Here is an 81,745-nt window from a genome sequence, read left to right as displayed (position 1 = left end):
AATCTATGGGGCAGTTTCGCTCGTTGTTCAGTTTTCAAAGAACAATTCTTCTTGTTTTGTTTCTCTCGTTCTCGCCGTATGTCTCAGCGGCGACTCATATAATATATCACAAGCGCCTATTCGATTGCAAGCTTTATTTTATATGTTTTTATAGATTCTTTTATATTCCTATAATAGACTCCAACCTTCATAGATTCCCCACGTCCCCCCTACAGTTATCTTCTATATAACACGCTAAGATTCTTCCTACAGAAAGAGCAGGTCTACGCATCATACGCAGACCTGCTCCCTATCTAACTCCTCACTCTGAATACCCATCGTTTACTGCCTATGAAGTTCACCACTAGAGTTGCACCCGTAACAAGAAGCTTGGCAAGCCAAGCGTTCAACCCCCACTGCTCCTTAAGCAAGTACAACAGAGGCAATGATAGACCAAGAACGGCTAAGTTAAGAATAACGAATCGAATAACCTGTCCCAGATCGAGCTTCTTATCGTTTCCAACCGATGACAGAGGTGCAGACTGTTTTTTGAAGGTAAACCAAGAATTCATCATGTAGCTGTTCACCATGCCCGAAGCATAGGATACAATCTGAGCCGCAATATAATGTACGCCCAGCCAGACCAGAACCATATACACGATAAAATCAACTGCCGTGTTCATTACACCAACTAGATTGAACAGAATAAACTGCTTAGCTGATTGCTTCCTCTGTGCAGCTTCAACGGACATACTCATGCTCGCGATCTTCATCCTTGGTGCTTGCCTGCTCTTCCGCTTGGAACCCCTGTGTTTCTCTTACTATATATAGAGGCCTATTCTTCGATTCATCGTAGATACGCCCAATATACTCACCAATTACGCCGAGCAGCATCAGAATGATGCCGTTGAACAATAGATTGATCGCAACGATTGATGTCCATCCTTGCATATTGGCAGTAGTGAACAGCTTCTGGAACAACACGACCAGCAGATACAAGAAGCTTGTTAGCGATAAGGTGAACCCGAAGTACGTGGCGATTTTTAATGGCTTATACGAGAAGGAGGTAATCCCGTCCACGGCGAAGCTGATCATTTTCTTCAGTGGATACTTCGTCTCACCAGCGAATCGTTCTTCACGAACATACTCGACCATCGTCTGACGGAATCCAACCCAGCTGACCAGCCCCCTGACGAAGCGGTTCTTCTCCTTCAACCCGCGAAGCACGTCGCATACTTTACGATCGATCAGGCGGAAGTCGCCTGTATCCATCGGTATATCGAAGTTGGTTAAGCTCCTCATCGTTCGGTAGAATAGCATGGCGGTTACTTTTTTGAACACACTCTCGCCTTTGCGCTTCAGCCTTTTACCATAGACGACCTCATAGCCTTCCTTCCACTTCTCGATCATAAGCAGCATAACTTCAGGAGGGTCCTGCAGATCAGCGTCTATAATAATGACCGCATCGCCTTGCGCATAGTCCATGCCGGCAGTAATTGCAATCTGATGGCCGAAATTCCGAGAGAAATTAATGAGCCGAACATGGCTATCTTGCTGGCAGATGGAATCGACGATCTCAACCGTTCTGTCTCTGCTACCGTCATTAATGAAGATAAGCTCGTAGGGCTCTCTATAGCTGTCCATTACCGACTTCAGCTTCGCATACGTATGCGCGATAACCTCTTCCTCGTTATACATCGGCACTATAATACTATAAGTAGCGGCCATCTTCTTCCCTCCTGTCTTACGCTGAATCATTCTCTTCCTCGGATTATCCCATTAACTGAAGAACACCCAGGAATGGAACCATCTCAGTGTATAAGCGACATACTCTCGACTTACTTCCATACCGGAGAGCACGGGATAAAATAAAATAAACAGCAGTACAGCTCCACCTACATAGATGTACCTTATCCATCGCCGCTGCGGTCTCTTCTCTTCAATCAGCTTGAACATATAGACAATCGCAAGAATCATGAACGGCACCATGGCAAAATAATGATAAATAAACGTCAGCCTAGGAACGAGCATCCACGGCAGGTATTGCGACAGATAAGCGATCCATAGGATATACATCCTCTTATCCTTGCGTTTTAGGCTCAGGTACAGCGCACCGATAACAGCGAATAGACCTGTCCACCAAATCAGCGGATTGCCAAAAGCAGATATAGCCGAGATATCAGCTGGGTCCATCAAGTTCTTGCCGCTGTAATACCATACCGGACGTTTCATGAGCGGCCATTCCCACCACTGCGAGGAATACGGGTGCGTCGCTACCAGCTGACTATGATAATCGAACATATGCTTCTGGTAATCGATCAATCTAGTCAGTGTATAGCTGTCACCCTCCACCGCTAAGACGGGGATGTAGGACAAAGCATAAATAATGAGCGGTATAACGACGAAGAAGACCATACAGCTCACTAAAGTAAGAATCGTGTACCGCGGGAACGCTCGAACAACACGGCGATAAGCTTCAGCATCTTTCTTTTGCTTCCCATTCCCTGCCAATGCACGCTTAGCTGCTGCATATTGCCGATATCGCTCGAAGAGCACGATCCCGAGCATGACAGCAAGGCCAGCACCGCCGTACAGAACAATCCACTTCGATGCTACGCCAATTCCGAAGAAGAGACCTGCCCAGAACAAAGGCACGAGCGTCTTACGGAGTGAGTACTGGTAGAAGCTCATCGAATAGAACTTATACATGAAATAGAACATCAGCATAATGAAGAATACGCCGTATACATCAATCGTTGCAATCCGTGTCTGTGTAAAATGCATAAACTCCGCTGCCAGCAGCAGCGAAGCTGCAATGGCATAACCGCTCTTGCGGAAGATTCGCAGCGCAAACAGATACAGCAGCGGAATCATCGCAATGCCGAACAAGGTACCGATAATTCGCCAGCCGAACGGACTTAATCCGAACAGCTTAATTCCTAGCGCTATCAGCAGCTTGCCAAGCGGAGGATGCGTATTCTCGTAGGCTTTTATTCCTTCGAGATGCTCATAAGCGGTTCGTGCATGGTAGATCTCATCGAAGTACGTACCGTTCATATAATTAGCTTGATAAGAGACATGCGACTGTTCGTCAAATAAGCGGCCGGCTGACGAGTCTGCCGAAGCACTAGTTCCCACATCGAGATCCTGCACAGTCTGGATCACGAGAGGCTCCTTGCTCCCCTTACTATAGAAAGCTATCTCCTGCATGGAAAAGCCGGTTGATACGACAGTGATCTTGGCATAACGCGCCTGCAGATCAACGGTCTGGCTCGTCCACTTCAGATTGTCCCCTACCTCCTGCTCCACCTCGATTGGTGACACCCACACATCCGGCGTTTCTCCGAACTCCAGCTTATATTTGCCGGTTCCGACACCACCGAAGCTATTCACCTGCTCCAGCTGTACCGACTGACCGAAGTCGACATAGAAGCTTTGACCAACAGTCTCTGCTTTCCAGCCGCTGCCTAAGCTCTGCGTAGAGCCTAGGCTCCACAAAGCAACAACAGCATACAGCGCTGTGATAACAGACATCCAGAGCCAATCCTTCTTATGGAATTTCAGCTTGGGGCTGCTCTCCGAAGGATGCCCCTTCACTGCAGGATGAACTTCCTTGAGGAGCTGTGCATCTGCCTCGCGCAGCTCCTCAGCTGTGATGGGCGAAGCAGAATGACGCCTGTTCCTGATATAGATATCATAGCCGACATACAGCATATAAATAAGCAGAGCAATGTTAGCAATGGAGCATAGAATAACGATGCCGTCCCCGGCCGGATGCTGATTCACCTCACTGAACGCAAGTACATAACCAACATTCACGAAGCCGGTAATGCTGAGTCCCAGCAGGACATGTAGAATACGACGATCCTGTTCGGCTATATAGGCGAATACGGCAAGCAGAATAGCCGGGAACAAGTAACGCTCATGCATTTTGGCCGACAATATAAATACGATTGTAATAAGGATCAGCGCAATATAATAGGATTTCGATAAATCCCGCTTCTGTGGACCTCTCAGCGAGAGCCACGCTGCCATAATAACTGCAAATCCAATCCCAATATTGCCCCATGCTCCATAGCTCAGCCCAAGCCAAGTGTCCTCTAGTGCTGCCCAATTGCCGCCAGTTAAGGCGTATAGATTGAAGGCATTGAGTGTTGCGTACGGATATGAAGATAATGTTGTTTTATAGAGATCAATCATCCCTATGATGCCGCCATTATTCCAGAAGAACGGAATTGCGAGCACCAGATAAGCTATGATGCCGTAAAGGATGCTGATCGCTGTTCGTTTCCATTCTTTCTTATGCCAGAATGCGAAGAGCAGCACTGGTGTGAAGATCAAGGCCTGCGGCTTAATTAAGACAGCAATAGCGAACCAGATAGAGCCTCGCTCGACGCGATTATTCGCAATGCCATGAATAGCGAGCACCAGGACTAGAGCAAAGATAGAGTCTACTTGCCCCCATGCAGCAGAATTCACCCATATAGCGGGATTCCAAACATACAGCATGGCAAGTCCGGCTGCCGCCGAATAGCCAAGCTTCTTCTTGCTGAACTGGTAGATGATCCAGCTCGTTGCGATATCTGCAAGAATAGCAGGGAGCTTGAATAGAACTCTGGCACCGTCCGAAGCAGGATCAAGGCCAAGCAGCGACTTAATTGCTCCTAATACATATAGCACGTACAAATAGCCTGGCGGGTAGTCAGCGAACAGCCCTTCCTGGTAGAAGTTCGCTATGCCGTTCTCATAAGCGTGATTAGCCCAGAACATAAAGGTATTCAAGTCAGGAACGTAGCCTGGTATTCTTACTGCGATACCAATTCGGAAGACGAATGCGATGAATAAGACAGCAATAAGCACATTCCGATTAGCTAGATATGGATCTGACCTATTCTCATTCAAAGAAATAGGCTGACGAAGTTTTCTGTTATAGAGGATAAGGAATAATGCCCCGAATAATGCAGACACCGCCAATACAGGAAAAGCTGATATTTTCTTAGGATCAACCTCTTGATCGGATGGTGCCGCCTCGCCACTCGTATCTGAAGGCACGAAAGAAATGACCTCCGCACCTTCCGGTGCTCCTGATAATTCCATCATAGCCAAATCATCGAACCAAGCTTGTCCCGTATTCAGACTGCCATAGCCGCCTAGTCCTATAGCGAGCTTCAGCTCCTTCTGATCAGGTCCAGTCTGTCCATAGAAGGAGAGTGACTTCCACTCGCCACCTGTACTCGAATATTCCGGGAATGTCCCATTAACGCCCAGAACAAAAATATTAGCTCCGGATGCGCCTTCTCCCGCCTGTGCAACCTTCACCCATCCGGTAACATGATAGTAGGTATTAGGCTTAACCTCAATGGATTGCACCCATTTGGCATGGTTGGGCTGCACATTATGAATGCTCGCGGAACCGCTGCCTGAATGCGTATTATTTCGCTCAACGGAGAACTGTGTAGCTTCACTGCCAGACAGCCATACATCCTGAGTCCACGCCTCAAGCACACTGCCTTGACCTTGCTCGAACCCTGGATTGCTAACCATATTCTGACTTTCAGCATGCCCAAGCGTTGCAGGCACCATTCCCAACAAGAGCAATAACAAGATCATTACAGCTCGCAAGGCAGTTTTCCACATCAACAGCACCCTCACCTCTGCTCAAAGTATGATTGTTTATTTTCAGCCTATTTCTTCCTAAAAATACATTTCAACTTTAAAGGAAAATAGGAGGTCGGTCAATGTAATCACACAAAAAAACCGCTTGGGGTATAGTCCCCAAGCGGTGTAAGCTTCTCTATTCGCCCGCACGCTGTTCACGCATATGTGGGAACAACAGTACATCACGAATGGAAGGTGCATCAGTAAGTAGCATAATAAGACGGTCAACGCCGATACCGAGTCCACCGGTAGGCGGCAGGCCGTATTCAAGAGCACGAATGAAGTCTTCGTCCATCTCGTGCGCTTCATCATTGCCTTGCTCACGCTCAACAAGCTGAGATTCGAAGCGGCTGCGCTGATCGATTGGATCATTAAGCTCTGTGAATGCATTCGCATGCTCTCTGGCAACGATGAACAGCTCGAAGCGATCTGTGAAGCGCGGATCATCGGCATTCTTTTTGGCCAGAGGAGAGATTGCAACAGGATGCCCTGTAACAAACGTCGGCTGGATAAGCGTGTGCTCACCATGTGTTTCGAAGAACGCATTAAGAATGTGTCCGAATGTCATATGCGGCTCAACAGGAACTTTGTGCTCCTTCGCTAGACGGTGAGCTTCCTCATCACTCATCTCTACACTGAAGTCCACACCTGTCGTTTCCTTCACAAGATCCACCATCGATACACGACGCCATTGTGGCGTAAGATCAATCTCTTGCCCTTGATAGACGATCTTGGTCGTACCAAGCACTTCTTGCGCAATATGCACAATCAGATTCTCAGTGAGCGCCATAATGTCTTTGTAATCTGCATACGCCTCATAAAGCTCGATCATCGTAAACTCTGGATTGTGGCGAGTCGACATGCCCTCGTTCCGGTATACCCGGCCGATCTCATATACCTTCTCCAAGCCACCGACAATCAGACGTTTCAAGTGAAGCTCAATCGCGATACGCATATATAGCTGCATATCAAGCGCATTGTGATGAGTAATGAATGGACGAGCCGCAGCTCCACCTGGAATAGAGTGCAGCGTCGGAGTTTCAACTTCCAAATATCCTTTGGAATCGAGGTAACGACGCATGGATTGGATGATGCGGGAACGATAGATGAACGTCTGCTGTACATCTGGGTTCACAATCAGATCAACGTAACGCTGGCGGTAACGAAGCTCAACGTCCTTCAATCCATGGAATTTATCCGGCAATGGAAGAAGGGATTTCGTCAGCACATCAACATCTTGCGCTTTAACTGATACCTCTCCCGTGTTCGTCTTGAAGACAACACCATGAACGCCTACGATATCACCGATATCAAGCAATTCAAAAGCCGCGAATTTATTCTCCTCGACTGTATCCTTACGGACGTAGATTTGAATCTTGCCGCTCAGATCCTGAATGTGGGCAAAACCAGCTTTACCCATTCCGCGCTTCTGCATGATTCGGCCAGCTATGCTGACCTTAACAGCCTTAGCTTCCAGCTCTTCTTTAGTGAGCGATTCATAAGCCGCCACAATGTCTTTGGCATTGTGCGTTCTCTCGAATTTGCCTCCGAATGGATCAATCCCCAGAGAGCGAAGCTCGTCCAATTTGTCCCTACGAATCTGTAGAAGCTCGCTTAGCTCCTGCTCTTGCTCTACCACATTGTTGTGCTCGTCCACTTCATTCATCTCCTCAACACCGCTTGAAACGTTCAAAAAGCTTCCGCTAAGGAAGCTTTCTGAAAACAATCGCAGTGCAAACCTTATTTTTTAATATCGACGATTTTATATTGAATAATGCCGGCGGGTACGCTGACGTCTACGACAGTGCCTTTTTTCTTACCCAGAATCGCTTTGCCTACCGGACTTTCATTCGAAATTTTGTTCTGCAGCGGATCAGACTCCGCGGAGCCTACGATCGCATATTCAGTCGAATCGCCATATTCCAGATCCTCGACCGTTACGGTTGAACCGATGCTCACAGTTTCAGTGTTAATCTCATCGCTGTTGATAATACGGGCGTTACGCAGCATTTTCTCCAGCGTAATTACTCGACCTTCGATGAAGGCTTGCTCGTTCTTGGCGTCCTCATACTCAGAGTTCTCGCTTATATCTCCGTAACCGATAGCGACCTTAATCCGTTCAGCCACTTCACGACGCTTAACCGACTTGAGGACTTCCAGTTCCTCTTCAAGCTTCTTTAGGCCTTCTTGAGTCAGAATGATTTCCTTAGCACTCATCTTATTCGATTCTCCTGTCGTGTGACATATTTTCATACGGTGTATGAATTCACTGTTACTTAATATATTACGCTCCCCGTGCGTCATGCCAACGGGCCAAGCAGATGGGTAAAAACGACTGCATCGTTGATGTATATTGCAAGATTATATTTCAAAGTTACCCTGAATGTCAATCAAAGCCAAATATGCTACTGAAACCGCTTTACAGTTGCCCAGTCATAGAGCATGATCTCCAGTATGTATGAATGATAGGCAAAGTTATGATAAGAAGAGGGCAATGATGATTACTCGTTTCCCCTCTTCCACCTATTATTGTACGCTGCCCGCTGCTAAAGCTTCTTCATCAAGAGAGATGATGTAGTTATCTAGAATCTCAACCATACGGTCACGTCCGGTTTCTTCCATGATGACATCCTTAACTCGTGCCGCACCAGGGAGACCCTTGAGATACCATGCTAGATGCTTGCGCATCTCGCGAACGGCAACAGATTCACCCTTCAGTGCAATGAGACGATCCAGATGCAAGATAGCCACTTCCAGCTTCTCGCGAGGGAGTGGATCAGGCAGAAGTTCACCATTCGACAAATACTGTATAGTCCGGTATAGCATCCATGGATTGCCTAGTGCGCCGCGTCCGATCATTACACCGTCACAGCCCGTATGATCGAGAAGACGCTGGGCATCCTCAGGGGAGAATACATCACCATTACCGATTACGGGAATACTTACCGCTTGTTTAACATCTTTTATAATGTCCCAATTAGCCTTGCCTGTATACAATTGTTCACGTGTACGTCCATGCACGCTAACCGCTTTGCCGCCTGCACTTTCAACAGCCTTCGCATTGTCTACCGCAAAGATGTGCTCATCGTCCCAGCCAATACGCATCTTCACGGTAACCGGCTTGCTCACATTCTGAACTACCGCCGATACCATTTCATAAATCTTGTTCGGGTCCAGCAGCCAGCGTGCACCTGCATCGCACTTCGTTACCTTCGGAACCGGGCATCCCATGTTAATATCGATTATATCAGCATTCGTCTGTTGATCGACAATTTTCGCTGCCTCCACCAAGGATTCGCGGTCGCCCCCGAATATTTGCAGACTAAGCGGCTTCTCTCGCTCATCGACGAATAGCATCTCCATCGTGCGTTTGTTGCCATGCAGGATAGCCTTGTCACTGACCATCTCAGCGCAGACAAGGCCTGTGCCGAATTCTTTGGCAATTAGACGAAAAGCCGGATTGCACACGCCTGCCATAGGCGCGAGCACGACTCTGTTCTTCATCTCAATATCTCCGATCTTGAGCATGTCTTCTCTTCCTCCTCCTCCTTTATCAGTATCTATTTGTGCCAGCATTTCTATAATGAACGGGACTATTTATCTGTATCGGTTAATTCGTCATAGCTAATACCGAGCGTATCGGCAATGTTCGTTAATAGCTTCGGATCAGGCTTGCGAGTACCACGCTCTAGTGATCCCAGAACCGCAACAGATACGCCTAGCACCTTCGCTAACTCTTGCTGAGTATAGCCTTTCAGCTTTCGGAACGCTCTAACTCGTTGAGCCAATTGATGGTTTTCCATAACGTGATGCCTTCCTTTCCATCCTGAAGCGCCGCAGCTGCAGCTGTCGCAACCTCATCCTCAAGCGGATGGGATTGCTCTATGACATCACCAAGCGGAACGAGTACGAAGGAACGCTCCATCATGCGCGGATGCGGGAGCGTAAGCTCCTCACTATCCATCAAGACGTCAGCATACAGCAACAGATCAAGGTCTATGGTGCGCGGCCCGAAGCGAATGTCCCTCACACGGCCAAGAAGCCGTTCTGCATCAAGCAGCATGTGAAGCAGCTCCAGAGGTGCCAGCGTTGAATGTACTGCAATAACCATATTTAGAAACACAGGCTGATCGGTATAGCCTACAGGATCAGTCTCATAAATACCTGATAGGCGAAGCACTTCGATGCCCGGATATTCATGCAAATAGTGTACAGCCCGCCTTAGAAGCAGCTCCCGATCGCCAATGTTAGAGCCTAATGCGATATATGCGGTCGTGCTCGGCTTATACGGGAATTGCGCGTCCATCAGCATCCCGCTTTCTGCGCAGCTCGACTGTAACACCATCAAAATGGATATCAAATGGCGGATTTGGCTTCGTTACACGAACCGTCACTTCATTTATCATAGTATAAGCCGCAAGTACATGTGTTGCAATGCCGCCGGCTAAAGCTTCAATTAATTGGTAGGGCTTGCCTTCGACGATTGTTTTCACAAGCGCATGTATTTCGGCGTAATTAACGGTATAGTTCAGATCATCCTCATTCGCCGCCCGCTCCAAATCCAGCTTCAGCTCGAGATCAACCCCGAATTTCTGTCCAAGCTTATTCTCTTCGGCAAATACACCGTGATAGCCATAAAATTGCATGCCTTTGACAATCATGTTATCCATGAGATAACCCTCGCTTTCTTCCTGTAATCTACCTAACGCGGATACAAGATCGCATCCGCCATCTTAGCAGCCCGCTTATTAGCCTGAACATCATGCACGCGGACGATCTGGCAGCCCTGAGCAATACCTAGAACTGTCGTGGTCAGTGTACCCTCCACAACATCATTCGAAGGAAGCTCCAGCACTTGCTTGATAAAGCCCTTGCGTGAGGTGCCCAGCAGCACAGGGTAGCCAAGCGCGTTGAGCTCAGATAGATGGGCCATCAAACGCAGGTTGTCCTCAGCGGTCTTGGCGAACCCAATGCCGGGGTCCAGCCAGATTCTATCTTCTGCAATGCCGGCTTGCTGGGCAATATGAATACTTGCTTGCAGGTCAGCAAGCACATCAGGAACGAAATCGCCATAGTCCTTGTCATGCCGATTATGAGTAATAATAACCGGGGCACCGCACTCAGCGGCAACCTTGGCCATTAATGGATCATACTTCAGTCCCCAAATGTCATTAATGAGATGAGCACCTGCCTCCATGGCTTGGCGTGCTGTCTCCGCTTTGTACGTATCAATAGAGATCGGCACATGAGGGACTGCTGCCTTCACGGCTTGAATGACTGGAAGCAGCCTTCTCAGCTCCTCCTCTAGGCTGACCGGCTCGAAGCCAGGTCTCGTTGATTCTGCACCAATGTCAATGATATCCGCGCCTTCATTGACCATTGCTAATGCATGGGTAGCAGCAGCTTCAGCATGATTGTGGCGGCCGCCATCTGAGAAGGAATCAGGGGTGGCGTTCAGAATGCCCATAATGAGCGTTCGTGCACCCAGCTCAAGCTTAACTCCATCACCAAAGTCATAGGAGCGACTCCAGATAGACGGCTTCCTACTCTCGCTGCTTCCCTGCTGTGCTGTACCTAATCCTCTTCTGAGCTCCATCGCGTTTATCACCCTGTTCCTTTCTATTCATACCTCTAGTCCTTCATTAGCCAGACTGCCAGTATCCATCCGATAAGCCATTAACAGCTGGCGCAGAATAGGTCCCGCTTGCCCTTGCCCTATAAGGGTAGTGTCGCCTGCCTCATCCGTCAGACGAGTAATGGGAACGAGCTCTTGAATAGAGGTCGTCATCCATACCTCCTCTGCAGCAAGCAAGTCCGGCATACGATAATGCCCTTCCTCCGTGTGATAGCCGTTTAGTCTAGCGAGCTCAAGCACTCGCTTCCGAGTAATGCCAGGCAATATGCCCGTATCTATAGAGGGTGTACACACCATGCCGTCTCTCACAAAAAAGAGATTGCTCACAATGCCTTCTGCCAATAGACCTTCACCACTTAGCATTAAGCCTTCTGCTCCAGCTGAAGCTCCGCTAGCCAGCAGCTCGCGCTTGGCAATAATATTGTTCATATAATGGAGTGATTTGAATCGAATGCTTCCTTCGGGCGTATTCCGGATCGTCTTAAGCACTCTTAGCTCCTTGCCTTCCGTGTATAATGCTTCGCTGTGCGGAGGCAGGGCTTTGATCAGCATAAGCTCTGTTGGCTGCTCATAATCTCCAGAAGGCAAGCCGAGCTCACCCTCGCCTGCGGTGACCGTTAGACGGATATAACCGTCCGCAAGCTGATTGACTCGCAGAAGCTCGCCTATCAGCTTCTCCATAGCTGCCTGGTCTGGCTTATACGCAATGCCTAGCTCCTCACAGCCCTCAGCCAGCCTGCGCAGATGACGATCCAGCAAGTAAGGCTCGCCCCCATAGGTGCGAAAGGTTTCGAACAACCCCATTCCGTACAAAAAGCCGTGATCATAAATTGAGATCACAGCTTCGCCAGCTTCCATCACTGACCCGTTAAACCCGATTCTCATCGAGCCGCGCCAGTCCGAATTTGCAAGAAGTTACGAAGCAAAGTCAGCCCGTGCTTCGTTATTATCGATTCCGGGTGAAATTGTACGCCTTCAATCGGATACTCTTTATGCCGAAGTGCCATAATTTCTCCCTCAGCTGTCTCTGCGCTGATCTCGAGGCAATCAGGCAGCGTCTCACGCTTCACAATCAGGGAGTGATAACGAGTCGCCGTATAAGGAGATGGAATACCTTCGAATATCGTTCTGCCGTCATGAATAATCTCAGAGGTTTTGCCATGCATCAGCTTCTCTGCGCGCACAACGTCACCGCCGAATGCTTGTCCAATGGATTGATGACCGAGGCAGACACCGAATATTGGAATGATTCCTTTGAAATGATCGATTAATGCCAAGCTAATGCCCGCTTCATTCGGTGAACATGGTCCCGGAGAGATCAGCAGATGATCAGGCTTCAGCGCTTCGATTCCTGCAAGATCGATCTCATCATTCCGTTTCACGACTACTTCTTCGCCCAGCTCGCCTAAATATTGCACCAAATTGTACGTAAACGAATCGTAGTTATCAATAACAAGAATCATCGCTCCCGCTCCCCTTCTATCCTGCTTAGCCGTTATGAGCGGCCTGCAAGCTCCGCATATTTTTCACTATACTGAATGGCCTTCCACAACGCCTTAGCCTTGCTTAGAGATTCATAGTATTCACGCTCCGGATCAGAATCAATGACGATTCCTGCCCCTGCCTGAATATGTACGCTGCCATCCTTCACTGCCATCGTTCTTATTATAATATTAAATTCCATATCGCCATTATAGTCAATCCATCCAAGAGAACCGGTATAAGGTCCGCGTCTAACTGGTTCAAGCTCCTCTATGATCTCCATTGTTCTGATCTTAGGTGCTCCTGTAATGGTACCGCCAGGGAAAGTAGCTGCAATAACATCATAAGCATCTTTACCTTCCGCAAGCTGTCCTACAACCTGCGATACGAGATGCATGACATGGGAGTAGCGCTCAATAACCATCAGCTCCTCCACCTTAACCGTCCCGTAGGTGGATATCCGTCCAAGATCATTGCGTTCCAGATCGACGAGCATAATATGCTCAGCCCGCTCCTTCTCGCTCGAGATCAGCTCCTCCGCCATCAGCAGATCCTCTTCCTCCGTCTTGCCCCGCCTCCGTGTGCCTGCAATCGGACGTGTAACCAGCTTACTCCCCTTCTGCTCAACAAGCAGCTCAGGCGAGGCAGATACTAGCTGGAAGTCCGGGCAGCGCAGGAAGCCCATGAATGGGGAAGGATTGAATATACGCAGCCATTCATATAATTCCTCTGGGGCTAAGCTCAGCTCCCGGCTCTGACGCACCGATAAATTCACTTGGAAGACGTCGCCTTGGCCGATATATTGCTGAATTCGTCTTACTGCATTCATGAATGCCTCTTTGGAGAATGGCGATGTAATTCCTGCCACTGATTCTACATCAATATGAAGGCTGTCATCAGCCATCAGCTGCTTGCGCTGCTCGCGCACAGCCTCCTTAGATGGCGAATGGCTGAAATGCTTGTGCCAGAAAACAGCCATTTCATCTGCCTTAACAACTGCAGCCTCATAATGCTCTCTTAAGACAGCTGCTTCCACATCGCTTTCAATTGCTGTATGCACAGAGCAATAGAGCATCTGCTCGACATGATCTATAACCCACAGCTCATTCATTCGCAGAAACAAATAATCCGGCAGACCTAGATCATCCGATGCCAGCACCGGCAGTCGTTCAATCGAGCGAATCACATCGTAGGCCCAGAAGCCTACACAGCCGCCTGTCCATTTGGGACCTTGTTCAAGCTTGGGAGATTGATATGGCTCCATGAACCGGCGCACGACCTCTAGCGGTTTCCCTTGCCACTCTGAGGTCGCTGCTGCGCCTCCCTGCAGATCATAGGTTGTCGATTGAGCCGACAGCCCTTTGCCGCGTATCATCGCTGCTGGATGCAATCCTAGATACGAATATCGGCCATCTTTACCGCTCTCCAGTACAAAAGCATGAGGAGATGCCTCTTGCCACACCGATTCCCATGAGGATACACGCACAGCATCCATAGGAATTTTTTTCAACAATGGCAAGGTCGTGTACTTACGTTCGGCGTGCCACCCCGACCACTGCTCATAAGCGGTGTACATCACCTTCAACCCCCGTTCAACAAGCTTGTTTGATCTGCTAAGTATACCGAATCAAGGGTAAAAAGAAAAGACTGCCGCATCCTCAAACCCCATGCTGTGTGCATCCCCTTCCAGCTGTCCAGCGGCTTGTCAATCTGGGCATATGACATGGATATAATGTCCACGGAACAAACACCCAATCACATTGCAGCCTGGTGCATAAATTACAGTGTATCCACAAATGCAAGGAGGTGCTTTAAATGTCCGGATATGTTGGTGGAGCATTCAATAACACAGGTGCCATTCTTGTACTTTTCATTTTGTTGGTCATTATCGCTTGCAGCTGCGGAATTTTTGGCGGCGGCTTCGGCTACTAAGAATGATAAATAAACCGCTAGGAGCCTATGTGCCTCCTGGCATGTGAACATTCGTATACAAAAGAAGCCCTCCATTCAAGCGATGGAGGGCTTCTGTCATTACAGCTATTAGTTATCGAAGTTGAACAAAGGCGTAGACAGGTAACGCTCACCGTTACTTGGAACGATGGCAACGACACGTTTGCCTTTACCCAATTCTTTGGCTACTTTCAATGCAGCGAAGATAGCAGCGCCGGAGGAAATACCGACAAGCAGCCCTTCTTCCTTGGCAGCACGACGAGCATATTCGAACGCATCATCGTTCTCTACTGTAATTACTTCGTCATAGATATCACGGTTCAGAATGTCTGGCACGAAGTTAGCGCCAATACCCTGAATTTTATGTGGACCAGGCTGGCCGCCAGACAAGATTGGCGATGCAGCTGGCTCTACTGCAACAATTTTGATGTTATCGAAGTTCTTTTTCAGTACTTCACCTGTACCTGTAATCGTTCCGCCCGTACCAATACCAGCAACGAATGCATCCAGCTTGCCATCAAGGGAGTTAATCGCCTCAACGATTTCTGGACCTGTCGTTTCACGGTGGATTTTCACATTCGCTTGGTTTTTGAATTGTTGCGGGATGAAGTAGCTAGGATTTTCTTTTGCCAGCTCCTCCGCCTTGCGAACTGCACCGTTCATGCCTTCGGAGCCCGGAGTCAGAACAAGCTCAGCACCATAAGCACGAAGCAGGTTACGACGCTCAATACTCATCGTCTCAGGCATAACAAGAATCGCTTTGTAGCCTTTAGCTGCTGCTACAAGAGCAAGACCGATACCTGTGTTACCGCTAGTAGGCTCTACGATCGTATCACCTGGTTTAATGCGTCCCTCTTGCTCAGCAACCTCGATCATGCTGATTGCAATACGGTCCTTTACGCTTGCACCTGGATTCTGGTACTCCAGCTTTACATAAATTTCTGCACTATCCTCAGGAACGAGACGATTCAAACGGACTAACGGTGTTTCACCAATAAGTTCAGTTACGCTTTGTACAATTTTGGCCATGGGAATGATGTCCTCCTTATTCCGACTAATTCAGTTGGTATTTTGACTAATTCCATATTATCAATGACCTGTATCCGTTGTCAATAGCTACTTTCCATCCTATTGAAATTAATAGGGATTAGGACTCTTACATTTCTTTTATCGCATCATATTTGAGCAGCAGCTGGTCCTCTACTTCCTCCAAAGGCTTCGCGTGTGATAAAGCTAGCTGCTTGCGGGCCGTCTCATAAAGAACACGCCCCGTTAGGGCGGAGGTCCTCTGACGCTCCGTTACACGAATGATAGCATAGCCCTCTTCAACCTTCAGCGGCCCTGCCATTTCTCCAGTCTGAAGTCTGCTTGCCGTATCCATCATAGCTGCATCATAAAAAGGATCATCGGAATCAATCAGGCCTAGATCACCACCTAGCTCTGCTGTGAATTCATCAATGGAATACGACTCAGCAAGCTGAGTGAAGTCATCGCCATCGGCCAATCGATTAAGCATATTCTCTGCCTCACCGAGAGATTCCGTCACAATCCACTGAAGATGAAGCTGCAGACGGGGAGCGAACTGCTCGGAATGCTCCGATATGTATTGCTCCACATCGACTTCGGATAGAATAACAGGCAGAATAGCTATTTTCTCCAACAGAAGCTTGTACTTGAGATCCTCCAGCACATCATCTCTGGACATGCCTAGCTGCTCATTCATAATCTGATAAAAAGCATCCTCATCATCATAGCCTGCAATCATAGCAGCCAGCTCCCGTTCCTGCTCCTCCGCAGACACTTCCAGCCTCTGTGCCTCCGCTTCGAGATCGATAGCTTTGCGCACCATCATTGTTCTTAGTACAGTATCGCCGTACTGCGCATACAGCTTGCTCTCAAGCTCCCCCATCAGTATCGGAGAACCACCTACTGTTGCCGCTATATCGCCATCCAAGACAGCCTCACTGCCAGAATGTGCTTCTGTCTCCTCATCTGAATCTGGTTTCATCATAGGAGACATTCTAACTACAACAACAACACTAAGAACAATCATGCACACCGCTTGAAGAACGACAATCGTCTTCATTACCCCGAATTTCTTCATTCCCCTAATGCCCCCGCCTATTGGATCGGCTTCGGTTTGGCTTGGTCGAGCAGCTTCTCCAGCTGGTCGCGGTCAAAAGTATACGCTTCGTTGCAGAAATGGCAAACGACTTCCGCTTTTCCGTCATCCTCAATGATTTGCTGTAATTCCGATTCTCCTAAGCTGATCAGTGTCTGTGCCACTCGTTCTTCGGAGCATTTGCATTGAAATTTCAACTCCATCGTATCGTGGATCTGCAGATCGTCTCCAACGATTCTACGAAGAATACCTTCAGGCGTCTCACCTTGATCCAGAAGGGCCGTCACATGCGGCATCGAGCCAACAGCCTGCTCCAAGCGAGTAATCTCCTCATCCGTCAGGCCTGGCATTAGCTGTACAATGAAGCCTCCGGAATGGATAACGCATCCGTCAACATCTACGAGAACTCCAAGACCTACGGCAGATGGCGTCTGTTCGGATACTGCGAAGTAATAAGTGAAATCCTCACCCAGCTCTCCAGACACAATAGGAACGCTCCCGCGATAAGGCTCTTTGAGGCCGAGATCTTTGATCACATGGAGATAGCCTGTCCGCCCAACAGCACCAGCAACGTCAAGCTTGCCATGCTCATTGCTTGGCAGCAGCACTTCAGGGTTATCTACATACCCGCGCACTTCCCCGTATGCATTAGTGTCAACAACAACTTGTCCGACCGGTCCGTCGCCTTTTACTTGAACCGTCAGCTTCTCTTCACCCTTCAGCATGGCTCCCATAATAGCTCCTGCTGTCGCTGTACGTCCTAAGGCAGCAGTAGCTGTAGGCAATGTCTGATGACGACGCTGCAGCTCCGATACAAGCTGTGTTGTACAGGCTGCGAATACGCGAATTTTACCACCCCATGCCGTACCTCTGACTAGAATATCTTGTGTTCGCTCCACTATGATCCCTCCTGATTCCGTTCATATATGATTCGTAACCCCTCCAGAGTCAGAAGAGGGTCGACTAATTCTATCGTTTCCGATTCTGCACTAATTAACTCCGCAAGACCGCCTGTTGCAATTACTCTAGGTGACACTTGGAACTCGCTGCGAATACGTTTGACAATACCATCGACTTGTCCTGCATAGCCAAAAATAATGCCTGCCTGCATAGACGTCACCGGATTCCGGCCAATTACGCTGCGCGGTCTAACCAGCTCAATTCGCGGCAGCTTAGCCGCACGCTGATACAAGGCCTCTGTCGATATGCCAATACCCGGCACGATGGCACCGCCAAGATAGCTGCCGGAAGCATCAATATAATCGAAGGTTGTAGCTGTTCCGAAGTCTACCACGATTAGCGGAGCTCCATACTTCTCAATTCCGGCTACCGAATTCACAATACGATCCGCCCCAACCTCACGCGGATTCTCATAACGTATATTCAGACCAGTCTTGATGCCTGGTCCAACAACGAGAGGCGTTTTGCGCAAATACTTCTTGCACAGCTCCTCGAGCGTCCGCATCAGCGGCGGCACGACGGATGAAATAATAACGCCATCCATTTGATCCAGCTTAATGCCTGCATAATGGAATAGATTGTGAATATTCATGCCATATTCGTCCACTGTAGCGGAGCGGTTCGTGCTAAGCCGCCAGTGATGGAGCAGGCTCTTATGCTTATAGACGCCAAGTACGATGTTCGTGTTGCCGACGTCAATAACTAGAATCACAGCGTGGCGCCTCCTTTTTTCTCATTCAGATCCAGACTGATATCAAGCGCGTGGAAAGAATACGTCAGAGCGCCTACCGATATCACATCCACACCGCATACAGCGATGGAGTGAATAGTCTCAAGGGATACGCCGCCCGATGCTTCCACTATAACATGCGGAGAACGGCCTTTAATAAGAGCTACAGCCTCCGTCATGAGAGGAGCCTTCATGTTATCGAGCATAATGATGTCAGCACCGCAGTTCAACGCCTCTTCCACCTGGCCAAGCGACTCCGCCTCTACTTCAATCTTCATCGTATGAGGAATAGCTGCACGTGCGGCTTCCACAGCTTCACGAATGCCGCCTGCCCCTTTAATATGATTATCTTTGATCATCACGGCATCATAGAGACCGAATCGGTGATTGGCTCCACCACCTACGCGAACCGCGTATTTCTCCAGTTGACGATGCCCCGGTGTTGTTTTGCGCGTATCTACAAGCCGAACAGGCAATCCTTGCAGCGCTGTGACAAAAGCATTCGTCTTCGTCGCAATACCGGACAAGCGCTGCATGAGATTGAGTGCCAGACGTTCGCCAGTTAATAGACTGTGTGTGCTGCCTTGGACAACAGCAAGCACGGTGCCCTTCTCTACTTGCTCACCATCTTGTACCTTCGCATCAAAGACCAGCGTCGGATCTACAACCTCGAATACAAGCTTAGCAACCGGAATGCCTGCAATGATGCCGTTCTCCTTCACATGTATCACTGCTTTGGAATGCGATCCTGCAGGAATCGTTGTTGCTGTTGTTATATCTCCACTGCCGATATCCTCAGCCAGCCAGCTGCGAATCTGCTGCCGCAGGGCATCATTGTATCCGCTGAACGTCGTCTCAAACATGAATTATTCGCTCCTCTGTCATCCCATGTAAACGGTGAAGCACGGTATGCTTCTGCCATACTGCATCATCCCGGTCTGGGAAGTCTTCGCGATAATGAGCACCGCGGCTTTCCTCGCGCTGCAGCGCTGATTCAGTCGTCACTATTGCGCAAGTGAGCAGATTGGCGAATTCATATTCTTCCCGTTTCGTTAGCACGGATTGGAAGATGGATAATTGACGCTTCAGCTCTTCAAGACCTTTTTCCAACCCTTTTTCGTCGCGGCGCAAGCCTACATACCTAACCATAATCTTTTGCAGCTTCAGACGCTTCTCCACAACTGCTTGCATAGGGAGGCTGCTGCGCTCTTCTTCATTATGAATAATTGGCTGAGTCTCCAGCGGAGCAAGCTTGCTAATGCTATCCACAATACGCTTGCCGAACACGATAGCTTCAGACAAGGAATTGCTGGCTAGACGGTTAGCGCCGTGAACGCCTGTCGAAGATACTTCTCCACATGCATACAGCCTACGTATATTGGTTTCCCCGTTTAAATCGGTTTTAACTCCACCCATCATATAATGGGCCGCCGGAGCTACTGGAATCCAGTCCGTTGTTAGATCTAGTCCATATTGCAGACAGAATTCATATATATTAGGGAAACGGTGCTTGACCATCTCCGGAGATTCGTGGGTCACGTCAATATAGACGAATGTCGATCTGGTTTCTTCCATCTCGCTAATAATGGCGCGCGCAACAACATCCCGAGGGGCCAGCTCCAGCTGTTCATGATAACGATCCATGAATCTTTCCCCTTTGATGTTGCGCAGTATCGCTCCTTCGCCACGAACCGCCTCCGATATAAGGAACCGCGGCGCGCCAGGATAACAGAGGGAGGTTGGATGGAATTGGATGAACTCCGCGTCCTGTATGTAAGCTCCAGCCCTGTAAGCCATAGCGATGCCATCGCCGGTAGCTACATCAGGATTAGTCGTATAACGGTAGAGCTGTCCAGCTCCGCCGGAGCATAGAATTGTCGCTTTCCCACGAATATACAATCGTTGTCCATCCGGCTTCTGTACGACTACCCCGCAGCATTCTCCATCTTGTGTAACTAGATCGATAACGAAATGATCATCCCACACCTCAATCTTAGGATCAGCGATCGCTTTCTCCGATAAGGCGCGCACAATCTCATAGCCGGTAGCATCACCATTAGCGTGCAGAATTCTGCGCTGACTATGTGCTCCTTCCTTCGTTAAGGCAAACTCTCCGTTCTCAAGATCGAACCTAGTACCCATGTTAATCAGATGATTAACACCTGTCGGACCCTCATGCACCAATGCATCTACCGCCTCAACGGAACATAGCCCAGCACCAGCGATCAAGGTATCCTCACGGTGATAGGCAGGGGAATCATCATCAGAGATAACGGCTGCTATACCGCCCTGAGCATAGCGAGTATTGCTGTCGAGCAGCGACTTCTTCGTAATCATAAGCACCGAATTATCGTCGTCGCTAACCCTTAATGCGGTAAAAAGACCGGCAATGCCGGCCCCGATCACGATAACGTCTTTATCGATTACTGGCAAATCCTTCAGAGATATATCTACAAGGTATCTAGGAATCATGAATATCGGCGCCTCCAGGCATAGGAGTAGCGCATGCTCCTCCTACTTCACGAGTAACATACGCTCCAAGGACAAACGGGCTTGCTCCGCAACTTGCTCCGGAACATAAATTTGTGGCTGCATCGTTTCGAGGCATTTCACCAGCTTCTTCAGGTTGTTCACTTTCATATTCGGACAAACCAGATATTTCGATGCAAAATGGAAGGTTTTGTCCGGGCTGTCCAGTCGCAGCTGATAGCCTGTTCCATCTTCTGTTCCAACGATAAACTCTTTGGCGTCCGATTCTTTACAATATTTGAGAATGGCAGTTGTGCTTCCAACGAAGTCTCCGAGCTCAACGACCTCTGGACGGCATTCTGGATGAACGACAAACTCCGCATTAGGGTATTTCGCTTTCATCTCTTCTACGTCTTTAACCGTCAGCATGTCATGAGTGTTGCAATAACCTTCCCAGATGATCATCTTCTTATCGGTATTCTGCTGTACGTAGTGGCCTAAGTTTTTGTCTGGTACCCAGATTACTTCATCGCCTTCTACCGAATTAACAACTTTGACTGCATTCGCTGAAGTACAGCAAATATCTGTCTCTGCCTTGATCTCTGCAGAGGAGTTGATATACGTAACAACGGTCGCGTTGGGATGCTGCGCCTTAAGCTTGCGCAAGCCATCAACATTAACCATGTCAGCCATTGGACAGCCAGCGCGCTCGTCAGGAATAATGACGGTTTTGTTAGGAGCAAGGATTTTGGCGCTTTCGCCCATGAAATGTACGCCACAAAAAACGATAACATCAGCATCCGTCTCCGCTGCCTTCTGTGCGAGCAGGAAGGAATCTCCACGGAAATCCGCAACCTCTTGTATTTCGTCTCTTTGATAATAGTGTGCTAGAATGATGGCGTTACGTTCTTTCTTTAATTGCATTAGCCGTTCACGCAGCTCACGGTTCTGTTCCGCTTTGCGTTCCAGTGCCAGTGCTTCCACAATAGATCCTCTCCTCTTATGAGGGATGGGGGTTCATTCCCATTCCGTATCAGGCCCGACTTTGTGAATTGATGCACAATCTTATCAAGTCGTTTGCCTCTATAGTTTGACCAATAGGTATAATTCATTTGTTAAGGTTTAATTTACTCCAGGCAGAAGACGCTGTCAATGCGTTATGGTCTATTCACGGGTTTCCCTGTAACTTTTTTTTGAGAATGTCCCAAACCTCTTGCTGCATGTGGAGGTCACAGCCCTGTTTCTATTGTTCAGAAAAAAAAGTCTCCTTCCTTGACTAGAAGCTTTATCGCTCCGGTCTATAGAAGAAGACTTCTTTATTATATAGCTTATCTAACGCTTCGCAGGATCATAGGGCTCGCCCAGCGCACCTGGTGCGGCAGAGCGTCCTACCGCGCCTGCAAGCACGAGTAGGGTAAGCACGTATGGAAGCATGTAGAATACTTCATTAGGAATTTGCTGCGACCACTCGAAGAGCTGCGCGAAATTCCGAAGCGCTTGAGCGAAGCCGAAGAATATAGCAGCTCCCGCAATACCAAGCGGATTCCACTTCCCGAATATAACAGCAGCAATCGCGATAAAGCCCTGACCTGAGATCGTATTATGTGCAAAGTTGCTTGTTGTCGTAAGCGTAATCGTAGCACCACCGAGTCCAGCAAGCGCACCGCTAATCATAACGCCGATATAGCGGTACTTCTTCACGCTAATCCCAACCGTATCTGCAGATCCAGGATATTCACCTACTGAACGAAGGCGAAGCCCGAATGTGGTTTTGTACAGGACAATGTAGCTGATGATAACCAGTCCAATGACGATGTACGTAGAAGGGTAAGCAGTGAAGAAGCCTTCACCGAGGAATGGAATGTCCGACAGCCAAGGAATATGAAGCTTAGGAAAGACATTCTCTAGTGTTGGTGTCTGACCTGAGCCTTCATATAAACTCTTGGTCAAGTAGATCGCTAAACCTAGTGCCAGTATGTTAATAACAACACCGACGATGGTCTGATCCGCACGGAATGTAATCGTCGCTACCGCATGCAGCAGGGAGAAGATTACCCCGTACAGCATGGCGGCGAAAAAGCCTATCCAAGGAGCTGATTCGACCAGTCCTGCTTGTGTAGCATAATCCGTAACGACAGCAGCAGCGAATGCCCCTGATATCATAAGTCCTTCTAGGCCAATGTTCACTACACCGGACCGTTCCGAGAAGAGGCCGCCTAACGCAGTGAAGATTAGCGCCGTTGAGAAGACGAGCGTAATATTGACTAACTGACCCAATACTTCAAGCACGTTCATCTTAAGCTGCCTCCTTCCGTTTTTCCGCGCGGCGATTTAAGAATGGCTTCAAGAAGAACCGAACGATTCCGTGAGAAGCGATGAAGAAGATGATACAACCGATAACGATGCGGACGATCTCTGTAGGCACGTTAGCTCCGAAGCTCATACCTGCCGAGCCGTAGCTCAAACCGCCGAACAGGATAGCGCCGAGTAATACGCCAATCGGTGTATTGCCTCCAAGGAGAGCAACCGCTATACCATCGAAGCCATAGCCCCATGAAGAAGCCATTACCGTCTGATAGCCGAATACGCCAAGTATTTCGAAGGTGCCGCCGAGCCCAGCGAACACACCACTTATGAACATTGACTTAACAATGGTACGATTCACGTTCATGCCTGCATATAAGGCAGCGTCTGGATTAAGTCCAACTGCTCGCAGCTCGTAGCCTTGCTTCGTTCTCCATAGAATAATGTAGAACACAACAACACCAATAATAGCGAACAAGGTGCCCCAGTGCATACGGGCATTGCCCATCTCCTCAGACAGCCATTTGATTGCCATGGAAGCCGAAGGGCTTACATTCTCCGATTTCTGTTGGCCTTTGATGACCAGGAATGTAGCAATGATGTAGTTGGAGAAGAACAACGCTATCCAGTTCAGCATGATAGAGGAGATAACTTCATTTACCCCTCGGGTTGCCTTCAGATAACCTGCAATTCCTGCCCATATCCCCCCGAACAAGCCACCCACAAGAATAGCAAGAGGAGCATGAATGAACCAAGGCAAATCTAGAGATACCCCGACAAGCGTCGCACCGGTCATCCCCATCATGAATTGTCCTTCTGCACCGATATTGAACAGACCGGTACGGAATGCGAATGCAACAGCTAGTCCTGTGAAAATCAGAGGTGTAATAGCACGAATGGCTTCCCCAATATCATACGGACTGCCGAACAGCTTCTTAACCAGGGAAGTGTACGCCAAGAATGGATGATAACCCCCTGCCCACATAGCAATCGCTCCGCATAACAAGCCTAGAACGATCGCCACGAGAGGTACAAGAACAGATTGCACATTAAACAGCTTATCGAATACGTTTTTTGATTTTCCCATAAAAGCTATTTCCCTCCCGCATCCGTATTGCCCGCCATCATAAGCCCCAGCTGCTGATCGTCGCGGTTATCTGCATCAACCTCGCCCATAAGCCTGCCTTCGTACATGACCGCAATTCGATCGGACAGGGAATACAGCTCATCCAATTCGAAGGATACGAGCAGTATCGCTTTACCCGCATTGCGTGCTTCTACGAGTCTTTTGTGGACATATTCAATTGCCCCAATATCAAGTCCCCTAGTAGGCTGTACGGCAATCAACAGATCAGGGTCCTTCCATAATTCCCGGGCAATAATCGCCTTCTGCTGGTTACCTCCGGACAAGGATCTTGCTTTGGCATGAATGCCGGAAGCGCGCACATCGAACTCCTCTACCAGTTCATCTGCCAGCTTGTCCATCGCTTTATAATCAATAAATCCATTACGTCCGAATTGTGGATCGAAATAATTACCAAGAATCATATTCTCACTAAGCGTGAAATCGAGCACTAGACCGTGCTTGTGACGATCCTCGGGAATATGGCTCACTCCAGCACGCGATACCTGGCGAGGAGAGCCATTCGTAATATCCTTGCTATTAAGCTTAACGGTTCCGCCGCTAATCGAACGCATCCCCGTAATCGCCTGTACAAGCTCACTCTGACCATTGCCATCAACGCCAGCAATGCCAAGAATCTCGCCTTTGCGAACTTCAAAGCCCATGCCACTGAGCACCTGCTTCTTCTCTCCATCCTTCATCATCAAGGATTGAACAGACAGCACGACTTCCCCCGGCTTGTTCTTTTCTTTCTGTACCGTGAAATTAACATCTCTGCCTACCATGAGCTCGGCAAGCTGACGCTCATTCGTCTCTTTGGTCGTGACCGTCTTAACAACCTTACCTCTGCGAATAACGGTTACCGAATCAGCCAGCGCCATAACTTCCTTCAGCTTGTGGGTAATCAGAATAATCGATTTCCCCTCAGCAGCCAGACTGCGCAGAATGCCGATAAGCTCCTCAATTTCCTGTACCGTCAATACGGCAGTAGGCTCATCGAAGATCAGAATGTCCGCTCCGCGGTACAAGGTCTTCAGAATCTCAACCCTCTGCTGCATGCCAACCGTAATATCTTTAATCCGCACCTGCGGATCTACTTTCAATGCATAGCGTTCGGATATAGCCCGAACTTTTTCATTCGCTTGTTTGTAATTAACGAATAGTCCCCATTTTTTGGGCTCATTACCTAGAACGATATTCTCCGCTACAGTGAACGGCTGTACGAGCTTAAAGTGCTGATGCACCATGCCAATACCTAACTCAATTGCCTTGCCCGCCCCTTCAATGACGGTTTTGCTGCCGTTAACCCATATTTCACCTTCATCAGGCTGGTATAGACCAAATAAGATATTCATCAATGTAGATTTACCCGCGCCATTCTCGCCAAGCAGCGCATGAATTTCGCCTTTTTTCAATACAAAATCAATGGAATCGTTGGCTACTAACCCTGGAAAACGTTTCGTAATTCCCTTTAGTTCGACAGCCGCTGTGCTCCGGTCCATTCGTCATCATCTCCCCGGTTTTCTACCCTATATGGCAAGGTGAAATGCACTGTCACCGCCTTGTGGCGGCCCAGCCCATTTCATTCCGAGAAATATAGAGAAAGGATAGCGAAAGGATATACTTTCCTATATTTCAAAAAAAGGACAAGACCGGCCCGAAGCCGGTCTTGTCGGACACATCGACAAAACAATCCTCAATCCGAATGTTATTCGGTCGGCACTACAATATCGCCGCTGATGATTTTTTGTTTGTACTCTTCAACTTTTGCAAGCACGTCAGGTGTAACGTTCTTCTCAGAAGTTGACGGAAGACCTACTGCATCATCTTTCAGGCCAAGGGCGATTGTTTTGCCGCCTTCCCATGTACCGTTGATCAGATCATTCGTTACTTTGTATACAGCAGCTTCTACGCCTTTCATCATGGACGTCAGAGTAATGTCATCGCCGAACTCAAGCGATTGGTCTTTATCTACGCCGATTACCCATACGTCTTTACCTTCTTTTTTGCGAGCTTTAGCTTCGTTGAATACACCGTTACCAGAAGCACCAGCAGCGTGGAAGATAATATCAGCGCCGCCATTGTACAATGTAGCAGCAGCCGCTTTACCAAGGTCAGGCTTACCGAAGTCGCCTGTGTAGTTCACAACAACCTTCGCTTCAGGGTTCACAGCGGCAACGCCAGCTTTGAAGCCTGCTTCGAATTTCTTAATAACCGGAATTTCCATACCGCCTACGAAGCCGATGTTGTTTGTCTTCGTCATCATACCAGCAACAACACCTACCAGGTAAGAACCTTCATGCTCAGCGAATGTTACGGATGTAACGTTAGGAGAAGCAACTTCGCTGTCGATCAGAGCGAATTTCGTGTCTGGATTCTCAGCAGCGACCTTCGCCATTGCATCGTTGAACAAGAAACCAATACCCCATACCAGATCATATTTCTCAGATACGAAAGCTTTCAGGTTCGGCTCCATATCAGCGTCGCCTTTACTTTCGAGGTATTTCGTTTCGGAACCTGTGTCCGTTGTGATTTTTTTCAAGCCATCCCAAGCGCTTTGGTTGAATGATTTATCGTTAACGCCGCCAACATCTGTTACCATACCTACACGAAGCTTAGCTGTTTCAGCTGGAGCTTCGGTACCTTCAGGTGCTGCAGTTGGTGTATTCGTGCTACCTGTGTTTGTGTTATTTTCTTTGTTGCCGCCACATGCTGACAGTACTAATGTCAATGTAAGAACAACCATAAGCATAATCCCGAAATGTTTTTTCATTGTCTGTTCTCTCCCCTGCTTTTTGTATTGGTGGGCACTGATTACGTTTATTATTCTTGTTGTCCTCTGCCACTATTCTCTCTATTATAGTTACAAAAAAATAAACGTCAATCATTTTGTGTTAGTTATCCTAACATAGAAATTCTGTTCACAGCAGCCCCCTGCAACTATGTAACATTTGTGCTAAATACCGCGATTCATACCTTACATTAACCTTATTTTACGCGACAAATAGCTATATCTACCACTACGTATTATAGGCTAAATCCGAACATTAATAAAGAGAAAAAACAGCTATTCTAGCGCTTGCCGCCTAAGGCAAGAAGTTAGAATAGCTGCTCAATTGTTACGATCCTTTATTCGGATCCTCTTCATCATTCGAATTACCTTTATCCAGATTAGGAAGGGTAATGTCTCCTGCTTCACGGGATTGAATACGAACCTTCACTTCACCAATGGAATCGATAATTGGTTCTGCTGATGTTGGCTCCACCGATACATTGGCACTATCATCTGGATTGCCAGTAAGCGAACCTGTCTCGATAAGGTTTTTGATTTGTTCGAGCTCAAGCGTTTCTTCAGAGAGCAAGGTTTGTGCAATGATATGCATTTCTTTGCTTTTCTCTGTTAGAAGCTTCTTCGCACGAGCATAACATTCGTTCATGATTGTCTGCATTTCCTGATCGATCTCATAGGCGATCGCATCGGAATAGTTCTGCTCATGACCAATGTCTCTTCCAAGGAATACTTGACCTTGAGAGTTGCCGAACTGCATCGGTCCAAGCTTGTCGCTCATTCCGTATTCCATGATCATGCTGCGTACAATTTGTGTCGCTTGCTTGAAGTCGCTGTATGCGCCGGTACCAATCTCACCGATGAACAGTTCTTCTGCTACGCGGCCACCAAGTAGTCCAGTCACTTTATCAAGAAGCTCGTTCTTCGTAACAAGCATGCGATCTTCTTTTGGCAGCATAATAACGTATCCGCCAGCGCGTCCACGCGGTATAATCGTTACTTTGTGCACAGTGTCCGCATGCTCGAGGAAGAACCCAACAATCGTATGGCCTGCTTCGTGATAGGCAACAATCCGCTTCTCACGATCGCTGATGACACGGCTCTTCTTCTCCGTACCAACGATGACACGATCGATCGCTTCATCCACTTCTCTCATAGCGATGTCTTTTTTATTACGACGTGCTGCGAGTAGAGCTGCTTCATTAAGCAAGTTCTCTAGATCTGCACCCGTAAACCCTGTCGTACGCTTGGCGATAACATCAAGCTTAACGTCCTTGTCGAGCGGTTTGTTGCGAGCATGAACCTTAAGTACTGCCTCACGGCCTTTCACATCTGGACGGTCAACCGTAATTTGACGGTCGAAGCGGCCTGGACGAAGAAGTGCAGGATCAAGAATATCAGGACGGTTCGTTGCAGCAACGATAATGATACCTTCATTCGCGCCGAATCCATCCATCTCTACGAGCAACTGATTCAGCGTCTGCTCGCGCTCGTCATGTCCACCGCCGAGTCCAGCGCCACGTTGACGACCTACAGCATCGATCTCATCGATGAAGATGATACATGGAGCATTCTTCTTCGCATTCTCGAACAGGTCACGCACACGGGATGCACCGACACCGACGAACATCTCAACGAAGTCCGAACCGGAGATGCTGAAGAAAGGTACGCCAGCTTCGCCTGCAACAGCACGAGCCAAGAGCGTTTTACCTGTACCTGGAGGACCAACGAGCAGAACACCTTTCGGGATGCGCGCTCCAACCAGATTAAACTTACGAGGATCCTTCAAGAAGTCAACGACCTCGATAAGCTCTTGCTTCTCTTCGTCGGCACCCGCCACATCTTCGAACGTGATGCGCTTCTTCTCCTCGTTATACAATCTTGCCCGGCTTTTCCCAAAGTTCATCACTTTGCCGCCGCCGCCCTGTGCCTGATTCATTAAGAAGAAGAACAGAACGAATATGATCACAAACGGAATGATGGAAGTAAGGAACGTGAGCCAAATGCTCGGTGTATCCATGGGCTTGTAATCTAACTTGAATTGATACTGCTCTTCAGCAGCAAGAATAGCTTCCCCGGCTTCTAGACCAACTCGTGAAGTAAATTTCAACTCTTCACTTTCGGCGCCAGCAGGCGGAGCTTTATATTTACCAGTAATTAAATAAGTATAACCATCGTACTTAACGGTCAGCTCCTCGACGTTGTTCTGACTAATCGCCTTACGAAGCTCATCGTATCGTATTCCTACGGTAGTATTATTCGAATTACTGATAAACTGAATGATCCCAACAGTTACCAAAAAGATGATCAAATAAAATCCAGTATTACGGATGATCCGATTCATCCCCTACCTCCTCTCAAGACGCTTCTAATATTTTAACATAGCATGACTTTCCATCTCAAGAGAACCTAAGGACGAAAGAAGAACATGCTGAAAAACCATCGTTAGCGGTACTATTTCTCATATACTTCCGGCTTCAGAATGCCGATGAACGGCAAATTGCGGTATTTCTCTGCGAAATCAAGACCGTAGCCGACAACAAACTCATCAGGCAATGTGATGCCTGTATAATCAGCTTCGAGATCTACAGAGCGGCGTGCCGGCTTGTCGAACAGCGTTGCCACAGTTACGGACTTCGCATTGCGGCGCTCCAATACGTCGATCAAATAGCTAAGTGTCAGGCCGCTGTCGATGATATCCTCAACAATGAGAACGTCTCGTCCTTCCACCGATGCATCAAGATCTTTAATAATCTTGACTACACCAGATGACTTGGTCGATTGACCATAGCTCGAAACCGCCATAAAGTCGATTTCAAGTGGTATTGTCATTTCTTTAACCAGATCGGACATGAAAATAAACGCGCCTTTGAGGACACAAATAACGAGCGGATTCCGCCCTTCGAAGTCACGGCTTAGCGTTGCGCCGAGTTCCTTCACCTTATCCTGTATTTGGCTAGCATCGTACAGCACTTCTTGAATGTCGTTAAGCAAAATGAAAATCCCCCTACATCATTACTTATAATTATGAGTATAACAGTGCTTCTTATTCGTCAATCCATGCGAATGTACAGGATGTCCGTCGTATCCGCGTCAACGATTGCGTGACTGGAACGTCTTATCCCTGGAATCCACAGCAGCCTGCCTTCCGCATCGAATAGGAGCGGATACCTTTCGCGCTGGGATGGCGGGAGCTTTTCGTCAACGAACATATCTTGCACTTTTTTGGAGCCGTTTAATCCTAAAACTTGAATTCGATCACCTGGACGCCGATTCCGAACAACAAGCGGGAAAACGATTTGGCGTGCATCCAGACACATCTCACGTCTGCTGCTCGGCTTCACAAAGTCATCACCTGAACCATGCTCGAAAGTGAGTGACCAGCCGCCCGCTTCCACCCGTACCTGCTCCGTCCCGAAGGGGATGCTGTACGAATAGCCAGTAGTGGATATGCTGCCTTCATCCTCATGAATTCGAATCCAACGCATCTTATCATATTCGCGAACACAGCGAATGCCGAAGCCCACATCGAAGCGCCAAGTGCTCTGCGCATCATCAGCAGCGGCGAGACGCATAGTCTCGATATGCTCGAAAGAGGCAAATTCTGCTTCCTTCAACAGATAATTTAATATTAGTTTAATCAATCTCCTTTGTAAAGCGACATGAAGACTGGACAATTCACTGCTGCTGAGCATGCATCCGTCAGGGGTGAACGACACAACCGAAGCAAACAGCTCTTTCACCCTGCTCTCCATCCACTCGTCCTCTGCAGCGGCCACATCGGCAAGTCTGCCAAGGGAATGCGACAATTGCGGATTGAATTGAGATAAATAAGGCAGAACATCAAGCCGAACGACATTCCGAAAGTAATATCGTTCATTATTGCTGCTGTCCAAGCAGTAAGGAATATCCTGCTCCGCGCAATAGCTTATCAGGTCTGACTTGTTCATACGAAGCAGCGGCCGAATAAGTTCCACGTTTTTTTCACGGCGTCTTATAGCCATTCCAGCAATCCCCGACAACCCTGCTCCACGTATCACTCGCATAAGCACGGTCTCCGCCTGATCATCAGCATGATGTGCTAGTGCGATAGCGGATGCCTGATAACGCTCTGCTACTTCATGAAGAAAAGCATATCTCTTCTCACGCGCTGCCACCTGGGCATTCAGCTTCGTTTCTTCTATATACGCAGGCAGATCGTACTCGACCATCTCGAAAGGCACGCCAAGCTTCTCCGCATACTGTCTAACGACCTCCGCCTCATCGGCAGAAGCCTCCTTACGGAACCCATGATTCACATGTGCAGCGATTACTTCCATCTCTCCACGGGCTGCCAGTACGCTAAGTAGGTACAGCAGTACCATCGAGTCAGGGCCACCGGATACGGCAGCCACGATTCGGTCGCCCTTCGTCCACAGCCGTTCATTCGCCGCCAGCTTCTTCATCTCTTGCAGCACATTGTCTTCTTTCATTGCCATATGCTCTTCATATCTCCTTACTCTACCCACACTTACACGTGTTCATCTTAGCTTAAGCAGCCATACGACTGAGCACTTGCTTGTGCATGCTTCAGCCTATTGTCAGCAGCCAGTATACCGATATTCCGAGAATAACGGCCGACACTGCCGCAAGCCCCTTCAGCCATCCTGGAGTTGCTGAGGGACGGTGCGAGTCCTTGCGATGCATTAGCCTGCGCCAAGCCTCTGCCCCTTCGGCTCCATCTTGGAATCCGCCTGCAAGCGCCTGCTTGATCCAGCCCCCCACTGGCTTCAGCGGGAGGCTTTCTGTAACAATATGCAGCAGCTCCTCAGCCGAGCGATTCTGCGGCAAGCCTGCAGTTAGCTGCATCAGACGGCGCGGCTCATGAAGCTGAATACACAGCACCGCGAACGAGAATAGATCGTATTTGGCATCAGCGGATCGTGATCCCGCATTCCAATAGCCGCGATCATAGATCTCCGTGAATTGCCGTATGCTTTTGCCAACAGACGTTACACCGCCATAATCCACAAGCTCCACGTAACCATAATCGGCTACGAGGACATTCTCCACCTTCAAATCACCGAAAACCCAACCCTTGTTATGTAGCTCGGCCAGCTTATTCAATAAGTTCAAGCCGACGAGCGGAAACCATTCTTTGCCGTTCTGCGTCAAATAACCTGACAATGTTACTCCCCGCACATATCGCATAATATAGAAAGGATATTCACGGCCGTCTGCGCCATATAGATCATCAACATCATAAATATAAGGCTCCGAGCCTGTCCCGCCTTGCTTCGCGATCGCTTGAAGCACATTAATCTCAGACTGCAGATCAACGGCATCCGCCCCCACCTTGAGGGCATACCAACCACGATCTCCTTGGACAAGATATACTTTTCCATTAGCCCCTTCTCCAAGAAGGCGCTCCACACGATAACGGCCTTGCTTCCATTTCCCCATTATCACTGACCCGCGGCGGAGACTGACTTTAAACGACGTAGTCACTCATCATCCCATCCGTTTCATCACTACTCTTCTTACCATAATCCCCCTGGCGATAAAAATCAATGACCTGCATGATAGCAGGCCCCGTAGGTGTCGTCCCGCTCATCTGAAGTTTCGGGAATATCGAACGCGCCCCAGTCAGATTACTCGTCCAGTTCATATCAAGCTTGCAGTCCTCCCCATGCCTCGACCCTGGAAAATGAAACACCGCTATCTCGCTAATCCCCTGCCGCGCTTGCAGACTCAGCATCAGATCGTGAATCGCTTCCTCTACCGCACGCAGCTTAGGCTTCATACTCGCGCTCGCATCAATGAGCAAGGCAACCTGAAGCCTGGATGTCTCTCCGAGCTCATCAATGACACGGACAACCTCACCGCGCTTCTCAGGCGGCAGCGCCTCAATCGAGCCATTGCCCAGCACCTGCTTCAATTCCTTCTGTACGGCAAGCTGAATAGTCTGTACCGCTGTTTTGCGGGTCATCATCATTACCGTCTGTGATAACTGCCGCGTATTCACCAATCGGCTTAGACCACCGCCTGCTCTAGCGATCTCCTCAATCTCCGCAGCTCCCAGCTCCCCGACATCTCCGTAATCCAGTACGCCTACTACATTAACTGCAATTCCTTCTGCCTTAGCATGTGCAGCTGCAACCACAGGACTTAAGCCAACGTTGGAGCAGCCATCTGTCACCAATAAGATTTGTTTCATGATCCTTATCCCTCCTTTAGGTTATACGCTTCCTATCAGCTTTTCCTTTTTTGGGAGGGATAAACGACTAGACTACTAAATAAACGATATTTTTCCTTTTGAATCGCGGCCCAGCCGCTATACCAATACTTCGGAATCTAGTGCCTTTTCAGTTAGCAGCCTATGAACCAGCTCTTACAAATGAGAGATCAGACCTATCGGTACTATGTATATTGCAATAGCTTACAGCTAATCATACAGAAAAGGCCCCTTTGCATGCAGTGCACCCGGCACACTACTGCAAAAGGGCCTTTTCTCGCTCTTCCCCTTCCACTTTCATCCTCCTTCCGCTCCTATTGTCCTCCCATCTCTCAGCTAACGGTACGTGGACGCTCCATTCGCGTAAGACCTGGCCAGCGGAACGATGCCCATTCCGGCAAATGCTTGTCCACCTTGGCTACAAGCACTGTCATATCATCCATAATAGCCCCCTCATGGTAACGAACGACAGTATCGAGCAGAGCATCTGCCATCTCCTGCGGGTCCTGCGTCTTCAGCTCAGTTATAATTCGCTTCATCCACATCTCTTTGTTCACTGCATGCCCAGGTGCATCATAGATGCCATCGCTCATCATAATGAGCGTATCGCCAGGCTGCAGCTGCATCGAGATCATATCGACGTCGATATCCTGTAGAATACCAATCGGCAGATTGTTAGCAGTCACTGGAATCACTTCATTCCCCCTTTTAATAAAGCTTGGCGTGGAGCCGATCTTCATGAACGTCGTCTTCGCGGTATACAGATCTATAATAGCAAGGTCAACTGTTGCAAAAACCTCATCCGAGGAACGAAGCAGCAGAATGGAATTAACAGACTTCACCGCTAGCTGCTCATCCATACCGGATTGAAGCAGCTGCTGTAGAATCGACAGAGCCGCACTGCTCTCCTGCCTTGCTCGCTCGCCATTGCCCATGCCATCGCTAATAGCGACAGCAAACTTTCCGTTGCCCAGCTCAACCATGCTGAAGCTGTCGCCAGACAGCAAATCTCCCCCTTTGGCCGCACCGGCAATACCGGTCTCCACTTCATATTCCTTAGCTGAGCCGAAAACCACAAGCGTCGCCTCCCCATTCTTGCTTGGCGCACGTTCCGACTTCACAGCCACGTGCTCGCCAAGAATATCCGATAATAATGGAGCTATAATTTTACGGCATTCATCATAGCCCCGGCTGAAATGATGGTACAGCTCGATCTCTACATTACCCTCCTCTAGATTAATGACCTCAATTTCCTGAATGGATAGTCCAAGCCCCTCCAATGCCTCACGTATTTGCTCCTCTTGTAGATGAAGCGTCTGCCCCTCTCGTTTAATTTCCTTCGCCAGGTCCTCCATTACCTGTGACACGCCCGATAATTGATCAGCTACTAATTGACGTGAATCGTATATTTGCTTCTTCCAGTGCATATCATTCTTGTATAGCTCGTACTGCTGCTCCATAACAGACAATACTGGCCCCGTCTTCACGCAGTGGGATGTCCATGCGCGCGGGGTTTCCTTGGCCGAAGGGACTTTCCCTTCTTCAACCGTCGTCATCATCTCCGTCATCACCTTATAAGTCTGATAGAACTTGTCTTCCCAGCATACTTTCTGCCGATGACAGCTGGCACAGCTGCGCTCAGCAACCGCATTCATGAAATTGTTAAGCTCATCCTCCTTCTTCACTGCAGTAACTGTGCCATTCAACTGACCGAAGCTGCGAGACAGCTGGCGGAACACCTCTGAATATTGCGATACGCGGTCTGCCGTCACCTCGCGTACTCGCTTCGCATATTCATGCTGAGACTTCGCATGCTCATTCGTCCCTGGCACATAACGGGCTATCGTACGAATCATGACCCGTGGCGTTAATAGAAGCATAACGGCTGCCGTTACCGACTCCCACGTCGACGCCATAACATCCGCTTGACTGCCTACATAGACAGCTAAGATGGAGGTCCCCAGCAGCATGCCGAATGCTACCGCCATTTTCCCCCCATCCCGCAGCAGACCAGCCAATAATCCAGCAAAAGCAAGCAGGCTCATCTGAACGATCGCGTTCAGATCGGCGAGACTTAATATAAGTCCAGCTACGACACCTACTGAAGCTCCAAGCGGAGCGCCTCCCGCTAAAGCGAACAAGAGCAGCATGTAGCGGGACATGACATGCTCCACGGACATCCCGTAGACGATCCAGCCTACCGCACCCGTCATGACGGAGGCGAGTAGAATCATTAAGCATATAATCTCTTCATTCTTGAGAGATGCTGTCTTCTTCGACATCGTCAGTACCGGTATCGCCTGAATGAAGACGAGTGTAAGGACGAATCCGAGTGCTGCTTCAACAACAACCATCATGAAGTTATACCAACCTAAGGAATCCCCTATAATAATCGAGAACAGCTGGACAAGCAGCGTAGATACGAATACTAGGATCGGCGCTGTCGACAGCTCTGCCTTCTCGTAGGTCTCTAACCCTTTGAAGAGCAGAAATAATATGGCGATCTCCATAGCAATCCATATGGGGGCAGGCGTGACAGCGAACCAACTGCCGGCAATTAAGGAGATGGCCACCCATGCATAAGCATCCTTGCGCATGAAGTACAGAACAGCGAAATAGGCTGCAGCGAATGGCATTAACGACTCTAGAATAACCGCTCGTCCAAGCAAGAAGCCGACCGCAACAAGCAGGAACGTCCACTTCTTCGCCAGCAACAGCTGAATGAATCTCCTCGACATGGCCCACTCATGACCTCTGCTCATCACTCCCTGCACCCAACCAGCCCTCTTCCCGCTACCGCCTGGAAACATAACCACGTTTTCCTTATTCACTTACCGACACCACCATTCCAAGAGTATTGTGTTACTCATTATAGGAGGTTGTCCGTATGAAGTTTGTCAGTTTAAAGAGCCGCCCCAAAAGTTTTTTCCGACAAAAAGAATGGCATGCGCAGCCCTTGTCGCCAGCCCTGCAAACGCTTGCTGCGCATGGACTTGATCGGTCTGACGAGACTTATGAAGCATGATCGCTTCAACAAAAACCGTCGACCCGCGTTCGCCCCCGCTGACGAATGAGGGTTTATTCGTGTCGGGATTCAAAGACCAGCGTAGGAAAATAATGGATAACTTCGCGGAGACGCAAAAAAAGCAGAACCCAGAAGGTTCTGCTTCAATAGATATGGTATATAATTCGGATTAATCCCGTTTAGCTCCGCGTCCACCGCGTTTGCCTTCGGTATTCTTCTTCAGGGAGGAGATGCGTTCTTCACTATCTTTCAGGAAGCGCGACACTTTATCCTCGAATGAAGGTTTGCCGAAAGAAGGCCTGCCAGACGATTGCTTGTTGAAGGGACGTCCACCGCGATCAGAGCTACCGCCTCCGCCTCCACGGTTGAATCGTTCACCACCACCGCCTCCACCACCACTACTTGGACGTGGTTCGCGTTGCGGCGGTTGTTGGCCTTCTGGCCGATCAATTGCCTGTTTAATCGAAAGTCCGATCTTTCCATCTTTATCAACGTTGATCACTTTTACCTTGACGATGTCTTCAATCTTCAGGTGATCTTTCACGTCCTTGACGTAGTTATCGGCAATTTCCGAAATGTGAACGAGACCTGTGACACCTCCCGACAAGTCGACGAATGCCCCGAAATGCGTAATGCCTGTCACTTTTCCTTCTAACTTAGCGCCCACTTCTATTGCCATAAAATAAAATGTTCCTCCCTAAAATTTTTGCTATAGCCTCACTACCGTGATTATAACCGAACCGTTGAAGTAAGGTCAACAGACGTTCACCCGATTCCTGCGTCTATTTAATGACTTGAATCTGTTGTACGCCCTTTTTCACCATGCCTTGGTCCTTGGTTGCGAGCTGTTCAATATATTCCGGATCGTTAAGTCGATCAATCTGCTGCTGTAATTGCTGCGTCTGCTGCGTTGTCTCTTCCAACTGCTTCTGAACGGTTGCAAGTCTTAGCTGCGTAGCATCCTGCTGCTTCAGCTGGCCGAGGAAAGTATAAGCCGCCCAGCACATAAATAGAACAATGAACATCATCCATAGCTTAACCCGGCGTTTCGATCCGGCATTCACTGCTGATTTGTTAACTGCAGCAGTTGTCATGAGCTTGTACCCCCTTTAAATCCAGCGAATAGTAGCGTTTACTAGAACCATTTTCCCCACAGAAGCTTGATCGAAGACCACGCTTGATTCCATCTCTCTTTGACTCGCCACCGCTGTACATAGGGACTAATCCATCGCCACAATGGGCGAATGAGTGGTCCCGACAGCCACCGCAGCAATAGCCAAAATGGACGAATCAATTGTATCACAATTTTCAAGAGGAAAATAGTGAGCGCAGTCCCGAAACCTAAAATTACCTTAACTAATTTGTAGAACAGCAGAATGGGCTTCACGATCAGAATATCTAGACATTTTAGTATAATTCGAATAAGCGTCTTAATGGCCCCAATGATCCATTTCACTATCTCAATAACCAGCTTGCTGAACAGCCAATAATAGCTCAGCACACCTATCAGCAATCCTAGGAACACGTACGCCCGCACCTCGCCGTTGTTGCTTGCGTACAGCACCCGGAATACGATAAGCGCTGCTGCCATCCAATACATCATATCGAGAATGGGCAGCCACCATCGCGGCAGGCGCATCTCATTGGAGACCACCCGATACCCGTCGAATACAGCTCCCATTCCGACCCCGGACAGCAGCATGGTCGCCATAGTAAGCCACTGCATGCTTAATGTCACTTGAACAGCTTCCCGAACAAGCCTTTGGATTTCGCTGAGGCATTACCGTCCAGATAGGCGAGCGAGTGGACTAGCCCTTCTATAGCAACAAGGCCCTGCTCTAGGCTGAGATGCTTGATGTGCAAATTTTCCCCTTTGATCGTCAGAAAGCCAAGCTCCGTATCGAGTAAGAACTCCTCGCTGTCGAAGCTCTCCACGTTCAATACGCCAGTAATTTCGAGCAGCTTACGGTTCAGCATCTTCAGTTCCTGACGCTTCTGCCCTTTGCTTACATCACTCATAGACTCGTTCCTCCATCCACTTCGAAAGCATCGTTTAGAACTAGCCTATGGGAGTGGGACGAACTTTAGAACTTTTCTAATAGATTTCTACCTGGCAGAACATCCTTCAGGGTTACTACCCTATCTACCAAATCTTGAAAAAAAATAGCTGTCACACGAGGCCAAAGCCTGCATGACAGCTATTCTTTATTGCCATTCGAGATCGTTCTCTCTAGGGCGCTGTTCTTCTCTCACTAAAGTGTACAGCTCACCGGCTTCATCCTTACGGGTCGTTTCGGCAATTCGTTCTATTCGAACGGTTACGTTCTTCTGCCCGTATTGGATCGTAAGCTCGTCGCCGACTTTGACGCTACTACTAGCTTTCGCTTCGCGGCCGTTGATCCAGACGCGTCCTTGCTCGGACACATCCTTCGCGACAGTACGCCGCTTGATCAATCGGGACACTTTAAGAAATTTATCTAATCTCATGTAATTACTTAATTGCGTCTTTCAGTTTGTTACCTGCTTTGAATGCAGGAACTTTGGATTCTGGAATTGTGATCTCTTTGCCTGTTTGTGGGTTGCGGCCTACACGACCGGAACGTTTGCGAGTTTCAAAAGTACCGAAGCCAATCAGTTGTACTTTATCTCCGCCAGCAAGAGCATCAGTTACTTCACCCAGGAAGCCGTTCAATACAGCTTCTACGTCACGCTTAGTAAGTCCGCTTTTTGTTGCAATGTTGTTGATCAGGTCTGTTTTGTTCATTATTAAATCCTCCTAAAATAAAATACTAATTTTGCGGTCAACGCTGGTAAGCGTGCCGGTCTTGGAAATATTACGCATAAACTCTACGAAGATTACATATTCAACCCAGTTGTAATAATTCCTGCCGCATACCGAAATTTTTTTACCGAATGATGCGGAATTACTACGATTGGTGACGAATAGTAGCTACTATTGTCGCTTCGCTTCTTCCCACCAACGGTCCATTTCTGTTAAATCAGTCTGGTCAAAAGTTTTGCCATTTATACGAAGCTGCTCTTCAATATAAGAGAATCGCTTTTTGAATTTCGCATTCGTACGAGACAATGCTTCCTCAGGATCCGCTTGGATGAACCGCGAAGCGTTCACAACAGCGAACAGCAGATCGCCAAGCTCCCCTGCCTGCTCCTCCGCATCTTGAGAGGCTATCGCTTCTCTCAGCTCGGCCAGCTCTTCCTCAATCTTGCTTAGAACAGGGTTCAGATCATCCCAGTCAAAGCCGACTTTGGCTGCTTTCTTCTGTATTTTATAGGCTTTCATCAGCGCTGGCAAATCTGGCGGAATCCCATCAAGCTCGGATTTACGTGCACCGTCCGTACCCTTGAGCTTTTTCTCCTCCGCTTTCATCTGCTCCCAATTAACGAGCGCCTCTTCTGAATTACTCGCTCCACGATCACCAAATACATGGGGATGGCGGAAAATAAGCTTCTCATTGAGCGTCTCCAGCACATCATATACCGAGAAAGCGCCTGTCTCTTCTTCCATCTGGCTGTGCAGCATAACCTGCAGAATAACATCGCCGAATTCCTCTTGCATACCATCTGGATCATCGTTATCGATCGCTTCAAGTGCTTCATACAGCTCTTCTATAAAATTCTTGCGAATTGATTGATGCGTCTGCTCACGGTCCCAAGGACAGCCCTCAGGACTGCGAAGAATACCGACAATTTCATGAAGCCTGTCGAAGGAACGATTCAGAACGGCATCTGCATCGGAACGCGGCACCCAGATGAGCGACAAATTACCGAAGCCCTGTATACGGTCGAGCTCATATAACGGCACTTTAATAATCTGCTCTTCACCCGCTACACCGAGCGCATGTCCAACAACAACCTCATAATCGTCCGGGTAACGCTCCATAAGCGCAAGCTTCACATCAGAAGCCGTGAATGCATCATAAACTTGACCAATTAACGTATGTAAGCGCGGCTGCAAGAGAGCTGGCTGGAGCTCAGCTGCATCCAGCAGCGCAAAGCCTTCTATAGGATCGATACCAAGCCTGACGAAGGCTTGATCAAGGAAGCTCTCGCCGCCAATAATCTCAAGAGCTATGCCAGCCTCAGGGCATCGCTCGCGCAGCAGCGCAATCGTACGCTCTGCAACCATGGGATGACCAGGGACACCATATAGCAGAGGCTCTTCCGACCGCCCAGCTTCGCTGATAAGCGTATTTGCTATTGTATCATACACTTCCGGAAAGGTGTCATGCTGTTCATAGACGCTATCGAACGAGGTAAATGCGATATGATGCTCACGCAGCAGCGCCATGACAGGATGCTGCTCTGTACGGACATATATCTTAGACGCCTCTTGCAGCCTGCGCCATACCCCGAGCGTTAATTGATCAGGATCACCGGAGCCAAGCCCGATCACCGTTATTGCTCTGTTCACAGTCGTTCTCCTCCTCGTCATTTCATTTTCGATTATAACCGTAGTATACCATTTCTTGCTCGTTCTTTATCAATTCAGAAGGTCATTCCTTTCCCGCTAGCCTCCTGCTCTAACTCGCCATAATTCCATAATAAGTAATATTAAACCATGTTATGCATTAAAAAACCTCCAGCCCGCAGTGGTTGGAGGTTCGCTATCGATTATTTGTAAGCAGGTAGCCAGTCGCCATGCGCCTCAATTAAATCATCGCATAGCGCTACGATATCATCGATCGACAGCTCTGCTGCCGTATGAGGATCAAGCATCGCAGCATGGTAAATATGTTCTTTCTTTCCCGTTAATGCAGCTTCAATCGTAAGCAGCTGCGTATTGATATTCGTGCGGTTCAGAGCAGCCAGCTGTGGCGGCAAATCACCAACATACGCAGGGGTAATACCTGATGCATCCACTAGACACGGAACCTCGACACACGCCTCCTTCGGCAGATTCGTAATCAATCCGGTGTTCATGACATTTCCGCCAATCTTGAAGGGAATGTTCGTCTCAATCGCTTCCATAATGTAAGAGGCATATTCCTTGCTGCGAGAATGCTCGACGTTCCGATCGCCAAGCAGATCATCGCGCATCTTCTTCCAGCCGCCAATCTGCTCCACGCAGCGGCGCGGGTATTCATCTAACGGAATATTGAAACGGTCGATCAGCTCCGGGTAGTTCCTTTTGATAAAGTATGGATGATATTCTGCACTATGCTCGGATGATTCCGTCACATAATAGCCGAATCGATTCATCAGCTCGTAGCGTACCATGTCATGATGCTTGCCAGCCTTCTGCTTCTCCGCTGCTCTCTTCTTCACTTCTGGATATAGGTCAACCCCATCCTTCGTAATATCGAGAAGCCAGCCCATGTGATTAATACCTGCTATTCTAGACTGAACACCCGTGTGATCCATACCAAGCGCCTTGAACAGCTCAGGTACAGCAACCTGTACGCTATGGCATAGACCAACTGTACGAATTCCGCCCGCAGTAGACAGTACATTCGTGAGAACAGCCATCGGATTCGTATAATTGAGGAACAAGGCATTCGGACACACCTCACGCATATCCTCAGCGAAGCCCAGCACGGCTGGAATGGTCCGCAAATTACGGAATATGCCTCCGATGCCGAGCGTATCTGCAATCGTCTGACGAAGCCCATATTTCTTCGGCACCTCGAAGTCTGTAATCGTGCATGGATCGTACCCGCCTACTTGAATCGCATTGATGACATATTTGGCGCCGCGAAGAGCTTCTTTACGGTCCGTGTACGACTGAATTCGGCATGTGCTCCCCGATGATTTCTTCATATTATTCAATAAATTTTCCGATTCCTGCAGCCGCTCGCTGTTAATATCGAACAAGGCCAGCTCGAAGCCCTGCAGCGCAGCAGTCAGCATAACGTCACCTAGTACATTTTTTACGAATACCGTACTTCCTGCTCCTAAAAAAGTAATTTTGGACATGATTAATAACCTCCAGTTATCACGGAATCGGTAAGTATTACAAGCACTTTCATAGCTCTAACTATAAAGGCAGACCTTATTCTTGAACATGGAACAAACCCTTGCATACCTGTCATAATCCCATTTCATTGGAGCCAATATTAGATTTATATGTCATAATACATGTTATAATCCATCCTCACGAAGGGAGTCCTGTATGTCTGAAATCAATATCGCTAGAGCTGAGCAATCTGCCCTGCAGCAGATTGACCTGAAGCTTCTGTTCTTCGGCAGAGAGGCCTGTCCTCCCGGTCATCATTGGGGGCCAGGACTGCGGGATATGTATCTGCTTCACTACATTCATCAAGGAAGCGGAGTGTTCGAAACCAACAATCAGACCTATACCCTGTCAGCCGGGCAAGGCTTCTTGATTACCCCCGACACACTCGTCCATTATAGAGCCAGCGAGCAGAATCCTTGGGTGTATTCATGGATTGGGTTCAAAGGCATTGCTTCTACTATTTATATGAGAAGAGCAGGACTGAGTGCCGAGAAGCCTATCTTCCAGTCACGAGACGGGCATGCTTGGTTCGAGACGTTCCATGACCAGCTGCTGCTAGCGTCAGGCAGCCGAAGCAGCGATATACAGCATAGCTCCGTGCTGCTGAGGTTCATGTCGGAGCTCATTGAATGCTCCAGTCTTCCGAGGGAAGAACACTCGCCCAAGCCCTCCTACACCAAAGAAGCCTATACACGCAAAGCCATCGATTTTATCGAGAACAGCTACAGTCAGAAAATAAGCATTATGGATATCGCACGGTTCGTCGGCCTGGACCGGACGTATCTCTCTGGGCTGTTCCATGAACAATTCGGTGTCTCCTTGCAAGCTTATTTGCTCCAATTCCGGATGAATCGGGCAACCTTGCTCCTGCAGAATAAGGAGCTGTCCGTTAGTGATATTTCCCGATCCGTAGGCTATACCGATCCGTTCCTATTCTCCAAAATGTTCAAAAAAGTAACCGGTCAATCCCCGAGCGCCGCAAGGGATGTTCGCAATTGAGCAGATTACCTGCACACACAAAGAGCAGAGCGTCCTATTCGGCGCCCTGCTCTAGAATGTCACTTAACAACGCTTATACGTCAGCAACTTGCTCCTCCAGCGTTACTGGAATTTCGACAATGCCAGCAGCATAAGGCGCAATCTCATACTCTTGGAACACAATGAACAGTTGACCCTCCGCTACGTAGAAGGACTGACTCTCCGAGATCCCTTTGAAGCCTCCTATTTCATCGGTGAAAAACGAATCCGGATCAGCAGCGATGGCTTCTCTAACAGCCGTATCCACCTGCTTGATGTAGTCATCCCCAAGCAGCTGCTCCAATGTGAGCAAGCTCGCCTCCTGCTCATTGTTCACATTGTAACTATCCACGCGTGCGCCGCCATGAGCACCACCAGTGTAGGTATAGGTCTGAACGGTCAAAGACAGCTTGCTGCCATCCGTTGTGCCTCCTGCCGCTTTTAACGAATAACGAATGTCCAGCTCATATGGACGGAATGTATAACCGGCCTCTTTGGCATACGCCGCATCCTCCGCTGCACCTGCCTTCATAAGCGCCAGATCCTCCATCGCATGTCGTTCTATTATATCGTTCAGCTGGTCCTGATAATGCTCATCGAGCATTCCACTTACCACAGGAATTTGAAGATTAACGGTGTAGACATCAGTCGTATCCTCTACAACCTTAGAAGTCACGACAGCATTCCCCTCTACGACAGGTGTCGAAGTCACTGAGGAAGCGGAACTGAGCACCGGCTTAGTTGTTGCAGGAGCTGCTCCTGAAGCGAGGACTGCGGGTATAACAGAGGCGGCGATGATGCAGCTCCCAGCAAGCGTTATGGTTAACATTTTGAACGTTGATTTCATTAGAAATACCTCCAGGCGGTTACCTTGTCATATTGTATATTCTCAATAATAAGGGAGCCTAACTGACTAAAGGTTACAATTTAGTTAAAAAAGGACCTGATCGGCAATATCCCCTACGGGCTATTACTGACCAAGTCCAATTGTCTTCATTATTGTTCCATTTGCTTCGCGAGGAAGCCTGCTGCCGTTTCAGCCATCTTCGTTTCCATTTGAGACATTTTGACCGCATCATCCTTGCTGAGAAGGACGACTGTCCCGATAGGGTCACCGCCAGCAACGATTGGAGCCGCAACGTAAGCCGTATAGGCTTCCTGAACATCCTTAATAATCTCGTATGTTCCTGCTGCCCCCTCTGAAGTCTTCCGGTTCTCCATACAGGTTTCCAGAAGGGAACCGATTTGCTTATCCAGCAGCTCCTTCTTGGAAGCTCCTGCTACAGCGATAACATTGTCACGGTCCGTAATCAATGTTACATGGTTCGTTCCCTCGAATAACGATTCAGCATATTCCTTAGCGAAATCGCCAAGCTCACCAATGGGGGAATACTTCTTAAGTATGACTTCTCCGTCACGATCAACAAATATTTCGAGCGGGTCTCCCTCGCGGATACGCAGTGTACGGCGGATCTCCTTCGGAATCACCACACGCCCGAGATCATCGATGCGACGTACAATTCCAGTTGCTTTCATTTCATGTTGCCCCACTTTCCTAGAGGATTTTAAGTCGACTGGTTCCAACTGCTGTCTACGAGCAGAAACGACTTCGTCATCCTTAGCGGAGGACGACACGTTTCACAGAGAAAGATAAGCTTTGTATACAAGAACTATACCTTCTTATCCTTTTTAGAAATACGGTTAGCGGAGACGTTCGGGCGATGAACAGCCGCTTCCCGGCGGGATAACGAATCACCAAGAAATAAGGATACTGTTCTCCATTCGAGCGAACTCGATAACTAATTCATTGTGAATCTGACCATAGTATTCATCGGCTCCCATTTTCTTATGCACAGATTCGAGCGTATATAAATCACTTCATTTTCATTACCCATAAAAATAAGCTTTGCCACAAGTGTCCTCAGCTGCAAAGCACGGCAGCTTCAGCCTTCAATACAAACAACCTGCTGCCTAGGAGAAGGCAGCAGGTTGTTTGCTTGGAGAATTTACGTATCTTGACGGGGCGGCTTCGGAAGCCTGCTAGCCTTACTAAGCGCTTCCCTCAGCAGAAATTCAATATGACTGTTAACACTTCTGAACTCATCATTCGCCCATAGTTCCAAAGCGCGGTGAAGTTCCGGATCAAGACGGAGCGCGAAAGCTTTTTTTTCTTTGCCCATTAGAGCATTCCCCTAGTTATATAACGAGCCGGTATTAATAACCGGCGTGGCAGCTCGATCCGAGACGATAGCCACCATCAGATTGTTAACCATAGCTGCACGACGCTCCACGTCCAGCTCGATTCCATTCTCCATCAGCTGCTTCAGTGCGGAATCCACCATACCAACAGCCCCCTCAACGATCTTCTGCCTCGCCGATACAATAGCAATCGCCTGCTGCCGCTGCAGCATGGCACTCGCAATCTCAGGGGCATAAGCCAGATGGGTCAAGCGTGTCTCAATCACTTGAACGCCAGCAACCGCCAGTCGATTCTGCAGCTCTTTCATGAGTTCTCCCGCTACCTCGTCCGCATTCCCTCTAAGGGAGAATGCCGCATCCTCAGAATGCGTGTCGTAAGCATATTGCGCAGCAATATGTCTGACAGCCGTTTCGCTCTGAATTTCGACGAAGCGCTCATAATTATCGACATCGAAGCTTGCTTTTGCTGTCTCTGTGACTTTGAATACGACAACCGCACCGATTTCGATGGGATTGCCATCAGCATCATTAACCTTCAGGGTCTGGCTATTGAAGTTGCGTACTTTCAATGAAATCTTCACTTTATTCGTGAGTGGAAGCACCATCCATAGGCCACTTTCTTTGACCGTTCCTTTATATCTCCCGAAGAAGGTGATGACCTTCGCTTCATTCGGTTGTACAACCGTCAGTGAAGACACGATAATGGCGAACAGCACACCAAGCAGAATACCTGCAACGATAGGAGCCACAGCTGGGTCCTCTTGAGATGCCCCGCTTGCAATGAGAGCAACTCCTCCCACAATGGAAGCAATAGAAATCAATAGCGCTAAGAAACCATTCACATGAAAAGCATTAGATTCTTTCATCCAAACACCCCTTATATTATTTTGATATAATTATGATATCACTTTTTACAATATAAGTAAACCACAAAAAAAGCGTGAATCACTCTTTCAGTGATCCACGCTTCTTTTATCCGTAATGCATCATTGATGCCTGCTTCCATTCATACTCCATTCTATCCGCCGTAGCTATTGCCCTGTCCGTACCCAGAAGCCTGCCGACCATATACAAAGACATGTCGATTCCAGCGGAAATCCCTGCCGACAGCACGAACTTGCCATTATCCACGAACCTGACATTTCTCACAATCTCTGCACCTAGAGGCAGCACCTCGGCCAATTCCTCGAATGCATACTGATGAGTTGTCACTTGCAGTCCTTCGAGCAGTCCTGCTGTCGCAAGGAGCAAAGCCCCTGTACATACCGACAATACATGCTCCGCATGAGCATGTATATCTACAATCCAGTCGGTTAACACCTGATTGTGCATCTCTCGTCTGGTCCCCTTTCCTCCTGGTATGACGATGATATCAGGCCTCGGACACTCGTCGATCGTATAAGCAGGGATGACCTGTAGCGCATTCGCAGCCATAATGGGACCGCCCCGCTCTGCAACCGTATAGACATTCAAATCCTGTCCGATAGAGCCAGCAATAGAGAACACCTCGAATGGCCCTGCAAAATCAAGCACCTCTACGCCATCAAACAATAGTAAAGCTACATTCCTCATCTAGAATCCCCCTTTCCCCACCCTTTTCTTATGACCCTGCCCCCTCAGTATAAATTCACAAGCTATCTATGAGATCAGCCAATTGCATATTTACCCAACCAGCCAATTCACTGCTGCTGTATAATCGACAACAGGAGGGATTGTCATGTCATGGAAGCCTCAACCAGCATCAGACATCGCTATATATCGCCAAATCTATCAGTATTTCGAGCAGTGCATCGTCTCGGGCGAGCTTCCGCCAGGCACACGGATGCCAGCCGAACGATTGCTCGCAGAGCAATTCACCATTAATCGCAGCACCGTATCGTCTGCATACGATGAGCTCCGCGCTGCGGGTCTAATCCATTCCAAACAAGGCAGCGGCACCATCGTCAGCGATTCGATGTGGGAGACGCCTGCAGCCTCGCGAACGCCGAATTGGCAGCGAGGCAGTCTATGGCGGACATTCGATCCTACCCGAGTCTCGCAGCAGCGTATTCTGGAAGCTTCCCATATACCAGACATAATCAACCTCACTATGGGCGAACTGTCGCCAGACTTGATGCCAATCAGCGAACTTCGAGAGCTGGCTGCACATGTAGATTACTCCGAGCCCTTCAGTTATCATACCGATCTAAGAGGCGACCACGGTCTACGCCAAGCCTTATCATCTTTTATGCAGCAGCAGCTTACAATTCAAGCAGATCCGAATGATCTAATGATTACTTCCGGTGTCGCCCACTCCCTGCATCTCATATCCAACTATTTACTGGAGCCAGGTGATGCCATTGCCGTCGAAGGGCCCTCTTACCTATATGCGATGCGTATATTCACAGATGCCGGCCTGCGGATGTATCAGCTCCCTGTTGATCGTGAGGGGCTTATCCCAGAGCAGCTTATTCCACTAATCAATAAGCATCGAATCCGAATGGTATTCACTAACCCTACGTTTCAGAATCCAACAGGCACAACATTATCCATAGAACGACGGCAAGCACTGCTCGCCATCTGTGTGCAATACCGAATCCCCATTGTTGAGGATGACCCGTACGGCTTGCTGCAGCTGCAGAGCAATAAGGCTCCCATTAAACCCATACGCGCGCTGCCTGGAGGTGATCGATTCGTCATCTATTTGGGCACCTTGTCCAAGATTACAACACCTGGCATGCGGATAGGCTGGCTGCTTGCTCCGGAGCCCGTCGTTCATAAGCTCATGCAAGCTAAGCGGCTTAATGGGTATAGCTCCAGCCATGCTGGTGAACGGATGGCTGCACTGCTCATGAGCAAGCTGAATTGGAGTGAAAGATTACTTCACATCAATAGAGTTCTGCTCGAGCGAAGAAATCATCTACTTAAGGCTCTGGAGCAGCATACTCGCGACCATGCTGCCGTTATTCTTAATCCGCAATCACCTGTCGGGGGATTCTACCTCTGGCTGAAGCTAGCTAAGCCTGTGACCGACAAGGAACTGATCGATGCCGTGCTTCACGCAGGGGTGCTTGTCTATCCAGGCAGCATCTACGGTGCCGATAGAGGCTTCATCCGTCTTACTTATGCATCAGTAGGAGCAGCAGACCTTCAAGAAGGCGCATCGCGGCTCGGTCAGGCCCTTCAACGATTATAGATTTGAACCTATTCTCTTACCGTCCATAAGGAAGGGCTGCAGATCATATGACCTGCAGCCCTTCCTCATAAATTAATCATCTTTATCTCTACACCGTCAAATATTTCTTAATCACTTCATCGCTTAGCGATTCAAGCCCGCCTTCCCATACAACAGCGCCTTTTTCTAGTATATAGAAGTAGTCGCCTACGCTCTTCACAAATTCGAGGCTCTGCTCCACTAGCAGAATCGCCGTCTTGCCATCGGCCTTAATCGATCGAATAACCTCCCGAATATCATCCACGATAGATGGCTGAATGCCTTCACACGGCTCATCCAGCAGCAGCACCTCCGGCTTCGAGGCGAGCGCCCGGGCAAAAGCCAGCTGCTGCTGCTGCCCGCCGCTCAGATCTCCGCCGCGCCGCGAATACATCGTTGGCAGTACAGGGAACTTGGCGATCGCTTCCTCCGGTATCGTCCGCGCCTTATCACGCGAAGCCTCAAGACCTACTAATATATTCTCATAAACCGTGAGCTGCCCGAATATTTCACGCCCTTGTGGAACGTAGCCAATGCCACTCTTCGCCCTTCCACCCGGCGCCCGCTTGGTCAGATCCTTGCCTTTATAAGAGACATTGCCTTTCTTCGCCTTAAGCAGACCCATAATACTCTTCATTAACGTTGACTTGCCGACACCATTGCGTCCGAGCAGACACACCACCTGCCCCGGCTTCACCTTCAGCGTTACATCACGTAATATAATGCTCTCGCCATATCCTGATTCAAGCTGTTGAACGGCTAACATCCGCATCCCGCCTTTTCCCCAGATATACCTCAGCTACACGATCATCCCGTTGAATCTCGTCCATCGAGCCTTCCTTCAGCAGACTGCCCTCATGCATAACGGTCACTTTGCTTGCGAAATTTCGTACGAACTCCATATCGTGCTCTACCACGACGATCGAACGATGCTTCGCGATTTGCTTAAGCAGCTCACCCGTCTTATCCGTTTCCTTATCCGTCATTCCTGCAACTGGCTCATCGAGTAGCAGGATCTCTGGCTCTTGAAGGAGCATCATACCGATCTCCAGCCATTGCTTCTCCCCGTGGGACAATCCACCAGCCCGCCAGTTCGCTTTATCCTGCAGCCCGATCATAAGGAGCTGGTTGTCGATCCGCTCCTTCTCCTCCCGCTGCATCTTGGCGAACAGCGTTGCGAATACACCTCGCCGCTGGCGCATCGATATTTCCAAGTTTTCTACGACCGTCATCGACGGGAAAATGGATGGTGCTTGGAATTTCCGGCCAATGCCCAGCTCCGCAATCTGATGCTCCTTTTTACGAGTAATATCGATCGTTCGATTGAAGGTCACGCGTCCGTACGTCGGTCTGACTTTACCGCAGATGACGTCGAGCATCGTGGTCTTCCCCGCCCCATTGGGGCCAATGAGGAAGCGAAGCTCTCCCTTCTCCAGCCCTAAGCTCATTCCTTGTATAGCCTTGAAGCCGTCAAACTCCACCGTTACATCATCACACTGCAGGATATTCGACTCTTTCATGCTCCTGTTCCCTCCTCTTTTTGCTGAACTTAATCTTGCCAACGAGTCCAGCCAAGCCCTTAGGTAAGAAAACAACAACTATAACGAACAGCGCACCGAGAAAGTAGGTCCAGCCTTCAGGGTATGAAGTGCTGAACTCGCTTTTGGCCCAGTTAAGCAGCACAGCTCCAAGAACAGCACCGATCAACGTACCACGGCCGCCGATAGCAACCCACAACACAATTTCTATTGATGGCACAATTCCCAGCATGGAAGGAGAGATAATGCCAACGTGAAGCACGAACAGCATTCCTGCAATTCCAGCGAGTCCTGCCGACAGCGTAAAGATAACCATCTGATAGATCGCAGGATTGTAGCCGATGAACCGCACCCGATTCTCCCCGTCTCGAATGGCACGCAGCACCTTCCCGAATCGGCTGCCCACCACATAGCGGCATAGAATGAACACTCCCACTAGTACAGCAGCCGTAACCCAGTACAATATCCGCTTCGTATCTGGCGAGGCCAACGATAACCCCAGAATATTGGTATAGCCCGTAACGCCATTCGTTCCTCCGGTATAAGCCTGCTGACCGATCAGGAGCGTAGTCGTAATAATAACCAGTGCTTGTGTGAGTATGGTGAAGTAGACCCCACGAATCCGATTCCGGAAGGTAAAGTAGCCAAGTATAAGCGCCAGAATGGAAGGGATTAATATTCCCATCAAGACCGCGAAGGTAAAGCTCTCGAATGGCCGCCAGAACAGCGGCAGCTCTGTTAGTCCACTCCATCCCATGAAATCCGGAAGCTTGCCGCCGCTTGCCTCCAGCTTCAAGTACATCGCCATGGCATATGCACCAAGGCCGAAGAAGATCCCATTGCCTAAGCTCAGTATTCCGGTATATCCCCATATAAGATCAAGCCCGAGCGCCACTATGGCAAAGGCCAGAAATTTCGCTAATAAATTTAACCGGAAATCACTCAAGAACAGCGGTGCCGAGAACAAGGCTGCTGCCGCTGCAGCATAACCGATTAATATCCACATCCGCCCAGGAGATAGCATTCTCTGTCTCATTTAACCTCCACCTTTCCCCTATTAGTCCAGCGAACGCGTACGCATGGCTACGAAGCCTGAAGGACGCCATTGCAAGAAAGCTACAATACATAGGAACACGAGAACTTTGCCAAGAGAAGCATTGGTCCAATATTCGAATACCGTATTAAACACACCGATTCCAAGTGCGCCGAGCACCGTTCCAACAAGCTTGCCTACCCCGCCCAATACAACAACCATGAATGCATCGACAATATAGTAGGTTCCAAGCGAAGGGCCGATAGGTCCCAGCAGAGTTAGGGCGCATCCGGCGATTCCCGCAATCCCCGAGCCGATTGCAAATGTCATCGCATCAACTCTTCTCGTAGATACGCCTAGACATGCCGCCATATCACGATTCTGCATGACAGCACGCATACGCCTTCCTTCAAGACTGCGATAAATATAGAAATACATAGCGATCAAGCATGCAATGACAAGCCCGATAATAAACAGACGCTTATAAGGAAGAACGGTGCCGCCCATAACCGACAATCCGCCATTAAGCCAGGAGGGGCTCGTAACCGCAACGTTCGGTGCTCCGAACAAGGTCCGTGCAAGCTGCTGCAGGACGAGTCCTACGCCCCAAGTAGCAAGCAAGCTGTCGAGCGGTCTTCCGTACAAGAAGCGGATTAACCCAACCTCCAGAATAAGTCCGAACACAAATGCAATCAGGAAGCTGACCGGTATGGATAAAATAAAATACCAGTCGAACATGGAAGCCGGCAAATAATCCTTGAATATATTCTGAGTCAAATACGTGGAGTAAGCGCCAATCATCAGGAGTTCACCATGCGCCATATTAATGACCTTCATCAGTCCGAACGTAATCGCAAGCCCCAGTGCAATTAGCAGTAAGATGGAGCTTACACTCAGACCGTTAAACAACTGCAATACGAATATCTCCATGCTCCCAACTCCTTATGATTGTGCCAACGCGGCTAACAATAGAGGGGAAGCATCCGCTCCCACCGAATACTCCCCCTCCATAATTGCTGCCTATTAGAATCAATGATAACTGTGTATTATTCCGTAGGTTTGATGCTTGCTGCCCATTCATAGCTCTTCAAGTAAGGGTCCGGTTTAACGGCATCGCCAGAATTCCATAGCTCCTTGAATTGTCCATCAGCCTGCACTTCACCAATACGAACGGTTTTATAAATATGCTGAGTCTCGCCATCAATTTTCACTTTGCCTTCCGGAGCATCCCATTCGAGCTCTTTGGCCGCTTCCTTCACTTTATCTACGTCTGTGGAACCGGCCTTCTCAACGGCTGCTTTCCACAGGTATACGGCTGTGTAGCCAGCTTCGATTGGATCAGCTGTTACGCGGTCTTCGCCGTATTTCTTCTTGTAGTTCTCAACAAAGGTCTTATTCGCTGGCGTATCTGTCGTTTGATAGTAGTTCCATGAAGCCAGATGGCCCTCTAGTACATCAACACCAATACCGCGGATTTCTTCTTCTGCAACCGATACAGACAAGGTCGTCAGGTCAGCAGCCGTAATGCCTGCATCCTTCAATTGCTTGAAGAAAGCCACGTTACTGTCACCATTAAGGGTATTGAACACGATATCTGGCTTCGCTTCTTTGATCTTGCTAATAATGGTGCTGTATTCGGTATGAGCAAGCGGCGTATATTCTTCCCCAACCAGCTCTCCGCCTTTTGCCTTCAATTGTTCCTTGATAATCAGGTTAGCTGTTCTAGGGAATACATAATCAGAACCGAGAAGGTAGAACTTCTTGCCTCTGTTCTCAAGCAGCCAATCGACTGCCGGAATAATCTGTTGGTTAGTTGTAGCGCCTGTATAGAAAATGTTCGGAGATGCTTCCAGACCCTCATATTGTACAGGGTACCAGAGCAAGCCGTTCAGCTCTTCGAATACGGGCTTCATCGTTTTACGACTGGATGACGTCCATCCACCGAATACAGTAGCTACTTTATCTTCGGATAGCAGCTTGCGTGCTTTCTCGGCGAATGTCGGCCAATCTGACGCACCGTCCTCAACTACAGGTACAATCTTCTTGCCTAGCACACCGCCAGCTGCATTGATTTCATCAATAGCCATCATCTCTGCGTCCTTCACGGACACCTCACTAATGGCCATCGTACCACTAAGCGAGTGTAGAACCCCTACTTTAATTTCCCCCTCTGCTGCAGTTTCTGTAGCAGGTGTTTCCGATTCTGTCGTGGATGCCGGTTCATTGTTGTTCCCACAAGCAGCAAGCACTAGACTACATACGATTAATGCAAGCCCCAGTTGATAAAACAATCTCTTTTTCATTTCCCCACTCCCCAAATCGTCTATAATTTTGTATAAATGACGAACATTTTCTTGGAATCACCTTCCATTGTTCGCATCCTTATTATAAATTGGGCAAAGTTTACATGTCAATATATATAACATTATATTTTTTATCGGCAATAAAATCACTTCTTTTGACCTACTATACGTAAGATAAATTAACATTATATCTATGCATTCAATAGAATATGACGGCTGCACCACCATCTCGAGCTTTGCATCAGAAGTCACTCTCACATCTCATACAAGTTATAAAATTTCTTAAATAAATTGAAGCTTTCAATAATTTTATTCAATGATACTTGCATTATAATGAAATAATTTATTCATATTATGTTTTTAATCGTCATTTTACAACAAAAAAAGAAGCGCTCCCGTGACAAAGGCAGCGCTTCTATATTCAAACAAAAGGAGGCTGCCCCTCAGGGACAGCCTCCTACTCATACTACTATTCAGCTGCTGGTGTTTCTGTAGCTGCTGCTGGAGCATCAGTCGCCTCAGGAGCGTCTGTTGCTGCTGCATCGTCGCCTGCTTCAGGAGATGCAGAAGCTTCAGGAAGAGTAATCTTCACTTCTTGCTTAGGCATTTCATCCGTCATGAACGTATTCATATGCGTGTAAGCAACCGCGCTTTTCACTTCTTCTTTGGCTGTATCATCCAGCTCATCATATTTCTTCGTATCACGCTTCTCAACCATAATGACGTGATAACCGAATTCGGTTTCAACCGGCTCGCCAATAACGTTAAGCTCTTGTGTAAGGGCAGCATTCTTGAAGCCCTCTGCCCACTCAGTAACTTTGTAATCAGCATATTGTCCGCCGTTATCCTTGGAACCTGTATCATCAGAATATTCTTTGGCAAGTTCAGTCCAATCGCCGCCTGCATCAAGCTTCGCTTTTACTTCTTTGGCAATCTTCAAAGCCTCTTCCGTCGTACGTTTCTCTTCACCCGTTGATGGATCAGTCGTAGCAACTAGAATATGGCGAACCGTTACTTTATTGTAGTTCGCAGAATTCGCTTCATACTCTGCTTTGATCTCCTCTTCTGTTACTTTGGAGTTCATATGATCAACGACTACAAGCATCAAATTGAGGTACGTTTCTACGTCTTCATTCGTGACATTGTTCGTCGTCAGCGTTTCTCCTAGTGCTGGTTGTTCCTTCAATGCAGCTTCGAAATCCGTCATCTGCTTGTCCGTTTCTTCAGCAGCCTTCTTCACAGTATCCTCCGAAGCAAGTCCGGACAGAATTTTGTAGGAAATGAATTGTTGAAGCAATTGCTCTTTGAATTGCGGAATAGCAAGAACTTGCTCATATCCAGGCTGCATCACATTGAATACACCCAAATATTTGTTGAATTCTGGTTCCGTAACGTTGCCGTCTTTATAAGTAGCAACTACCGTTCCTTCTCCAGCTCCCGCGAACACCGTTCCGGGCTCTTTCTCTGCATCGTTCTTGCTGCCGCATGCCGCCAAAACCGTCATGACGAGCACTGCTGCCACTACAAGCAGCGCGCTTCTGCGCCATGCCGATTTGCGTGTATTTTGCAACATGTTGAATCCCCTTTCAAATTATCAAGTTGTTAGTATTGTACCAGAAAACGATCCTATAAAGCGAATTTTATGTTAGGTAGCCGCGTCCTGAAGCTCTTCCTCAGCTATCCTTGCTTCTTTATATTGCTTCAAAAACTGCTCTAATAATTGCAGCTTTTGATCCATCTCGAGGCCCTTCCCACGCAGCATAATGCTCGGGTTGGGATCTTGAGCGCTGCCTTGGCGGAACCTGTTCTCGTAACGCAGGCAGAGCTGGTCGACCTTCTTCTTGTCGATCCGCTTCTTCTCGCGCTCGGAGAAGCGTACAATAAGGTCTTCTGCTTTGTGGCTAATCTGTTCAATGCCGTACATAGCCCCATACACCTTCAGTCGCGCTACAGACAACAGGTTATCTACGGCTTGCGGCAGGTTGCCGAAGCGGTCGATAATTTCCTCGCTCAGATCATCTGCCTCTTCGAAGGTGCGAACAGCTGCCACCTTCTTGTATATCTCGATTTTTTGAATGCTGTCATAAATATAATCCGAAGGCAAATATGCGTCGATGCTCACATCGATCAGTGTGCTGACCTGACGCTCCTCTTTGACCTCTACACCTTCCATCTCAGCCTTCCGCTTAGCAATCTCATCCGCCAGCATCTGAGAATACAGATCGAAGCCAACGGAGGCAATGAACCCATGCTGCTCCGCACCGAGCAGATTGCCCGCTCCACGAATAGCTAGATCCCGCATAGCGATCTTGAAGCCAGAGCCCAGCTCTGTGAACTCCTTGATCGATTGCAGACGCTTCTCCGCAACCTCCGTCAGCACCTTATCCCGCTGATAAGTGAAGTAAGCATAAGCGATTCGGTTCGAACGACCGACCCTTCCTCTGAGCTGATAGAGCTGGGAAAGGCCCATTTTATCCGCATCATGGACGATTAGCGTATTCACGTTAGGGATATCTACACCTGTCTCAATAATACTCGTACTCACAAGCACATCTGACTCCCCGTCAAGGAAATCGAGAATGGTCTTCTCCAGCTCCTGCTCCGACATCTGCCCATGTCCTACAGCTACCTTGGCATTAGGCACTAACGAATTGAGCAGCTCCGCCATCTGATAGATGCCTTGAACTCTGTTGTACAAGTAATAGACCTGGCCTCCACGAGCAAGCTCACGTTCAATCGCCTCCCTGACAAGGGAAATGTTATGCTCCACCACATACGTCTGCACAGGGAACCTGTTCTCTGGCGGCGTCTCAATAACCGACAGATCACGCACACCGAGCATGGACATATGCAGCGTCCGCGGAATAGGCGTCGCCGTTAGTGTCAGCACATCCACATTCGCCTTCAGCTTCTTCAGCTTCTCCTTATGCGATACGCCGAACCGCTGCTCCTCATCCACAATGAGCAGTCCAAGGTCTTTGAATATAATATCCTGCGACAATAAACGATGCGTGCCGATCACGACATCGACAGCTCCCGTCTTAAGGCCCTTCATCGTCTCGTTCTGCTCTTTGCGGGAGCGGAAGCGACTGAGCACCTGAATATTGAATGGATAGCCGGAGAAGCGCTCACGGAACGTCTCGTAATGCTGCTGCGCAAGAATCGTTGTTGGAACGAGTACAGCAACCTGCTTGCCTTCTATAGCAGACTTGAATGCGGCACGAATCGCTACCTCTGTCTTGCCGTACCCAACGTCTCCGCATAGGAGTCGATCCATCGGCTGCGTTTTCTCCATGTCCTTCTTGATTTCCTCAATGGCCCGCAGCTGATCCCGCGTCTCATCATACGGGAACATTGCCTCGAATTCCTGCTGATAAGCTGAATCCGGACTGAAGGCGAACCCAGGCGCTGCCTGACGATGCGCATACAGCTTAATCAGATCATCAGCAATATCCTGCACGGAAGCGCGTACCTTCGTCTTCGCTCGGACCCATTCGCTGCCGCCAAGCTTATTAATCTTCGGCTCTCTCTCCTCGTTGCCGACATACTTCTGAATCATATCAACCTGTTCAATAGGAACAGACAGCTTATCTCCACCAGCATATATAATGTGCAGATAATCTTTATGGATTCCGGCAATCTCCAACGTGCCAATACCGACGTATTTACCTATACCATGATTCTGATGGACGACATAATCGCCAACCTTCAGCTCGGTATAGCTTTTGATCCGCTCAGCATTATCGATCTTCTTATCCATCCGGCGTGCCTTACGCTGCTTCTGCGAGAACATCTCACCCTCAGTAATCACAACGAGATGCGAGGAAGGCAGCTCGAAGCCGGATTGCAGGTTGCCCTCAATCAGTACTGGCGGTTCTATGCTGTAATCCTGCAGGACACGGCGCATCCGCTCCATTCGCTCGGCATTGCCGGCGAGCATCATGACATTCGCACCCGTCTTACGCCAGCGGTCCATCTCAGCCTTCAAGACGTTCATCTGTCCGTGGAAGTTCTGCATCGCACGGCTCGTCATATTCAGAATGTTCTGAGGCTGCGTGTGCGGAATTTGCCGGAGGAACAGAGATAAGAACAAGGTCGGGAAGGAACGCTGATATAGAATTTCCTCTGAAGCCCGCGCCAGAGCTAGACCAGGCAGTGACTTGCCGTTCTGCAGCAAATGTGTGGCCCATTCTACTTCATCCCGCTCCAGCTGGCGTGCCGTCTCGATCAGCCTTGTTGGCTCATCCATAATGAGCAGCGTGTCCTCAGGCAAGTAGTCCAGAATGGTCTGTCTCTCTGGGTAGAGCAAGGAAATATATTTATAGATTTCAGTAAAATATACATGCTCCCGCAGATTATCTATCTCGCCGCCCATTTCCACACGCAGCCGCTCTTTTGCCGTACGATCGGTCATTTTATCCAACTGCTGCTCCAGAAGAATGGCAGCATGATCTGCAGCGGCCGCGAAGCGGCGCTGATCAGCGAGAAGCTCCTGGCAAGGAGGAACGGTATATTCCTGAAGATTGTCCAGTGAGCGCTGATCCGCTGGGTCGAATGTGCGGATCGAGTCTACATCATCACCAAACCACTCTATTCGGTATGCATGAAGCGTCGTAAGCGGATAAAAGTCGACAATGCCTCCCCGTACGCTCATCTCACCCTTCGACTCCACCCGATCAACACGCGCATAGCCGATGGCGGACATCTGACGCAGGAAGGAATCTAGCGGTACGACGTCACCTACGCGCACGTCAATTTTGGACTCAGCCATGACTCCCTTGACAGGCAAATAGCGTCGAACCCCGGAGAATGGCACGACAACAATCCCGCGGAAGCCTTCGGACAGCTTAATCAGCACATCCATCCGCTGCGCCAGCGTCTCAGGACTCGAGATCGCCGCTTCTGCAGCTACCAGCTCATTGGCGGGGTATAATAATACATCATTGGAGGAGAAGCACTCCTGCAAATCCTCTGCAATCTTCTGTGCAGCATACATGTTATGCGTTACAACGAGCATCGGACGATCAAGCTCTTCCTTAACTGCCGCCACGAGCACTTGTCTAGAGGAGCCTGCGAGCCCTGATACCATCTGCTCGCGCATCCCTTTGCGAATACCGGCAATTATCGACTGAACATCCGGATCCGCGGCAAAAGCCTGTACTAATGCTTTCAATCGTCTAGGCACCCCGTTTCTATAAACAAGCGGAACGAATACTCCTTCTCTGGACGAGCGACAGCTGTTCTAGAGAAGAAGGATCACGTCCACGTTGATATTATCCACCTGCGATGGACAACCTCGAGCCTTCCTTGTTAAAGGATCGAAAAGAAGCCTCAGCAGCCATACGCTAAGGCTCTACAACATCGATCAGCCTGGAGCTGAACCCTGTTACTGCAGCGGGTTAACGACCAGCAGCAGCTCCGGATTCGCTTCCAGTGCCTCTCGGCAATAGTCACAAACCACTTTAACCGTCACATCACCGTTCAGGTTATACGCTATTATATCGCTGCGCTCTTCGGGGGTCAAGAAATGGAAACCGAGCTGCTGCTCGGATATTTCATTCCCGTTAATGGTCCCCATAGACGTGCGGCAGTGCCTGCAAATATAGTTCACAGCCATATGTATGCCTCCTGAAGAATAGTTATACCCTTCAGTATGTCCCGAATTGCCAGAGCTTAACGGTCTATAGATTAAACTTTGCCATCGTGTTCTCGAATGTAGCTTTGAGAGAATGCTCAGCCGCATCTGCCGATTGCTCGATCATGAGCTTAAGCAGCTCCTGTTCATTCTTCGGGAAGTTGTCCAGCACATAGTCTGCAATATTGCGCCCAGGCTGCGGCCGTGAGACTCCCATTCGAATCCGATTGAATGATTGTGTTCCCAAATGCTGAATAAGCGATTTGATGCCATTATGACCGCCGGCGCTGCCTTGATAGCGAAGTCTTATTTTGCCAACCTCAGTATCCAGATCATCATAAATGACCAACCCGTCCGATAGCTCTGCTTTAAAATAGTCCAAGAAACCACGTACGGATTCTCCAGATAGATTCATGTATGTCATCGGCTTGATTAGTACGACCTTCGTCCCTTGTACATTGCCTTCGCCAATTAATGCTTTGCATTTGTTCTGCGTTACCTGTATCCCCCAGCGTTTGGCCAGCTCATCAATAACCATAAAGCCAACATTATGCCTTGTTCCTTGATAAGCAGTTCCCGGGTTTCCCAGTCCTACAATCCACTTCATGTCCATAACTCCATTCCTAGCTTACTAGCTTGATGCCGTCCTTGTTCATTTCTACACGATAACGGGATTCCCCTGCCAGTACGCCTTGAAAAACAGGAAGAAACGGTATATTTCTCCCACCACGGGGAGGAATATACCGCTCTTGTATCACTAGGCTCCAATACTAGGATTGGTTAACCTCATCCATTTGTGCTTCTTTGGAACGGCTGGCAGCCTCTGTCGCCTCAACCGCTGCGTCCTCAGCTTCCTCTTCCGTAAGCTCTTTCTGCGGCGCCAAGATCGTCACGACGACCATATCACCGTCAGACAGCAGCTCTACTTCCTTAGGAACAATGACGTCTTTGACAAGCAGATTGCTGCCAACCTCAAGGTCAGCTACATTCACTTCGATATATTCAGGTATTTGTCCTGGCAAGCATTCGATATCAAGCTCATGCTGCATCAGTTGAAGAATACCGCCTTCGCGGACACCATTCGCTTCCCCGACAATTTCAACGCGCACCTGCGTCTTGACGGATTCATTCATATTAATCTGATGTAGATCCACATGAAGTACTTTACGCGACAGCGGTTCACGCTGAATATCCGTAATCATAACAGGCTGCTTGCCCGCAGACGGAATAGTAAGCTCCAAGACGGCATTCGGATGCGACCTGAGTAATGCCAGCAGTTCCTTTTCCTCCAGCGCTATAGAAGTCGGAGCAGCGAGCTGCTTGCCATATACAACGCCAGGAACTTTACCGCTTTTTCTTAACGTGTGGAGCTCACCCTTGGTTCGGGTTACTCTTGTTTCGGCGGTCATCGGTATGGACATAGTGGAAACCTCCCAGTAAAGTCAATTTCCATATAACTTTACCCATCCCAGCCTAATATTAAACAAGCCTCGCCGAATTAACGAGCTATTCCCCTTTCTTGCTTCTTTCTTTTTTCGCTTTGGCACGCGCACGGATCTTATCAGCGTACCCCTGTTTGTTCTCTTGCCGCTGACGGGCAATAGCAAGATCGCCAGCAGGCACATCATGAGTAATCGTTGAACCAGCGACCACATACGCGCCATCACCGAGCTTCACAGGAGCAATCAGGTTCACATTACTGCCAACGAATGCCCCATCACCAATCTCTGTCACGAATTTATTGTAGCCGTCATAGTTAACTGTGATGGCTCCACAGCCGATATTAACGTCCTTGCCGACTATTGCATCACCAACATAGCTCAGATGAGAAACCTTGCTGCCATCACCTAGAGTGGCATTTTTGAGCTCAACAAAGTCACCAATCTTACACCCTACGCCGAGCTTCGAGCCTGGACGCAGATTCGCATATGGCCCTACAGCACTCTCATCACCAACGATGGAATCCGCAACGACCGAATACTTGACTGTTACGCCATTCCCGACCTCAGAATCCGTAATATCGGCATTCGGACCGATGATGCAGTCTTCGCCAATAATCGTTGTGCCTCGAAGCACGGTACCCGGATACACAACGGTATCTGCGCCTATCTTCACATCCGCTTCTATATAGGTCGATGCCGGATCAATGAAAGTAACCCCCTCAAGCAGATGCTTGCGGTTAATGCGCTCACGCATATAGCGCTCTGCCTCAGCAAGTGCGACCCGGTCGTTAACACCAATCGCTTCAGCCAAGTCATTCGTACAGTAGCCCTGTACCGTCTCCCCTGACTCTCGGAAAATACGAATAACATCGGTCAAATAATACTCGCCCTGTGCGTTATTGTTAGTAACCTTAGCAAGTGCAGCGAACAGCTTGCGGTTGTCGAAGCAATACGTGCCTGTATTAATCTCTTGTACCGCTGCTTGCTCTGGCGAACAATCCTTCTGCTCGACTATACTTTCTACTCCCGCCGAAGCGCCGCGAATCACACGCCCATAGCCAGTGGGGTCTTCGAAAATAGCCGTTAATACCGTTGCGGCAGCAAGACTTGATGTATGAAGCTCCAGCATCGCTTGAATCGTGTCAGCACGCACGAGAGGCGTATCGCCGCAGATGACTATTGTTGTTCCCTCTTCAGAGCCGATAAGCTCCTCCGCTTGACGAACGGCATGCCCTGTACCAAGCTGCTGCTCTTGAAGCACGTATTCCGCCTCATCACCCAAATAACCTTTAACCGCATCAGCCCCATGTCCGACGATAACGACGGACCTTTCGCTTGCTGCTTCCTTCACTGTCTGCAAGACATGTGCTACCATCGGCTTGCCGCTTACTTTATGAAGCACTTTATATAGTTTCGATTTCATACGCTTGCCCTGACCTGCAGCAAGCACAATCGCCATAATCTTCAACCGTAATTCCTCCCAATCAACCTGTTTTGTATGAATATATCCCATTACGGACAAAAAGAAAAGAGAGCCTTTCGGCTCTCCTCTCTTATGTCACCCCTACAGAAACAGCTTCCCGTCCCCGTCTGAGGACGAATGGAACATTCACGATAGAGATAGATTACATGATAGAAGAAATCTCCTAACCCGTATGTATCTCCCCAAAACGATAGGCTAAGCTCCTTCTTCAATTGCCACTTCTTCAATTGCTGCACGCTCATATTCTGCGAGCACAGCTGCTTGAATCTTCTCCCGGGTTGTCGAAGAAATCGGGTGAGCTATATCCCGGAATTCTCCATCTGGCGTACGCTTGCTAGGCATTGCAACAAACATTCCATTGTTACCGTCAATAACACGAATATCGTGAACGACGAATTCGTTATCAATGGTGATGGAAGCAATAGCTTTCATGCGTCCTTCCGAATTTACACGGCGGAGTCTGACATCAGTAATTTGCACTTGTGTTCACCACCTTTGCCTATCTGAGACTTGGTGTATACTTCCACGTTTTTATGCAAATTCCTTCTATTTTTTTGCCAAAATAATGCTCTATTTAAAATATTTTTTTTAATTTGAATCTTTTTCGTTACTATTCGACATTTGTCGATGCAATGAGCTCAATTTCGACAAGAACATCCTTCGGCAGCCTTGCTACCTCTACGGCTGAACGAGCCGGTTTGTGCTCTCCGAAATAGGAAGAATAGATGCCATTAACCGTTACAAATTGATTCATATCCTTCAAGAATACAGTCGCTTTCACCACGTCAGAGAACGTAGCCCCCGCCGCCTCAAGAACGGCTTGCAGGTTACGGAACACCTGATGAGTCTGCTCTTCGATTCCACCCTCAATGAGCTCGCCTGCAGCGTTAAGAGGAATCTGACCGGAAGTAAACAGCAGTCCCCCGAGCTTAATTGCTTGTGAGTATGGACCGATAGCAGCTGGTGCTTGGTCTGTAGAAATCACCTTTATTTCCTTCTGTGTCACTTCAATTCCCAACCCTTCATTATGGTTATCGTCTTTAGCTTCTGAAGTAATTGCCCGGAATCACCGTCGTCTGCTTCGTCTTCATATCAACCGCAGTCAATTTCGCCAGTGAGATATAATCCTCTAGCAATCTCTCCTCCAATTCTACTTCGCCAGACTCGACGAATACACCTACTCCTGCGACGGTTGCTTTAAATTCATATAGCAAATCCATCATCCCCTGGATAGTGCCTCCGGCTTTCATGAAATCATCGATAATAAGCACTCTGGATTGCTCCTTAAGCGCACGCCTCGCAAGAGACATCGTCTGTATCCTCTTGTTCGAGCCTGATACGTAATTAATGCTTACCGCCGAGCCCTCCGTTACCTTATTGTCTCTACGGACAATGACGACCGGCAGGTTCAGACATGCTGCCGTTGCATAGGCAAGCGGAATGCCCTTCGTCTCCACCGTCATAATCACATCAATATTTCGACCAGCAAATGCTGTTGCGAACATTCGTCCGATATCAGCGAGAAGTTCCGGTTGACCAAGCATATCCGTTATATACAAATAACCGCCTGGAAGCACCCGTTCGGGCTGCTCCAGCTGGCGGCAAATGTTATTCATAATCGAAAGAGCGGTAGACTCATTCATCTTTGGAGTGAACCTGACGCCGCCAGCAGCTCCCGCCAGCGTGTTCAATTCACCGATTCCCTCTTCCTCGAATACCTCTTTAATAATCGCCAGATCCTCACTAATGGAAGATTTGGCCGACTGATAGCGGTCAGCAAATGCTGTCAAAGATATTAACGTGTGGGGACGACTTAGCAAATATTGCGTCATTTCTACCAGTCTTGCGCTTCGTTTTAATTTTTTCAACGACATCTACCCCCACTAAACCCGAATAATATAATGACAATATAACATTTTTATACGGATTTAATCAAGAAAAACGTCAGCATTATGTAAGCATTCTTACCACGTAGACTTCTTTGCAGAAACCTCTTAGTCCATTGTAGATACGCGCCAGCTTGGCCTCCTTGGATACAAGACCGAACACCGTCGGCCCGCTTCCTGACATCAGCACACCATCAGCACCCAGACGCTGCATAATATCTTTTAGCTGCCTTACTTCAGGATATAGGTCCAAGGTAACACTCTCTAGCACATTACCCAGACCTGCGCATATATCAGTGAATGAGCCGCGTTTAATAGCTGAGACCATCTCCTCTGTTGAGGGATGATGCGCCAGCTCAGAAGCTCTCAGCTTGCCATAGACATCTGCTGTAGACACATTGATTGGAGGCTTGGCGAGCACGACCCAGCACTGAGGCGGGTTCTGAATAGGCTCTAGCTTTTCTCCACGTCCTCTAGCAATGGCAGTCCCCCCTGTTACACAGAAAGGAACATCAGAGCCAAGCTCTGCACCAAGCGTGCACAGCTCCTCCTCTGGAATTTGAAGATCCCATAGGCGATTAAGCCCACGCAGCGCTGCTGCAGCATCACTGCTTCCTCCAGCAAGACCCGCTGCTACAGGAATTTTTTTATCCAGATGAATGTAGACTCCCTTGCGTACATCATAGCGATCTTTAATTAGCTTGGCCGCTTGAAAAGCCAAGTTTTTCTCATCTAGCGGTATATACCCAGCTTGACTTGAGATAATGATCGTGTCGCGCGGCAGCTCTTCCATCTCCAAGCGGTCTGCCAAATCAACCATCGTCATAATCATTTCAACTTCATGGAAACCGTCTTCACGCTTTCTCATGACGTCGAGCATCAAATTTATTTTAGCTGGAGCTTTTTCATAAATTTTCATCGCAAGCTCTCCCGTTCGTATCGTTAGCTTAAGCAACATTATAACAAACGGAAACAAGAAAAGCTAAGAAGACGAGGGCGTATTGCATACCCCGTATTCTTAGCTGAGGAATGAGAACTTTGAAATAGCCGCTTAAGGCTGGTCTGACTTGGCTGCAGCGGCCTGTTCAGCGAGCTGTATCGCTCGTTTCACCATGTTTCCTGCGTCACTTGATTTAATACCGCCCCACCCTTCCTTCTGCACTGTATCGTAGAATCCTAAGTCCTTCGCCAACTCGTACTTCAACTGCTCCGACATGATACTGCGTTTTCTCCGACTCATCTTCGTTCCTCCTTGAACCGTTAGAATGAAAGGTGCTTCGGCTTAGTATGTTCTTAGGCAGGCAATCTATTCCCTTCGTTATAAAAAAAAAAAAACGAGGATGGCATTGAGCCATCCGCGCCTAATATTGCCTTACGGCATCTATAAATCTAATGTTGAATATGGGTAATTCGCACTTGACCTTCATCATTGCATACGGTGACTTCTACTGACTCCGTCAGAATGTCCGCATAACTGTAAGAGACACGCTTAAAGGCATGTGATTCCTGATCCAGCTTGACAATGAAGACAGAAGGGTAGGTTTCTTCCAACGTGCCGGTACGTTCGATGGTCTTTCGCCGGCCACCGTTAGCTCGAAGACGAATTTTGGAACCAACATGAGCTTCCAAATTGCGTTTAATATCCAATAGCGCATTTTTTGCCATTGTCCACTACCACCTCTTTCCTTGTCCATTATAACCAAAAAGAGGTGGCTTGTCAAATAAGGCAAAATATTATATCAGCCAGGTTATTTAGTTGTCAACGGAGAAATCACCCATTTTTTCTAATTCGACGAATATTTCATGAAATTCTGGGCAAATTACAAAGTTGTTTTCACTGAAGTCTTCAAAGATGTGGATGCAGCGGTCACTTTGGGCTTCGGTAAACCCACGCGATAACGGCCCATTGTCTCTATACCGCCCACCCCATCAATGCCGCTAATCGTACCATGTATAACATCTGACAGATCTATAGTGTCCTTAATGGACGTATAGCTTGCTTTAATAGCAATGTAACAAGGGTCAAGGGCGTGAATCAATATGCGCCCCGGCGAACTGGCGAAGTTCGATCCGGTCTGCAGCAATGCCTCGAAGTGAGATTGGCATGCTCCGGATATGACAATCAGATTATCACGATTCTTCTCATACTGTCTGGCCACTTGCACGGCGTTCACGAAATTTTGTGAATTTTTGTAGCTGCTGAGGCTATACAGATCTTCTCCTGCGCGGTTCTTGAGAACACCATCATGTCCGGTAATAACAACGATATCTGGCTTCACCTGCGGCAGCAGCGTATAGAGCAGATCTGCCATCTGCGATTCATGCGCATGAACGCCATGTGCAGGAACTTGCATTGTCTGATATAACTGCATGCTTTTTCTCAAATAGTTCCCATCGCCATCCAAATGCAGCACTTTTCCAGGCACTTCGAAATAAGGCTGAGTCTGCTGCAGGGCATGCCGGATGACATCCTCTGTCTGAATAGCCTGCCGCTCTCTCTGCTCCCGCATCCGAGTTAAGGAATCATTCACTTTTATTCTCACTTGCTGTCTCGCCTTCGTCGAATCCGGGTCACGTACAACCGATAAATCAGGAATTGGCGCATCCGCAAGCAATCGGTAGTCCGTGCCTTTCAGTACGGCGTGATGGGTCTGAACAGCTTCAACTTGGAACAGCACGTCACCGCCATACGATTTGCGGACGACCAGGTCCCCTTGCTTCATGGGTGAATCACCTCTTCGTCTATCCTATGGGTGAAAAGGGCGGAATGTGCAATGGCAACTGATATTGCTTATTCAGCCTTTCCATGGAACGGGTATCTTCTTACGGCCGCTGTTGTTTTTCCTTTGCACGAACGTATCTTCTAAGGTGGCAAAGGAAAAACAAAGGCGGGCGCTTCGCTCCTCCAGAAGATACCCTTATCCTTGTTGGCACGCAATAAGCATCACGGTCGCTTCCCCATTCCGCTAAGGGGAATGGGGGAGCCTTGCTTGCCTTGGCACGCTGCGGCCCGTTTAACCTCTGCATCTACGCTTACTTTGGCGTGCTGCGGTCCAGTCAGAAGTGCATGGAGCGCTCAGGATGCTCCTGAACGCGGAAAAGCCGCTGACGAGACCTATGTGGTCGTCAGTGGCTGATAATGAGATAACGCGCTGTAATGGCGCTGCAGAGGGCTTGTACGCAATTTAACCGTTCCAGCCTACATTTAGGAAGGCTCGGCTTATACGGGCGAATTCCTCAAGGGAGAGTGTTTCTCCGCGTCGGATCGGGTCAACGTCACATGCCTTCAGGATTTGGGTAAGCTCCTCGCGGCGTTCTTTCCCGGAGAATACAGTCAGATTGTTAGCCAGCGTCTTACGGCGCTGTGCGAAGCTGGACTGCACGACGCGGAAGAAATGGTCCTCATCCGGTACGTCTACAGCAGGCTTCTCGCGAAGAGCCAGCTTAATAACCGCCGAGTCTACATTCGGCTGCGGAATGAATACCGTATGCGGCACAATACATACGAGCTCAGGCACACAGTAGTATTGAACAGCAACGCTTAGGCTGCCGTATTCCTTGCCTCCTGGCTTCGCCGCCATCCGCTCTGCTACTTCCTTCTGAATCATGACAACGATGTTCTCTAAGGGAAGCCGCTCCTCCAGCAGCTTCATCAAGATCGGAGTCGTCACATAATAAGGCAAGTTGGCCACGACGCTTACACCTGACACATCAGTGAAGCGCTCTTCGAATAACTGCTTCAGATCAATCTTCAGTACGTCACCATGAACGACCTCAACATTCGTCTCCGCTTCCAGTACGTCCTTAAGAATCGGAATAAGACGATTATCGATCTCGACAGCTGTTACTTTACCTGCGGCCGCCGCCAAATGCTGGGTAAGCGCTCCGATGCCTGGACCAATCTCCAGCGCACCTTTTGTTTCATCAAGCCCTGCAGCCTCAACAATTTTGTGAAGGATATTCTGATCAATGAGAAAGTTCTGACCGAGGCTTTTCTTGAAAGAGAAGCCGTACTTGGCAATAATCTCTTTGGTGCGTCTCGGCGTTGCCACCTCTGCTGCCTTCAACTGCTGTTCCTGTCCACTCACTAACCGATCACTCCTGTCCCTGCTCCATCTTGCGCAGCGCCTCTATAAATTCATTCCTTGTAATACGGAAGCTCGTACAACGCTTGAAAAATTGCTTGCCGTTGGCATAACCGATCCCTAGCTGCTTGCCCATAACGAGACGACGATTGGCCGCATCAGGGTGAACAATAAGTCCCGCTTCCATCAGGTCATCCCATGTAATCTCGCCTTCGCCCTCAGGCGTCTCCGTCCGAAGCTCAGACAATGCTTGTCTTATCGCATCCGGGCTGGCATTCTCAATACCAATATCACCCTTGTACGAAGCCTGCTCCTGTGGTAAAAAAGCATGCTTGCAGCCTGGTACGCGCTGTGCCACGATTTTACGAATACGCTCGCCCGCATGATCCGGATCCGTGAAGATGATCACGCCCCTGCGTTCTTGCGCCAGCTCAATGCGACGCAGCACATCCTCGCCAATCGCAGACCCATTCGTCTCAATGGTATCGGCTTCTACAGCCCGTTTCACTGCTGCTGTGTCATCTTTGCCTTCTACTACAATGATCTCCTTAATCAACAAGAACATCCCTTTCTGAACAAAAGAAAGTGCAACCTTCACTCCGGTGCACGCGTCTATATTTTACCGAGCCAATTACTCCTACAGATAGGCCCATGAACAGACAAAAAGAAGAGGCTGTGCCTCTTCTTATAATGGCATATTTAGCTGATAATTACGATAGCATTAAGCAGATAGTCTTTTTAGCTTGCAGACGGTTTGTTCGGCCCAAGTACATATACCGTATACCCTTTTTTCCTGCCGAACTTCGTTGCAATTTTGTTGCTGTCGAAGTAGACGTCAATCTTATTGCCTTTGATCGCGCTGCCTGTATCCTCCGCTCGGCGGAATCCAATACCTTCGATATAGACCCACCAGCCGATAGGAATAACCTTCGGATCAACAGCTATCGTGCGCCCCTCCTGCACTTTAGCACCGGATGCGGTAATACCGTACTGAGGATGGTCTTCATCCTTGCCGGTAGATTGCACACCAGCTGTATAGGCAGTTAGAGTAACGTTCTTAATCACTTTTTTGGCTTTGAACGTAACGCCGCTTTTCGTGTAGGTTGCTACACTCGGACTACTGCTTGAGAGTACCTGCACGAGCTGTTCAGGCTTCTTCGTTCCGACGGCAACCACTTGATTAACAGCCTTTGTCTCCACAACCTTATTTACAATTTTCTCAGAGACGAGTACACCGTTCTCGTACCGCTCCTCGATTTGCTCAACAACGAGACCTTCCTTACCGGTCTGCACCAGCTTCTCCTTACCCTCTTCCAGGGTAGGATCTTGCTGCTTCACGATAGAGAACGGCGTCGTACGCTCATTCTCAGACACCTTCTTGTCAACGCGAGTGACGGTTACCTTCAAGTCCTCAGCGACTAGTGTGCTAAGCGATGGCGATACCTTATCTTGATCACGTACAGGAATATTTAATTCCTCAATCGCCGCTTGCACGGTCTTCTCCGTCGTGTACACCGTTGATGTCTTGCCATCAGCTGTTACGATAACCGGAACCGCGAAGTTAATCTCCACTCGGTCTCCGTCCTTGATGGATGCATTCAGAGGTGCGGAAACCTCGTCATGTGGTCCAACCGTAATAGCTTGTTCATCCAGTAGGCGTTGCAGGACCCATTGTTTTGTTTTCACAACAGTTTCTTGTCCATTCACTACTACGGATACGCTCTTCTCAGACGATCCGTACAACAACACCAAAAACATGAAAGTCATAGCGATTGAGATAATTGCACTCAGAAAAATCAAACGCAAGTTTTCACGCTTCCATCGCAATGCGAAAGACATGCTGGATGATCGTTTCCCATGGGTCTCCTTAGCTTGGATAATGCCCACTTCATCGGTCCTCCTTCATAGCCCCGCCGCCTAGTGTGACGCATGATTACAACTGACGCGACTATAGTATATTGGCGTGCATAACACGCTCCAGTATTTTCTTACCTCGCAACCTCCTAGATTTACCCTATGTCGACCGTTTCTGCATTATTCGAAAATAAAAAGAAGCCGTCGACAGAGGATCTGTATCGTGGCTTCCCGGATGGTCTAATAGACTTCAGGAATGATGAATGCACGAGGTTGATCGCTCTCTATAACACGCTTGCGAGGTTAGCTGTCGGGTTCGGGTAAGAGAGATACCCTATCCACGGACTCAATGCTCATGGCAATGGCCGCGTAATTCACCCCTATGAAGAATTCAAAACACCCTCCGCGATGCCTTAGGCTTGTCACGAATTAAGTGCCTGGTTCCCCCGCTCTCAGTAATTGAGATTAAGCGTAAACTGGAAATCCAATACAAAAATTTAAAGCTCTGAAATGAATCATACCTTCCACCGCGGTCAGTTGTAAAGATGAGATAAAAGACGATTTTAGCGAAATTATAGGATTAACATGCAAAAAAAAGCCAATTTCAGCGACAAAGTTTAGTTTTATCGCTGTAAAGGTCTTTATTTCTCTCGTTTTGAGCTGTTATTAAACAATACCAAAACATTTTTTACCGTTTTCGCTAGTAATTTTAGCTATTTCATCCTTAGATTTTCCTGTTATTTCAGCTGCGGCCTCTGCCACAAGGGATACATAGGAGGTCTCATTTCTCTTCCCTCTAAATGGATGAGGTGTAAGATATGGGGAATCCGTCTCGATTAATAAACGGTCCAGAGGAACCTTCGCAAGCACCTCTTTTGGCACCTTCGCATTCTTAAAAGTTACGGGTCCTCCGAACGAAATATAGAAGTTCATATCGAGGCATTGTTTCGCTGTTTCCCAGCTGCCGGAATAGCAATGCATAACCCCTCCGACCTCTGCCGCATTTTCCTCTTTCAACAGCCTCAGGATATCTTCATGAGCCTCGCGATTATGAATCACAATCGGCATCTTTAATCGTTTGGCCAGCCTGATCTGCTCCCTGAATACACGCTGTTGAACCTCTTTCGGTGACGTATCCCAGTGATAATCGAGCCCAATCTCTCCAATAGCAACCACTTTCTCATGCGCACATAGCCGCTCAATCCATGCCAAATCCTCAGGCTGCATATCGATACTGTCTACAGGATGCCAGCCTACCGCTGCATAGATGAATTCATATTGCTCGGCAAGTGCTATCGTCGTCGGAATTGTCTCCCGGTTGAAGCCGATATTGATCATTAAGTCGACGCCTGCTGCACGTGCTCTGTCAATAACTTCTGCGCGGTCACTGTCGAAATTCGGTGAGTCCAAATGGGTGTGTGTGTCGAATAAAGAAATCATTGTGTAACAAATCTCCTTCTAATAATAAGCTATATTTTGAAGAGCTCTTTGACCGCATCGCTGAGCTGATCTGCTGCTGCCAGCAGCGGCTCCTCAGGATAGTACAAATGGTACTGGCCTTGGTGCAATCCAGTGATGGAAGTCACGATGTCGGATTTAGCAGATATTTCAATGATTTGTTCGTGCTCATCCAGCAGCAATATCGGCGCTTTCTCTTCTTTTCCCCCTTTTTTCGAGTCAGGGCGGTACACGTCATAAGGCTGATCAAAAGGGAAATCAATCTCCATATGATAGTCCGGATTTAGGCCGATTTGAACGAACTCTCGTTGTACTTCTTCTAATAAAGTGTCACCTGGATCATCTATGGTTATGTACTTGTATAGACGTCGGTTAAGGAATCGATTACATAGCTCTGACAGAAGACAATCCTGCTCCTCCTCCCATTCAATAAAGGCAGCCTGCACATAAGCTTCATCCAGCTTCAAATACTCATTAACCGTAATCGTATTATCGAGCAGACTCTTGATTGGGGCCGGCATCCACTTGAAGCTATACTGCTCGGTATACAGCTCCTTCGCTCTGCGGAATATTTGCCTCAGAATGATTTCGGAGCTCCTTGTTACGGGATGGAAGTAAATTTGCCAATACATCTGGTAACGTGACATGAGATAATGCTCAATGGCATGCATACCACTCTCCTTGACGACGATCTTTCCTTGAACAGGACGAAGTACACGCAGAATTCTTTCGAGGTCAAAGTTGCCATAATTAACGCCTGTGAAATAAGCATCTCTAAGCAAATAGTCCATTCGGTCCGCATCCATCTGACTCGAGATAAGGCTAATGACAATGGGGTTAGGATAGGTCTTCTGGATAACAGCTGCAACCTGCTGAGGGAATTGCTCCGATACCCCGCGCAATACGCGGTTGACTTCTGTGTCCTCTAGTAGAATATTGCATGTCCATTGCTCATGATGTGTATCAAAGACTTGCTCTAATGAATGTGAGAAGGGACCGTGTCCGACATCATGAAGAAGTGCTGCACATAACGCGAGCAGCCGTTCCTCTCGGGGCCATCCTGGATAATCGTTTCTCTCGAACTGAGAAATAATCTTCCTTGTAATCTCATACACGCCAAGAGAATGAGAGAATCTACTGTGCTCTGCGCCATGGAACGTTAAGTAAGAGGTGCCTAATTGGCGTATTCTTCTTAACCGTTGGAACTCTTTCGTATTTACCAAATCCCAAATCGTCTGATCCTGCACATAGATATACTTATGAACCGGATCTTTAAACACTTTTTCTTCGGTTAATTGCTGATTCATTCGCCATTTCCACTCCTTTTGTTCATGGTTTCGACACAAAACGATCCCTAAATGTCGAATAGTGTCGTAATTTAGTTTCCAAAATGTCGAAGCTGTTGTATTCTATACTAAGATTAATATGACCTTACTATATAGTCAAATTCCCTTAAAGTCGCTATTTATCGACGATAATCGTTGTTGACTATTATGGGAATCGTTGGTATTATAGTAGACATAAAAATAGAAACTATGTCGAATAGTGACGAAATTCACTTTTTGAGAGGGGAAACAAATTATTATGATGAAATCTACTGGTATTGTACGGAAAGTCGATGAGCTGGGACGGGTCGTTATTCCGATTGAGCTTCGTCGTACGCTTGGTATTGGAGAAAAAGATGCACTTGAGATTTATGTAGACGGCGAGCGCATTATGCTGAAGAAATATGAGCCTGCTTGTATCTTCTGTGGCAACGCTGAGAACGTGTCTTACTTCAAAGGAAAAATTGTTTGCCATGTTTGTCTATCAGAAATGCCTACACCTGTGACAAAATAAGAAATATATAGTATAATCAGATTATTCAACTAGTTAATTCTAACCTTTTTTATATTCCTTGATGCCTTCCTGTGCTAGAACCCGGCCAGGAGGGTCTTTTTTTTGTTTGAAGGTATGGGAATAACGCAGTGATCAACGATTCACTGCGTTATATACATCCCGTTTAGAAAGTGCTCGATCCATCGCTGTTTTCTTAATCGCTTCTTTGCGATCACATTCCTCTTCATAATGAGCAACATGCTCTTCTAAGCTCATATCGATCCACCATGCGCTCTCACTTGCTGCCAATTCTGCTGCTCCAGCTTCTGCCCCTTCAATAATGAGACAATACTCCCCAAGCGGAGGATGCTCAGCAATCCAAGCTATACACTCAGATACGGTTCCACGAGCTGCTTCCTCATGACGCTTCGTAATTTCACGTATCATAGCCATACGCCGATCTCCGAGGCCCTCTAGTAACGCATCCAGCGTCTTACGCAGCCGATGAGGCGACTCGTACATCATAAGTGTCCCTTCTTGATTTTGAAGACGCTCCAGCCATTTGGTGAGTGACCTCTTATCTCGTGGAGGAAATCCCGTGAAGAAGAAGCGTTCTGTCGGTAATCCCGAGATAATTAATGCAGACAATGCAGCATTCGCTCCTGGTATAGGAACGACTGTAATTCCCTGCTCCACAGCTTCAGCTACAAGATCGGCTCCGGGGTCTGATACTGCCGGCAGACCTGCATCGCTTACAAGGGCAATGGATTGTCCTTCCAAAAGAAGACGAATAAGCTCGCTCCCACTTGCCTGCTTGTTATGTTCATGGTAGCTTACGATACGCGTTGCTATCTCGTAATGCGTAAGCAGCTTGCGTGTCTGTCTTGTATCCTCAGCGGCAATCAGCTGAACTTCCTTCAAGGTGCGAATTGCCCGGAATGTCATATCCTCCAGGTTGCCAATCGGTGTGCCTACTAGATATAAAATGCCCGATTGTCCTTGTGCTGGTCCCGTAAAGCTTTTCTGTATATTTACCATCATTGGCTCCTTTATTCGTACACCATGATCGGAGGCAGTAATCTTAGCTCCGGCTTCCCATCGCGAATAGCTTCAATTAATACCATGTTCGCTTCACCTTGCGCATTCGGATGAACGAACTGTACCCGCTTCGGTTCAAGCTTATGCTTGCGCATTGTCTCTATAATTTCAATAAACCTTGATGGACGATGAACCATCGCCACTCGGCCTCCTGGTCTAACAAGCCTTGTACAAGCCTGCAATACATCATCAAGCGTACAATGCACCTCGTGCCTAGCTATTGCGTAATGCTCATTCTCATTACGCTCGCCTGTCGTAACTGCCATATATGGAGGATTAACCGTTACAGCGTCATAAATACCATTGCCAGCCTGCTTAGCGAATACTCGCAGATCTGCTTCTATTATTGATATTTGTTCCCCCATCTGATTGAGCTCCACACTCCGCTTAGCCATATCAGCAAGGCGAGGTTGGATTTCAACCCCATCGATATGTGCCTTCGTTCTCGTCGTCAATAGCAAGGGGATAACTCCGTTGCCTGTACAAAGATCAATAACTTTGCCACGAATCGGCAGTGTAGCGAATTTGGACAACAGAACCGCATCCAAGGAGAAGCTGAATACCTCTCTGCTCTGAATAATGCGCAGGCCTGTGTCGGTCATTAGATCATCTAATCTTTCATTTTCTTCAAGCTTAATATGTTCTGACACGTCGCCCTGACTCCCTTAACATAAATATACCGCCCTCTTCGGAAAGGACGGTACAATGTTCTGTTATTTATTTAGGAAGGATAGACAGAACAAGCAATCCCCTTCCGTCCTCAAATGCCCGTAGTATACGTTGCAGATGTGGAAGCCTTCGTGATATAGCCTTGCAAGATTGTCATGGCCTTCGCCGACTTGATTAACAGCGGCTACGAACGGATCACCGGGAGCCTCTTCCGTGTTCACTGCAATTTCCTCACGTTGAACAGGCTGAGCCTCTTTTCCTTTGGACGCAGCAGCTACCGATTCACGCTGCGGAGCCGTTTCGCGCTTTAATATTTTGCGCAGGCGGTGATTCTCCATGCTAAGCTGCTTATTTTCTTCCAATAGTTCCTTCACTCGCTGCTTCAGGGCACCTAATTGCCCATGAAACTCACCCATACGGTTCTCGAGTTCATCCATTTGTATGAATATCTCTTTTTTCTCCAAGTTTCCACCCCAGAGCTTCAAGCATAGTCGTTCACTTACCTAATCACTACATCGTCCATTGAGAGTTCCTTCGGTTTACCCGATATATCGAACAGCTGCACATAAACCGATTTTGATGAGGCATTTATACCTGTTACTTTGCCTTCTCCATAGGAGGTAATCACAATTTTGCCGATAGCGGGCAATTCCTCACGCACGCTCTCGTAATTGTCATGCTCATATTTCAAACAGCACATCAGCCGACCGCATAATCCAGAAATCTTCGTAGGATTTAAGGATAAATTTTGGTCTTTGGCCATCTTAATGGATACCGGCTCGAAGTCACCTAACCAAGACGAGCAGCATAGTACGCGCCCACATGGTCCAATCCCGCCTAGCATCTTCGCTTCATCACGAACACCGATTTGCCTAAGCTCAATACGGGTACGGAATACGCTAGCCAAATCCTTCACCAGCTCACGGAAGTCAACTCTTCCTTCAGCCGTGAAGTAAAAAATGATTTTGTTGCGATCGAATGTGAATTCGACGTCAACTAGCTTCATTTTTAACTGATGGTCCCTGATCTTGTCCAAACAGGTAGTGAACGCAGTCTTTGCTGCTGCACGATTTTCTTCAACAACCTTTGCGTCTACCTCACTTGCAATTCGAATCACTTTCTTAAGTGGAAGGACAACATCCGATTCACCGACCTGCTTCTGTCCGACCACTACTTTGCCATACTCTATCCCCCGAGCCGTCTCGACAATCACATGCTGGTCCTTGTCCACGGGATGCAAGGCGGGATCGAAGTAATAAATCTTGCCCGCTTTCTTGAAGCGCACACCAACTACATTATACAAGGATTAGCCCTCCTGTAGGTTTACCAATAGTTGCTCTACTGCAAGCTGGGCCGATACATTAGAGCGAATGCGTTTACCTGCCTCCAGCGTATGCTCGATACAAGTGACCCAGCTCTCGATGGAACGATTGAACGCATGCTTACTTATCCAATCCAACTGATCTATATAAACCATGTTTTCTTGCCTTCCGGCCTGAAATTGAATCATATCTTTGAACCATAATACCATAAGAGATAACAACAGCTGCGGGTTGTCCGCTAAGTCTGTCTTGAAATACTGCTGTTGAACAGTAATCATCGCCGCGGTGAACCGGGTCAGACTCTCCTTACCTAATTGTATCACTACGTTTCTGATTTCTGCAAACGGATTCTGCTGGATGATTTCTCTAGCACCATCCAGACCAGAGCTTAGTTGTACAGCTGCTCGAGCTAGCGTAGGAGAAATCCCTTCGCCGACCAGAGCTTCCAGCATCTCCTCTGGAGAGAAAGGTAGGAAAGGGACCCACTGTGAACGCGATCGAATAGTTGGCAGTACAGCTTGTCCATTATCTGTGATAAGAATAGCGACAACCGGAGAGACCGGCTCTTCAAGAAACTTCAGCAAGCTGTTCGCTGCTTGCATCGTCATCGTCTCCGCCCGCTCAATCATATAGATTTTACGCTGTGATCCTGTTCCGCGATAGGACAGCTCTCGCTGCAGCTCGCGAATTTGGTCGATCTTAATGGATTGACCATCAGGTGAAATCGTTGTTAGATTGGGCTGGTTGCCACTATCAAACTTCCTACACTCCAAGCATTGATCACAGGCATCATCACCACCTGCCGAGCAAAACAAAGCTTTCGCGAACGCGCGTGCCATAGCCATTCTACCAGTTCCTGTTGGTCCACAGAATAAGTAGGCATGCGATACTTTGCCGCTCTGGAGGGCATGACGCAATATTCGCTTTGCTTTCCATTGTCCGGCTATTTGTTCCATGCTCATGCCGTTCGTAATCCTTCCTTCATCAAGCTATCCTAACCTAAAACATTAAATTAATGAGCAAGCCTCGGATTTCACCAAGCTTGCCTAGCAGCTCAAGCCTGCCATGCTCACTGTCCAGCAGCTCTTCTGCCATTGATACTAGCGCCGCATCGATCTCATCAAGCAGCTTATATCGTTTCGTACGGCCTCTACGGTCGAATCCACGCAGCTCCTTCAATCCGATTCCGCGTTTAACCGTATCTTCAAGAAATTGCTTAACCATCTGCCGATACAGCTTAAGCTCCCGTACAGTCATTGATCGTGCCAGGCGGTCGCCTTGCACGTGAATATCCTGCAGCTTCTGCTTGAGCTGCTCCTGTGTACGCTGAGCATCCTGATGGACCATAGCATCGGCAAAGCTTCTCATCGCCACCGGTTTCGTTGCTGCTTCATTCGTTGATCGATTCTGTCCTACAGGACGCCAACCTGGATCAATTTTCATTGTTGTTCACGCCCTATCAGAAATGTTCGAATCGTTCAACAGGAACAACGAATACCGCTGCGCCTCCAACTTGAACTTCTACAGGGAAAGGAATGTAAGAATCTGTAGAGCCTCCGATTGGGGATACAGGGGTAACCAGCTGGTCTCTAACCTTACAGTTCGCATTAATGACCTGAAGAACCTCATGCACGCGCTCATCCTCAATACCGATCATGAATGTCGTATTGCCTGCCTTCAAGAATCCACCGGTACTTGCAAGTTTAGTCGCTCTGAAGCCTGCTTTCACGAGTGCATTCGATAGCCGGTTGCTGTCCTTATCCTGAATAATCGCAATGACTAATTTCATCCTCATTCCTCCCATTTTGTTTATTCACCAATCTTGCTTAAGCCTTTGCCGATAGATCAAATCGACTGTCTATTACCGAGAGAACATCAGCAAGTACGATATCAGCTGTATGACCAGCATCCACACGTACGATTCGATCTGGATACCTAGTTAACAGCTTATGATAGCCTTCCCTTACCCGTTCATGGAATGCTATCGATTCCAGATCAAGACGATTCATCTCACGCTCTGACGATTGCATAATGCGAGTAAGACCAGCCTTAGGGTCTATGTCCATTAGAATCGTCAATTCCGGCATAGCGCCCTCAATCGCAAACCGATTGATAGACCATACCTCTTCCATGCCTAGTCCCCGCGCGTGGCCTTGATAAGCAAGGCTGCTATCTACAAACCTGTCGCATATGACGATCTGTCCGGCTTGCAATGCAGGTAGCACCTTCTCCACCAGATGCTGACGTCGTGATGCCGCATACAGCAGCGCTTCCGTTCTTGCATCCATTGCCGTATGATTGCGGTCTAATATAACGGACCGAATCTGTTCAGCTATAGGGATGCCGCCAGGCTCGCGGGTAACAACTACCGTTCTACCTCGCTGCTGCATCGTATGCGCCAATCGATCAATCAGTGTTGTTTTGCCGGCACCTTCGCCGCCCTCTATTGTAATGAAAATACCTTTATTCAACTTCGTATGGCTCCTAACCTTCACTAGTGGCAGATTTAATACCATTGCTGCCTAGTACCATTCTAACAAAGCAACTACCCTTGTACAATGAAGATTTACAGCATATGCTAACTTGTATACACTTCTATTGTTTTCATAGATGGATCAGAAGCGCCATGGAATTTCGCCCTATGCTCCGCCAGATGGCTGATATAGGCAATTGTTCCCTGCGTCAGATACTCCCCCGGATACACAATCGGAATGCCAGGAGGATATGGGATGACCATTTCTGCCGCTTGTAGGTGCAATGCTTCTGACAAAACTACTCTCGTCGTAGCCATGTTATTTTTTCTATGAAACATGACCGGCTCTTCCGATATTACCGACTGCTGCGGTGAGTCATCATATGCTGTATTGGCTATTACCCTGCTTGCTGTCGCTATAATCAATTCAATATGCTTGCAGACAGTTATCAGCTTCTCCACATCCGCTAGACTCGTCTTCAGGTGGAAGACCAGTACAACATGACGTGGATCGGCCATCTCAGCCCAACAGCCTTGTTCCTCAAGAAGCTTCTGAAGCTCGTAGCCGCTATAAGCACCAGTAGCATCCCATAATACAATTCGCAGTGGATCAAGTTGATTATAAGCAGCAGATGTATCGTTTAGCTGAATGGCCTTTAGAGCTGTTGAACCATTCAGTAACCATTCTCTGAATACTTCTGCTGAATCAATTCCCTCTTGGAACCAATTCGGCCCATTACGATCAATCATTGCTCGGGAAATATCTAACGAAGCCATTATTGGGAATGATGGGCTTGAGCTTTGCACAGTCGCCAGAGCTTGACGAACCTCTGACCTAGCAATCCGCTTTCCTTGAATATGAAGCATAGCCCCCATTGTCAGTGCCGTTAAAGTCTTATGTGTAGACTGAACCACAGCATCCGCACCCGATTGAATAGCTGAACGAGGGAGCGAAGGATGAAACCCATAATGTGCACCATGCGCTTCATCCACTAACAACAGTTTATTATGTTTATGTATAAGATCCGCATACGGCTCTAGGTTAACACTCATCCCGTAGTAATTCGGGTTCGTTAAGAAAACAGCTTTGGCCTCCGGATACCTCTCAAGAGCGGCCTTAACGTCGTAGAGAGCAGGAATAACGGCAAGAGCTGTCTGCTCATCCGTCTGAGGCATAACGAAGACTGCTCTAGCCCCTGCCAGTCTTAATCCGTTGATAACGGACTTATGGACATTACGCTGTACAATGACCAAATCTCCTGGCTCACATACAGCAAGTATTAACGCTATATTACCAGAGGTGCTTCCACCTACTAGAAAAAAAGTTTCTTCAGCTCCGAAGCAATCCGCAGCTAATTGCTGTGCTTCCGCAATCGATGCTTCAGGATGATGAAGATCATCAGTCGCCGATAGCTCCGTTGTATCCAGCCTCATAATGGCCGAGTACCACTCCTTCTCAGCACTGCTGTTTTCCCCCCATGCATGCCCATATTGATGACCTGGTACATGAAAGCTTATAGGATCTTGATTGGTGAGTTGGATCAGTGTATCGAATAGGGGGGCTTGCTTTCGATTCATAATAAGAATAATTCCCTTCTATAACTATCTTAAATCTATTGTAGCTAATTTCTGCAGCAAAAAAAAAGCGGCTTCTGCTAGCAGAGTCCGCTCAAGCGTTTTTTTCGATAAAGATTTGTTTCATCTGATGAATGAAAAAAGGGTATTTCGCATCTTTTACATCTGTTCGTACCATCTCTGCCTCGCATGGTTCGCATATAAACTCCGATACGATAAGGATTCCTTCATCTGGCGCCTTCTGCTGGCCGCATATTATACAATGTAGCTGGCGATGCTCCGACATAGATATCTCCGCCTTCCTGCTAACCTATATAGCTACTATTATGGCATATATTCTATCTGTTTATACTTGTTTCATAGCCCATTTCAAATATTTGTATATATTATGCAGCTTGCGCCCATTTGGTGATTTATTAATGAACTGTTTTTTCTGTAATCAGCTATGGAGAACTGATTAAGGGAAGCCGATATATCAAGTAGAACGTGTTAAGAAGGGATGTTACTGATGCGCCAATCTTTATCCGAACAGCATGCAGCAACCATATATCAATACCAGCTCGTCAAAAGAAAGATTATTCGTCCTGAGCTCATACAGAGTCATATACTCAGTGCAGCCATCATTCTTGCTTTTTTGCTGCTCATGTACGGTAGAACCGGACTATTCAGCTGGCTGTTTGGTTTCGCAATTGTCCAAGTTATCCATATCGTCATTCTGCTGCTTACCTTCATCCGTGTAGAAGACGCAGCTGATCGCAAATGGGTATGGGGTATAACACCGCCATGGTTTGGATTCAAACCCGCTAATGATATTATGCTGTCCTTATTCCGCAGAGTTCACCGCCATCTGCTGTGGATCGGCCTATGCGTAGCCTGCATTTTATATCCATGGATTAATGAATCCCTTATTATAAGCATTATCACTTGGCATCTATGGTTAGTCGTTCCGAGACTTATACTCTCCTTCTCCTTCCGCAAAGAACGCAAGGATGGTGTCCTCCGTCTTCAGAAGAACGAAGCATCTTATTATCATCGATAAAAAAGCCGCATTAGCTGTGTAAACTAGGCTAATGCGGCTTTCTATCTGTTTGCATTTATGTATATACAAACAAAAAAACCTGCCGCAATAATGCGACAGGCCTTCTCGTGCTTGGCGACGTCCTACTCTCCCAGGACCCTGCGGTCCAAGTACCATCGGCGCTGAAGGGCTTAACGGTCGTGTTCGGTATGGGAACGCGTGGTTCACCTCCG

84 protein-coding genes, 1 rRNA gene, 1 pseudogene and 1 riboswitch are annotated in these 81,745 nt (G+C 48.2%); of the genes and pseudogenes, 8 read left to right on the top strand and 78 right to left on the bottom strand.

Features of this window, described 5'->3' with window-relative positions; all coding sequences use genetic code 11:
* Positions 1–293 precede the first annotated feature (293 nt).
* The 13 genes from AC6ESP_RS24875 to AC6ESP_RS24815 all read right to left on the bottom strand — a co-directional run bounded on the left by AC6ESP_RS24875 (position 294) and on the right by AC6ESP_RS24815 (position 14,330).
* Positions 294–737 carry a GtrA family protein gene (locus AC6ESP_RS24875; RefSeq protein ID WP_497099424.1) on the bottom strand — a complete coding sequence of 148 codons (444 nt, stop codon included), beginning with the start codon at positions 735–737 and terminating at the stop codon, positions 294–296.
* On the bottom strand, positions 721–1,707 hold the full coding sequence (locus tag AC6ESP_RS24870; RefSeq protein WP_497099423.1) for a glycosyltransferase family 2 protein: 987 nt from the start codon (positions 1,705–1,707) through the stop codon (positions 721–723). The genes AC6ESP_RS24875 and AC6ESP_RS24870 overlap by 17 nt, the downstream gene beginning before the upstream one ends.
* Positions 1,708–1,758: 51 nt before the next feature.
* Complete coding sequence (locus tag AC6ESP_RS24865; protein ID WP_497099429.1) at positions 1,759–5,616, bottom strand: glycosyltransferase family 39 protein; 3,858 nt, start codon at positions 5,614–5,616, stop codon at positions 1,759–1,761.
* Between the two features lie 157 nt (positions 5,617–5,773).
* A complete protein-coding gene (gene lysS / locus AC6ESP_RS24860; protein ID WP_497099428.1) occupies positions 5,774–7,303 on the bottom strand; it encodes a lysine--tRNA ligase in 1,530 nt (509 codons plus the stop codon).
* A gap of 74 nt (positions 7,304–7,377) precedes the next feature.
* A complete protein-coding gene (gene greA / locus AC6ESP_RS24855; RefSeq protein ID WP_497099422.1) occupies positions 7,378–7,854 on the bottom strand; it encodes a transcription elongation factor GreA in 477 nt (158 codons plus the stop codon).
* 309 nt (positions 7,855–8,163) lie between these two features.
* A complete protein-coding gene (gene dusB, locus AC6ESP_RS24850; protein WP_497099421.1) occupies positions 8,164–9,165 on the bottom strand; it encodes a tRNA dihydrouridine synthase DusB in 1,002 nt (333 codons plus the stop codon).
* Positions 9,166–9,230: 65 nt separating this feature from the next.
* Complete coding sequence (locus AC6ESP_RS24845; RefSeq protein ID WP_497099420.1) at positions 9,231–9,440, bottom strand: helix-turn-helix domain-containing protein; 210 nt, start codon at positions 9,438–9,440, stop codon at positions 9,231–9,233.
* Positions 9,392–9,943, bottom strand: coding sequence for a 2-amino-4-hydroxy-6-hydroxymethyldihydropteridine diphosphokinase (folK, locus tag AC6ESP_RS24840; RefSeq protein ID WP_497099427.1), 552 nt, complete (start codon positions 9,941–9,943; stop codon positions 9,392–9,394). Before folK ends, AC6ESP_RS24845 begins: the two co-directional genes overlap by 49 nt.
* Positions 9,921–10,307 (bottom strand): dihydroneopterin aldolase, encoded by a 387-nt coding sequence (gene folB, locus AC6ESP_RS24835; RefSeq protein ID WP_497099419.1) that lies wholly within the window; start codon positions 10,305–10,307, stop codon positions 9,921–9,923. The genes folK and folB overlap by 23 nt, the downstream gene beginning before the upstream one ends.
* 32 nt (positions 10,308–10,339) lie before the next feature.
* Positions 10,340–11,233: a dihydropteroate synthase gene (folP, locus tag AC6ESP_RS24830; RefSeq protein ID WP_497099418.1), complete on the bottom strand. Its 894-nt coding sequence runs from the start codon at positions 11,231–11,233 to the stop codon at positions 10,340–10,342.
* A 27-nt stretch (positions 11,234–11,260) separates the two neighbouring features.
* Positions 11,261–12,157 carry an aminotransferase class IV gene (locus AC6ESP_RS24825; RefSeq protein ID WP_497099417.1) on the bottom strand — a complete coding sequence of 299 codons (897 nt, stop codon included), beginning with the start codon at positions 12,155–12,157 and terminating at the stop codon, positions 11,261–11,263.
* Positions 12,154–12,735, bottom strand: coding sequence for an aminodeoxychorismate/anthranilate synthase component II (pabA, locus tag AC6ESP_RS24820; protein ID WP_497099416.1), 582 nt, complete (start codon positions 12,733–12,735; stop codon positions 12,154–12,156). Before pabA ends, AC6ESP_RS24825 begins: the two co-directional genes overlap by 4 nt.
* Before the next feature lie 32 nt (positions 12,736–12,767).
* Positions 12,768–14,330: an anthranilate synthase component I family protein gene (locus tag AC6ESP_RS24815; RefSeq protein WP_497099415.1), complete on the bottom strand. Its 1,563-nt coding sequence runs from the start codon at positions 14,328–14,330 to the stop codon at positions 12,768–12,770.
* Positions 14,331–14,569: 239 nt separating this feature from the next.
* Between AC6ESP_RS24815 and AC6ESP_RS24810 the strand changes: the two genes are divergently transcribed.
* On the top strand, positions 14,570–14,686 hold the full coding sequence (locus tag AC6ESP_RS24810; protein ID WP_497099414.1) for a YjcZ family sporulation protein: 117 nt from the start codon (positions 14,570–14,572) through the stop codon (positions 14,684–14,686).
* Between the two features lie 108 nt (positions 14,687–14,794).
* Here AC6ESP_RS24810 and cysK read toward each other — a convergent pair whose 3' ends face one another.
* The 7 genes from cysK to nadA all read right to left on the bottom strand — a co-directional run bounded on the left by cysK (position 14,795) and on the right by nadA (position 21,969).
* Positions 14,795–15,733 (bottom strand): cysteine synthase A, encoded by a 939-nt coding sequence (cysK, locus tag AC6ESP_RS24805; protein WP_497099413.1) that lies wholly within the window; start codon positions 15,731–15,733, stop codon positions 14,795–14,797.
* A gap of 127 nt (positions 15,734–15,860) precedes the next feature.
* Positions 15,861–16,808: a peptidylprolyl isomerase gene (locus AC6ESP_RS24800; RefSeq protein ID WP_497099412.1), complete on the bottom strand. Its 948-nt coding sequence runs from the start codon at positions 16,806–16,808 to the stop codon at positions 15,861–15,863.
* 17 nt (positions 16,809–16,825) lie between these two features.
* Positions 16,826–17,725: an Hsp33 family molecular chaperone HslO gene (gene hslO, locus AC6ESP_RS24795; RefSeq protein ID WP_497099411.1), complete on the bottom strand. Its 900-nt coding sequence runs from the start codon at positions 17,723–17,725 to the stop codon at positions 16,826–16,828.
* On the bottom strand, positions 17,725–18,498 hold the full coding sequence (locus AC6ESP_RS24790) for a type III pantothenate kinase (RefSeq protein WP_497099410.1): 774 nt from the start codon (positions 18,496–18,498) through the stop codon (positions 17,725–17,727). Before AC6ESP_RS24790 ends, hslO begins: the two co-directional genes overlap by 1 nt.
* Positions 18,495–19,379: a carboxylating nicotinate-nucleotide diphosphorylase gene (nadC, locus tag AC6ESP_RS24785; protein ID WP_497099409.1), complete on the bottom strand. Its 885-nt coding sequence runs from the start codon at positions 19,377–19,379 to the stop codon at positions 18,495–18,497. The genes AC6ESP_RS24790 and nadC overlap by 4 nt, the downstream gene beginning before the upstream one ends.
* Positions 19,372–20,988: an L-aspartate oxidase gene (nadB, locus tag AC6ESP_RS24780; RefSeq protein ID WP_497099408.1), complete on the bottom strand. Its 1,617-nt coding sequence runs from the start codon at positions 20,986–20,988 to the stop codon at positions 19,372–19,374. Before nadB ends, nadC begins: the two co-directional genes overlap by 8 nt.
* Positions 20,989–21,030: 42 nt before the next feature.
* The gene (gene nadA / locus AC6ESP_RS24775) at positions 21,031–21,969 is read right to left on the bottom strand and encodes a quinolinate synthase NadA (protein WP_497099407.1); all 939 of its coding nucleotides are present in this window, start codon (positions 21,967–21,969) and stop codon (positions 21,031–21,033) included.
* Positions 21,970–21,991: 22 nt separating this feature from the next.
* Here nadA and AC6ESP_RS24770 point away from each other — a divergent pair.
* Positions 21,992–22,036, top strand: a pseudogene (locus AC6ESP_RS24770) (hypothetical protein); the annotation flags it as partial.
* A 281-nt stretch (positions 22,037–22,317) separates the two neighbouring features.
* On the opposite strand, the gene AC6ESP_RS24765 reads toward AC6ESP_RS24770, so the two are convergent.
* The 10 genes from AC6ESP_RS24765 to spoIIE form a co-directional block, all read right to left on the bottom strand.
* Entirely contained in the window at positions 22,318–23,280 is a 963-nt protein-coding gene (locus AC6ESP_RS24765) for an ABC transporter permease (RefSeq protein WP_497099406.1), read from the bottom strand.
* A 1-nt stretch (position 23,281) separates the two neighbouring features.
* Positions 23,282–24,376 carry an ABC transporter permease gene (locus AC6ESP_RS24760; protein WP_497099405.1) on the bottom strand — a complete coding sequence of 365 codons (1,095 nt, stop codon included), beginning with the start codon at positions 24,374–24,376 and terminating at the stop codon, positions 23,282–23,284.
* Positions 24,377–24,381: 5 nt separating this feature from the next.
* Positions 24,382–25,914, bottom strand: a complete 1,533-nt coding sequence (locus AC6ESP_RS24755; RefSeq protein ID WP_497099404.1) for an ABC transporter ATP-binding protein — start codon at positions 25,912–25,914, stop codon at positions 24,382–24,384.
* Positions 25,915–26,120: 206 nt separating this feature from the next.
* Positions 26,121–27,185 (bottom strand): BMP family lipoprotein, encoded by a 1,065-nt coding sequence (locus AC6ESP_RS24750; protein ID WP_497099403.1) that lies wholly within the window; start codon positions 27,183–27,185, stop codon positions 26,121–26,123.
* A 346-nt stretch (positions 27,186–27,531) separates the two neighbouring features.
* Complete coding sequence (gene ftsH, locus AC6ESP_RS24745; RefSeq protein ID WP_497099402.1) at positions 27,532–29,544, bottom strand: ATP-dependent zinc metalloprotease FtsH; 2,013 nt, start codon at positions 29,542–29,544, stop codon at positions 27,532–27,534.
* A gap of 110 nt (positions 29,545–29,654) precedes the next feature.
* The gene (gene hpt / locus AC6ESP_RS24740) at positions 29,655–30,194 is read right to left on the bottom strand and encodes a hypoxanthine phosphoribosyltransferase (protein ID WP_497099401.1); all 540 of its coding nucleotides are present in this window, start codon (positions 30,192–30,194) and stop codon (positions 29,655–29,657) included.
* A 59-nt stretch (positions 30,195–30,253) separates the two neighbouring features.
* A complete protein-coding gene (gene tilS, locus AC6ESP_RS24735; protein ID WP_497099400.1) occupies positions 30,254–31,678 on the bottom strand; it encodes a tRNA lysidine(34) synthetase TilS in 1,425 nt (474 codons plus the stop codon).
* A 91-nt stretch (positions 31,679–31,769) separates the two neighbouring features.
* Positions 31,770–32,642, bottom strand: a complete 873-nt coding sequence (locus tag AC6ESP_RS24730) for a serine/threonine protein kinase (protein WP_497099399.1) — start codon at positions 32,640–32,642, stop codon at positions 31,770–31,772.
* A gap of 28 nt (positions 32,643–32,670) precedes the next feature.
* Positions 32,671–33,396, bottom strand: a complete 726-nt coding sequence (locus AC6ESP_RS24725; protein WP_497099398.1) for a vWA domain-containing protein — start codon at positions 33,394–33,396, stop codon at positions 32,671–32,673.
* 350 nt (positions 33,397–33,746) lie between these two features.
* A complete protein-coding gene (gene spoIIE, locus AC6ESP_RS24720; protein WP_497099397.1) occupies positions 33,747–36,245 on the bottom strand; it encodes a stage II sporulation protein E in 2,499 nt (832 codons plus the stop codon).
* Between the two features lie 56 nt (positions 36,246–36,301).
* On the opposite strand from spoIIE, the gene AC6ESP_RS24715 reads away from it, so the two are divergent.
* The gene (locus AC6ESP_RS24715) at positions 36,302–36,439 is read left to right on the top strand and encodes a hypothetical protein (RefSeq protein ID WP_497099396.1); all 138 of its coding nucleotides are present in this window, start codon (positions 36,302–36,304) and stop codon (positions 36,437–36,439) included.
* 169 nt (positions 36,440–36,608) lie between these two features.
* Here AC6ESP_RS24715 and AC6ESP_RS24710 read toward each other — a convergent pair whose 3' ends face one another.
* The 8 genes from AC6ESP_RS24710 to AC6ESP_RS24675 form a co-directional block, all read right to left on the bottom strand.
* On the bottom strand, positions 36,609–37,118 hold the full coding sequence (locus AC6ESP_RS24710; protein WP_497099395.1) for a S1 domain-containing RNA-binding protein: 510 nt from the start codon (positions 37,116–37,118) through the stop codon (positions 36,609–36,611).
* Between the two features lie 103 nt (positions 37,119–37,221).
* Positions 37,222–37,533, bottom strand: coding sequence for a septum formation initiator family protein (locus AC6ESP_RS24705; protein WP_497099394.1), 312 nt, complete (start codon positions 37,531–37,533; stop codon positions 37,222–37,224).
* A 41-nt stretch (positions 37,534–37,574) separates the two neighbouring features.
* Positions 37,575–38,177, bottom strand: coding sequence for a spore cortex biosynthesis protein YabQ (gene yabQ, locus AC6ESP_RS24700; RefSeq protein WP_497099393.1), 603 nt, complete (start codon positions 38,175–38,177; stop codon positions 37,575–37,577).
* A complete protein-coding gene (gene yabP / locus AC6ESP_RS24695; protein WP_497099392.1) occupies positions 38,174–38,458 on the bottom strand; it encodes a sporulation protein YabP in 285 nt (94 codons plus the stop codon). The genes yabQ and yabP overlap by 4 nt, the downstream gene beginning before the upstream one ends.
* Positions 38,459–38,644: 186 nt before the next feature.
* Entirely contained in the window at positions 38,645–38,926 is a 282-nt protein-coding gene (locus AC6ESP_RS24690) for an RNA-binding S4 domain-containing protein (protein WP_497099391.1), read from the bottom strand.
* A gap of 4 nt (positions 38,927–38,930) precedes the next feature.
* Positions 38,931–39,203, bottom strand: a complete 273-nt coding sequence (locus AC6ESP_RS24685) for an HU family DNA-binding protein (RefSeq protein ID WP_042171268.1) — start codon at positions 39,201–39,203, stop codon at positions 38,931–38,933.
* A gap of 189 nt (positions 39,204–39,392) precedes the next feature.
* On the bottom strand, positions 39,393–40,871 hold the full coding sequence (gene yabN / locus AC6ESP_RS24680; RefSeq protein ID WP_497099390.1) for a bifunctional methyltransferase/pyrophosphohydrolase YabN: 1,479 nt from the start codon (positions 40,869–40,871) through the stop codon (positions 39,393–39,395).
* A gap of 200 nt (positions 40,872–41,071) precedes the next feature.
* Positions 41,072–42,373, bottom strand: coding sequence for an alpha-glucosidase/alpha-galactosidase (locus AC6ESP_RS24675; RefSeq protein ID WP_497099389.1), 1,302 nt, complete (start codon positions 42,371–42,373; stop codon positions 41,072–41,074).
* A 196-nt stretch (positions 42,374–42,569) separates the two neighbouring features.
* Here AC6ESP_RS24675 and AC6ESP_RS24670 point away from each other — a divergent pair, with 196 nt between their 5' ends.
* Positions 42,570–43,412, top strand: coding sequence for an AraC family ligand binding domain-containing protein (locus tag AC6ESP_RS24670; RefSeq protein WP_497099388.1), 843 nt, complete (start codon positions 42,570–42,572; stop codon positions 43,410–43,412).
* Positions 43,413–43,485: 73 nt separating this feature from the next.
* Here the strand turns inward: AC6ESP_RS24670 and AC6ESP_RS24665 are convergent, their stop codons facing one another.
* The 5 genes from AC6ESP_RS24665 to AC6ESP_RS24645 all read right to left on the bottom strand — a co-directional run bounded on the left by AC6ESP_RS24665 (position 43,486) and on the right by AC6ESP_RS24645 (position 47,201).
* Positions 43,486–44,277, bottom strand: coding sequence for a DUF3298 and DUF4163 domain-containing protein (locus AC6ESP_RS24665; RefSeq protein WP_497099387.1), 792 nt, complete (start codon positions 44,275–44,277; stop codon positions 43,486–43,488).
* A gap of 149 nt (positions 44,278–44,426) precedes the next feature.
* Entirely contained in the window at positions 44,427–44,966 is a 540-nt protein-coding gene (gene spoVT / locus AC6ESP_RS24660) for a stage V sporulation protein T (RefSeq protein WP_497099386.1), read from the bottom strand.
* Between the two features lie 470 nt (positions 44,967–45,436).
* Entirely contained in the window at positions 45,437–45,610 is a 174-nt protein-coding gene (locus AC6ESP_RS24655; protein ID WP_497099385.1) for a type II toxin-antitoxin system antitoxin, read from the bottom strand.
* Positions 45,611–45,622: 12 nt separating this feature from the next.
* The gene (locus AC6ESP_RS24650; protein WP_497099384.1) at positions 45,623–46,495 is read right to left on the bottom strand and encodes an SPFH domain-containing protein; all 873 of its coding nucleotides are present in this window, start codon (positions 46,493–46,495) and stop codon (positions 45,623–45,625) included.
* A 106-nt stretch (positions 46,496–46,601) separates the two neighbouring features.
* Positions 46,602–47,201: a DJ-1/PfpI family protein gene (locus AC6ESP_RS24645; protein WP_497099383.1), complete on the bottom strand. Its 600-nt coding sequence runs from the start codon at positions 47,199–47,201 to the stop codon at positions 46,602–46,604.
* Positions 47,202–47,346: 145 nt separating this feature from the next.
* Between AC6ESP_RS24645 and AC6ESP_RS24640 the strand changes: the two genes are divergently transcribed.
* A complete protein-coding gene (locus tag AC6ESP_RS24640; RefSeq protein ID WP_497099382.1) occupies positions 47,347–48,804 on the top strand; it encodes an aminotransferase-like domain-containing protein in 1,458 nt (485 codons plus the stop codon).
* 88 nt (positions 48,805–48,892) lie between these two features.
* On the opposite strand, the gene urtE is transcribed toward AC6ESP_RS24640, so the two are convergent.
* The 19 genes from urtE to yabG form a co-directional block, all read right to left on the bottom strand.
* Complete coding sequence (gene urtE / locus AC6ESP_RS24635; protein ID WP_497099381.1) at positions 48,893–49,588, bottom strand: urea ABC transporter ATP-binding subunit UrtE; 696 nt, start codon at positions 49,586–49,588, stop codon at positions 48,893–48,895.
* The gene (gene urtD, locus AC6ESP_RS24630) at positions 49,566–50,342 is read right to left on the bottom strand and encodes an urea ABC transporter ATP-binding protein UrtD (RefSeq protein ID WP_497099380.1); all 777 of its coding nucleotides are present in this window, start codon (positions 50,340–50,342) and stop codon (positions 49,566–49,568) included. The genes urtE and urtD overlap by 23 nt, the downstream gene beginning before the upstream one ends.
* The gene (urtC, locus tag AC6ESP_RS24625) at positions 50,314–51,396 is read right to left on the bottom strand and encodes an urea ABC transporter permease subunit UrtC (protein WP_497099379.1); all 1,083 of its coding nucleotides are present in this window, start codon (positions 51,394–51,396) and stop codon (positions 50,314–50,316) included. The genes urtD and urtC overlap by 29 nt, the downstream gene beginning before the upstream one ends.
* Before the next feature lie 21 nt (positions 51,397–51,417).
* Entirely contained in the window at positions 51,418–52,323 is a 906-nt protein-coding gene (gene urtB / locus AC6ESP_RS24620; RefSeq protein WP_497099378.1) for an urea ABC transporter permease subunit UrtB, read from the bottom strand.
* A 116-nt stretch (positions 52,324–52,439) separates the two neighbouring features.
* Positions 52,440–53,696, bottom strand: coding sequence for an urea ABC transporter substrate-binding protein (gene urtA, locus AC6ESP_RS24615; protein ID WP_497099377.1), 1,257 nt, complete (start codon positions 53,694–53,696; stop codon positions 52,440–52,442).
* 469 nt (positions 53,697–54,165) lie between these two features.
* Positions 54,166–55,269 (bottom strand): peptidylprolyl isomerase, encoded by a 1,104-nt coding sequence (locus tag AC6ESP_RS24610; RefSeq protein ID WP_497099376.1) that lies wholly within the window; start codon positions 55,267–55,269, stop codon positions 54,166–54,168.
* 72 nt (positions 55,270–55,341) lie between these two features.
* Positions 55,342–58,869 carry a transcription-repair coupling factor gene (gene mfd, locus AC6ESP_RS24605; RefSeq protein ID WP_497099375.1) on the bottom strand — a complete coding sequence of 1,176 codons (3,528 nt, stop codon included), beginning with the start codon at positions 58,867–58,869 and terminating at the stop codon, positions 55,342–55,344.
* Between the two features lie 213 nt (positions 58,870–59,082).
* Entirely contained in the window at positions 59,083–59,313 is a 231-nt protein-coding gene (gene fin, locus AC6ESP_RS24600; RefSeq protein ID WP_497099374.1) for an anti-sigma-F factor Fin, read from the bottom strand.
* Positions 59,314–59,377: 64 nt separating this feature from the next.
* A complete protein-coding gene (gene pth, locus AC6ESP_RS24595; protein WP_497099373.1) occupies positions 59,378–59,938 on the bottom strand; it encodes an aminoacyl-tRNA hydrolase in 561 nt (186 codons plus the stop codon).
* Positions 59,939–59,954: 16 nt separating this feature from the next.
* Entirely contained in the window at positions 59,955–60,089 is a 135-nt protein-coding gene (locus AC6ESP_RS24590) for a hypothetical protein (protein WP_497099372.1), read from the bottom strand.
* A gap of 12 nt (positions 60,090–60,101) precedes the next feature.
* Positions 60,102–60,752, bottom strand: a complete 651-nt coding sequence (locus AC6ESP_RS24585; protein WP_497099371.1) for a 50S ribosomal protein L25 — start codon at positions 60,750–60,752, stop codon at positions 60,102–60,104.
* 85 nt (positions 60,753–60,837) lie between these two features.
* The gene (glmU, locus tag AC6ESP_RS24580) at positions 60,838–62,241 is read right to left on the bottom strand and encodes a bifunctional UDP-N-acetylglucosamine diphosphorylase/glucosamine-1-phosphate N-acetyltransferase GlmU (protein WP_497099370.1); all 1,404 of its coding nucleotides are present in this window, start codon (positions 62,239–62,241) and stop codon (positions 60,838–60,840) included.
* Between the two features lie 210 nt (positions 62,242–62,451).
* The gene (gene spoVG, locus AC6ESP_RS24575) at positions 62,452–62,736 is read right to left on the bottom strand and encodes a septation regulator SpoVG (protein ID WP_497099369.1); all 285 of its coding nucleotides are present in this window, start codon (positions 62,734–62,736) and stop codon (positions 62,452–62,454) included.
* Positions 62,737–62,866: 130 nt separating this feature from the next.
* Positions 62,867–63,247, bottom strand: coding sequence for a RidA family protein (locus tag AC6ESP_RS24570; protein WP_497099426.1), 381 nt, complete (start codon positions 63,245–63,247; stop codon positions 62,867–62,869).
* Between the two features lie 49 nt (positions 63,248–63,296).
* Positions 63,297–64,124 (bottom strand): pur operon repressor, encoded by an 828-nt coding sequence (gene purR / locus AC6ESP_RS24565; RefSeq protein ID WP_497099368.1) that lies wholly within the window; start codon positions 64,122–64,124, stop codon positions 63,297–63,299.
* 82 nt (positions 64,125–64,206) lie between these two features.
* Positions 64,207–65,061, bottom strand: a complete 855-nt coding sequence (gene ispE, locus AC6ESP_RS24560) for a 4-(cytidine 5'-diphospho)-2-C-methyl-D-erythritol kinase (protein ID WP_497099367.1) — start codon at positions 65,059–65,061, stop codon at positions 64,207–64,209.
* Positions 65,062–65,193: 132 nt separating this feature from the next.
* The gene (locus AC6ESP_RS24555) at positions 65,194–65,382 is read right to left on the bottom strand and encodes a small, acid-soluble spore protein, alpha/beta type (RefSeq protein ID WP_497099366.1); all 189 of its coding nucleotides are present in this window, start codon (positions 65,380–65,382) and stop codon (positions 65,194–65,196) included.
* A gap of 149 nt (positions 65,383–65,531) precedes the next feature.
* Entirely contained in the window at positions 65,532–65,807 is a 276-nt protein-coding gene (veg, locus tag AC6ESP_RS24550; RefSeq protein WP_497099365.1) for a biofilm formation stimulator Veg, read from the bottom strand.
* A gap of 155 nt (positions 65,808–65,962) precedes the next feature.
* Positions 65,963–66,865: a sporulation peptidase YabG gene (yabG, locus tag AC6ESP_RS24545; protein ID WP_497099364.1), complete on the bottom strand. Its 903-nt coding sequence runs from the start codon at positions 66,863–66,865 to the stop codon at positions 65,963–65,965.
* Between the two features lie 204 nt (positions 66,866–67,069).
* Here yabG and AC6ESP_RS24540 point away from each other — a divergent pair, with 204 nt between their 5' ends.
* A complete protein-coding gene (locus AC6ESP_RS24540) occupies positions 67,070–67,279 on the top strand; it encodes a hypothetical protein (protein ID WP_497099363.1) in 210 nt (69 codons plus the stop codon).
* A 48-nt stretch (positions 67,280–67,327) separates the two neighbouring features.
* Here the strand turns inward: AC6ESP_RS24540 and rsmA are convergent, their stop codons facing one another.
* The 5 genes from rsmA to AC6ESP_RS24515 all read right to left on the bottom strand — a co-directional run bounded on the left by rsmA (position 67,328) and on the right by AC6ESP_RS24515 (position 72,846).
* Positions 67,328–68,230 carry a 16S rRNA (adenine(1518)-N(6)/adenine(1519)-N(6))-dimethyltransferase RsmA gene (gene rsmA, locus AC6ESP_RS24535; protein ID WP_497099362.1) on the bottom strand — a complete coding sequence of 301 codons (903 nt, stop codon included), beginning with the start codon at positions 68,228–68,230 and terminating at the stop codon, positions 67,328–67,330.
* 7 nt (positions 68,231–68,237) lie between these two features.
* Positions 68,238–68,783 carry a ribonuclease M5 gene (gene rnmV / locus AC6ESP_RS24530; RefSeq protein WP_497099361.1) on the bottom strand — a complete coding sequence of 182 codons (546 nt, stop codon included), beginning with the start codon at positions 68,781–68,783 and terminating at the stop codon, positions 68,238–68,240.
* A gap of 182 nt (positions 68,784–68,965) precedes the next feature.
* Positions 68,966–70,114 (bottom strand): resuscitation-promoting factor, encoded by a 1,149-nt coding sequence (locus AC6ESP_RS24525; RefSeq protein WP_497099360.1) that lies wholly within the window; start codon positions 70,112–70,114, stop codon positions 68,966–68,968.
* 244 nt (positions 70,115–70,358) lie between these two features.
* Positions 70,359–70,563: riboswitch (cyclic di-AMP (ydaO/yuaA leader) on the bottom strand.
* Between the two features lie 184 nt (positions 70,564–70,747).
* Positions 70,748–71,521: a TatD family hydrolase gene (locus tag AC6ESP_RS24520; RefSeq protein WP_497099359.1), complete on the bottom strand. Its 774-nt coding sequence runs from the start codon at positions 71,519–71,521 to the stop codon at positions 70,748–70,750.
* Between the two features lie 29 nt (positions 71,522–71,550).
* Complete coding sequence (locus AC6ESP_RS24515) at positions 71,551–72,846, bottom strand: HD domain-containing protein (RefSeq protein WP_497099358.1); 1,296 nt, start codon at positions 72,844–72,846, stop codon at positions 71,551–71,553.
* A gap of 277 nt (positions 72,847–73,123) precedes the next feature.
* On the opposite strand from AC6ESP_RS24515, the gene AC6ESP_RS24510 reads away from it, so the two are divergent.
* Entirely contained in the window at positions 73,124–73,378 is a 255-nt protein-coding gene (locus AC6ESP_RS24510) for an AbrB/MazE/SpoVT family DNA-binding domain-containing protein (RefSeq protein WP_054025791.1), read from the top strand.
* A gap of 132 nt (positions 73,379–73,510) precedes the next feature.
* On the opposite strand, the gene rsmI is transcribed toward AC6ESP_RS24510, so the two are convergent.
* The 10 genes from rsmI to AC6ESP_RS24460 all read right to left on the bottom strand — a co-directional run bounded on the left by rsmI (position 73,511) and on the right by AC6ESP_RS24460 (position 80,780).
* On the bottom strand, positions 73,511–74,398 hold the full coding sequence (rsmI, locus tag AC6ESP_RS24505) for a 16S rRNA (cytidine(1402)-2'-O)-methyltransferase (RefSeq protein ID WP_497099357.1): 888 nt from the start codon (positions 74,396–74,398) through the stop codon (positions 73,511–73,513).
* A gap of 8 nt (positions 74,399–74,406) precedes the next feature.
* Positions 74,407–75,057 (bottom strand): tRNA1(Val) (adenine(37)-N6)-methyltransferase, encoded by a 651-nt coding sequence (locus tag AC6ESP_RS24500; RefSeq protein WP_497099425.1) that lies wholly within the window; start codon positions 75,055–75,057, stop codon positions 74,407–74,409.
* 111 nt (positions 75,058–75,168) lie between these two features.
* Positions 75,169–75,588 (bottom strand): initiation-control protein YabA, encoded by a 420-nt coding sequence (locus AC6ESP_RS24495; RefSeq protein WP_497099356.1) that lies wholly within the window; start codon positions 75,586–75,588, stop codon positions 75,169–75,171.
* 35 nt (positions 75,589–75,623) lie between these two features.
* Complete coding sequence (locus AC6ESP_RS24490) at positions 75,624–76,427, bottom strand: PSP1 domain-containing protein (RefSeq protein ID WP_497099355.1); 804 nt, start codon at positions 76,425–76,427, stop codon at positions 75,624–75,626.
* Positions 76,428–76,430: 3 nt separating this feature from the next.
* Positions 76,431–77,408, bottom strand: coding sequence for a DNA polymerase III subunit delta' (gene holB / locus AC6ESP_RS24485; protein WP_497099354.1), 978 nt, complete (start codon positions 77,406–77,408; stop codon positions 76,431–76,433).
* Between the two features lie 37 nt (positions 77,409–77,445).
* A complete protein-coding gene (locus tag AC6ESP_RS24480; RefSeq protein ID WP_497099353.1) occupies positions 77,446–77,889 on the bottom strand; it encodes a YaaR family protein in 444 nt (147 codons plus the stop codon).
* 16 nt (positions 77,890–77,905) lie between these two features.
* Entirely contained in the window at positions 77,906–78,235 is a 330-nt protein-coding gene (gene darA, locus AC6ESP_RS24475; RefSeq protein ID WP_497099352.1) for a cyclic di-AMP receptor DarA, read from the bottom strand.
* Positions 78,236–78,272: 37 nt separating this feature from the next.
* Positions 78,273–78,917: a dTMP kinase gene (tmk, locus tag AC6ESP_RS24470; protein ID WP_497099351.1), complete on the bottom strand. Its 645-nt coding sequence runs from the start codon at positions 78,915–78,917 to the stop codon at positions 78,273–78,275.
* 107 nt (positions 78,918–79,024) lie between these two features.
* On the bottom strand, positions 79,025–80,497 hold the full coding sequence (locus AC6ESP_RS24465; protein WP_497099350.1) for an aminotransferase class I/II-fold pyridoxal phosphate-dependent enzyme: 1,473 nt from the start codon (positions 80,495–80,497) through the stop codon (positions 79,025–79,027).
* 91 nt (positions 80,498–80,588) lie between these two features.
* On the bottom strand, positions 80,589–80,780 hold the full coding sequence (locus tag AC6ESP_RS24460) for a sigma factor G inhibitor Gin (protein WP_497099349.1): 192 nt from the start codon (positions 80,778–80,780) through the stop codon (positions 80,589–80,591).
* Between the two features lie 222 nt (positions 80,781–81,002).
* Here AC6ESP_RS24460 and AC6ESP_RS24455 point away from each other — a divergent pair, with 222 nt between their 5' ends.
* Positions 81,003–81,533, top strand: a complete 531-nt coding sequence (locus tag AC6ESP_RS24455) for a transposase (protein ID WP_497099348.1) — start codon at positions 81,003–81,005, stop codon at positions 81,531–81,533.
* A gap of 109 nt (positions 81,534–81,642) precedes the next feature.
* Here the strand turns inward: AC6ESP_RS24455 and rrf are convergent.
* Positions 81,643–81,745: ribosomal RNA gene (gene rrf, locus AC6ESP_RS24450) — 5S ribosomal RNA — on the bottom strand; the annotation flags it as partial.

The organism is Paenibacillus xinjiangensis (genome assembly GCF_059686975.1).
This window is presented reverse-complemented; position numbering and strand designations above follow the sequence as displayed.

Excerpts from the sequence above, each read along its gene's own strand:
- AC6ESP_RS24520 (WP_497099359.1), bottom strand. The coding sequence starts at position 71,521 with ATGATTTCTTTATTCGACACACACACCCATTTGGACTCACCGAATTTC.
- AC6ESP_RS24555 (WP_497099366.1), bottom strand. The coding sequence starts at position 65,382 with ATGAGTCGGAGAAAACGCAGTATCATGTCGGAGCAGTTGAAGTACGAG.
- AC6ESP_RS24690 (WP_497099391.1), bottom strand. The coding sequence starts at position 38,926 with ATGAGATTAGATAAATTTCTTAAAGTGTCCCGATTGATCAAGCGGCGT.
- AC6ESP_RS24750 (WP_497099403.1), bottom strand. The coding sequence starts at position 27,185 with ATGAAAAAACATTTCGGGATTATGCTTATGGTTGTTCTTACATTGACA.
- urtB (WP_497099378.1), bottom strand. The coding sequence starts at position 52,323 with ATGGAGATATTCGTATTGCAGTTGTTTAACGGTCTGAGTGTAAGCTCC.
- darA (WP_497099352.1), bottom strand. The coding sequence starts at position 78,235 with ATGAAATTAGTCATTGCGATTATTCAGGATAAGGACAGCAACCGGCTA.
- AC6ESP_RS24465 (WP_497099350.1), bottom strand. The coding sequence starts at position 80,497 with ATGAATCGAAAGCAAGCCCCCCTATTCGATACACTGATCCAACTCACC.
- AC6ESP_RS24715 (WP_497099396.1), top strand. The coding sequence starts at position 36,302 with ATGAAGTTTGTCAGTTTAAAGAGCCGCCCCAAAAGTTTTTTCCGACAA.
- greA (WP_497099422.1), bottom strand. The coding sequence starts at position 7,854 with ATGAGTGCTAAGGAAATCATTCTGACTCAAGAAGGCCTAAAGAAGCTT.
- lysS (WP_497099428.1), bottom strand. The coding sequence starts at position 7,303 with ATGAATGAAGTGGACGAGCACAACAATGTGGTAGAGCAAGAGCAGGAG.
- AC6ESP_RS24510 (WP_054025791.1), top strand. The coding sequence starts at position 73,124 with ATGATGAAATCTACTGGTATTGTACGGAAAGTCGATGAGCTGGGACGG.
- spoVT (WP_497099386.1), bottom strand. The coding sequence starts at position 44,966 with ATGAAAGCAACTGGAATTGTACGTCGCATCGATGATCTCGGGCGTGTG.
- AC6ESP_RS24515 (WP_497099358.1), bottom strand. The coding sequence starts at position 72,846 with ATGAATCAGCAATTAACCGAAGAAAAAGTGTTTAAAGATCCGGTTCAT.
- AC6ESP_RS24665 (WP_497099387.1), bottom strand. The coding sequence starts at position 44,277 with ATGAAATCAACGTTCAAAATGTTAACCATAACGCTTGCTGGGAGCTGC.
- AC6ESP_RS24500 (WP_497099425.1), bottom strand. The coding sequence starts at position 75,057 with ATGACCGACACAGGCCTGCGCATTATTCAGAGCAGAGAGGTATTCAGC.
- yabG (WP_497099364.1), bottom strand. The coding sequence starts at position 66,865 with ATGAAGCAAGGGGACCTGGTCGTCCGCAAATCGTATGGCGGTGACGTG.
- AC6ESP_RS24870 (WP_497099423.1), bottom strand. The coding sequence starts at position 1,707 with ATGGCCGCTACTTATAGTATTATAGTGCCGATGTATAACGAGGAAGAG.
- AC6ESP_RS24865 (WP_497099429.1), bottom strand. The coding sequence starts at position 5,616 with ATGTGGAAAACTGCCTTGCGAGCTGTAATGATCTTGTTATTGCTCTTG.
- AC6ESP_RS24825 (WP_497099417.1), bottom strand. The coding sequence starts at position 12,157 with ATGAGAATCGGGTTTAACGGGTCAGTGATGGAAGCTGGCGAAGCTGTG.
- urtD (WP_497099380.1), bottom strand. The coding sequence starts at position 50,342 with ATGAAAGAGTCGAATATCCTGCAGTGTGATGATGTAACGGTGGAGTTT.
- AC6ESP_RS24675 (WP_497099389.1), bottom strand. The coding sequence starts at position 42,373 with ATGTCCAAAATTACTTTTTTAGGAGCAGGAAGTACGGTATTCGTAAAA.
- yabP (WP_497099392.1), bottom strand. The coding sequence starts at position 38,458 with ATGAGTGATGTAAGCAAAGGGCAGAAGCGTCAGGAACTGAAGATGCTG.
- dusB (WP_497099421.1), bottom strand. The coding sequence starts at position 9,165 with ATGCTCAAGATCGGAGATATTGAGATGAAGAACAGAGTCGTGCTCGCG.
- pth (WP_497099373.1), bottom strand. The coding sequence starts at position 59,938 with ATGAAGTGGATTGTAGGACTGGGAAACCCGGGAACTGCTTATCAAGGA.
- AC6ESP_RS24815 (WP_497099415.1), bottom strand. The coding sequence starts at position 14,330 with ATGTACACCGCTTATGAGCAGTGGTCGGGGTGGCACGCCGAACGTAAG.
- pabA (WP_497099416.1), bottom strand. The coding sequence starts at position 12,735 with ATGATTCTTGTTATTGATAACTACGATTCGTTTACGTACAATTTGGTG.
- veg (WP_497099365.1), bottom strand. The coding sequence starts at position 65,807 with ATGGCAAAAAATGCGCTATTGGATATTAAACGCAATTTGGAAGCTCAT.
- AC6ESP_RS24585 (WP_497099371.1), bottom strand. The coding sequence starts at position 60,752 with ATGTCCATACCGATGACCGCCGAAACAAGAGTAACCCGAACCAAGGGT.
- AC6ESP_RS24455 (WP_497099348.1), top strand. The coding sequence starts at position 81,003 with ATGCGCCAATCTTTATCCGAACAGCATGCAGCAACCATATATCAATAC.
- AC6ESP_RS24655 (WP_497099385.1), bottom strand. The coding sequence starts at position 45,610 with ATGGGCAAAGAAAAAAAAGCTTTCGCGCTCCGTCTTGATCCGGAACTT.
- ftsH (WP_497099402.1), bottom strand. The coding sequence starts at position 29,544 with ATGAATCGGATCATCCGTAATACTGGATTTTATTTGATCATCTTTTTG.
- fin (WP_497099374.1), bottom strand. The coding sequence starts at position 59,313 with ATGGCTGTGAACTATATTTGCAGGCACTGCCGCACGTCTATGGGGACC.
- urtA (WP_497099377.1), bottom strand. The coding sequence starts at position 53,696 with ATGAAAAAGAGATTGTTTTATCAACTGGGGCTTGCATTAATCGTATGT.
- tilS (WP_497099400.1), bottom strand. The coding sequence starts at position 31,678 with ATGGCAATGAAAGAAGACAATGTGCTGCAAGAGATGAAGAAGCTGGCG.
- rsmI (WP_497099357.1), bottom strand. The coding sequence starts at position 74,398 with ATGATGGTAAATATACAGAAAAGCTTTACGGGACCAGCACAAGGACAA.
- AC6ESP_RS24640 (WP_497099382.1), top strand. The coding sequence starts at position 47,347 with ATGTCATGGAAGCCTCAACCAGCATCAGACATCGCTATATATCGCCAA.
- AC6ESP_RS24725 (WP_497099398.1), bottom strand. The coding sequence starts at position 33,396 with ATGAAACAAATCTTATTGGTGACAGATGGCTGCTCCAACGTTGGCTTA.
- folK (WP_497099427.1), bottom strand. The coding sequence starts at position 9,943 with ATGGACGCGCAATTCCCGTATAAGCCGAGCACGACCGCATATATCGCA.
- AC6ESP_RS24730 (WP_497099399.1), bottom strand. The coding sequence starts at position 32,642 with ATGGGGAAATGGAAGCAAGGCCGTTATCGTGTGGAGCGCCTTCTTGGA.
- AC6ESP_RS24760 (WP_497099405.1), bottom strand. The coding sequence starts at position 24,376 with ATGGGAAAATCAAAAAACGTATTCGATAAGCTGTTTAATGTGCAATCT.
- folP (WP_497099418.1), bottom strand. The coding sequence starts at position 11,233 with ATGGAGCTCAGAAGAGGATTAGGTACAGCACAGCAGGGAAGCAGCGAG.
- AC6ESP_RS24480 (WP_497099353.1), bottom strand. The coding sequence starts at position 77,889 with ATGAAAATTGATCCAGGTTGGCGTCCTGTAGGACAGAATCGATCAACG.
- AC6ESP_RS24610 (WP_497099376.1), bottom strand. The coding sequence starts at position 55,269 with ATGTTGCAAAATACACGCAAATCGGCATGGCGCAGAAGCGCGCTGCTT.
- folB (WP_497099419.1), bottom strand. The coding sequence starts at position 10,307 with ATGGATAACATGATTGTCAAAGGCATGCAATTTTATGGCTATCACGGT.
- AC6ESP_RS24755 (WP_497099404.1), bottom strand. The coding sequence starts at position 25,914 with ATGGACCGGAGCACAGCGGCTGTCGAACTAAAGGGAATTACGAAACGT.
- AC6ESP_RS24685 (WP_042171268.1), bottom strand. The coding sequence starts at position 39,203 with ATGAACAAAACAGACCTGATCAACAACATTGCAACAAAAAGCGGACTT.
- AC6ESP_RS24765 (WP_497099406.1), bottom strand. The coding sequence starts at position 23,280 with ATGAACGTGCTTGAAGTATTGGGTCAGTTAGTCAATATTACGCTCGTC.
- AC6ESP_RS24710 (WP_497099395.1), bottom strand. The coding sequence starts at position 37,118 with ATGGCAATAGAAGTGGGCGCTAAGTTAGAAGGAAAAGTGACAGGCATT.
- AC6ESP_RS24460 (WP_497099349.1), bottom strand. The coding sequence starts at position 80,780 with ATGTCGGAGCATCGCCAGCTACATTGTATAATATGCGGCCAGCAGAAG.
- ispE (WP_497099367.1), bottom strand. The coding sequence starts at position 65,061 with ATGAAAATTTATGAAAAAGCTCCAGCTAAAATAAATTTGATGCTCGAC.
- nadB (WP_497099408.1), bottom strand. The coding sequence starts at position 20,988 with ATGATTCCTAGATACCTTGTAGATATATCTCTGAAGGATTTGCCAGTA.
- urtC (WP_497099379.1), bottom strand. The coding sequence starts at position 51,396 with ATGAGACAGAGAATGCTATCTCCTGGGCGGATGTGGATATTAATCGGT.
- nadC (WP_497099409.1), bottom strand. The coding sequence starts at position 19,379 with ATGTTTGAGACGACGTTCAGCGGATACAATGATGCCCTGCGGCAGCAG.
- urtE (WP_497099381.1), bottom strand. The coding sequence starts at position 49,588 with ATGTTAGCCGTTCAACAGCTTGAATCAGGATATGGCGAGAGCATTATA.
- cysK (WP_497099413.1), bottom strand. The coding sequence starts at position 15,733 with ATGGCCAAAATTGTACAAAGCGTAACTGAACTTATTGGTGAAACACCG.
- AC6ESP_RS24875 (WP_497099424.1), bottom strand. The coding sequence starts at position 737 with ATGAGTATGTCCGTTGAAGCTGCACAGAGGAAGCAATCAGCTAAGCAG.
- AC6ESP_RS24800 (WP_497099412.1), bottom strand. The coding sequence starts at position 16,808 with ATGAAGAAATTCGGGGTAATGAAGACGATTGTCGTTCTTCAAGCGGTG.
- AC6ESP_RS24645 (WP_497099383.1), bottom strand. The coding sequence starts at position 47,201 with ATGAGGAATGTAGCTTTACTATTGTTTGATGGCGTAGAGGTGCTTGAT.
- AC6ESP_RS24705 (WP_497099394.1), bottom strand. The coding sequence starts at position 37,533 with ATGACAACTGCTGCAGTTAACAAATCAGCAGTGAATGCCGGATCGAAA.
- holB (WP_497099354.1), bottom strand. The coding sequence starts at position 77,408 with ATGAGCATGGAACAAATAGCCGGACAATGGAAAGCAAAGCGAATATTG.
- AC6ESP_RS24845 (WP_497099420.1), bottom strand. The coding sequence starts at position 9,440 with ATGGAAAACCATCAATTGGCTCAACGAGTTAGAGCGTTCCGAAAGCTG.
- AC6ESP_RS24810 (WP_497099414.1), top strand. The coding sequence starts at position 14,570 with ATGTCCGGATATGTTGGTGGAGCATTCAATAACACAGGTGCCATTCTT.
- AC6ESP_RS24650 (WP_497099384.1), bottom strand. The coding sequence starts at position 46,495 with ATGAAAGAATCTAATGCTTTTCATGTGAATGGTTTCTTAGCGCTATTG.
- AC6ESP_RS24670 (WP_497099388.1), top strand. The coding sequence starts at position 42,570 with ATGTCTGAAATCAATATCGCTAGAGCTGAGCAATCTGCCCTGCAGCAG.